Genomic DNA, 115,343 nt, shown 5'->3' with positions numbered 1-115,343 from the left:
TGGAGGTGACCGCGCTGCACTCCATCGCCGGCCTCCTGCCGCCGGGCGGGGAACTCGTACGCCGGCCGCCGTTCCAGGCCCCGCACCACACCGCGACCGTACCGGCGATCGTCGGGGGCGGATCGGGGCTGGCCCGTCCCGGAGCCGTCTCACTGGCCCATCGGGGCATCCTGTTCCTGGACGAGGCGGCCGAGTTCCAGTCGCGGGCACTCGACGCGCTGCGGCAACCGCTGGAGCACGGTCGAGTGGTGATCAACCGGGCCAGGGGTGGCACCGAATATCCGGCCAGGGTGCAACTCGTACTCGCGTCGAATCCGTGCCCGTGCGCGAAGCCCGCCGGGGACACCCACTGCGAGTGCACGCCGTTGGCCCGTCGGCGGTACCTGTCCCGGATCTCCGGCCCGCTGCTGGACCGGATCGACGTACAGGTGACGCTCAGCCCGTTGGGCGCGGCCGAGCTGATGGACAGCGGCGAGTCGAACGAGTCCTCGGCCGAGATCGGCGCTCGGGTCGCGGCCGCCCGAGCCGCGGCGACCGCCCGCTGGGCCGGGCTCGGCTGGAAGGTCAACGCCGACGTACCCGGACCCTACCTACGCCAGGCCCGCTGGCGGCTGCCGGCGGCCAGCACCGACACGCTGCGCCGGCGACTGGACCGGGGATCCCTCTCCGCGCGGGGCTTCGACCGGATCATCCGGATGGCGTGGACCATCTCCGACCTCGACGGGCGGGACCGGCCGGGCGCCGACGACGTCGCCGAGGCAACCAACCTGCGAACCATGGAGACGTCATGAGCATCCCGAGCCGGATCACCCCGGCGGAGCCGATCCACCCGCTTCCCGGCCCACTCCAACCGGCGACGGATTCGCCGCCACCGCCCGACGAGTTGGCCGGGGTCAGGCTGGCCCGGGTCGCCCTGACCTGGCTCGCCGAACCGGGCACCTGGTCGGTCTACCGGCTGGTGCGGGAGTTCGGGCCGGTCGGCGCGCTGGACCGGGTGCTCGCCGGTGACGTACCGGACCGGCGGTTGCTGGCCGCGGTGGCGGCCCGGCGGGCGGCCGGTGACCCGCACGAGGTTGCCGCCGCCGCGATCGCGCACACCGGGCGGCTCGATGCCCGCATCGTCGTACCGGAGGACGACGAGTGGCCGCCGCAGGTCCGTGACCTGGAACTGCTGTCGCTGGCCGCCGCCGAGCGCAGAATCGACCAGGACACCGCGCCACCGCTGGCCATCTGGGTGCGCGGACAATGGCCGCTGGCCGAGACGCTCGACCGGGCGGTCGCCGTCGTGGGTGCCCGAGCCGCCACATCGTACGGCGGTTACGTCGCCACCGAACTCGGCTACGGACTGGCCAACCGGCGGTGGACCGTGGTGTCCGGTGGCGCACACGGCGTCGACGCCGCCGCCCACCGGGGCGCACTCAACGCGGGCGGGCTGACGGTGGCCGTACTCGCCTGCGGGGTGGACCGGCCCTATCCGGCGGGCAACAGTTCGCTGTTCGACCGAATCGTGGAGACCGGACTGCTGATCAGCGAGTGGATGCCGGGCGCCGAGCCGCTGCGCCACCGGTTCCTGATCCGCAACCGGCTGATCGCGGCGGCCACCGCCGGAACCGTGCTGGTCGAGGCCGCGGCCCGCAGTGGTGCCACCCAGACGCTGCGCCGTGCGCTGGCCATCAACCGGCCGGCGATGGTCGTGCCCGGCCCGGTGACCTCCGCGATGTCCGTGGGCGCCCACGAACTGCTCCGCGAACATCCGCGCACCCGGCTGGTGACCGGCGTGCCACACGTACTCGAAGAGGTCGGCCGGATCGGCGCGGACCTGGCCCCGCTCGCCCGCGCCCCCCGCCAGCCCCGCGACCTGCTCGACGACGAATCGGCCCTGGTCCTCGAAGCGCTCCCCCGGCGGGGCGCCCTCGGCCCGGACGAGCTTGCCGCCCGCGCCGGCCTGGACATCCGGCTCACGCTGCGCAAGCTCGCCCTGCTCGAAGACCTCGACCTGATCGTCCGCCGCGACGGCGGCTACGCCATCGCCGCCCCGTCCCCGCGCCCGACCACCACCGCCAATTGATACCGGCGGCCTGTGACCTCTGCCTCCGGGTACGGGTGCCGGTCAGGCCCGGCTGCCGGCCAGGGTCTCCAGGTAGTGCGGGTTGTACATGATGCCGAGCACGTTCCCGAACGGGTCGACCACGGAGGCGGTGACGAAGCCCGACGGACGGTCGACGCGGGGCTCGTACTCCTTCGCGCCCATCGACGTCAGCTTCTCCAGCGCCGCCGTCACATCGTCCACGTGCCAGAACAGGACCGCGCCGCCGGGCCCGGACGCCGCCGCCCCGCCGGGCCGGTAGCGGCTGTCGATCAGGCCCAACTCGTGCTGGTAGTCGCCGAGCCGGAACTCGCGGTATCCGGGCTGGCCGTCCGGGCCGGGGAACTCGTAGTACGGCTCGATGCCGAGCAGTTCGGCGTACCACCGCGTCGCCGCGTCCAGGTCGTCGGCGAAGTAGGTGACCGTGGCCATGCCGCGCAGGATCGGGGTGCCGCTCATGGTGAACCCTCCAAAATTGCTGGTCAGTTGCGTTTCCCTGGTGCTGTCGTGGACGCTACCCACCATTGCGGAACCTCCCGTTCCTCAATGCCTGACAGACTTCGGCAATGTTGGAAACCTCGGTTCGGCTGCTGCGCCTGCTGACCCTGCTACAGACCCGGCGTACCTGGTCCGGCGCGGATCTGGCCGGCCGACTCGACGTCACCACCCGAACCGTCCGCAACGACGTCGAGCGGCTGCGCCAGCTCGGCTACCAGGTGCACTCGGCCACCGGAACCACCGGCGGCTACCGCCTCGGTGCCGGCGCGGAACTGCCGCCGCTGCTGCTCGATGACGAGGAAGCCGTAGCGGTCGCCGTCGGCCTGCGCGCCGCCGCCGGGGGTACGGTCGCCGGGATCGAGGACCCGTCGCTGCGGGCCCTGACCAAACTCGAACAGACGCTGCCCACCCGGCTGCGCCATCGGATCGACGCGCTGCGGTCGGCCACCGAATCCGCGGCGGGCGGCGGACCGACCGTGGACGTCGAAACCCTCACCATCGTCGCGGCCGCCGCGCGTGACTACGAACTACTGCGCTTCGACTACCTCGACCGCGATGGCCGGAGCAGCACCCGCCGGGCCGAACCCCACCGGCTCGTCTACACCGGACGCCGCTGGTACCTGGTGGCCTGGGACACCGACCGGGAGGACTGGCGTACGTACCGGGCCGACCGGATCCGACTCCGGCTGCCGAACGGGCCGCGCTTCGCCCCGCGTGAGCCGCCGGAAGGTGGCGCCGCCAGCCATGTCATGCGCGGCCTACGCTCGCTGGCCTGGAAATACCAGGCCCGGGTACGCCTGCACGCGCCCGCCGAGGTCATCGCCGAACGGATACCGCCGGAGGCGGGCCTGCTGACCGTCGTCGACGAGCGAAACTGCCTGCTGGAGACCGGATCCGACCTGCTGCACGACCTCGCCGGCTTCCTCGGGCAACTCGGCGTCGCCTTCACCGTGCTCGATCCGCCGGAACTGCGCGACCACCTCCGTACGCTCGCCACCCGCTACTCCGCCGCCGCCGGAGAACCCCGCGCCGGATAGCCCGACATCGGCATCGTCCGGCTCGATCGACCCGTACCGGCAGGCCATCGACCATCCCCGCTCCCCGTGACATCCGCGACATCGTCGGGGCGTAGCCTTCCGCACGGCTCAGCGCAAAGTCGCGCCCAAACGGAGGATTTGTCATGGCTCTGGTACGACGCGCGTCCGTTCTGGACAATGCCGGACAACTGGTGGTGACGGCGGTGAGTCGCGTCGCCGCCGCCCAGGCCGACACCGTCACGTCCACACCGGTCACCGGCGACGCATCCACTGCCGCCGGCAACGACGCATCGACTGCCGCCGGCAACCCGGACCGGGGTCAGCCGGTCGGTGCCGACGCGGAGGCACCCGCCGAGGCCGCCTCGGTCACCTCCCAGCAGGCCGGTCTCGGTGCCGTGATCGCGGCGTTCGCGACCATCGCGGCCGGTGGTTACGGTGCGTGGCAGATCTGGTCGAGCGGCGGGGCCGCCACAATCATCCAGCCGCCGGACACCACCGCCGTCTTCGGTACGTTGCTCGTCTTCGCCGCCGCGGTCGAGCGGGTGCTGGAACCCTTCTCCCGCTGGTTCCCCGGCCGGCGTACCGAAGCCGCGCTCGAACAGTCGATCGTGGCGCTGGCCAACCGGACCGGGAACCCCACCCACGCCGATCTGGCCGCGGTGGCGCACGCGAAGGCGCAGGTCGAGCGGGCTCGGGGCAACCGGACCATCGTCGCCTGGGGCATCGCGACCGCGGTCGCCACGGTCGCCTCCAGCGCCGGCGGTTTCTACGTGCTGCACGCGATCGCCGGTCCGGAGTGGGACGGGCTGCCGGTCTGGGTGGACGCGATCGTCACCGGTGTGATGGTCGGCAGCGGCACCAAGCCGGTGCACGACATCATCAGCCGTGTCCAGGGCGCCAAGGAACAGGCCCAGAACCCGACCGCCTGACCAACAGCCCCGGCCGTGGGTGTGGGCGGGGCCGGACACACCTCCGCCCCGCCCACACCCACAGCCATCCCGGCTCGGGGCACAGTTACCGGCGAGCCAGCCTGACTCCGGTCGACGTACGTCCGACGGCCGACGGTTTTCGGCGAGCCGGCTTGACTCCGGTCGGCGTACGGCCGACGGTCACAGGCGATGAGCCGCGACAGCCGCAGTACCCGGACGATGCACGAGCGTCTGCCGCAATCGATGCGCGACGCGGTGGACGACTTCGCCCGGCACCTGTCCCGGGTCGACAACCGGTCCAGCCACACCGTCCGGGCCTACGTCGGTGACATCGTCTCCCTGCTCGACCACGCCGTCCGGCTCGGCTGCGGCACCCCCGCCGAGCTGGACCTCGCCGCGTTGCGAAGCTGGCTGGCGAAGGTCCGTACGCTCGGCGCCGCCCGTACGACGCTGGCCCGGCGAGCCGCCTCGGCGCGTACGTTCAGCGGCTGGGCGCATCGCACCGGTCGGATCGCCACCGATGTCGGCGCCGCGCTGGCCAGCCCCAAGGCGCACCGGGAACTGCCGAGCGTGCTCCGCGCCGACCAGGCGACCACCCTCGTGCTGGCCCCCGGTGACGAGGCGTCTCCGCTGCTGCTGCGCGACCGGGCAATGCTCGAACTGCTCTACGGCACCGGGGTACGGGTGAGCGAGCTGTGCGGGTTGGACACCGGCGACGTCGACCACGGTCGTCGGGTGGTCCGGGTGCTCGGCAAGGGCAACAAGGAACGCTCGGTCCCGTACGGCGTACCGGCGCAGCGGGCGCTCGACGAATGGCTCCGGTTCGGGAGGCCCGCACTCGCCGGGCCGGACAGCGGGGACGCGCTGCTGCTCGGGCAACGCGGCGGGCGGCTCCTGCCGACCATCGCCCGTCGGGTGGTCGCCACCTACGCACGGGCCGCCGGCCTGCCCCGGACCAGCCCGCACGGGCTTCGCCACTCCGCCGCGACCCACCTGCTCGAAGGCGGCGCCGACCTGCGTGCCGTACAGGAATTGCTCGGCCACGCCTCCCTGTCGAGCACCCAGATCTACACCCACGTCTCCGCCGAACGCCTCCGCGCCGCCTACCGCCAAGCCCACCCCCGCGCCTAACACCCCACCCCCACCCATCTCCTGGCCCTCCTACAGAGAATGAGTGGTAATCAGCGCTCGAATTACCACTCATTCTCGGTAGGAGGGCCCACCGGGGGAGGGAGAGGAAGGGGGCCAGGGATTGTGGATTGGTTGGGGTGGTGGGAAACGGGCGGGATTAGGATGATCACGTGAGCGACGCAGCGTCACCACCGCCCGAACCGTTTTGCGGGGCCCGGCTGTTCTTCTCGCTCGACCCGGCGGTCAGCCATCTCAACCACGGATCGTTCGGCACCGTGCCGATCAGCGTCCAGCGCGCGCAGCAGCGGCTGCGGGACGAGACCGAGTCCAACCCGCAACGGTTCTACACCCGCGGGCTGTCGGAACGGGTCGCCCACGCCCGTCGCCACCTGGCAACCTTTCTGGGTGCCGATCCGGAGGGCACGGCGCTGGTCGGCAACGCCACCACCGGCACCGCCGTGGTGTTGCAGTCGCTGCGCCTGGAACCGGGTGACGAGGTGGTCAGCACCGATCACGGGTACGGCGCGGTCGCCCTGTCCGTCGAGCGGGAATGCCGGCGTACGGGTGCGGTGGCGCGAACCCTGAACGTGCCGCTGGCCGCCACCGACGCCGAGATAGTGGAGATCATCCGATCCGGTCTACGGCCGGGACGGACCAAGCTGCTGATCGTGGATCAGATCACCTCGCCCACCGCCCGCCTCTTCCCGGTCGCCGCGATCGTCGCCGTGGCCCGTGAGCTCGGCGTGCCGGTGCTGGTCGATGCGGCGCACGCCCCCGGCATGCTGCCGGTCGAGGTGGACCGGATCGGCGCCGACTTCTGGACCGGCAACTTCCACAAGTGGGCGTACGCCCCTCGGGGCACCGCCGCGCTGGTGGTGGCGCCCCGCTGGCGGGCCCGGATCGAACCGCTGGTCGTCTCCTGGGAGCAGGAAACCGGGTTCCCGCTCAACGTCGAGTTCCAGGCGACCCTCGACTACTCCAGTTGGCTGGCCGCGCCGGTGGGTCTGTTCACCCTGCGCAGCCTCGGCGTCGACCGGGTCAGGGCGCACAACGCCGCGCTCGCCGCGTACGGTCAGCGGGTGGTGGGTGCGGCGCTCGGTCTGGGAGCGGCCGATCTGCCGGACCCCGGCGGACCGACGATCGCCATGCGCCTCGTCCCGCTGCCGGACGGCGTGGCCACCACCTTTCCCGACGCGATCGCGTTGCGGCAGCGGGTCGCCGACACGCTCGCCACCGACGTCTTCCTCGGCCCGTGGGGCGGCCGGGGCTGGCTGCGACTCAGCGCGCAGGTCTACAACCGGGCCGAGGAGTACGACCGGCTCGCCGAGGCCCTGCCCGGCCTGCTCGCCGCCGCCCGCTGAGCGCGCTGCCGGTCGGCGGCGGTCGGCGTCAGGGCGGTTGGTGTCGGGCGGTCAGTGGTAGCAGCCGGACCCGGGCCAGGTTGAGCAGCGCCAGGGGGTCGAGGTAGTGCTCGGCCCGGCGCAGGCCCCAGTGCAGGCAGACTCCGGCGAGACAGCCGGGATGGCCGGGGAGCAGGGTTCCGATCGGGTCCCCGGCGGCGATCCGATCACCGACGCGTACGGCGGGTTCGACGGGTTGGTAGGTGGTCCGCAGGCCGTCCACGTGGGAGACACTCACCACCGGCGTGCCGGCGACCCGGCCGGCGTAGAGCACCACGCCGGGGCCGGCCGCGCGGACCGACGCACCGGCCTCGCCTTCGAGGTCGACGCCGCGATGGCCGGGCTGCCACGGCAGCGGCGGCGGGTCGAACCGGCGGGCCACCCGGGGTACGCCCGCCAACGGCCACCGCCACCCCGCCTCGACCGGCACCACCTCGGCCGCTACCACTTCGACCGCTACCCGCTGGACCGCCGCCGACCAGACCATCGACCCGAGCGGCACCCGCTGAACCGCGGCCGACCAGACCATCGACCCGAGCTGCGACCCGACCATCGACCCAACCTGCGACCCGACGGCCGATGCGGGTGCGGGTGCCGCCGGCGTCGCCGGTAGCAGCGCTGTCAACAGGATCAGCGGCAGGGCCGGGGCCGGGAAGGTCGGGGCACGGTACGTCCTCATGGCCGCGAGCGTGGCCGCTGGCGTCCGGCGACGCAACCGATCCGAGGCGGTCTGTGGACAGCCGGGACCGGCTGTGGAAAACGCCCGCCGAGGCGGTTGATCTGCTATGTACGGCGTGGCCGGTGCGGGCGGCCCGGCAGTTCGGGACCTGCGGCCCCTGACGGTCGTCGCCATCGTCACGGCCTTCCTCGTCGTGCCCGACCCGCACGCCCCGTACGTCCTCCGCCACCCGCGCTGACCAGCACCGGACCACCCCGGAGGCGTACGCCGGGCAGAACCTAGGCTGGTGCGGTGCGCCCGATCATGGGCCCGAGCCGGGGAGGCCGACTGATGACGACGGTGGACGAGGTGAGCGGCCCGTCGCGGCTGGCGGAGCCGGGCGAGGGGATCAGCCCCGAGGAGCTTCAACTGGCCGCCCGGAACCACGGGCTGCCGCTGGAGGCACTGCGGTACGACGTCACGCCGGTCGGCCTGCACTACCTGCTCACCCACTATGACATTCCGGACACAAGTGCCGAGAGCCACACGCTCACGATCGACGGTCGGGTGGACCGGCCGCTGGTTCTGGACCTGGCCGAGTTGAAGCGCCGCCCCCGGGTCACCCACCGGGTCACGCTGGAATGCGCCGGCAACGGTCGGGCACTGCTGGAGCCCCGCCCGGTGAGCCAGCCGTGGCTGGTCGAGGCGGTGGGCACGGCGGACTGGACCGGCACCCCGCTGGCGCCGCTGCTGCGCGACGCTGGGCTGGCGCCAGACGCGATCGAGGTCCTCTTCACCGGTGCCGACCACGGGGTGGAGCGCGGGGTGGAGCAGGACTACCAGCGGTCGCTGCCGGTGCCCGAGGCACTGCGCGAGGACGTGCTGTTGGCGTACGAGATGAACGGTGCCCCGCTGCTGCCGCAACACGGTGCCCCGCTGCGCCTGGTCGTGCCGGGCTGGTACGGCATGGCGCACGTCAAGTGGCTGCACCGGATCGAGGCGCTCGACCGGGAGTTCACCGGCTACCAGAACGCGGTCGCCTACCGGGTACGCCAGCACGCCGACGATCCGGGCGTGCCGGTGACCCGGATCGAGCCGAGAGCGTTGGTCCAGCCACCCGGCTTCCCCGACTTCATGTCCCGGGCCCGGGCCCTGCGACCCGGTACGGTCCCGCTGACCGGTCGGGCCTGGTCCGGCCACGCCCCGGTGACCGGCGTGGAGGTGACCGTCGACGGTGGCCTCACCTGGGCTCCGGCCACCCTCGATCCGGCCACCGGGCAGGCCGGGAAGGGGTCGATCGGCACCCAGTGGGCCTGGCGCGGCTGGCGGTACGACTGGGTCGCCACGCCCGGCCGCTACACCCTGAGCGCTCGGGCGACGGACGCGTCGGGGCGTACGCAGCCGGTGGAGCAGCCGTGGAACCGGGGCGGGTTCGCCAACAACCTGGTGCAGCGGGTCGAGGTCGCCGTCCTCGACGCGTGAGTGGCCGTGCTCGGGGGTCGGCCGGCCGTACCGCCGGCCCCCGCCGGTAGCTCAGCGCTCAGTTGCTCGGGTTGCTCAGAGTCGCCGAGGTTGCTCAGTTACCGAAGCCGGAATCCGCCGGAAGGGAGATCTCCGGCTTTTCTAGCTCTTCCACGTTGACGTCCTTGAACGTCATGACCCGGACATTCTTCACGAATCGCGCGGGACGGTACATATCCCAGACCCACGCGTCGTGCATCTCCACCTCGAAGTAGACCTCGCCGTCCGAGTTCCGCACGTGCAGGTCGACCTGATTGGCAAGATAGAACCGACGCTCGGTCTCGACCACGTAGGAGAACTGGCGGACGATATCGCGGTACTCCCGGTAGAGCTGCAGTTCCATCTCGGTCTCGTACTTTTCGAGATCTTCCGCGCTCATCGCACTCCGCCTTCCATGGCCACATCTTCCCCCACCAACGCTGGCGGCCGAGGCTGCTCCCCCAACGCCACGCCGACGGTACCCCCTGGCGGGGTTGTCCGCTTCCTCGGCTCATCCCCACCGACCCGCACCGGCCTCCGCGACCGTGGCGGGCGCTCGGCCCGACCGGAGATCGATGCCACGTTCACGTACGAGAAGCGGTGCTCCTCGCACGCTCCGTGACGCTCCAACGCGGCCGTGTGCTCCGCCGTGATGTAACCCTTGTGCTCGGCGAACCCGTAATCGGGGTACCGGCCGTCGAGCTCGACCATGATCCGGTCACGGGTCACCTTGGCCAGCACACTGGCGGCGGCGACACACGCGGCGACCTGGTCACCCTTCCACACGGCGAGACCCGGCACGCCGAGCCCGTCCACCCCGAAGCCGTCGGTGAGCACGTACTCCGGTCGGGTGGACAGCGACGCGAGCGCCCGACGCATCGCCGCGAGGTTGCACACGTGCAGCCCGCGCGAGTCCACCTCGTCGGCAGGGATGACCACCACGGCGTACGCCAGCGCCTGGTCGACCACGGCCCGGTAGACCCGTTCGCGGGCGGCCGGGGTCAGCAGCTTCGAGTCGGCCAGCTCGTCGATCTCGCCGCGCCGGCCCTCGGGCAGCACCGCCGCAGCGGCCACCAGCGGGCCCGCGCAGGCGCCCCGGCCGGCCTCGTCCGCACCGGCGACATAGCGGAAGCCGCGCCGTTGCAGGGCGCGCTCCAGTGCGTACAGGCCGCCCTCCCGGCGGACCACGGTGCGCGGCGGGGTCAGCACTAGCGCTCACCGCCCAGCAGGCGGCGCAGCAGGGCCGGCAGCTCGGTCGGATAGACCCGGTCGTCGGTACGCTCGATGTCGGCCACCGACCACCAGCGGTGCTCGTCGATGCTGTCCCGCTCGATCTGGTCGAAGCCGGCCGTGTCGACCTCGAAGGCGGGCCGCTCGGCCGGCACCCGGACCAGGAAGAAGTCCTGCTCCTGGCGGTACCACCGGCCGTCGAACGGAAACTCGGTGACCTCCTGCCAGACCGCCTGGCCGATCTGGTCCGGGGTCAGTCGCAGCCCGGTCTCCTCGGCCAGCTCGCGGACGGCGCCCTCGGTCGGGGACTCATCGGGGTCCAGGCCGCCACCGGGGGTGAACCAGTACCGGTGCTCGGGCCGTGCCGGGTCCCAGCCGTGGAACAGCAACACCCGGTCGGCGCCGTCGAGCAGCAGCACCCGGGCGGCCCGGCGAGGGGTGAAGACGGTCACCGGCTCAGCCTAGACGCGCCCGGTCCGCCCGAAGACGGGCGGCCGGCACGGCGCGCGACCGATCGGGAACCGCACGGTCCGGTGTTACGGATTGGGAACCCCGTCGTACGACTCGGGCACGGACAACCACTTGGCCCGGTCCAGCGGCCAGAAGACGGTGAAGGCCCGCCCGACCACCGAGTCCACCGGGATCGTGGCGAGATTGATGTCCCCGTCGGGATTGGCGGACTTCGACTGCTCCCAGTGCTCCAACGAGTCACCGGAGGCCGACCGGTGGTCGCCCATCACCCAGAGCCGGTCCTTCGGCACGGTGATGTCGAACTCCTCGTCGGCGGGCCGGTCCCGGACCCCGTTCTCACTGAAGATGTACGGCTCGTCCAGCGAGTGCCCGTTGATCATCAGCCGGTCCTGCGGGTCGCAGCAGACGATGTGGTCACCGCCGACGCCGATCACCCGCTTGATGAAGTCCTCGCCGTCGGGGTTGTTGCTCCACTCGAACGGCGCCTTGAAGACCACTACCTCGCCCCGGTCGGGCTCGCGGAAGTCGTAGACCAGCTTGTTGACGAGAACCCGGTCGTTGATGTCCAGCGTGTGTTGCATCGACGGTGAGGGGATGTAGAAGGTCTGTAGCACGAACGCCCGGACCAGGACCGCGACCAGCACGGCCACGCCCAGCAGGATCGGAAGTTCCCGCCAGAAGGAGTTACGCGGCTTCGGCTTGTCGGTCTGCTCGTCAATCACGGGTGGAGCCTACGATGCCGAGCTGGGAGCCAACGCCGGGAACGCGCGGAAATGAACAGCGGCCCCAGAATCGGCAGTACGACCGCGAGTCCGGCGCCGCCGTCCGATGTGACCGGCGGGTGGGTCCCGGCCGGTGCGGCGACCACCTCGGGCAGCTTCTCGAAGGTCTCCGGAACCGACAGCGAGTCCCACCGGCTGTACGGCCAGACGACGACGAAGGCCCGGCCGATCACGTTCTCGATCGGCACCGGGCCCTGGCACCGGGCGTCCTGTGAGACGAGTCGATGGTCACCCATCACGAACAGCTGGCCCGACGGGACCACCACCTCGTCGAACCGTCGGGAGCGGCACTCCTTCGGGTCCGGTGGGATGTCCAGCGGCGAGTCCTGCAACACGTACGTCTCGTCGAGCGGGACGTCGTTGACGGTGACCCGTCCCTGCTCGTCACAGCACTTCACCCGATCGCCGGGGACCCCGACCACGCGTTTGATGAAGTCCTTCTCGCCGGGTCGGCTGACCCCGACCAGGTCGCCCACGGTCCGGCCGAGCTTGCCGACGAAACCGGGCTCGGGCTCGTCGCTCTGCTGCGGCGCCCAGCGGTCGGTGCCCCGGAACACGACAACCTCGCCGCGGACCGGGTCACGCATGTCGTAGACGACCTTGTTGACCAGCACCCGGTCGCCGATCAACAGGGTGTCCTCCATGGACCCCGAGGGGATGAAGAACGCCTGGAGCAGGAAACTGCGGATCAGTACGGCCAGGCAGAACGCGACCACGAGCAGCAGTGGCAGCTCCTGCCAGAGCGGCATCTGCTTACGGGCACGTCGGACCCGTCGGCGCCAGGGCTCGACGTCGTCCTGTTCATCCACGCTGCGTACCACGCATCTCCCCGGTCCCGAGATACAGCACTACCGCCCGGTCGAGCCGACATCGGCTCCGGGCGGTAGCGCGGACGCGTTCCGTCACCTGCGACACCGTCGCGCTGAGACGTTCCGCTTCTGCCCGTGCGGCCAGCGTAGCCTCCGCCGGCCAGGACGGCACGCCCCCACGACCGGGGGCGATGCCGGACCGGGTCAGCCGACCTGCTTCTCGCGCTTCTCCTTGATCTTCGCCTTCTTGCCGCGAAGCTCACGGAGGTAGTAGAGCTTGGCCCGACGGACGTCACCGCGGGTCACGACCTCGATCCGGTCGAGCGCCGGGCTGTTGATCGGGTAGGTCCGCTCCACACCGACACCGAAGCTGACCTTGCGGACGGAGAAGGTCTCCTGAAGGCCACCGCCCTGACGGCGGATGACCACGCCCTGGAAGATCTGGACCCGGGAACGGTTACCCTCGATGACTCGGGCGTGCACCTTGACGGTGTCACCGGCCCGGAAGGCCGGGGTGTCGGTCCGCTGCGACTGGGCGTCAAGCGCGTCCAGGGTGTTCATCGCTGCATCCTCGTAATGCTCACGGCGCACCGGGCGTCGGCGCGCGGACTGGGTGATACTGATCCCCGCAGGAACCGGGGATCCTCGTAGCCGCCCGCGGCGCGGGCAACCACGGCAACCTCCCTACTTTGCCATATCGGCGGGCGGCACCTGAAATCCGGCTCCGCGCAGGGTGGCGACGTCACGTTTGTCCAGTTGCTCGGGCGGCAATCCGGCCAGCATGTCCGGCCGGCGCCGGGCCGTACGCAACAGTGCCTCGTCGCGCCGCCAACGGGCGATCCGGCCGTGGTCACCGGAGCGCAGGATCTCCGGCACGTCCTGCTCCCGCCAGCTCGGCGGCTTGGTGTAGACCGGCGCCTCCAGCAGCCCGTGCGCGTGCGACTCCTCGTCCAGCGAGTTCGCGTTGCCGAGCACGCCGGGCAGCAACCGGGTGATCGCCTCCAGCATCACGATCACCGCCACCTCGCCGCCGAACAGCACGTAGTCGCCGAGCGAGACCTCGGTCACCGGCATCCGGGTCTCGGCGTACGCCAGGACGCGCTGGTCGATGCCCTCGTACCGGCCACAGGCGAAGATCAGGTGCGGTTCGGCGGCCAGCTCGTGGGCCAGCGCCTGGGTGAACCGCACCCCGGCCGGGCTCGGCACCAGCAGCCGGGGCGGTGCTGTCACACCCGCCGGGACCAGGGCGTCGAGCGCCTCACCCCACGGCTCCGGTCGCATCACCATGCCCGGACCCCCGCCGTAGGGGCTGTCGTCGACGGTGCGGTGCACGTCGTGCGTCCAGGTCCGCAGATCGTGTACGCCCAGGTCGAGCACGCCGCTCGCCCTCGCCTTGCCGATCAGGGAGAGGTCGAGCGGCGAGAAGTACTCGGGAAAGATGGAAACCACGTCAACGCGCATGCCACTCACACCTCAACTCGCGGGACCGGCCGGTCGGAAAGATCGCGTGAACCGGCCGGTCAGAGGTCGAAGAGGCCAGCGGGAGCGTCGACCACCACCCGGCCGGCGGCCAGGTCCACCTCGGGCACGATCGCCTTGACGAACGGCACCAGCGCGACCCCGCCCTCGGGTCGGCGCAGCACCAGCAGGTCGGAGGCGGGCGCGTGGTCGATCCGGGTCACCTCGCCGAGCGGCTCACCGGTCGGGCTGACCGCGGCGAGGCCGACCAGCTGGTGGTCGTTGAACTCGTCCGGGTCGCTCGGCGGGGGTACGTCGGCGCTGTCCACCCAGAGCAGGGTGCCGCGCAGCACCTCGGCGAGATCCCGGTCGTAGAAGCCCTCGAAGAGCACCAGCGGACGGCCCTGGTGCCAGCGGACCGTCTCGATGGTCAGCTGCTCCGGCACCCGTACCGGCTCGCCCTGGTCGGTCACCGGTGCCGGGCCGACGGGGGCGGGTGCGTTGGCGGGCGCCGTCGGGTCGGCGCGAAACACCGACCCGACGGCGAACCGTGCCTCGGGTTCGTCGGTCCGCACCTCCACGGTCACCTCACCGTGGACACCGTGCGGCCGTCCGATCCGGCCGACGATCAGGAGCATCAGTACGAGTCGACGATGTCGACCCGGATCCCACGACCACCGATCGAGCCGATCACCTGGCGCAGCGCCTTGGCGGTACGCCCGGATCGGCCGATCACCGTGCCGAGGTCCTCGGGGTGCACCCGCACCTCAAGGCGCTTACCCCGGCGCGAGTCGACCAGCCGGACGCGTACGTCGTCCGGGTGGTCGACGATGCCCTTGACCAGGTGCTCCAGTGCCGGCCGGATAGCCACGTCAGGCCTGCTCGCCGGAGGCGGCACCGGCTTGCTCCTCGGTCTTCACCGGCTCCTCGGCCGGCGCGGCCTCGGCCGGCGCAGCCGCCTTGGCAGCCTTCTTGGCCGGCTTGGCGGCCGGCGCGTCGGCAACCCCGGCCGCGGCCTTGGACTCGGCCTCGTAGATCGCGAGACGGTCGGCCGGCGCGTCCTTCACCAGCAGCGGCGGCGGCGCCGGCAGGCCCTTGAACTGCTGCCAGTCGCCGGTCTTCTCCAGCAGACGCTGGACCGCCTCGCTCGGCTGCGCGCCGACGGACAGCCAGTACTGGACCCGTTCCGACTTGACCTGGATGATCGACGGGTGTTCCTTCGGCTGGTAGATGCCGACGAACTCGATCGCACGGCCGTCACGCTTGGTACGCGAGTCGGCGACGACGATGCGGTATTGCGGGTTGCGGATCTTACCCATCCGCAGGAGCCGGATCTTTACGGCCACAGTCTGTTCGCTCCTGTTGCGATTCTCACCGGCCCGGAAGGGCGGTGGGCGGGTGAGCGCCAACGGCACAGTGGGGTTTGGGCCGGAGACAACTCGGTGGACTGGCAATGCGTCCGGGTTAGAGGGCGCCGAACACGTGCCGGATACCAGCGACCCATTGTGCCAGACCCGGTACGCATATCTCACCTCGGACCCGGTCAACCAGGCCAACCACCCAGATTGTCCCATTCGTCGCGCTCGACCCGCCCGGCGTCCCGCTTCGCCACCGACCGTCACGAGCCGTCGGCCGGGCCGGGTACCGGCCGTTCGGCGAGTCGGTACAGCAGGTCCCGGGCCGGGCCGTCGGGCACCCGGGCGAGCGCCTCGCGGGCCCGCTCGGCGTGCTCGTCGACCAGCCGGGCCAGCTCCGCGAGCGAGTCCTCCGGAGGACGCTGCCGGCCCGGCAGACCCTCCTGACCGTGCGGACGCTGCCGGCCGTGAAGATGCTGGCGGCCGTCGACCTGCTCCTGGCCGTGGGGATACTGCCGGCCGTCGCCCTGCGGTCGGCTGTGAAGATCTTGGAAGCCCGGTAGCAGGCCGGGCAGGCCCGGAAAGCCGGACGAACCGGGACGGCCGGCGTCCGCCGCCCACAGCTCGTCGGCCAGCGCGTAGCTCACCCCCAGGTGGCGCCCGAAGGCGGCCAGCGCGTTCACCACCGCCGGGCTCGCCCCGCCGAGCCGCCCGCCGAGCCGGCAGGGCAACTCGAAGGAGGTCGCCATCCGGGCGCTGAGCTGTTCCACCCGCATCGCCCAGTCGGTCCCGACCGCCGCCGTCGCCGCGCCGGGAGGTACACCGGTGGCGGGCCGGTCGTCGGCCGTACCGGGTGGTGGTCCGCCCCGCCGGCGCGGACCGGCGGCGACCGTCCCACCGCGCAGACCCACGCCGCCGCCGTGCTCGGCGCGCAGCTCCCGGGCCCGACCCTCGCAGCTCGCGGTCAGTGCGTCGGCGAACTCCGTCACCACCGCCGCCCCGCCCCGCGCGGCCAGTTCGTACGCGCGGGCGAGCAGGTAGTCGGCGAGCAGTACGGCGAACCGGCTCCCCCAGGGCACCGCGGTGGCCTCACCACCCCGGCGACCGGGTAGGCGTTCGGCGGCGGAGCGCGGGGCGGGGAGGGTCGGGCGGGTCGGTGGCGGGGGGCCGGCACCGTCCATCGCCAGGCCGGCGAGCAGGCCCAGGTCCATCGCTGCCGCCAGCGCGTGGCTGACCGGGTTGCGGCGGCCGCCGACGTACCCGGCGGCGAGCAGGAGCACCGCCGGGCGCAGCGGAACCGTGTCCGGGTCACGGTCGACCGCGAACAGCCGGACGAACATCGGCCAGTCGTCGCGTACGCAGCCGGCGAGCAGGTCGGCCACGGCGAGCAGGTCCCGGCGCAGTGCCCGACCGATGCCGGGGTCCAGCGGCGGCAACGGTGCGAGGATCCGTTCGGCTCGGGCCCCGTCGGGATGCAGCGCCAACCGCCGGCACAGGGTGAAGATCGGCCGGTCGTCGTCGAAGGTCGACTCCAGCACCCGCCAGGCGAGCAGGTAACGGCGGGCCGCGTGCCGGCCGGTCTCGAACTGGCCGGCGTGCCGGGCGCCCAGCTCGCGGGCGTACGGGATGGGGTCGATCGGGTCGTCGGCGGACTCGTGCAGCGCGGCGTCGATAGTGGTGGCGGCCAGGGTGCCGGACTCCAGGGCGAAGCTGATTCCCTCGCCGGTGAACGGGCTCGCCAGCCCGGCGGCGTCGCCGACCAGCAGCAACCCCGGCACCCCGCACCGGGACGGGTCGAAGTCGAGCCGCAGCGGCGCCCCGCTCATCCGGCCCACCGGGCGGGCCCGGCGGAACCTGCGATCGGTGGCGATCAGGTCGGTCACGAACCGGTCGTACAGGCTGCGGACGCTGTCCCGGTGGGCCGGGTCGAACAGGCCGACACCGACGTTCACCACGCCGCCGCCGACCGGGAAGACCCAGCCGTACGAGGGCAGCAGGTGCCGTTCGGTCACGTCGAACAGCGGCAGGTGGATCTCCAGCAGTGGGTCGAGGTCCGCCACGTCGGCGAAGTAGCCACGGGCGGCGAAACCGGTCTGCTCCCGGACACCGGTACGGAGTCCGGCCTGCCGGCCCAGCCCGGACGCGGCCCCGTCGGCGGCGACCACCACCGGGGCGCGGACCGCCACCCGCCGCCCCTCCCGCTCGATCTCCACGCCCCGTACCGCACCGGGCTCGCCGAGCAGGTAGGTGGCGCGGGCATCGGGCCAGAGGGTCGCACCGGCCCGGACCGCCCGGTGGCAGAGCTTCGCGTCGAGTTCCAGCCGGGGCACCACCATCCCGTACGACAGCGGCCCGTCCCCGTCGTACCGGAAGTCGCGGGTGCCCCGCCCGCGCATCCGGACCCGGACCCCGGCGACCCGCGCCGCCCCGGTCAGTTCCTCCAGTACGCCCATGTCGGCCAGCAGCCGCACCGCGTCCCGGGTCAGCCCGTCCCCGCAGCTCTTCTCCCGGGGGAAGTCCCGCCGGTCGACCAGCAGCACCCGCCGCCCCCGCCGGGCCAGGTGGTACGCGGCCGCCGACCCCGCCGGTCCGGCGCCCACCACCACCGCGTCGAGTCGTTCCGGGCCGGTCTCCCCGGCCATCTCAACCGGCCCGGGCGATGGCGTGGTCGGCCAGCCGCCACAGCGACTCGCGGGCCGGTCCGGCGGGCAGGGCGGCGAGGTGGCCACGGGCGCGGGTGGCGAGTTCCCGGGCCTCGCCGAGGACCTGGTCCACCACCCCGGAGCGGAGCACCAGGCTGCGTACCTCGGCCAGTTCGGTGGCACCGGGTTCGAGGACCCGCAGCAGCTCCCGTACCCGTTGCGCGGCCGGTGTGCCACGGGCCAGCAACCGGAGTACGGACAGCGTGTAGACGCCCTCCCGGACGTCACCGAGCGGGTACTTGCCCAGCCGCTCGGCGCTGCCCCACACGTCCAGCGCGTCGTCGGCGAGCTGGAACGCGATGCCCAGGTCGTGGCCGTACCGGGACAGGGCGGTGACGATCCGGTCCGGTGCGCCGGCCAGCCGGGCACCCAACCGGCACGGCAGCTCGAACAGGGTGGCCGTCTTGCCGGCGATGATCTCCATGTACTCGGCCTCGGTCAGGCCGGTGTGGAAGGCGTTCTCGGTCTCCCGGAGCTGGCCGGTGCAGAGTTCCACCAGTGCCCGCGCGGCCTCCCGGCCGTACCCGTCGTCGAAGGTGGCGATCAGCGCGCTCGCCCGCGCCACCAGGAACGTGCCGGTGACCAGGGCGGCCGAGTCGCCCCACTGGGCGTTGGCGGTCGGCCCGTGCCGGCGGGTGACGGCCCGGTCCAGCACGTCGTCGTGGTAGAGCGTGGCCAGGTGCAGCAGTTCCAGGGCGGCGGCCGCGTCCAGTAACCGGTCCGGTCGGAACGTGCCGAACTCCCCCGCGACCAGCAGCAACGCCGGCCGGATCCGTTTGCCGCCCCGGTCCAGCAGGGCGGTGGCCATGGTCCACAGTCCGGGGTCGCGGGACGCCACCGCGTCCTTCATCCGCCGGTCCAGGTCGGCCAGCGCGGTACGGGTACGCACGCTGGTCAGCCACCGGTCGTCCACCGTCGCCGCGCCGATCACCGTCATCGCGGCACCCCCGTCCGTGGAGTCGGCATCCTCGGGGTCGGCGTCGACGGGGTCGCCGTCGGCGGGAACGAAGTGTCGGTCATGGTGAACCTCCTCGACTCAGCCACGCCGGCCCCTTCCGGTCGGGTCCGGCGTACCCGGCGGGACCCGGCGGCGGTCGGGGGCCGGGCGGCACGGGTGTCTCCAGTACGACGTGGCAGCGAACCAGGAACGCCTCCACCCCACGGCCGTCGATCCGGACCGCGACGATCCCCGGCCCGGTCAGCACGGCGGCGGTCGGCAGCGCCGGGGTGGCCGGCGGCACCTGGGCCCGGTCCCGGATGTTGCCGGCCGCGTCGACCGCGACCAGCGACAGCGGGCGGCCACCGATGTTGAGCAGGGTGACGGCGATCCGCTCGGCCGGACGCGGCAGCCGGAGCACCAGGCCGAGACCGAGCCGCAACGCGTTGCCGCCGGCCGGCGGGTCCAGCGCCACCACCGCCCGACCACCACCATCGGGCGTACGCAGAGCGAAGCCCTGCTCGGTCCACTGCGGCGGATACTGGCTGCCCCGCTCCCGGTCCCCGAAGTCGAGCGTGAGCTCGGTCAGCGGCGGCGGGGCCGGCGGGCAGTACGGCTGCGCGGCGAGCAGTTCGACGTCGTCGAACCAGACCCGTTCGGCCCCCGGACTCGGGTCCCGCCCGTCCGGGCGGTACGCCTCCAGGAAGACCGTGACCGCGGCCGACCGGGCGGTGACCCGTACGGTCAGCGGGCTCCAGCGCTGCGACGCCGTACCGTCGCTCCACACGATGGTGTCGGCGGCCGGGTCGTCGCCGCCGGCCGGGTCGACGCCGAGCCGGGCCGTTCCCGGCCTGGCCTGGTCCAGGTCGTACCAGGCGGTGACCTGGTAGGACCAGTCCGGGTTGGCACCGATCCGCTGGTACACCCCGACCCGTTCGCGGGCGCCGACCTGGAGGCCCTGGGCCCGCCGTCCACCGTGTACGACGAAGTTGCTCGCGGTGTGCCGGGGGGCGGTGTTCGCCACCGTCGGCGTCCGCAGGTACGGCTCCCAGCCGATCGCCACCGCGCCGGTACTGCGCTGGGCGAAGCCGTCCTCGAAGTGCCGGTTGACCACGTCGACCGCCCGGATCACCACCTCGTCACCGCCCACCCCGCCGTCGTCGTCGGCGACGGTGCAGCGGGCCAGGAAGGTGCCCCGGTCCGGGTACCGGTGCGCGGCGACCGCGCTGCCCCGGCTCGCGGGTGCCTGGTGCACCTCGGTCACCACCGCCGGGATCGGCGCCGAGCAGTCGCCGAACGCCCAGGTCGCGGTGTGGGTGTCGGACCAGCCCGGATCGCTGAAGGTGGCGGTCAGGGTCAACACCGTGCTCGGGTACGTGAACAGCTCCGGTCCGGCGTCCACGGTCGGCGGCACGTTCCGTACGGTGACCAGCCGGCTGTCGGTGGCCATGCCGCCGTTGCGGTCCCGGACCCGCAGGGTGACCTCGTAGATCCCGTTGTCGCACCAGGCGTGCCGGACGGTGCTGGTCCCCTCGCACCGGGGCGGTTTGTTCGTCTGCGCCACCGTGCCCGGCTCGGTCGCGGACGCGTCGCCGAAGTTCCAGGTGGTCTCGTGCGTGTCGGTCCAGTCCGGGTCGGTGAACCGGCCGACGAGTGTGACCAGTTCGCCCTCGTCGACCACCAGGTCGGGGCCGGCGTCCACGGTCGGCGGCGCGTTCGCCACGTGCACCAGGGCGAAGCTGTGGCTGGTGGCGCCGCCCGGCTCGGTGACGGTGAGCGAGTGCGCGGCCAGATAGACGCCGCCGGCGGCGTACGTGTGGGTGAGGTCGCGGGTCGCCACCGCCGGGCTGCCGTCGCCGGCTCGCCAGGAGTAGACGGCGGCCGGGGCGGTGTGCCCGGCGGTCAGGGTGAGCGCCGTTCCGGCGGTGCCGGTGTAGGAGCCGCCGCCCCGGGCGGCGAGCACCGGGGTCTGGGCGCGGGAGCTGACCACCTCCAGGGTGCCGGCGAGGACCAGCCCGCCCGGAGCGATGGTGATCGGGTTGTGGAAGACCGGCCGGACCCGGCCGATCCGGGCCAGCTCCGGGGGCCAGCCGGTGAGGCCGCGAACCGCGCCGGTGACCGGGTCGACCCGGGTCGAGCTGCCGATCCCGGCGGCGATCCCGGTGACCACGGCGGCCACCACCACGATGACGATCCCGACCAGGATGCTGCCCGCTCCCCAGCTCACCACCGCGAGAATGAGCGCGACCAGCCAGAACGCGGTCGACTCCGCCGAGTCGACGTCCGGGTCGCCGATCACCTGGTTCTCCATCGCCTGCATCCCGTCGGGGTCGAGCGCGCCATCGGGATTCCAGCGCAGCCCGACCTCGGCCCGGAAGGTGGCGTCCACGTCGATGCTGCCGAGGACCGCGTCGACCACGGTCAGCGCCCCGGTCATCCGGATCGCCCCGTCCACCGGTTCGACGTCGAGGTCGCGTACGTCGGCCCGGATGTCGTCGCGCTCGACCCGGCGGGGCAGGTCGGCGTCGGCCCAGCCGTTGGCGGCGCGGGCGGCCTCGATGCCGGCCCGGACGATCGGGGCGGCCAGCATGATGGCGAAGTCCCGCCCGGCCGGCACCGGGTGGCCGATCGCGGTGATGTCCGCGTCGTCGGCGGCGTTGACCGCGATGACGAGTGCGTCGGCCCGGACCCGGGTGGCCACGTCGTGCGCCTCGAAGCGCTCCCCACCGGCCTGCGGGGTCCACAGCGCCAGCGGGCCCCGGGCGGCCAGGTCGGCGTGGACCAGGTCACCGATCAGCGTGGCGACCTGGTCGGCGGTCGGCACCGGCACGGTACGCGGCCCGAAGCCCTGGACCAGGTCCCGCCCCTGCTGACCGAGCCGGGTACGCAGGGCGGCTTCGAGGAGTCCGAACAGGGCACCGTTGTTGAGCGTGTAGTTGGTGCCCTCCAGCCCCGGCGCCGGCCGGATCGGACCGGCGGTCACCACGGCGGTGTCGAACCGGATCGTGTACGCCCCCGGCGGCGCCTCCACCCCGGCAAGGATCTCCAACCGCGCCTCGACCCCCATCGGATCGGCCAACACCGGCCCCGCCGCGCTCCCGTTCCCGGCTCCCGCCCCCGCACCGAACCCCGATCCGGATCCCGCCCCGCCACCGGACCCCGCCCCGCCACCGCCGCCGGATCCGGTTATGCGGAACATCCGCAGGTAGCCCGGGAGGCTGATCAGCACGTGTCCGGCGTCGGGTCGGCTCACCTCGATCCGGTAGCCGGGCTGGCTCTGGTCGTCGTACCACTCCAGGTGGGTGTCGAGCAGGTAGCCGTTGCCGCCGACGGAGAGCGCCTGCTCGGACTCGTCCCGCTGGTGCGGGATCGTCGGCACACCGGCGTGGACGGGCCCGGCCGGTCCGCCGTTCTCGTACCCGAGGTGGACGTACTCGGCGAGGATCTGGTCGAGCTTGCCGGCGATCGGATCACCGCCGCTGACGCCCGCGTCGACCGCGCTTCGGGGCAGCCCGTCGAGCCGGATCCCGACGTCGAGGGAGCCCGGCAGCAGCCCGATCGGCACCTCCGCCCGTACGGTCGCGGTCAGGTCGAGCAACCGGGCGGACGGGACCGGCGGGTCGGCGAGGGTCACCTGCACGATCAGCCCGAAGACGAGCCGGCAGCCGTCGATCGCGGGCACCAGTTGGGCGTCGAGCCGGTCCTGGGGGATCTCCAGTTGCCCGCCGGAGGTGGTCCGGCCACCGAGGTCGAGCCCGGCCGGAATCGCCAGGTACGCGGGCACCCCGCCGGTGTCGGTGCCACCGCAGCCGGCCGACTTCCAGGCCGCCCGCAGCGCCTTGCGCAGGACCGCCGGTGCCGTCACCACCACCACGTCGTACCCGTGTGTGTCGACCATGGTCCTCCTTCCGCACTACAGTTCGGCGACCGGTGGCGTAGTGCGGCGCAGCCGGGCGACCACGGCGGTCACCGGCGGTATCCGCTCGCCGTCGAGCAGCGCGTCGAAGGTCCGAACGGGTGCGAACCGGGGCCGGGCGGCCGAGATCCACCGGTAGTCCAGCAGCGGTGCCAGCACCGGATGCTGGTCGCGCAGGCGACGCAACGGGTCCGGGCCGGGACCGCCGGGGTGCCAGCGCGGCGGTCGGGTGTCCAGCACCGGCCCCGGTGCCACGGCGACGATCCCGAGTTCGACCAGGAGTCGCCCGACGTCCTCGGCGTCGTCCGGGTCGACCGTCCGACCGGCCAGGCCGGCGACCTCCCGGCGCAGGTCGGCGAGGCGGCCGGCGGGGCCGGGGCCCAGTCTCAGTTGGTCGGCGAGGGCCGGCCTGATCTCCGGGTCGATGGTGTAGTCCAACCGCTCGATGGCGAGCAGCGGGTTGACCGCGGCGGCGCGGCCCAGCCGGGCGTTGGCATTTACCCGGGCGAGGATGTCGGGCGCTCTCGCCCGCAGGTCTGCCCAGGAGGTGATCTGGTCGGCCACGGGGACCTCCCACCAGGGGGACGACTTGCACGGAGCCTAGGGGCTCTGACCTGCGGTTTTACCGCTTCTGTCAGGAGCACGACACTCTTGGTAGTGCCATTTTGTCCGGACTCGCCGGTCGGTTCGGGGCGGGCCCGCCCGTCGGTCGAGGGCCGGGCTCAGCGGACCGGGGTTCGATCCCAACCCGCCGGCAGCGACGCCGGCACGGTCCACCCCGGATCGGGTACGAAGTGGCGCCAGGTTCCGTCGAACGGGAACTCACCGGCCTCGATCATTCGTACCACCCGCAGACCCTCGGCGCGGACCGCCGCCTCGTCCGGCACCCAGTAGCCGTCCGGGTGGGCGAGGCGCTCGACGAACTCCTCCTCGTCCTTCCAGTGCCAGCTCAGGTCCGGCTCGACCAGGATGTCGAGATCCTGGTCGACCACGTCCACCCCGGCCAGGTCACCGTCGTCCCAGCGCACACCGTGCTCTTCGAGGTTGACGTACCAGTACGCGAACCGGTCGGTGGTGTCCCGGAACCACCACACCGAGTGGTCGGCGCCGGCGGGCAGGAACTTCAACAGCGGTGGGCCCGCCCAGACACCGGTGGCCAGCCGGTACGGGTTCGCCAGCCACTCGGTGAACGGCATCGCCCGCATGCCCCGGCCGTCGGCGGTGACCTCGCTGGCCACCGGGGAGTTGCGGGCGATCCAGACCAGCAGACCCCGCTCGTCGTCGCTGACCACCCGCGCCGTCCTGGCCCAACCGATCCGGCCCCGGCGTACGTTGCGGTGCACGATCAGCCGGCCGGGGGCGAACCGGGGCACGGATGCCCCGGTTGGCAGGTCGGCGCGGGTATCGGCGGACACCGTCGGTGGCGGCGGGCGTCAGTAGGAGCGGGCCAGGATGGCGACCAGGTCGGGCTCGTCCTCCGAGTCCGGCACCGAACCGTCCGCCCGGACCAGGCAGCGTACGGTGACGCCCTGCCCGTTCGCCTCGGCCTCGCCCGCGACACCGACCGCCGACCACGGCAACCGGGCCCAGCCGGTGGCCGCCGCCTCGATCGCCTCGGCGAGCGTGTTCACCTCGAAGGTGCGGGACTCGCGCAGGGCGAGCGCCTCGTCGTGCAGGGCCCGCTGGTCGGCGTCGAGCGCGGCGAGCACCGCCGAAACCGCGTCGGCCACCGGCACCGGAGTCTTCGATCCGTCCGTACGCCGAACCACCACCGCATTACCGGCGGCCAGGTCGCGCGGGCCGACCTCGACCCGTACCGGATAGCCCTTGAGCTCGGCGTCGACGGCCCGGCGGCCGAACGGGGTGTCCACCCGCTCGTCGAGGGCGACCCGGACCCCGGCGTCACGCAGCGCGTCGCGCAGCTTCACCGCCGCCTCGACCACCCCGTCACCGGCCTTGACCACCATCACGTACGCCTGGATCGGGGCGAGCCGGGGCGGCACCCGCAGCCCGTTGTCGTCACCGTGAGTCATGATCAGGCCACCGAGCATCCGGGTCGAGGTGCCCCAGGACGTGGTCCAGGCGTGCTGCGTCCCACCGGTCGCCGCCGAGTACGTGATGTCGAACGCCCTGGCGAAGTTCTGCCCCAGCTCGTGGCTGGTGCCCAGTTGCAGCGCCTTGCCGTCGCCCATCATGCCTTCGAGCGTGTACGTGCTGGTCGCACCGGCGAACCGCTCCCGGGCGGTCTTGCGCCCCACCACCACCGGAATCGCCAGTACGTTGACCATCATGTCCTCGTACACCTCGTGCAGGATGCGGCGGGCGTAGGCCCGCGCGTCCGCCTCGTCGACGTGCGCGGTGTGCCCCTCCTGCCAGAGGAACTCACTGGTCCGCAGGAAGATCCGCGGACGCAGCTCCCAGCGGACCACGTTCGCCCACTGGTTGAGCAGCAGCGGCAGGTCCCGGTACGAGTCGATCCACTTGGCCATGAACTCGCCGATGACGGTCTCGCTGGTGGGGCGCACCACGATCGGCTCGGCCAGCGGCTTGCCGCCACCGTGGGTGACCACGGCCAGTTCCGGGGAGAAGCCCTCGACGTGCTCGGCCTCGCGCTTGAGGTAGGACTCCGGGATGAAGAGCGGGAAGTAGGCGTTCTCCGCCCCGGTCGCCTTGATCCGGTTGTCCATCTCGGCCTGCATGCGTTCCCAGATGGCGTAGCCCGCTGGTCGGATGACCATCGTCCCGCGTACCGGCCCGTTGTCGGCGAGCTGAGCTTTGGCGATCAGGTCCTGGTACCAGCGGGGGAAATCCTCCGCACGGGGAGTGAGCACGCGTGCCATGACCGCATATCCTATGCGCCCCTCCCACCCGCCCCACGCACCCCCACCCACCCCACCGGCGCATTGCCTTGATCTACTCGTGTTGAGCTGCCGCGTAGGAGTGGTACGGGTCAGCGGATGACCCGGCCGCGTAGGACTATGCGGCTCGGGGCGCGCAGGACCCGCAGGTCGGCTCGGGGATCGGTGTCGTAGACCACCAGGTCGGCCAGGCCGCCCTCGACCAGGCCGGGGAAGCCGAGCCACGCCCTGGCGGCCCAGGAACCGGCGGCCAGGACGTCCAGGGTGGACATGCCGGCCCGTTCGTGCAGCAGCAGCATCTCCTCGGCGGCGAGCCCGTGCCCGATGCCGCCACCGGCATCCGTCCCGACGAAGATCGGTACCCCGGCCTGGTATGCCGCCCGGACCACCTCGGGGAAGCCGTCACGCAGGGCGAGCATGTGCTTGGCGTAGCCGGGGAAGCGCTCGGCGGCCAGCTCGGCGATGTCACCGAAGGTATCGATGTTGATCATCGTGGGGACGAGTGCGGTGCCCCGGCGGGCCATCTCGTCGACCAGGTCCACGCTGAGCCCGGTGCCGTGCTCGACCGAGTCCACCCCGGCCCGCACCATGATCTCGACGGCGGACTCGGAGAAGGTGTGCACCGCCGCGCGTACCCCGGCGGCGTGTGCGGCCTCGACCGCGCCGGTCAGGCTGGCCGCGTCCCAGGTCGGCGCCAGGTCCCCGGCGTCCCGGTCGATCCAGTCGCCGACCAGCTTGACCCAGCCGTTGCCGGCCCGCGCCTGCTCGGCCACGGCCGCCCGCAGCTCGCTCGCCGGGACCTCGACCCCGATGTCGCGCAGGTAGCGCCTCGGCGGCGCGATGTGCCGGCCCGCGCGGGCCAGTCGCGGCAGTCCCGGTTCGTCGTCCAACTCCGGATACGGGTACGGCGAACCGGCGTCGCGGATCGCCAGCACCCCCGCCTCCCGGTCCGGTACGGCGAGCGCGCGGGCCTCGTCCAGCCCGCTGATCGGCCGCCCGGTCGGGGCGATGCCGATGTGGCAGTGCGCGTCGACCAGTCCGGGCAGCACGAAGCCGCCCTCGTTGATCGTCATCGCCCCGGCCACCGGCTCGTACGTGACCCGGTCGCCGACCAGCCAGAGGTCACGTACCTCGTCGTCGGGGAGCAGCACCCCGCGTACGTGCAGGGCTTCCCCCGGTGCCCCGGCCGGGCTCACTTGTTGTCGTCGGGCCGCTTGGTGAGCTTGTTGAAGTCGAGTTTCGGCAGCTTGAAGCCGGGCGGCAGGCCCTGTCCGGCGCCCGGGTCCATGCCCGGCGGGAGCTGCGGCATGCCGGGGAAGCCGGCGCCGCCACCGGGGAAGCCACCGGCGGGGCCGCCGACGCGGGGCCGGTTGCCGCCCTTGGTGCCCTTGCGCTTGTTCTTCGGCGACTTGGTCGCCTTGCGCCGGCCGCCGGGCAGGCCCATCATGCCGCCCATCTGCTTCATCATCTTCTGCGCTTCGGTGAAGCGGTTGAGCAGCTGGTTGACGTCCATCACGGTGACCCCGGAGCCGTTGGCGATGCGGAGCCGACGGGAGCCGTTGATGATCTTCGGGTTGCTGCGCTCGCCCGGCGTCATGCCCCGGATGATCGCGGTGACCCGGTCGAAGTGGCTGTCGTCGAGGTCGGCCAGCTGGTCCTTCATCTGCCCCATGCCGGGCATCATGGCCAGCACGTTGGCGATCGGACCCATCCGCCGTACGGCGATGAGCTGGTCGAGGAAGTCCTCCAGGGTGAACTGCTCGCCGCCCATCAGCTTGGCGGTCATCTTCTCCTTCTGATCGGAGTCGAAGGCCTGCTCGGCCTGCTCGATCAGAGTGAGCATGTCGCCCATGCCGAGGATCCGGCTCGCCATCCGGTCCGGGTGGAAGACGTCGAAGTCCTCCAGCTTCTCGCCGGTGGACGCGAACAGGATCGGCTGCCCGGTGACCTCGCGTACGGACAGAGCCGCACCACCGCGGGCGTCACCGTCGAGCTTGGAGAGGACCACACCGGTGATGCCGACACCGTCGCGGAACGCCTCGGCGGTCCGTACGGCGTCCTGACCCACCATGGCGTCGATCACGAAGATGACCTCGTCCGGGTTCACCGCGTCCCGGATCGAGGCGGCCTGCGCCATCATCTCGGCGTCGATGCCGAGTCGGCCGGCGGTGTCAACGATGACGATGTCGCGGGCGGCGCGCTTGGCGTGCTCGATCGACGCCTTGGCCACCTGCACCGGGTCGCCGACACCGTTGCCCGGCTCCGGGGCGTAGACCTCGACGCCGGCCCGTCCGCCGAGCACCTGCAACTGGCCGACCGCGTTCGGCCGCTGGAGGTCGGCGGCAACCAGCATCGGCTGGTGGCCCTGGGCCTTGAGCCAGCGGGCGAGCTTGCCGGCGAGCGTGGTCTTACCGGAACCCTGGAGACCGGCCAGCATGATCACGGTCGGCGGGTTCTTGGCGAACTGGAGCCGCCGGCCCTCGCCGCCGAGGACCGCCACCAGCTCCTCGTGCACGATCTTGATGACCTGCTGGGCGGGGTTGAGCGCCTGGGAGACCTCGGCGCCGCGGGCCCGTTCCTTGAGGTTCGCGATGAAGGACTTGACGACGGGCAGCGCGACGTCGGCCTCCAGCAACGCCAGCCGGATCTCCCTGGCGGTGGCGTCGATGTCGGCGTCGGTGAGCCGGCCCTTTCCACGGAGCTTGGTGAAGATCCCGGAGAGGCGGTCACTCAAGGTGTCAAACACGGCGCAACATCCCGTTTGTCTAGTTTCCGCGAGCAGGACTCGGACCGACAGCGACACTCCCGGCCCCCGCTAGGGTAACCGCCCAACCCCCCACCCGCCCCGTCGCTGCCCCCACCCCACCCCCCACCCCCCGAGGGGCCGCCTCGGGTAGCGAAAGAGTGGCTATCGACGCGCGAACAACCACTCTTTTTCCAGCCGGGGCGCCCGGAGGTCACGGGGTTACGGCGGTGAGGACGGCGGTTTCTACCCGGGTGCGTTCTAGCTCGTCGGAGTAGTCGCCTACCAGGTAGAAGGCGTCTACTACGTCGCCGCCCAGGGTGCTGATCCTGGCGGCGCGGACCAGGGCGCCGGCTTCGTCCAGGGCGCTTGTCACACGGTAGAGGAGGCCGCCGGAGTCGGCGGCGCGCAGTTCCAGCACCACGGCGTCGGTGGCGGCGGCCCGGTGCCAGACCACCTTCGGGGCCGCACCGCCGCCCCGGCTGGCCAGGGCCCGGCCGCGCAGCCGTTGGATCACCGACACGTCGCCGGTGACCGCGCGGCGCAGGTCGGCGCTGAGCGCGATCGGGTCCGGCGGGGTGCCGTACCGGGGCTGGACCTGGAACTCGACCAGTCCCCGGTCGGCGACCGTGCTGGCGTCGGCGGAGAGCACTTCGAGCCGGTGCAGGGCCAGGCAACCGGCGACCGCGGCGAGCAGGCCGCGCCGGTCGGCGGCGGCCACCGCGACCCGTGACCCATCCAGGTGTACGGCCGGCAGCGGCCCGTCCAGCAGCGCCGGATCCGGGGTCGGCGGGTCGGGCAGCTCGCCGGTGTCCAGCGCGGTGTGCACCCTGCCGACCAGTTCGGCGATCAGCCGGGCCTTCCACTCCGACCAGGCGGCCGGGCCGGTGGCCTGGGCGTCGGCGCGGGCGAGCCCGTGCAGCAGGCTGAGCGTGTGGCTGTCGCCGACCGCCTCGGCGACCTTCGAGATGGTCACCGGGTCGCGCAGGTCCCGGCGGGTGGCCACCTCGGGCAGCAGCAGGTGCAGCCGGACCAGTTTCTCGATCAGGTCGACCTCGGCCGGCGGCAGGCCGATCCGGGCGGCGATCGTCGCGGCGATCGGGGCGCCGACGGTGCTGTGGTCGCCGGGCAGGCCCTTGCCGACGTCGTGCAGGAACGCCGCGAGCAGCAGCAGGTCGGGCCGATCCACCTCGCGGGCGTACGCGGTGGCCTCGGCGGCGGCCTGCACCAGGTGCCGGTCGAGGGTGAACCGGTGCACCGGGTTGTGCTGCGGCAGGCTGCGCAGTCGGGGCCATTCGGGCAGCCAGCCGTCGATCAGGCCGTACCGGTCGCAGGTTTCCCAGGTGGGCACGAGGCCGGCGCCGGCACCGAGCAGGGTGATCAGGGCGGCGCGGGCCGAGGTCGGCCACGGGGTCGGCAGCGGCGGGCAGTAGGCGGCGAGCCACTCGCAGGTGGCGCGGGCGATCGGCAGGCCGGTGCTGGCGGCCGCGGCGGCGACCCGCAGCGACAGGCTGGGGTCGGGTCGGGCGCCGATCGCGGTCCGGGCCAGGACCAGTTCGCCGTCGTGTTCGACCACGTCACGGGCGACCGGGCGGCGCAGTAGCCGGCCGTCGGCGCCCCGGTTGTCGGAGCCGCGCATCCGGCCGCTGCGCAGGCGGTCGGCGGCCCGGAAGGCGTCGGCGAGGGCGTGGCTGATCGTACGGGCGTCGCCGGCCACCCGGCGCAGCACCGCGTCGCCGTCGTCGAGCCCGAGCAGGGTGGCGACGGCGGCCCGCTCCTGCGCGACCAGGCGGTCGACCCGCCGGCCACGGGACACGTGCAGCGCGTCGCGGGTGTCGAGCAGCCGCAGGTGGGCGGCGCATACGGCGGGTCGCAGGGCGTCGCTGATCCCGGCGTACGCGATGGCGCGCAGCAGGCCCACGTCGCGCAACCCGCCGGCGGCCTCCTTGAGGTCGCCTTCGAGCAGGAAGGCGAGCTCGCCGTGTGCCTTCCAGCGGGCGGTGGTCACCTCGTGCAGGATCGGCAGCTGTCGGACGGCGGTCCGCCGCCACTGGTCTCCGGCGGCGACGATGAGCTGGTTGGCGAGGTCCTCGTCACCGGCGATGTGCCGGGCGTCGAGCAGCCCCTGGGCGACCTTGACGTCGTCGTGCGCCACGGACAGCGCCTCGGGGATGGTGCGGACCGAGTGGTCCAGGCCGAGCCGGGCGTCCCAGATCGGGTACCAGAGCGCGGCGGCGATGCCGTCCATGCCGGGCACGCCGTCGTGCACCAGCACCAGGTCGAGATCGCTGTACGGCGAGAGCTGCCGGCGGCCGAGGCCACCGACGGCGACCAGCGCCACCCCGGCCGGTACGGCCGGCATCAACGTCACCAGCCAGGCGTCGAGCGCCGCCGCACGCTGTTCCCGTGCGGCGGCGCCGATCCCGGCGGTGAGCAGTGGTGTTCCGTCGTCGGTCAGTCCGACTGCCGGCGGTGTTCCCCTGGTCATCGCCATATGCTCAGAGCGCGTCGAGGCCGCGCTCACCGGTCCGGACGCGGACGACATCCTCCACGGCCGTGACCCACACCTTGCCGTCACCGATCTTGCCCGTACGGGCCGCCGTGACGACCGCGTCGACGACCTTCTCGACGTCGATCTCGTCGGTCAGCACCTCGACCCGGATCTTCGGCAGGAACTCCACCGTGTACTCGGCACCCCGGTACACCTCGGTGTGGCCCTTCTGGCGTCCGTAGCCCTGGACCTCGCTGACGGTCAGGCCGGCCACGCCGAGGGCGTGCAGGGCCTCCTTCACCGCGTCCAGCTGGTACGGCTTGATGACCGCGGTCACCAGCTTCATGTCCAACCCCTCCATCACAGGAACGTTAACCGGCGACCTTTTCGCTGACCGGAGCGGCCGGCTCGGCCGCGGTGTTACCGGGAGTGCCGATTCCGGCCATGGCGAACGCGCTGCCACCGCCGCTACCGCCACCAGCGGAGAGGTCGTAGCCGGCCTCAGCGTGCTCCGCGATGTCGATGCCGTCGACCTCGGCCTCTGCCTTCACGCGGAAGCCGATGGTCTTCTGGATCACGAAGGCCAGCACCCAGGCAACAGCGAACGACCATACGGTGACCACCAGGCCGGCGAGGGCCTGGCGTCCGAGCTGGGTCGCGCCGCCGCCGTAGAAGAGGCCGTCGGAGCCGCCGACCACGTCGCTGATCGCGGCGTTGACCGAGTTGGTGGCGAACAGGCCGAGCCAGAGCGACCCGATCCAGCCACCGACGAAGTGCACGCCGACGACGTCGAGCGAGTCGTCGAAGCCGAGCTTGTACTTCAGGCTGACCGCGAGGGCGCAGACGATGCCGGCGACGATGCCGAGCAGGACCGACGCCCAGGGAGCGATGAAGCCACAGGCCGGGGTGATCGCGACCAGACCGGCGATGGCACCGGAGGAGGCACCGACCATGGTCGGCTTGCCACCCTTGATCCACTCGACCACGATCCAGCCGAGGACGGCGGCGGCGGTGGCGAGCTGGGTGTTGATGAAGGCCAGACCGGCGACCGAGTCGACGGTCAGTTCCGAGCCGGCGTTGAAGCCGAACCAGCCGAACCAGAGCAGGCCGGCACCGAGCGCGACCAGCGGGATGTTGTGCGGCTTCATGCCCTCCTTGGGCCAGCCGAGCCGCTTACCGAGCACCAGTGCCACGGCGAGTGCCGCCGCACCGGCGTTGATGTGCACGGCCGTACCACCGGCGAAGTCGAGCGCGTGGATCTTGGCGCCGATGAAACCGCCGCCCCAGACCCAGTGCGCGACCGGGAAGTAGACCAGGGTGGCCCAGCCGAAGGCGAAGAGCAGCCAACCGCCGAACTTGGCCCGGTCGGAGATGGCACCGCTGATCAGCGCGACGGTGATCACCGCGAAGACCATCTGGAAGGCCATGAAGACGTAGAGCGGAACGCCGATGCCGCTGGGGTTTTCCGCCGTAGCGCCCCAGAGGTCGGTCTCGGCGAGGAAGGTCTTGGTACCGAGGTAGGCACCGGGATCGCCCCAGAGCCCGTTCACGTCGGCCCCGAAGGCGACGCTGAATCCGTAGAACCACCACAGAATCGAGATGAGCCCGATAGCCGAGAAGCTCATCATCATCATGTTCAGTACGCCCTTGGACCGGTTCAGGCCGCCGTAGAACAGCGCCAGACCGGGTGTCATGAGCAGCACGAGCGCCGTCGAAACCAGCAGCCACGTAGTGTTGGCGCCGTCGATCGTCGGTGCTTCAGGCACGCTGGCCTCCTAAAAGTGAGTTTCCTCCCCTCGAAAGCTCCGATTCGTGCCTGGGCCCTGCCCCGCTGCCCTCGCCGCCCGAGCCGAAACTTCCACCGACCCAGGGGCAGCGCCGCCCGTGCGCCGGTTGGGCGGAAGCTTCCCGGCCGGCTGTTTCACCCAGGGTCTCCACCGCGTTTCCGGGGCGTGACCAGTTGTTTCGTACGTGTGAAGAAAGTCTCACAGTCGATAGAACGGGTGGGGGCATATCAGCCGAAAGGCGCGCCGGAGGTATACGGAAAGCGACGCGGGTCAGCGGAGGGCGTACTCCAGCGTGTGTCGCTCGTAGTCGAGCAGCCGAAGATCACGCATGGGACGCCGCAGGTGCCCCTTGTGAACAATTCGCACGAACGCCGGCTCACCCGCCGCCGCCATCCGGCGAATCCCCTCGACGTGGTCGACGATCCGCTTGCGGATGGTCCGCACCAACCGGTGCCGGTCCCGTGGGATCAGACCGTACGCGTCGGCGAACAGCCGCAGCCGGCGGGGCCGGTTCGGCCGCTTCCAGCCCAGCGTGTACGAGTCCCGGTCGGAGAAGAGCGGCACCCAGGTCCAGGCCGCGTACGCCACGTCGTAGATCCGGGCACCCGGTGAGGCCAGGTCGAAGTCGATCAGCGCGAGGGTGCCGTCCGGCCGCCAGATCACGTTGTGCGGGGCGGCGTCGTGGTGGCAGATCACCTCGGTGTCCGGCGGCGGCGGCCCGAACGAGCGCCAGACCGCACCGGTGACCGGGGCGAAGCCGTACTGCGCGTCGTGGAACATCCGCAGCATCGTGGCGACGGTGACCAGCGCCTCGTCGGTCACCCAGTGCGGGGCCAGCGGGTACTCGCCGCACTCCCCCTCCAGGTACGACAGCACCTCCCGGTTGCGCTCGTCCATCCCGAGCGCGCGCGGCGAGCCGGTGAAGCCGACGTATTCCAGGTGCCGGAGCAGGGCGTGCACCGACGGGGTCCACGGACCGGCGTTGCGCCGGACGGTGTCACCGACCCGTACGACGGTGCTCACGTTGCCACCGTGCAGTGGGATCTCCTGCGAAGTCACGTACGGGCTCCCGATGCGCGGCGGCGGTTCACGGTAGGCCACCGAGGTTACGCCTCGGCGCCCAGCGGATCGGCGCCGATCAACGCGTCGACGAACTGCGCCGGGTCGAACGGGGCCAGGTCGTCCGGGCCCTCGCCGAGGCCGACCAGCTTCACCGGCAGGCCGAGCTTGCGCTGTACGGCGATCACGATCCCGCCCTTGGCGGTGCCGTCGAGCTTGGTCAGCACCACCCCGGTCACGTCGACCACCTCCATGAACACCCGGGCCTGCTCCAACCCGTTCTGCCCGGTGGTGGCGTCCAGTACGAGCAGCGTCTCGTCCACCGGGCCGTGCTTCTCCACCACCCGCTTGACCTTGCCCAGCTCGTCCATCAGGCCGACCTTGTTCTGCAACCGCCCGGCGGTGTCGATCAGCACGGTGTCCACACCGAGTTCGATACCCCGGCGGACCGCGTCGAACGCCACACTCGCCGGGTCGGCGCCCTCCGGTCCCCGGACCACCTCGGCACCCACCCGGCCGCCCCAGGTGGTGAGCTGTTCGGCGGCGGCGGCCCGGAACGTGTCGGCGGCACCGAGCAGCACCGTACGGCCGTCCGCGACCAGCACCCGGGCGATCTTGCCGCAGGTGGTGGTCTTGCCGGCGCCGTTGACCCCGACCACCAGCACCACACCGGGGGTGCCGTCGTGCGCGGTGGCCCGCAGTGACCGGTCCATCCCCGGATCGAGCGCGTTGACCAGTTCGACCGCGAGCAGGGTGCGCAGCTCCCGCGCCGTACGGGTGCCGAGCACCGCGGTGCGCTCCCGCAACCGGTCGACGATCTCGCGGGTGGCGTCCACCCCGACATCGGCGGTGATCAGGGCATCCTCGATCTCCTCCCAGACCTCCTCGTCGAGGTGGTCCCGGCTGAGCAGGCCGAGCAGGCTCTTGCCGAACACGTTCTGCGACCGGGCCAGCCGGGCCCGCAGCCGGACCAGCCGGCCGGCGGTCGGCTCGGGGCGCTCCAGCGTCGGTGCCGGCTCGGCGTGCGGCGACACCGGCGCCGGCGGTGGCGCGGTCACCGTGTCGGTGACCTGCTGTTCCGGGGCTTCCGGGGCTTCCGGCGGGGTGATCACCCCGGTCGGGCGGGTAGACACGCTCGTCTCGGGCGGCAGCGGCGGCTCGGGTCGCCGACGCAGTCGCGGGACCACCAGGCCGACCGTGCCGAGCAGCAGCACACCCAGCAGGATCAGCGCGAGAACGAGGTATTCCATGCGGGAATCCTGACAGATGCCGGCGACGCCGGCCCAGCCGCCGCTCCCGACGGGGGCGACGGAGATCACCGCTACCCTCCGGCGAAACCCGGCTGGCGGTCGGACCCGCCGGGTAGGAAGGATTGGCCCACCCACCCCTCGGAGGTTCCACGATGCCGGAAAGCCGGTTGCTGATCGGTCCACTGTTACGCCGCGTCGTCGGCACCCGGGCGACGGTCTGGGTGGAGACGAGCTCACCGGCCGTGGCCCGGGTCACGACCGCGTCCGGCGCCGGCGGTACGGCCGCCACCTTCACCGCCTTCGACCACCACTACGCCCTGGTGGTGGTGGAGGGGCTGACCCCCGGCACCGCCGAGCCGTACGAGGTGTGGCTCGACGACGAGCGGGTCTGGCCGCAGCCCGATTCGAAGTACCCGCCGACCCTGGTCCGGACCAGGGCCGACGACGACTCCGAACCGGTCCACCTGATCTTCGGCTCGTGCCGGGAGACCACCCAGCACGCGACCGCCCGCCGACTGCCGCCGGACGCGCTCGACGCGTACGCCCGGCGGTTGATGGCCAGCGGTGACGCGGCGGCCGAGCTGCCCGACCTGATGGTGCTGCTCGGCGACCAGGTGTACGCCGACCAGACCTCGCCGACGGTCCGCAAGCTGCTCAGCCGGCGCCGGCACCGCCCGCACGGCGCCCCGGCCGACCAGGTGGTCAGCTTCGACGAGTACACCAAGCTGTATCTGGAGTCGTGGCGCGATCCGGAGATCCGCTGGCTGCTGGCGACCGTGCCGAGCGTGATGATGTTCGACGACCACGAGATCATCGACGACTGGAACACCTCGGCGCGCTGGCGTGCGGAGGTCAAGGAACAGCCGTGGTGGGACGAGCGGATCGCCAGCGGGATCGCCTCCTACTGGGTCTACCAGCACCTGGGCAACCTGGACCCGGACGAGGTGGCCGCCGACCCGATCTACGCCCGGGTCGTCGCCGCCCGGGACGCCACCTCGGTGCTGCGGGAATTCGGCGCGCAGGTGGACGCGCACGTCTCCGAGGCCGCCGGTGACCCGGGCACGCCGGGCGTGGCCGGCGGCGACCCGCTGGGCGGGCCGGTCCGGGTCGAGCGCTACCAGTGGAGCTACGGCCTGGACATCGGCCGGACCCGGCTGGTGATGCTGGACAACCGGTGCGGGCGGGTGCTGGACCGGTCCCGCCGCTCGATGCTCTCGCCGCAGGAGTGGGCCTGGTTCGTCGACCGGGCGCACGGCCGGTACGACCACCTGGTGGTCGGGTCGTCGCTGCCCTGGCTGCTGCCGCCGGCCGTACACCATGTCGAGTCGTGGAACGAACGGCTGGCCGACTCGCGCCGCCCCCGGGTGGCCGCCCTCGCCGAGCGGCTGCGCCGGGCCTTCGACCTGGAACACTGGGCCGCCTTCGACCGTTCGTTCGAGTCCCTGGCCGCCCTCTTCGCCCGGATCGGCACCGCCCGCACCAACGGCGCCGGTGGTGGCGAGGGTGGCGAGGGTGGCGAGGGTGGCGACACTCCGGCGCTGGTCGGGGCGGGTCCGGCGTACCCGGCACCGGCGTCGATCAGCGTCCTCTCCGGCGACGTGCACCACTCCTACGTCGCGCGGGCGCGGTTCGCCGACGAGGTGGCGACCCCCGTACACCAGTTGACCTGTTCGCCGATCCACAACCAGGTGCCCGCCTTCATGCGCCCGCTGCTGAAACTCGGCTGGTGGGCCGGGCCGAGCGGGGCCGCCCGCGCCCTGGCCCGCTCCGCCGGCGTACGCCGCCCCGGACTGCGCTGGCGGCGGCTGACCGGCCCGTACTTCGGTAACGCGATCAGCAGCCTGCGACACACCGGCCGGGCGGCCGAGGTGGTGATCGAGGGCACCGGCAAGGACGGTGTGCTGCGGGTGGTCGGCCACCAGCACCTCACTCCCCAGACGCGACCGCTACCTGCCCGTCCCCTGCCACGGTCGTAGGCTGACGATGGGTGGTCCGTCGCCCGATGGCGGTCGTGTCTCGATCAGGGAGGTCTCGTTGCGCCAACACAGCGACAGCCGGTTGTCGGACGCGGGAACGTGTGGTTCCGGCGCCCGGCCACGTCCGAGGCCGGTCACCGCCGCGGGGCCGGGAGCGGTCCGATGACCGTCGAACCCACAGACCAACCGGCGTACGACCCGACCCGTGCCGAACCGCAACCCGACCGCGTCCGGTACGGCCCGGCGACCTCCCCGTCGCCGTTCGAACGCGGTACGGACGGCCCCAAGGTGGTACTCGCCGGGGTCGACGGCTCCGTCACCTCGATGCGGGCGGTCGCGTACGCCGCCGGCCTGGCCCGCCGCCAGCGCAGCGAACTCGTGGTGGTGTTCGTGGCCGCGCCGCCCGTACTGGCCGGACTGACGCCGGGGGTGGGCAGCCAGGTCCAGGACGCCCTGGACGAGCTGGGCGCCGAGCTGCGGCACGAGATCGGCAGCGCCGCCGAGGAACTGGGCGTACCGCTGACCTTCCTCGGCCGCCGCGGCGACCCCTTCACCGAACTCCGTACGGTCGCCGACGAGATGCGCGCCGACATGGTCGTCGTCGGCGCCTCCACCCAAGCCGGCCACCGCCTGATCGGCTCCATAGCCACCCGCCTGGTCAAGTCCGGCCACTGGCCCGTAACAGTCGTCCCCTAACCACCCCCGCTCCCACCCCGCCCGCCCCCCACCCCACCCCGCCGCCCCACCCCACCCCCAGCCCCGTCGATCTTGCAGTTGTGGCTATGGATTAAACCCTTTTGGGCGTTATGTCCACGACCACAACTGCAAGATCAACGCGGCGGAAGGGGCGGGGGCGGGGAGCCGGGGGGGGTTACGGGGTTAGGGCGGCGCGGAGGTAGGGGAGGTCGGTGGGGGCGGTCCAGCGGTGGGCTGAGAGGCCGGCGGTGCGGGCGCCGCGGATCGCGCGGTCGTCGTCGTCGACGAAGAGGACGCGCGCGGGTGGGGTTGCCAGTGCCTGGCAGGCGGTCTGGAAGTATTCCTTCGCCGGCTTGTGCACCCCGAGTACGGACGAGTTGAGCACCAGGTCGACCTCGTCCAGCAGCCCCAACTCGGCCAGGTCGGTGTCGAGCCGGTCGGTGGCGTTGGTGGCCAGCCCGACCCGTACGCCGCCCGCGCGTACCTCCCGGACGAAGCCGAGCACCTCCTGGTCGACCTCGCCCCGGTACGCCTGCCACTGGTCGACGGCGGCCAGTGCCCGTTCGCGGCTGCCGGCCGCCTCCGCCAGCGCGTCCGCGACGCCGGCCATCCAGTCGAGGTGACTGATCTGGCCGGTGACCGCCGGTTGCAGCAGTGACCAGCGCATCGCGGTGTCGAGCAGCGCCCCGGCCGGCAGGCCGAACTCCCGCTCCACCGCCTCGTTGACCGCCGGATCCCACTGGCGCAGTACCCCGTCGAGGTCGACGAGCAGTGCGGTGGCCTTTTCCCGAGCCATCAGTCCTCTTCCCTGCTGAGCCGCTGGCTGATCACCTCGGTGACCCCGTTGCGCATGGTGACGCCGTACAGCGCGTCGGCCACTTCCATGGTGCGCTTCTGGTGGGTGATGATAATGAGCTGGCTCTTCTCCCTGAGCTGCGCCATCAGGGTGATCAGACGACCGAGGTTGACGTCGTCGAGCGCCGCTTCCACCTCGTCCATGATGTAGAACGGGCTGGGCCGGGCGCGGAAGATCGCCACCAGCATGGCGACCGCGGTCAGCGACCGCTCGCCGCCGGAGAGCAGCGACAGCCGCTTGATCTTCTTGCCGGGTGGGCGGGCCTCGACCTCGACGCCGGTGGTGAGCAGGTCGTCCGGCTCGGTGAGGATCAGCCGCCCCTCGCCGCCGGGGAAGAGCACGGTGAACACCTGCTCGAACTCGCGGGCGGTGTCGGCGAACGCGCTGGCGAAGACCTCCAGGATCCGTTCGTCCACGTCCTTGACCACGGTGAGCAGGTCACGGCGGGTGGCCTTGAGGTCTTCGAGCTGTTCGGAGAGGAACTTGAACCGCTCTTCGAGGGCGGCGAACTCCTCCAGCGCGAGCGGGTTGACCTTGCCCAGCAGGGCGAGTTCCCGTTCCGCCTTGGCGGCCCGTTTCTCCTGCACCGGGCGCTCGAACGGGATCGGTTCGGGGACCGGCGTACCGTCCCGCTCGGCCATGGCCACGTCCGCCGGGGTCGGCGGTACGAGCTGCTGTGGGCCGTACTCGCTGATCAGCGTCTCCACGTCGAGGGCGAAGTCCTCGGCGGCCTTGATCTCCAGTTGCTCGATCCGCATCCGCTGTTCGGCGCGGGCGACCTCGTCGCGGTGCACCGCGCTGGTGAGCCGCTCCAGGTCGGCGCCGAGCCGCTTGGCGGCGCCGCGTGCCTCCTGGAGTTCGGCTTCGCGGGAGGCGCGGGCGCGGGCCACCTCGTCGCGGGTCCGCTCGGCGGCGCTGAGCGACGCCACCACCCGGGTGAGCGCCTCGCGGGCGCCGTACTCGACGGCGCGGGCGATCGCGGCGCCTCGGGTACGGGCGGCCCGGCGGGCGGCGGCGCGCTCGCGGGCGGCCCGTTCGGCGTTCGCCTGCCGGATCAGCGAGTCGGCCCGGCCGGCGATGGCGGCGACGCGTTCCTCGGCGGTACGGACGGCGAGCCGGACCTCCATCTCGTTCTGCCGCGCCGGCGGCAGGTAGCGGGCGAGTTCGTCGCGTTCCTCGGTGGACGGTTCGGCGTCGATCGGGGTCGCCTCGGCCAGCCGCAGCCGCTCCTCCAGCTCGGTCAGTCCGGCGAGGTCGCGGTCGCGGGCCTCCTCGGCCTTGGCCCGGGACTGGCCGAGCCGGTCGGTCTCGGCCTTGGCCGAGCGGGCGGCGGCGCCGAGTTCGGCGAGCCGGCGGGCGGCGGCGTTGCGCTGCCCCTCGGCATCCCGTTTGACCGCGGCGGCGGCGGTGACGGCGTCCTTGCGTTCGGCGACCTCGGCGCGGGCGTCGGCGAGCTGTCCGGTGAGTTCGGCGATGGTCGCCTCGGCGGTGAGCCGGTTGGTCCGGGCCTCCTCGACGGCGGCCTGCACCTCGATGAAGCTCGGCGCCTTCGCCGAGCCACCGGCGGCGGCGTAGGCGCCGACGACGTCCCCGTCCGGGGTGACCGCGCGCAGCTCCGGGTTGTCCCCGACCAGCCGGGTCGCCGCCTCAAGGTCGTTCACGAGTACGACGTCGCGCAGCGCCCGGTGCACCGCCGGGCGGATGTCGTCGGGGCAGCCGACCAGGTCCGGCGCCCAGCGTGCGCCGTCGGGTAGGGCGGGGCGCAGTGCGTCCAGCGAGCCGATCATGCCGGGTCCGGCGGCACCGCCGACCAGCAGGCTGGCCCGACCGGCGTCCTGGATCTTGAGCAGTCGCATCGCCTCGGCGGCCTCGTCGACGCCGCTGACCGCCACCGCGTCGGCGAGCGCACCGAGTGCGGCGGCCAACGCGGCCTCGTTGCCGGGCGCGACGGTCAGCATCCCGGCCAGCCCGCCGAGTAGCCCCGGCACCTGGTCGGCGCGGGCCAGCAGCGCCCCGGCACCGTCCTTGCGGCGCAGCCCCATGGCCAGCGCCTCTTCGCGCGCCTTCCAGGTGGCCGCGTCCTTCTCCGCCCGGCGCTCGGCGTCCGACAGCGCCCGTACGCCTGCGTTCGCGGCCTCGTGCGCGGCCTGCGCCTCGGCGTGCCGGGCGTCCAGGTCGGCGTTGTCCCGTTCGGCCTCGGTCGACTGGGCGGCTACCGTGTCCACCTCGGCCTGCGCCCGTTCGGCCCGCCCCTGGGCGTCGTTGTGCGCGGCGGCCAACCGGGCGATCTCCTCCGCCGCACTGCCGGTACGCGCCCGAGCGGAGTTGACCTGCCCGGTGAGCCGGGCCAGTCCCTCGCGCCGGTCGGCGATCGCCTTGGCCGCGGTGACCAGTGCCCGTTCGGCCTCGGCGAGCTGCCGTTCGAGCTGCTGGCGGTTCTCCACCGCCTCGGCGAGGCGTACCTGGTCGTCGGTGAGGGCGGCCCGCAGTTCGGCTTCGTGCGCGCGGACCGACTCGGCCTCGGCGGCGAGCTGTTCCGGGTCGCGGCCGGGTCGCTCGTCGTCGGGGGTGGCGCTGAGGTGCCGCAGCCGTTCCCGGGCGAGCTGTTCGGTGGACCGGAACCGCTCCTGCAACGCGGAGAGCCGGTACCAGGTCTCCTGGGCCCGGGTGAGCAGCGGTGCGTCCTCGGCCAGCGCCTCCTCCAGTTCGGTCAGCCGCCGCTGTACCTCGGTGTGTTCCGCCTCGACCTGCTCGCGCCGGTCGCGCAGGGCGGCCTCGTCGGCGATCTCCTTGTCCAGGGTGGTACGCAGGTTGGCGAGGTCGTCGGCGAGCAGCCGCAGCCGGGCGTCGCGCAGGTTGGACTGGATCGCGGCGGCTCGGCGGGCCACCTCGGCCTGCCGGCCCAGCGGCTTGAGCTGGCGGCGCAGTTCGGCGGTCAGGTCGTTGAGCCGGTTGAGGTTGGTCTGCATCGCGTCCAGCTTGCGCAGCGCCTTCTCCTTGCGCTTGCGATGCTTCAGTACGCCGGCCGCCTCCTCGATGAACGCGCGCCGGTCCTCCGGCTTGGCGTGCAGTACGGCGTCCAACTGCCCCTGCCCGACGATGACGTGCATCTCTCGCCCGATGCCGGAGTCGGAGAGGAGTTCCTGGATGTCGAGCAACCGGCAGGAGTTGCCGTTGATCTCGTACTCGCTCTCGCCGGAGCGGAACATCCGGCGGGTGATCGAAACCTCGGTGTAGTCGATCGGCAGGGCACCGTCGGTATTGTCGATGGTGAGTGTCACCTCGGCCCGGCCCAGCGGCGCCCGGCCGGCGGTGCCGGCGAAGATGACGTCCTCCATCTTGCCGCCGCGGAGCGCCTTGGCGCTGTGCTCGCCGAGCACCCAGGCGATGGCGTCGACGACGTTCGACTTGCCGGAGCCGTTCGGACCCACCACGCAGGTGATGCCCGGCTCCAGCCGGAGCGTCGTCGCGGAGGCGAAGGACTTGAAACCCTTCACCGTCAGGCTTTTCAGATACACGTTGCCGATCCTCGTCCGACGTCAGCGCCGGTGCTGTCGGGCGGCCGTACCGGGCATCCGGCCGCCGGGACTCGTCGCCACCGCGGTCGTCGGGGCCGGCCGGCCGCTCCCGGCTGCGGGGACCTGGTCAACTCGCAGCGTAACCCGAACTGGTCGGCCAGCCGGCGCGGCACACACCGGGAGGTGGGTCGGATGCCTGGCAGCGGCCTCGTCGGCGCCGGTTCGACGGCGGCGGGACGGGGCACCGGGGGTTCGAGCGGGCGATCCGGCCACTCAGGGTGACTGGAGCCCGCGACATCCGGACGTACTGTTCCGGACAAAAAGCTGCGCGCCGCCACAAATGTGTCGGCGCGCGGTCGGTGCTGGTGCGTTTCAGAGGTACGGGCGGTTGGCGCCGGTCCCCGGCGCCCTCGCGCTCAGGTCAGTGCCGGTTCGGCGAGCCGCAGCAGGTCGTCTGCCTCGGCCACCGCCGCTTCGAGCCGATCGTTGTCGGCCCGCAACCGGGTGATCTCGAACTCAAGTGCCTGAACCCTGGAACGCAGTCGGGTGACCTCGTCGAGCAGGCGCCGGTCGGGCGCCGCACCAACGTGGCCGTAGAGGGCCTTCGCCATAATTGCGTCTCCTTGTAATGCGCTGCCGGAAAGGCCGGCCAACGCGCGCCCAACTCGTTCGCGACTACCTGCCCGCAGGAACACGCGGGCATGACTGGGCGCGACTGGCGACACCTATATAGTGTGCCGATGTCCGCGCTTCGTCAAGTTGGAACGGGCGCAGATCACTCTCATGTCAACCGGTTTGTCAGCCGAAGGTCGCCGCGAGGCACGAACAAAGATCGCTGTTCGGACTCCTGAAGTTTAACTCTGCTCGGTCATCCGGCTACCCCCCGCTGTCTTAGATCTTCCTTAGCGACGTTGCCCGCCCGAGCCGCCCCGCGTAGCGTCCGCACCGGCCCACCCCCGAAACCCAGCCGGAGGCACGCGCGTGCACGGGCGAACCGAGCGGAGAGCCCACGACGACGGGGCGCAGCGGCACGCGGCACCGGAAAACCTCGCCGGTCGGCACCGGGGCCCGCGTCGGCTGGCCGGACCGGTCGGCCTGGCCACCTCGGTCACCCTGCTGCTGGTTCTGTTCGGGGTCGGTGCCGCGCTGATGCCGACCGGCGTCCCCGGCGCGGCCGAGCCGGCCCCGGTCGCCGACCCGGTGGGCGACCCGGCCGGCGTCGGGATCCTCGGCGCGGCCCCCACCCCGAGCGCCGCCCCGACCAGTGCCAGCCCGTCGCCCGTCGCCCGACCGACCACCCCGGCCGCCCGCCCGACGCCGTCCCGTACGCCGAGCCGGGCGCCGAAGGTGACCGGTGCGGGTGCCGACAGCCGGGAGGCGCAGGTGGTCGAGATCGTCAATCGGGAGCGGGCGGCCAACGGCTGCGGTTCCGTCTCGATCAACAGCAGGCTGGCCGAGGCCGCCCGGCTGCACAGCGAGGACCAGGCCGTCCACGACAAGATGTCGCACGACGGCAGCGACGGCAGCTCGTTCGTCGACCGCGCCCGCAGGGCCGGATACACCAGCCCGATGAGCGAGAACGTGGCGATGGGCTACGCCTCCCCGACGGCGGTGATGGACGGCTGGATGAACAGCCAGGGCCACCGGACGAACATCCTCAACTGCGGCGCGAAGGCGATCGGGGTCGGGATCGCGGCCAACTCCGCCGGTCGGCTCTACTGGACCCAGGTGTTCGGCACGGCGGTCTGACCCCGATCGCGGTGAGCGGGCGATTGCCCGTGCCGTAGCGGCGGCCGGCTCGTTGGTAGACAACGAGGGGGTGTGCTGCTCTTGACAACCGCGGCCCACTGATCCATGCCCGGGCGGGCACCCGGACCCCGGTTCCGAGCGCGACAACCGGCCGGAACCGGACCCCGCGCGGCCCACCCACCCCCGATCCCGACCGACGGCTCCCGGTCGGGTCGCGCCGTACTGCTGCTGGTGGTCCTGGCGGTGCTGGCCGGGTGCGTACCGCAGTGGGCCCGGCCGCTGCCCATCCCGCCCTGGCCGTTCGGACCCACGCCCACCTGGCAGTGGCAGTTGCGGGGCGAGTTCGACCCGAACGTCGACGCCGAGGTGTTCGTGCTCGACGCGTTCCGTACGCCGGTCGAGGACGTCCGCCGGCTGCGCGAACGCGACCGCCGGGCGGTCTGCCACGTCAACGTCGGGACGTACGAGCCGCAGCGGCCGGACGCGGACCGGTTCCCGGAGACCCTGATCGGGGCACCCGCCGACGTCGACGGCGAACGCTGGCTCGACATCCGGCAGTGGTCGGCGTTGGAGCCGGTCATCACCGACCGGTTCCGGCTCTGCTACGGCAAGGGCTTCACCGCGGTCATGCCGGCGAACATGGACGGGTACGCCCGAGAGTCCGGTTTCCCGCTCACCTTCGACGACCAGCTCGTGTTCAACCGTCGGCTGGCCGCGCTGGCCCGCTCGCAGAAGCTGTCGCCGGGGCTGACCAACGATCTCGAACAGGTGGTGGCGCTGGAGCCGTACTTCGACTTCGCGGTCAACGAGGAGTGCTTCCAGCGGGCCGAGTGCGACCAGTTGCTGCCGTTCGTCGAGAACCGCAAACCGGTCTTCCAGGTCGAGTACGACGCGCTGGCCGACGACTTCTGCACGGCGGCCCAGGGCTACGGCTTCGCCACCATTCGCAAGGAACGCGACCTCGGCGCCTGGCGCGAACTCTGCCCGCCCGTCCCGCCCGCCCGGTGAAGACCCCGCTGCCGCAGACCCGGCCGGCGGCGAGGCTCAGCCGGCGACGGTACGGGGACGGGGCTGGCAGCGCGGGCAGCTGAACGACGAGCGGTTCATGAACGACTCCCGCCGGATCGCCGCACCGCACCGCAGGCACGGCAACCCCTCCCGCCCGTACGCGTTCAGCGATCGGTCGAAGTAGCCGCTCTCCCCGTTGACGTTGACGTAGAGCGCGTCGAAGCTGGTCCCGCCCGCCGTCAGGGCCTCACCGAGAACGTCCCGGATGTGTCCCAGCAGCCGGCGCGCGGCGGGCGCGGTGAGCCCGTCCGCCGGTCGGGTGCCGTGCAGCTTCGCCCGCCAGAGCGCCTCGTCGGCGTAGATGTTGCCGACCCCGGAGATCAGCGTCTGGTCCAGCAGGGCCCGTTTGACCTCGGTCCGCTTGCGCCGCAGCGCGGCCACGAACCCCTCGTCGGAGAAGGCCGGGTCGATCGGGTCGCGGGCGATGTGCGCGATCTCCGCCGGCAGGCTCGCGCCGCCCTCCGAGACCGACAGGCCGCCGAACGTACGCTGGTCGACGAAGCGCAGTTCCGGCCCGTCGTCGTCGAAACCGAACCGGATCCGCAGGTGCGTCTCGTCCGGTGCCTGCGCCGGTTGCAGCAACAACTGCCCGGACATGCCCAGATGTCCGACCACCGCGTCGCCGCTGTCCAGCGGCAGCCACAGGTACTTTCCCCGACGGCAGGCGTCGACCACCGTCCGCCCGGCGAGTACGGCCGCGAAGTGCACGTCACCGGCCACGTGCCGGCGTACGGCACGCGGGTGGTGGACCTCGACGCCGGTGATCCGTCGACCGGTGACCCACTTGGCGAGGCCCTGCCGGACCGTCTCCACCTCGGGCAGCTCAGGCACTTCGTTACCTCACTCCGGGTACGCGGGAACCGTCCGGTACGGCACGTGGATCGAGCGTACTCAGCGGTTGTCGGCGGTGCCGACGGTCCGCCCGGCGCTGTCCGGCTCCGCGCTGTCCGGCTCCGCGTCCGGCGCGTCGAGCGCGGCCGGTTGTGTGACCGGTTCCCCGGCGACGTCGGCCACCGGTTCGGCCGGTTCGACCTGCTCGGTCGGCTCGGCGGCGGACTCGACCTGCTCGGTCGGCCCGGCGGCGGGCACGGCCGAGTCGGCCGGCTCGGCGGGCTCGGCCGGTTCGGACAGGATTCGCCAGGCTGCCTCGGCGGCCCGCTGCTCGGCTTCCTTCTTGCTGCGGCCGTCCGCGCCGCCGTACCGCCGGCCGGCGACGACCACCCAGGCGGTGAACGTCTTCGCGTGGTCCGGACCGGTGTCGTCGATCCGGTACTCCGGCACCCCGAGACCGAGCGCCGCGGTCAGCTCCTGGAGACTGGTCTTCCAGTCCAGGGCGGCCCCGCGACCGGCCGACTCCGCCATCAGCGGGTCGAACAGGCGGTGGATCACGATCCCGGCCGTGTCCAGGCCGTACTGGAGGTAGATCGCGCCGAGCAGGGCCTCCAGCGTGTCGGCCAGGATGCTCGCCTTGTCCCGGCCACCGGTCGTCTCCTCGCCCTTGCCCAGCAGCAGGTAGGGACCGAGCCCATCCGGGCCGAGGCCACGGGCCACGTCGGCCAGCGCCCGCATGTTCACCACGCTGGCCCGAAGCTTGGCGAGCTGCCCCTCGGGCAGGTCCGGGTGGTTGTGGAAGAGCGCCGCGGTGATGACCACACCGAGCACCGAGTCACCCAGGAACTCCAGGCGCTCGTTGGTCGGCAGCCCACCGTTCTCGTACGCGAACGAGCGGTGGGTCAGCGCCCGCTCCAGCAGCTCCGGGTCGAGGCTGACGCCGAAGGCGGCCTCCAGGTACCCGATCGGGGCGCGACGGCGCTTGTCGTTGGTCATCCGGTTACCTCGGTGTTGGTCATGAAGTCTCCTCGGTCCGCTCGTCGGCGCCATGACCCGGTCGGCCGGTGGCCGTACTCCGCTCGGTGGTGCGGCCGTCCCGGGCGTGGTCGGCGAGCAGCCCGGAGATCGCCACGGTCGCACCGCGGCGGTGCAGGTGGGCGGCGAGCGCGATCCCGGAGGCTAGATCATCGTCGCGTGCCGCGCCATGGCAGACGACGACCGTACCGGCCACGCCGAGCAGGGCGGCGGCCCGGGGCGCCCCTCCGCTGGCCGGTGGCCCACCCGCCATGGCGTACGCGCCTTCGATCCCCTTGAGCAGGATGTTGCCGGTGAATCCGTCGGTGACGACCACGTCCGCGCGGCTGCCGACGGCAACGTCGTACCCCTCGACCAGGCCGACGTAGCGCGCGCCCGGCGGCAGCGCGGCGAGGGTGAGCACGGGGTCGGCGGCCCGGCGGGCCCGGTCTCCCTTGCCCGCCTCCGTGCCGACCGAGAGCAGCCCGATCCGGGGCTCGGCCACCCCGTGCACCACCGTGGCGTAGGCGGCGCCGAGCACGGCGTGCCGGGCCAGGGTGCCCGGTCGGGCCTCCAGCGAGCCACCGACGTCGAGCAGCACGACCGGACCGTGCAGTGCCGGCATGGTGGCGACCAGGGCCGGTCGGCGGACCTCGGGCCAGCGCCCGAACCCGAGTACGGCGGCGGTGACCGTGGCACCGGTCGCCCCGGCGGAGACGACCGCGTCGGCGATCCCCTCGACCACCGCGGCGACCGCCGCCCGGACGGTGGTGTCGGCCCGGCTGACCCGCCTCGGGTCGTCGGTCATCGACACCCCGTGCCGGACCGGCCGGACGGAGATCCGGTCCCGATCGGCCGGGTGCAGAACGCCCAACAGCTCGTCGGCCGCCTCGGGCGGGCCGACGAGCAGCAGGTGCAGGTCGGGGTCGGCGCCGAACGCCCGCAGAGCGCCGTCAACCACGACGGCGGGAGCTCCGTCCCCGCCGAGGAGGTCGACGGCGATCCGCACGGTGCCCGGCTCCACTGGGACGCCGGCCGTCAGGTTGCGGCTGGCGTCGGCGGGAGCCGGTGCACCGGGCAGTCGCCAGGGCGTGGGCGCGACCCGACCCGGAGTCGGGAGCGTCACGAGTTCCTGCGTCAGACCTCTAGGACCTGGCGGCCGTTGTAGGTGCCACACACGCTGCACGCGGTGTGCGGCAGCTTCGGCGACTTGCACTGCGGGCACGCCACGGTCGCGACCACCGTGGCCTTCCAGTTAGCCCGGCGGGACCGGGTGTTGCTGCGCGACATCTTGCGCTTCGGGACGGCCACGGTTCCTACTCCTCTTTACGGGTCAGTTGCGTCAGGCCCGCCCAGCGCGGGTCGATCTGCTGGTGGCTGTGGTCAGCCGGCAGCTCGTCCCAGTGCACCCCACAATCGGTGCACAGTCCCGGGCAGTCCTCTCGGCACAACGGGTTGGTCGGCAGTGCGAGCACCACCGCGTCCCGTAGCGCCGGCTCCAGGTCGATCAGGTCGCCCTGCATGCGGCCCACCTCGTCCTCCTCGGTCGTCTCGTCCGTGGTGCTGTTCGCGTACGCGTACAGCTCCTGGATCGTGACGACCACGGAGTCGTCGATCTGGCGCAGGCAGCGACCACACTCGCCCTGCACGGCCCCGGAGACGGTCCCGGAGACGTAAACGCCCTCGGACACCGACTGGAGACTCAGGTCGAGACTCAGGTCCGTGCCCTCCGGCACGCCGACCATCTCCAGGCCGAGGTCCGCCGGCGCCTGTACCACCCGCGTGACCGTACGCAACGCACCAGGCCGACGCGGCAGTTCCCTCGTGTCGAGGACCAGCGGCGACCTGGGATCGAGTTGGCGTGGCGTGTGTTTGGGCATAATCAGACTCCGGCCTGTTGGAGGCCGACGAAACAGGTTACCTGGGCAGCGGGCCGGGCGTCGAACCGGGGCACCGGGAAGCGCACTCCCCCGTACCCCGGGCCGCAGTCGCCCGGCGGACCCGCCGCCCGTTCGTCGGTCGGTGATGGTGACGATCAGAACGGCAGTGGGCGTTCGCTCTCTTCGCCGGCGAAAGTGCCGATCTCGCGCAACGCGTGCATCTTGTCCCGGCCCCGCTCGATCGAGGCGAGCGCGCGGGTGAGGAACTGTTCGAAGTTTGCCAGCGCCGTGTCGACGTAATCGTCCACCTCCGCGCGCAGCCGCTGCGACTCGGCCCGCGCCTCGGCGATGATCCGGGCCCCCTCGTGCTCGGCCGAGACGGTGATCTCGTTCACGGACACCAGCCGGGCGTGTTCCGCCTCACCCTCGCTGATGATCCGGTCCGCCTCGCGTCGACCGGCATCCATGATCTTGTCCCGCTCGTCGAGCAGCGCGACCGCTCGGCGCAGGTCGATCGGCAGCTCGCCACGGAGCTCGTCGAGGGCCGCGATGAAGTCCGCCCGGTCGACCATGCAGTTGGTGCGCGACATCGGGACGGAACGGGCCGTCTCCACGATGCTGATGAGTTCGTCGATGCGGTCGAGCGGGTCCACCGGTACCTCACTCCTGTCGTTCGTCTGCCGACCTACATGATGCGGCGTCCCACCGGGTTGCTGCTCAACCAATGATGCGGTGCCCGAGGGACAAGGGGACCAAACTGCCCGGCGTGGCGCGTCGCACACCCGCACCCGGTGCGGTACACGCGCTCGACTGTCGCGCCGGACCGCCCGTCCGCACCGGGGGATCGACGCCCACCGTCGGCCGTTGCCGCCGACTCCGCCTGATCCCGGCTCGGGCCGGACCGACTCGGGATCAGGCCGGGGCGGTCGAGTTCAGCCGCTCCCGCAGCGCGCGGCGTACCAGGTCGGGCACGTGCGGGGAGACGTCGCCACCCCACTTGGCGACGTCTTTCACCAGGCTCGACGAGAGGAACGAATAGAGCGGGTTGGTCGGCATGAAGAGCGTCTCGACGCCGGCCAGCCCGATGTTCATCTGGGCCATCTGCAACTCGTAGTCGAAGTCGCTCACCGCCCGGATCCCCTTGACCAGGACGGTCGCCTGCTGCGCGCGGCAGAAGTCGACCAGCAGGCCACGGAACGAGGCGACCCGGACGTTCTCGTACGACGAGGTCACCTCGCGCAGCATCGAGATCCGCTCGTCGACCGTGAAAAGCCCGCTCTTGGACTGGTTGATCAGCACGCCGACGATCACCTCGTCGAAGAGTCGACTGGCCCGCCCGATGATGTCGAGGTGGCCGTTGGTGACCGGGTCGAACGAGCCGGGACAGACCGCACGTCTCATGATCCGCGACCGTACCAAAGAGTGGTCTCTCCGTAACGCCGGCCGCGCTCGACAGTGATTCCCTGCACCTCGTCCAGTGGCCCGGTACGGGTCGACCGCTCGACCACCACCACCCCGTCCGGGGCCAGCCAGCCCCGCTCGACCAGGGCGGTCAGCATCGCGGCGATCTCCTCGTTCGGCACCGCGTACGGCGGGTCGGCGAAGATCACGTCGTACGGGCCGCCATCCGGGCCGCTCGCGAGCACCTGGGCGACCTTCCCGGTGACCAGTCGCGCCGCCGGGGTGGCCCGCAGGGTGGCGAGGTTGTCCCGGGCGATCCTGGCCGCCCTCGGGTCGCCCTCGACCAGCAGCACGTGCACCGCCCCTCGGGAGAGCGCCTCCAGGCCGACCGCGCCGGAGCCGGCGTACAGGTCGGCGAAGCGGGCGCCGTTCAGGTCGAGCTGACTGTCGAGCGCACTGAACAGCGCCTCGCGTACGCGGTCCGAGGTGGGTCGGGTGGAGGCGCCCGACGGGGCGACGATGCGCCTTCCGCCGAAGGTGCCGGCAACGATCCGGGTCACTGTGAACTCCCGCTCTGCACCCCAGAACGGTACGCCGACGACCGCGACCGGACAGCCGCGCCACCCGTCGACCGTCGGGGAGGCTCCGAACACGCTTTGTCGACCAAATGTCTCAAATCAGCCACAGGATTAGTCCGATGATCTCAAGACTGTCTCAATACGCCCGTAATCGGTAGTGTCTGGCGCTGTGCCGGCTCTGCCTGGCCGGTGTGCGGCGTTTGGGGAGGCGCCACTGCGGGTCGCGCCACTTCGCGGCAGCGATCGCCCATGCCTTCCCTCACGTCGTGCCTGACGCTTTTTAACCCCCTCAGGAGTACGCGTGACCCATCCCAAGCTGTCGCTGCGGCGGCCGCTCGCCATCCTCGGGGCCACCTTTGTCGGCCTCGCCGCGACGCTGGCCGTCGCCGCCCCCGCGAGCGCACATGCCGGCGACCTGAAAGGCACCCACCGCTGTGACACCGTGACCGGTGAATGGGTCGTCGACTGGACCGTGCTCAACGACATGGACTCCAAGGTCGCCAAGATCGAGAAGGTGATCTCGCTGACTCCGGCGGGCACCAACCTCACCGGGATCACCGTCGGCGCCGAGGTGCCGAAGCGCAACGGCGCAATGTCGAACCAGGACAGCTGGGGCAAGCTGACCGGCGAACAGCGGGTGCCCGCCAGCGCCAGTTCGGCGAGCCTGTCGGTCGAACTCAAGTGGCCGCAGTTCTCCGGAAAGCCCGTCTACTCGAAGACCATCACCTTCGAGGGGACCTGTGCGAAGCCGACCCCGCCGACCACCCCGACCACGCCGACCAACCCGACGCCGCCGGCCAAGGTGACCAAGCCGACCGCGAGCTTCTCGTCGGACTGCGACGGCACCGTGACGGTCATCCTGAGCAACGGCAAGGACGCCACCGACGACGTCGAGCTGGTGGTCTCGGCCAAGGAGTTCAACAAGAAGGTAACCGTCGCGCCGAACGGCAGCAGTGAGCCGATCGTGGTGCCCGCCGGTGCCGGCACCATCAAGATCACCGAGGGCGACAAGGCCGTCGGGGACTCGTACACCTGGACCAAGTCCGAGGACTGCGTCCCGCCGGGCGAGCCGACCGGCAACTACGGGTCCACCTGTGACGAGCTGCTCTTCGAGGTCACCAACCCGGAGAACGGCAAGACCGTGACGATCACCTTCACCCCGAACAAGGGCGAGCCCAAGACGATCACCGTCGAGCCGGGCAAGACCGAGACGGCGAAGTTCCCCGCCGAGGAGGGCCTGACCGTCACCCCGAGCAGCGAGGGCATGGAGGAGAGCGGGCCGATCGCCTGGGAGAAGCCCGCCGACTGCGCCGAGGGTGGCGCGGGTGCCGGCGACGACGGCCCCACCCTGCCGCTGACCGGTGCCGCCGCCGGTGGCATCGCGGCCGCCGCCGCCGTACTGCTGGCCGCGGGTGCCGTGCTGTTCGTGGTGTTCCGTCGCCGCCGGGTCCGCTTCACCGCCTGACCCGACTGACCGCTCCACCCAGCACCTGAACCAGTAGTCCGAGGGCGCGTCGACCACCCGGTCGGCGCGCCCTCGGCATTTGCGTCATGAATCTTCCCGATCCGGGTCGGCCGAAATTTCCGATCCGGATCGACCGATCGACAATGGTCGCTCTGCGCAGTCGAGCCAATACAAAATATGGCGCACGTGGCCGGATGCAAAATCCGGTCGAACTTTGCGCCACGCCGACTATCTCGAATGGATAACAGAATCCTTAACTGCCGCTCAAGGCTGTCCCTGCGCCGTCGGCGTCGCTAGGGTCGGGCGCTGTGCCGGTAGGACAAGACCGGTTTACGACGTCGGGGAGGCGTCCACGTGCGCCGCGCCCATTCCGGCGGCGGCCATTCTCGCCACCCCCGTCGTGCCCCAAAGGCTTTCACCCTTCAGGAGTACCTGTGATTCGTCCCAAGCTGTCGCTCCGGCGACCGCTCGCCGTACTCGGGGCCACCTTCGTGGGTCTCGCCGCCGCCGTCGCCGTGGCCGCGCCCGCCAGTGCCCACATCTCCGTACCGTCCGGTAGCGCCGTCTGCGACACCGATGCCGGCGAGTGGGTGGTCACCTGGAAGGTCGAGAGCACCCTGCACTTCGACTCCGACAAGTTCAAGCTGCACTACATCCGCACCACCCCGCGGGACATCCCGATCGACGGCATCGTCCGCAACAAGGACTACCCGGTCGACACGCCGATCGTCGGCACCCAGCGGGTTCCCGGCACCACGGTCAAGGCCGAACTCGACGTGAAGGCCACCTGGAGCGACGGCTTCCGCGAGCAGGATCTCCGCGAGGGCAACGTGACCCTGGAGGGGACCTGCGAGAAGAAGAGCCCGGAGGCCACCCCCTCGGCGACGCCCAGCGCCACGCCGACCGAGACGCCGGCCACCCCGCCGGCCAAGGTGAGCAGCCCGAACGCCTCCACCTCGTCCGCCTGCGACGGCACGGTCCAGGTGACCCTCAGCAACGGTGAGGACGCCACCGCGGACGCCGTACTGCGGGTCAGGGCCACCGGCTTCGACAAGACGTACACGCTGGCGCCCGGCGCCAGCAAGGACGACATCGTCGTACCGGCCGAGGCCGGCGAGATCAAGATCACCGAGGGTGAGCAGCAGGTCGGCAGCACCGTCACCTGGGCCGAGCCGGAGAACTGCGTCGAGCCGGGCGAGCCGGTGGGCGGCTACGAGTCCACCTGCGACGAACTCATCTTCATGATCAGCAACCCGGAGGACGGCGAGCCGGTCACCCTGACCCTCACCCCGAGCACGGGCGAGCCGAAGACCCTGACCGTGGCGCCGGGCACCACCGAGACCGCGAAGTTCCCGGCCTCCGAGGGCCTGACCGTCACCCCGAGCGCCGACGGCCTCGAAGACGCCGAGCCGATCGCCTGGGAGAAGCCGGCGGACTGCGGCGGCGAAGGCGGCGGCCTGCCGGTCACCGGTGCCGCGGCCGGCGGCATCGCCGGTGGGGCCCTGGTCCTGCTCGCCATCGGCATCACGCTCTTCGTGGTGGCCCGCCGTCGCCGGCTGACCTTCACCGCCTGAGCACCGGCGACCTTCGTCGCAGGAGCACCAGCACCGGCACCGGCACCGGCACCGCACTGAACGACCCGAACTGAACTGAACTGAACCAACGCTCGCGGGCGTACCGACCATCCGGTCGGTGCGCCCGCGAGTGCTTTGCCGTCAGCCCTTCTCCAGGTACTCCGCGCGTTCCTCGTCGACCAGGGCGGCCACCGAGGCGGCCAACGCCGGCTGACCGGCCAACTCCGGGTCCTGCTCGACCAGGGTGATCGCCTCGACCCGCGCGTCCCGGATCAGGTCGCTGTCGCGCAGCAGGGAGAGCAGCCGCAGGTGGGAGCGGCGACCGGACTGGGTGGCACCGAGCACGTCACCCTCACGACGCTGTTCCAGGTCCAGCTCCGCCAGCCGGAAACCGTCCGAGGTGGAGGCGACCGCGTCCAGCCGCTCGCGGGCCGGCGTACCCTCCAGCGCCTCCGAGACCAGCAGGCAGAGACCGGCCGCCGAACCCCGGCCCACCCGGCCCCGGAGCTGGTGCAACTGGGAGACGCCGAACCGGTCCGCGTCAAGCACGATCATCACGGTGGCGTTCGGTACGTCCACCCCGACCTCGACCACCGTCGTCGCCACCAGCACGTCCAGGTCCCCGGCGGCGAAGGACCGCATCACCGAGTCCTTCTCGTCCGCCGGCAGCCGCCCGTGCAGCACCCCGATCCGCAAGCCGTGCAACGGCCCCTCGGCCAGCAACGGCGCCACCTCGGTCACCGCCAGCGGGGGCCGCTTCGCGGACTCGTCCGCCGGTGCCTCCTCCGCCGACGCCGGCCCGTCACCGATGCGCGGGCAGACCACGTACGCCTGGTGTCCGGCGTTGACCTCCTCCCGCAGACGGCGCCAGGCGCGATCCAGGAACGCCGGCTTCTCCGACGCCGGCACCACGTGCGAGGCGATCGGCGACCGCCCGCGCGGCAACTGGGCCAGGGTGGAGATCTCCAGGTCGCCGTAGACGGTCATCGCCACCGTGCGCGGGATCGGGGTCGCGGTCATCACCAGCACGTGCGGGGGCTGCTCCGCCTTGGCCCGCAACGCGTCCCGCTGCTCCACCCCGAACCGGTGCTGCTCGTCGACCACCACCAACCCCAGGTCGGCGAAGTCGACCCCCTCGTACAGCAGGGCGTGCGTGCCCAGCACGATGCCGGCGCGGCCGGCGGCCACCTCTTCCAGCGCGGCCCGCCGGGCCGCCGCGCCGAGCGACCCGGTGACCAGCGCGACCCGCGTCCCGGCCGGGTCGCCGTCCAGTTCACCGGCCCGGCCGAGCGGACCGAGCAGATCGAGCATGCCCCGGAAATGCTGGGCGGCGAGCACCTCGGTCGGTGCCAGCAGCGCCGCCTGTCCCCCGTCGTCCACCACCTGGAGCATCGCCCGCAGCGCGCAGACGGTCTTGCCCGAGCCGACCTCGCCCTGCAACAACCGGTGCATCGGGTGGGCGGTGGCCAGGTCGGTGGCGATCTCCTCGCCGACCGCACGCTGACCCTCGGTCAGCTCGTAGGGCAGGCGCGCGTCGAAGGCGGCCAGCAGGCCGGCGTCGCGGGGCGGTCGGGGTCGCGCCGGCCACGCCGCCGCGCGATGCTTGCGCTGCACCAACGTCAGCTGTACGGCGAACGCCTCGTCCCACTTGAGCCGGTGCCGGGCCCGGTACAGGTCCTCCTTGGTGGCCGGCCGGTGGATCTCCCGCAGCGCAATGCCCAGCCCGACCAGCTTCCGGCTGGCCCGCATCGTCCCCGGTAGCGGGTCCTCGGGCATCGTCACGGTGTCCAGCACCACCCGGACGCACCGGGCGATCACCCAGGTCGGCACCGCCGCCGCGGCCGGGTACACCGGGATCAGCGCACCGGCGAACTCCTCGACCTCCTCGGCAGCCGCCACCTCGCCGTCGGCCGCACCCTCGCCGAGCAGTACGTACTCGGGGCCGTTGAGCTGCCGCTTGCCCCGGAACTCGGTCACCTTGCCGGCGAACAGTCCCCACCGGCCGGAGCGCAGCTCCCGCTCCCGCCACGCCTGGTTGCCGAAGAAGGTCAGGGTCAGGGTGCCGCCGGAGGAGTCGCCGACGATCACCTCCAGCAGGTTGCCGCGCCGCTGCCGCATCGGCCGGACCGTGGTCCGCTGCACCTGGCCGAGTACGGTCACCTGCTCGCCGATCTCCAACGACCGGATGTCGGTGTGCTCGCCGCGCTCGTCGTACCGGCGGGGGAAGTGGTAGAGCAGATCACCGACCGTGTGCAGGTCGAGATGACTGGCGAGTGCCTTGGCCGTCTTGTCGCCGAGCGGTGTCTTCAGCGGCGTGTCGGGCGTCAGCGTCAGCGCTGTGTCGGGCGTCAGCGTCTGTGGCGTCTCGGGTGCCGACGGCTCGGTCATGCCTTCCCCCCGCTCATTCGATCCCCACCAGCAGCGGGTAGAACGGCTGCCCGCCGGGATAATCGTGCACCTCCACGAACGGCCAGCGGCGCGATACGTGGGCCCGTACGGAGTCGGCGAGGCCGGTCGGCGCGTCGGCACCGAGCAGCAGGGTGACCAGTTCACCGCCACCGCCGAGCATCCGGTCGAGCAACCCGGCGCAGGTCGACACCAGCTCGGTGCCGATCAGGTGCACCTCGCCCTCCACCAGGGCCAGTACGTCACCGGGCTGGCACCGGCCGGCCACCGTCAGCGCCTCCCGGCTGGCGTGGCAGACCTCGCCGTACCGGCACGCCCCGGCCGCCTCGGCCATCGCGATGACGTCGTCCTCGAACCGGCGCCCCGGGTCGCGTACGGCGAGCGCGGCCAGGGCCTGCACCGGTGACCGGGTCGGCACCACGCTGACCTTCACCCCGTGGCCGTGCGCCTCCTTGGCCGCGGCGTTCGCCACCGCCTGCGTGTTCGGGTCGTTGGGCAGGACCACCACCTGGGCGGCGCCGGTGGACCTGATGGCGGCGAGCAGTTCGCCGGTGGACGGGTTGCCCCCGACCACGGTCGCGCCCTCGGCGGCGAGCAGTTCGGCCAGCCCCGCCCCGTGCGCCATCACCACCGCCGACCGCCCGGACGGTCGGGTCGGCTCCACCGGTGCCGGTTCCGCCACCGGCACACCGGTGTCCAGGGGCGATCCCTCCGCCGGTACGTCCCGGTCGGCTTCCCGTGCCCCGGCACCGGCCTCCGGGTCGGCGAAGCGTACGACCGAGATGTGGTACGGCCGGCCGGCGCTCACCCCGGCCTCCACCGCCGCACCGACGTCGTTGACGTGGACGTGCACGTTCCAGGTGGTGACCTGCTCGGGCGTCGCCTCGTCGCCCACCACCACCAGCGAGTCGCCGAGCCCGGCGAGGGCCGTGCGCAGCCGCCGCACCGCCGCCGGCTCGGCGTCGAGCAGGAACTGCACCTCGTAGGCGTACGTCTCGGCGCCGGTCTCCCGGACGGCGGTGACCGGCGGTGCCGGCGCGGGTGCCGCGACGGTGGCCGACGGGCGTCGCGGGGCCGCCCCGGTGATCACCTCGACCAGCGCGTCGAGCAGCACGCAGAGGCCGCGCCCACCGGCGTCGACGACCCCGGCGCGGGCCAGCACCGGCAACTGCTCGGGGGTACGCGCCAGCGCGTCCGCGCCGCCGTCGGCGGCTGCCCGGGCCACCGCGCCCAGCTCGTCGGTGTCGGCCCGAACCGCCGCGTCGGCCGCTGCCGCGACAACTGTCAGTACGGTCCCCTCGACCGGCACCGCCACCGCCGCGTACGCCGCCGCGCTGGCCGCCCCCAGCGCACGCGCCAGGTCCCGCCCCCGTACGGCCGGCGTGGTGGCGAGCGTGTCGGCCAGGCCGTGCAGAATCTGCGAGACGATCACGCCGGAGTTGCCCCGCGCGCCGAGCAGCGCCCCCCGCGCCATCAGCCGCAGCACCCGCCCGTGCGGGCTCTGCCCGCCCGCCGCCGTCTCCCCGGGTGGGCCGGTCCGTGCCTGCTCCGCCGAGTTGTCGAGGTCGAGTGCCAGTGCCTGCTGGGCCGAGGTGAGGGTGAGCACCAGGTTGGTGCCGGTGTCGCCGTCGGGCACCGGGTAGACGTTCAGCTCGTCGATCTCCGACTGGTGCCGTTTGAGTGCCGCCAGCCCGCCCGCGCACCACCGCCGGACGGCGGCTGCGTCGAGGGTCTCCAGCACGGCGTGAAGCCTACTGGTGGGCACCGACGCCGGCCCGTCGCCGCGACGGCCGCCCGGCCCGCCGACGCCCGGCCCGGCCGGCCGGTCGGGGCGGGTGGAGCCGATTCGCCGGCCGCTCAGGGCATCGGGTAGCCTGACGAGGTTGCCCGGACAGCACCCTGCCGGCGACTTCATGAACGATCAATCCCAGGAGTATCCCGTGGCTAGCGTGTGCGACGTCTGTGGCAAGGGGCCGGGCTTCGGCCACAACGTTTCCCACTCGCACCGGCGGACCAACCGCCGCTGGAACCCGAACATCCAGACCGTGCGCACCCCGGCCGGTGGCGGCAACACCCGCAAGATGCAGGTCTGCACCTCCTGCATCAAGGCCGGCAAGATCGTCCGCGCCTGACGCGTCCCCCGCGTCCCCGGACCACCGCCCACCCCCACGCACCAGCCGTCGGGTCCCCAGGACCCGACGGCTACTTGCGTCCCCCTCCTCCTCCCTCCCCCCCTCCCCCTCTCTTCCGCGATCTAGGGCAAATACGTGCTTGTTGATCTCCATGCACACGTATTTGCCCTAGATCGCCGAGCAGGTGGGTGGGGAGGGAGGGAGGGAGGGGGGGAGGGAGGGAGGGGGAGTTAGAGGGGGCGGCCGAAGGAGAGGCAGGTGGGGGAGTCGCGGTAGTAGCCGAAGTTTTCGATTTGGACGTAGCCGCAGGCTTGGTACATGGCGATCGCTTCGGGTTGCTGGTCGCCGCATTCCAGGATGAGCCGTTTGCGGCCGTGCTCGCGGGCGGAACGCTCGACCGCGGTCAGCACCGCGCGGGCCACGCCGCGTCCCCGGGCCGCCGGTGTGGTGTACATCCGCTTCAGCTCGGCCGTCTCGCCCGCGTCGCCGTGACTGCGCCAGCCACCGCAACCGACCGGCTCACCACCCCGGTACGCGACCAGGAACGCCCCGGACGGCGACTCGAAATCGCCCGCCTCGACCGGCGTCTCGTCGCCGCTGCCGCCGTACCGCAGGCCGAGGTCGGCCAGGGCGTCGGCGACGAGTTGCTGGGCCACCAGGGAGTCGTAGCGCACCGCGCGGATCTCGATCTCACTCACTCGTAAAGGGTACGGCCGCAGCCGGCCCTTACTGATCAAGTTCGCGGTCAGGAAGATCTCACCGGAATACGGGTTATCCGCGAGAGAACGGCGTTGACCAGGCCAAACCCGGCCAGCGCGCGAGGGGTCTACGGGGGCTACCGGAAGTGGTCCCAGCCGGTCGGGCCCTTGTAGGGCTTGCCGTCGACGGTCAGCCCGCTCCCGTCGACCACCCGCCCGATCACCCGCCAGTCGTCCGGCAGGGCCAGGTGCGCCGGGAACGTGGCGGCCAGGGCGTGGTCGTCCCCACCGCCCAGGACCCAGGCGTACGGGTCGACGCCCAGGGCGTGCGCCGCGTCCCGCATCTGTGCCGGGAGTTCGAAGGCGGCGGTGCGCAGGTCGATGCCGACCGCGCTGGCGGTGGCCACGTGGCCGAGATCGGCGAGCAGCCCGTCCGACACGTCGATCATCGAGGTGGCGCCGAGTCGTGCCGCCTGCGGTCCGGCCCGGTACGGCACCTCCGGCCGCCGGTACGCCTCCACCAGCAGTTTCGGCGTACGGAATCCGCGTGAGAGCACGGTGTAGCCGGCGGCGGCGTACCCGACCCGGCCGGCGAGGGCGACCACGTCGCCGGGCCGCGCACCGCTGCGGACGACGGGCGCCCGGCCGCCCAGGTCGCCGAGGGCGGTGACCGCGATGGTCAGCGTCGGACTGGCCGACATGTCGCCGCCGACCACACTCGCCCCGACCAGCGCCGCCTCCGCGCCGAGCCCGTCGGCGAGTTCCTCGGCCCAGCGCACCTCCAGGTCGGCCGGGATGCAGAGGGCCACCAGCAACGCGGTCGGCAGGGCTCCCATCGCGGCGATGTCGGCCAGGTTCGCGGCGGCGGCCCGGTGCCCGACGTCGACCGCCGAGGACCAGTCCCGCCGGAAGTGTCGCCCCTCGACCAGCACGTCCGTCGAGGCGGCCACCCGCCCGTCCGGTGCGCTCACCACCGCGGCGTCGTCGCCGGGCCCGAGCAGCACCGACGGGCCGCTGGCCAGCCGGGCGGTGACCCGCGCGATCAGACCGAACTCGCCGGTCCGGGCCACGCTCACGCGCCGGCCCCGGCGCCACTGTCCGTCACCCGGGCATCGTCCGACGCCGGCCGGTACGCCGTCACGCCGCACCAACCGATCCGCTCGCTCCGCACGCTCACTTGCGCCTCCCTTGACCACCGGTGGGGAACCGACCCACTCCGTACGGTATTTTCACGGTCGAGCCGCTTGGCGGCGGACGGAGGTCGGGTCGTGGTCCAGGCGTACATCCTCATCCAGACCGAGGTCGGAAGGGCGCGTGACGTGGCCGCGCAGATCACGGATATCTCCGGTGTGGTCCGGGTCGATGCCGTGACCGGGCCGTACGACGTGGTCGTTCTCACCGAGGCACACACGGTCGACGAGTTGGGCAAAATGATCGTCAGCAAGGTCCAGTTGGTGCCGGGCATCACCCGTACGCTGACCTGCTCGGTGGTGCGGCTCTAGATGACACAGCCCGTCCCCGAGCCGAGCGACCCCACCGGGACCGACACGTCGACCGGAGCCGACGTGACTACCGGGGCCGACGGACCGACCGGTGCCGGGGCGACTACCGGCGGCGACGCGTCGATCGGGGCGGGTGCACCGGACCGGTCGATGCGGCAGGCCGCGATCTGGGCGACCGTGGTGGCCCTGCCGCTGACCGTGCTGGTGGCGCTGTTCGCCTTCGGTCGGCTGGCCCCCGCCTCGGAGGCCACCGCCAATCCGACACCCTCGGCCACCTCGGCGGCGCCACGGGCGCAGTCCACCGCCCCGGTCCCGGTGACCGCCGAACCGCTCGGTGACCGGGCGGCGACGGTCTGCCGGGCGTTGCTCTCCCGGCTCCCGGCGAGCCTCGGCGAGTTGGCGCAGCGTCCGGTCACCGTCGGCCCGGAACAGAACGCCGCGTACGGCGATCCGGCGGTCACCGTGGCCTGCGGCCGCCCGCTCCCCTCGTTCCCGCCGACCGACCAGGTCTGGGTGGTGAACAAGGTCTGCTGGCACGCGCAGCAGCAGACGGACGCGACGGTGTTCGTGACGGTGGACCGCGAGGTGCCGGTGCAGGTCACCGTGCCCCGTGGCTACGACCCGCCGTTGCAGTGGATCGCCCCGGTCGCCGATCCGGTGGTCGCCGCCGTGCCGTCCGCGATGACCAAGCCCACCGGCTGCACCGCCTGAACGGAAAGCCGCCCGAACCGCCCGAGCGAAAGCCGGACCCGGCTGCCCGGCCACGCGGGTCAGCGGAGGCCGGTGCCGCGGCGCAGGCCGGTGCGGATCAACCGGTCGACCAGCTTCGGGTACTCCAACCCGGCCGCCGCCCACATCTGCGGGAACATCGAGGTCGAGGTGAAGCCCGGCATGGTGTTGATCTCGTTGAGGTAGATGTCCAGGTCGGGCGTGACGAAGAAGTCGACCCGGGCCAGGCCGGCGCAGTCCAGCGCGGTGAAGGTACGGCAGGCGTACTCCTGGACCTGCCGGGTGATCCGCTCGGGCAGTACGGCCGGGATGTCGTACTCGCAGGCGTCGCCGAGGTACTTGGCCTCGAAGTCGTAGAACTCCCGGTCGTTCGCCACCCGGACCTCGGCCAGTACGGATGCCTCCGGGCCGCCGCCGGCCTCGCCCTCCAGCACCCCGCACTCGATCTCCCGGCCGACGATCGCCGCCTCGACCAGCACCTTCGCGTCGATCTGGCGGGCGGTGACGATCGCCGCCTCCAGGTCGGCCCAGTCCGAGACCTTGGTGATGCCGTACGACGATCCGGCGCGGGAGGGCTTGACGAAGACCGGCAGACCGAGCCGTTCCTTGTCCTGCTCGGTGAGCGTCATCCCGCTGCGCAGCACCACGTACGGGCCGGTGGGGATGCCCTCGGCGACGGCGAGCTTCTTGGTGAACTCCTTGTCCATGGCGGCGGCGGAGGCGAAGACCCCGGACCCGACGTACGGAATGCCGGCCATCTCCAGCAGCCCCTGGATGGTGCCGTCCTCCCCGTACGCGCCGTGCAGGGCGGGGAAGACGAGGTCGATGTCGCCGAGCGCGGCCGGTCCCTCGGTGGGGTCGAGCACCATCAGGCCGTGGCCGGTCGGGTCGGCCGGCAGCACGACGGAGGAACCGGAATTCGCGGTGATCTCCGGAAGATTACGTTCAGTAATGACCAATTGCTGTGGGTCACCACTGGTCAGCACCCATTCGCCGGCTTTGGTGATGCCCACGGGCACCACCTCGTATTCGTCCGGATCCAAGGCGCTGATGATGCTGCCGGCGCTCACGCAGGAGATCGCATGCTCCGTGCTACGACCGCCGAAGACGACTGCGATGCGGGTCTTCCGTGGGCTTGTCACGCGGGTGACCCTACTCTGCGTGGCTGCCGTGCGGGTCGATAGGCCGGGAGTTCGATCAAGGAGCAGGCTCACCCCGGCCGATGGTATGGAGCGGTGGCGCACGTGCGGTTCCGCGGACCGCCCCGGGGCTCTCGGCCGGGCGGGCACCAGCCGGTGCCCCGGGGCGGCGCGGGCCAGGGTCACGGTGGTCGGGGACCTCGACCACCGGGGACCCCGGCGTTCAGTGCGGTTCGGGACATCGCCGTCCGACGGCGATGACTTTGACTCGTTGCCGTCCGGCCCGGACCATGCCGAGCGCGGCGAACGCGCCGGCGATCCGGTCGGCGGCGTCGCGGCTGGTGGCACCGACCACCTGGCGGCGCCGCTCCGGCTCCACCCGCTCGTTGCGCCCCTCGACGCTCAGCGGGCGGACGTCGGTGAGGACGACGAGGTAGCGGGTCACCACGGGCGGCCTACCGGCGCTGATCGAGCGGACCAGGCGGCACCGCCGGGCCGCGGCAGGTGCCGGCGTGACCGTGCCTGCCGGCGTGACCGTGCCTGCCGGCGTGACCGTGGATGCGGGGATGGCTGTGGTTGTGGGCACCGGGGCCGACACAGGTGCTGTTGCGGGCTCGGTTGCGGGCGCGACTGCGGGCACTGGTCCTGCTCCTCGTCCTGGTCAGCCGGCATGGCGGGCCACCGCCTCGGGTTCGGCCGTGGTGCCGGCCAGGCCGCCGGAGCGGTCCCGGCAGACGTACGCCAGGTCGGCGTGGATCCACGCGCCGTCGTTGTCGCGCAGCACCGGTCGCGTACACCATCGGCACCGTGAAACACGAGGCCAACAGGGGGTCGCTGTCATCCGACACCTCCGGGTCCGCGGCGGTGGGGCACACGGCGGCCGGGTACGGGGGAGTCCCCGACCACCGTGCGCCTCATTCCCCTTTCCGTCACTCGCCGCCACCGTCGACACGACCACCGGCAGCGAGGACGCCAACACAGGTTGCCATCCGTGAAAGCGTGAATGCAACTCTCACGGGAGATCTCTCATGCACACTTTCTCGCCGAGGTGTGTCAAACTCGCTTCATGGCACCGAAGACCGCCCGCGCCCGCCGCCTCGGCATCGCCCTCAGGTCCTTTCGCGAGGCTGCCGGACTGACCCTCGAACGCGCGGCCGAGGAGATCAACAGCACCCGCAGCACCCTGTCCAGATACGAGAACGCCCTCAGCCTGCCCAGCCCGGCGACCGTCCGCGCCCTGCTCATGCACTACAACGTGGACGGTGACGAGCTGAAGAACACGATCGAGCTGGCGAAGGAAGCCAAGAAGCCAGGCTGGTGGGTGTCGTACTCGTACCTGCTGGACCGCAAGACCGCCGACTTCATCGCGTTGGAGTCCGAGGCGACCGCCATCCAGTCGTTCGAACCGTCCCTGGTGCCGGGACTGTTGCAGACGCCGGACTACATCCGGGCGATCATGCGCGGCGGCCCGCACACCCTCGGCGACGACGAGATCGAGGGGCGGGTCCAGTTCCGCCTCAACCGCCAGAAGCGGCTGACCGCCACCCCCGATCCGCTGGTTCTCGACGCGGTGATCGACGAGGTGGCGCTGCTGCGCAAGGTCGGCGGCGACGACGTCTGGGCGGAGCAACTGGAACACCTGATCAAGCTCTCCGAGATACCGCACGTCACCATCGGGGTGATCCCGATCTCCGCCGGCTACCACCGCGGCACCAGGGGATCACTGCACATCCTCGAATTCGGCCCAGATGATCAACCCTTGGCCTCGGTCGAGACCGTCGCGGGACAGCTCTCCTTCGACACCACAACCGAGTTGGACACCTGCACGAAGATCATGCAGCATCTCCGCACCGTGGCCCTGAGCCCGGAGGAGAGCAACAAGCTGATCTCCAACCTCCTGAAGGGACAGTAGACATGTCCGCTCCAACCACCACCACGATGGCCGCGTTCGCGACCGCCGCCTGGCGCAAGAGCAGCCGCAGTGGCGACCAGGGCGCCTGCGTGGAGTTCGCCGTCACCACCGAGGCGATCGGCGTCCGGGACTCCAAGGATCCCGGCGGCCCGATCCTGACCTTCCCCGCCACCGCCTGGTCGGCCTTCGCCGGTGCCGTACCGACCGGTCGGATCATCGACTGACCGGCGGCACCCGCACCTGATCCGCGAGCGCCCGTACGGTCCCTTGGGGGATTTCGGCGGCCCCGACCGACGAGCGCGACCAGCAACACCGGAAGCCCCGATCACCTCGATCGGGGCTTCCGCCGTTCACGTACGCGTGGGTCGCCCGACCTCAGCCGGCCGCGTCGAGCGCCGTGGTGATGTCCGCGACCAGGTCGGCGGTGTCCTCCACGCCACAGGAGAGCCGGACGAAGCCGGGCGGGGTGTCGTCGCCCCACTGTGCCCGGCGGTCGGCGCTGGTGTGCAGGCCACCGAACGAGGTCGCGGCGAAGACCAGCTTGGCGGCGTGCAGGAACCGGGTCACCCGGTCGGCGTCGCCGAGGTCGAACGCGAGTACGCCCGGCACCCGACGCATCTGCCGGCTCGCCACCGGGTACGACGGGTCCCCGGCAAGCCCCGGCCAGCGCAGACCGGTCACGTCGGCCCGCTCGTGCAACGCCACCGCCACCGCCGCCGCGTTGGCGCTCTGCCGGGCCAGCCGCAGGTCGAGGGTGGCCAGCGACCGGTGTGCCAGCCAGGAGTCGAACGCGCCGGGAACCGAGCCGGTGGTGGCCCGCCAGGCCCGCAGCGGCTCCAGCAGCTCGGCCGACCGGGTCGCGACGTAACCGAGCAGCAGGTCGGAGTGACCGGTCAACGCCTTGGTGCCGGAGGCGACGACGAGGTCCGCGCCGAGGTCGAGCGGGCGCTGGCCGAGCGGGGTGGCGGTGGTGTTGTCGACCACTACCAGCGCCCCGGCGGCGTGCGCCCGGTCGGTCAGTTCGGCCACGTCGCAGACGTCCAGACCGGGGTTGGCCGGCGTCTCCAGCAGCAGCAGCCGGACCCCCTCGAACGACGGGTACGGCCCGACCGTCGGCGCGAACTCGACCCGTACGCCCATGGTGGCCAGGGTGGAGCTGGCGAAGGCCCGTACCGGGAAGTAGCCGTCGGTCGGCAGCACCACGCCGTCACCGGGCTTGAGCAGCGCCAGCAGCACCGCACTGATCGCCGCCTGCCCGCTGGCGAAGGCGAGGCAGTCGCCCCCCTCCAGTTCCCCGATCGCCGCCTCCAGCGACCGTCGGGTGGGGTTGTCCGGCCGACCGTAGCCGTTCGGGCTCGCCGAGGGTCCGGCCGCCGGGTCGAGGTGGTACGGCGCGGCGAACACCGGACCGGGCAGGAACGGCTGTCCCGGCTCCGGCTCGGGGAGTCCGGCGTGCACACACCGGGTGCCGTCGCCGTAGCCGCGCGGGTCCTGCTCGTCGATCATTGTTTCTCCAGCTCGTACGGCGGTTCGGTGGTCATTCCGGTCTCGGCTTGCGGCTCATCAGCACCGCCATCGCCAGCCGCGGGTTCGCGCCCTCGTGGCAGACCAGCTCGACCTGCTCGGTGATCGGCATCTCCACCCCGTGGGCGCGGGACAGGTCCCGGATCGCCAGGCAGCTCTTGACGCCCTCGGCGGTCTGCCGGGTCGCCACCTGGGCCTGTTCGAGGGTCTCGCCCCGGCCGAGATGCTCGCCGAAGGTCCGGTTGCGCGACAGCGGGGACGAGCAGGAGGCGACCAGGTCCCCCATGCCGGCGAGGCCGGCGAAGGTGAGCGGGTCGGCGCCGAGCGCCACGCCGAGCCGGGCGGTCTCGGCCAGCCCACGGGTGATCAGGGTGGCCTTGGTGTTGTCGCCCAGTCCCATCGCGGTCGCCATGCCGTACGCGAGCGCGATGACGTTCTTCACCGCGCCGCCGAGTTCACAGCCGATCACGTCGTCGTTGGTGTACGGGCGGAAGTAGGGCGTGGTGATCGAGCCCTGCACCAGGGTGGCCCGGTCCATGTCGGTGCAGGCGACCACGGTGGCGGCCGGTTGTTCGAGGGCGATCTCGGGGGCCAGGTTGGGGCCGGAGACGACCGCCACCCGGTCCTCCGACACCCCGGCCGTTTCCATGATCACCTGGCTCATCCGCTTGGTGGTGCCCAGCTCGATCCCCTTCATCAGGGAGACCAGCGTCGAGTCGGGCTCGATGAACGCGGCCCAGTCGGCCAGGTTCCCGCGCAGCGTCTGCGACGGTACGGCGAGCACCACCAGATCGGCACCGGCGATCGCGGCGGCGGCGTCGGTGGTGGCCGTCACCCGCTGCGGCAACCGCATGCCGGGCAGGTATTCGGAGTTGTGGCGGGCGGTCCGGATCGTCTCGACCACTGACTCGCGACGGGCCCAGATGGTCACGTCCCGGCCCGCGTCGGCGAGCACCTTGGCGAAGGCCGTACCCCAGGAACCGGCACCGAGGACGACGGCGTGGCCGGTCACGCGGCGTCCCCGGCGTGGTGCTCGGACTCGCCCACGGCCCGGTGCTGGCCGGTCGGCGCCCAGATCGGCGGTGGTGTGCCGCCCCGGATCTCGGCGAGTTGGTCGCGCAGCCGCAGCATGATCTCGTTGGTCATCTCGTCCAGTACCTGCTTCGTCGGTGCCGCGCCGGCCCACCGGCCGAGGTCGACCGGTGCTCCGGCGACAACGGTGACCGGGATCCGGGGGCGCAGGCTGAGTTTGGAGTTGCGCGGGTCGAACATCTTCTGCGCGCCCCACATGGCGATCGGGACGACCGGGGCTCCGGTGGCCAGCGCCAGCCGCGCCGCACCGGTCTTGCCCCGCATCGGCCAGAGGTCGGGCTCGCGGGTGGTGGTGCCCTCCGGGTAGATCACCACCGCGCCGCCGTCCCTGACCGCGGCGACCAGGGTCTCCAGCGACCGGGCGGCGTCGACGGTGCCCCGCTCGACCGGGATCTGCCGGCACCGGAGCAGGATGTAGCCGACCACCGGAACCCGGAAGATGCTGGCCTTGCCGAGGAACTGCGGCCACCGTCCGGCGTCGTTGATGTAGTGCGCGACCACCAGCGGGTCGGCGTGCGAGATGTGGTTCGGCACGACGATGACGCCACCCGAGGCCGGTAGGTGTTCCATGCCGGCCCAGGTCCGCCGGGTCCAGACCCGCAGTGCGGGCTTCACCGCAACGATGGCGAACCGCCGCCAGAACCCCAGCCTGCGCCCTGCCACTATGCCCCTCCTCGGTCTACCCGGACCGGGGGCCCCGGCCGCCCCGGCGCCGCCCAACCACCCCGGCCCGCAGCGAAATCATGCCTGCTCGCCCCCTGTACGGCCAGCGAGGGGCCGGTGCCCACGACTGGCAGGATGATCGGGTGACCGAACCGAGCTGGACCGTGGTGGTGCCGGTCAAGCGGCTGCGCGCGGCCAAGAGTCGGCTGCGTGGCGCGCTGCCGGGGGTAACGCACGAGTCGCTGGCACTGGCCCTGGCGCTGGACACGGTGAGCGCCGCGCTGGCCAGTCCGGCGGTCGTCGAGGTGCTGGTCGTGACCGACGACATAGCCGCCGGCCGGGCGTTGCGCGCACTCGGCGCCCGGATCACCCCGGACCCGCCGACCGGCGGGCTGAACAGCGCGTTCACCTCCGGCGCGGCCCTGGTCGGCCCGGTGGCGGTGGCCGCGCTCACCGCCGACCTGCCGGCCCTGCGGTCGGCCGAGCTGACCGCCGCACTGGCCGCCGCCGCGGCCGGTCCGCCCCGGCGGCGATGGTTCGCCCCGGACGCCCCGGGCACCGGTACGGTGCTGCTGGCGGCGCCGGCCGGCGTACCGCTCGATCCGCGCTTCGGTGGGGCGTCGGCGGCGGCGCACGCGGCGTCCGGGGCGCTCGCGCTCACCGGGGCCGGGCCGACCCTGCGCCGGGACGTCGACACCCGCGCCGACCTGCTGGTGGCGGCGGCACTCGGCCTCGGCCGGCACACCGCCGCCCTGCTCCCCTGACCGACCCGGCCGGCCGCGTCGCGCTGCGAGCCCTCGACCCGAGCCGGCGGGCCGTCCGGGGCCACCACCCCCGGTGTACGGTGCTGAGCATGCAGGGCACCGTGGCGACGTACGACCCGCAGACCCGGTCCGGCACGCTGTTGCTGGACGACGGCACCGAGGTCGTCTTTCCCGCCGCGGCGTTCGACGCCTCGGGGCTGCGGCTGCTCCGCCTCGGCCAGCGGGTGCGGATCGAGTACGGCGGCTCCGGCGACGGTGACGTAACCCGGATCACGATCCCCGGCCTGGTGTAATCATCAGCGGACCAACCGGGAGAAATCATCCCGAAGTTGCCCTGTTTTGGCGGCGGATGGCCGGATCAACTGGGGCCGGGCGAGCACATTGTCCGACTTGCCGTGATCCGAAGACGGCAAGTTCATTTTACGTTCACGAGGTTCGGGCAATGATGAAGCGGTGAGCACCCCGCCCGCCCACCCTCGCCCCCAGTCGACCGGTCGCGCCCTGGCCACCACCGCCCCCCGCGCCGCGCTACCGGACTCTCCCCGTCCCGCGCTACCGGACGCCGGCCGCGTCGCGCTGCCGGACTCTGCTCGCGTCGCGCTGCCGGATTCTCCCCGCGTCGCGCTGCCCGATTCTGCTCGCGCCGCGCTGCCCGGCTCCGAACCACTCGTTCCGACCGGTACCCCGCACCGGGGGCCGAACGGGCGATTCGTCCGGTCCGACGGCAACGGCGCGGAGCAGGGCGCCGGTGGCACCCCACCGCCGGCCGACGACCCGCCGCCCGCCGCCGAGCCGCTGCCCGAGGACCGGTTCCTCAACCGGGAGCTCTCCTGGCTGGACTTCAACGCCCGGGTCCTCGCCCTGGCCGAGGACCCGACCACCCCACTGCTCGAACGCGCCAAGTTCCTGGCCATCTTCGCCAGCAACCTGGACGAGTTCTACATGGTCCGGATCGCCGGCCTGAAGCGCCGGCTACAGGCCGGACTGCCGCTACGCGGCGGCGACCGGCTGCCGCTGCGTACCCAGCTCGAACTGATCTCGGAGAAGACGGCCGACCTGGTCGCCCGGCACGCCGGCTGCTTCGTCGAGGACGTGGTGCCCCGGCTCGCCGCCGCGAACATCCACCTGATCCGCTGGGCCGAACTGCCCGCCCCGGAGCGGGAACGGTTGCGTACGTACTTCCGGGAACACATCTTCCCGGTGCTCACCCCGCTCGCGGTCGACCCGGCGCACCCGTTCCCGTACATCTCCAGCCGGTCGCTGAACCTGGCGGTGGCCGTACGCGACCCGGACGGTGGGCCGGAGCTGTTCGCCCGGGTGAAGGTGCCGAACAACGTGCCCCGCTTCGTCCGGGTCGAACGGGACACCCCCGGCATGCGCTTCCTGCCGCTGGAAGACCTGATCGCGGCCCACCTCAACCAGCTCTTCCCCGGCATGACGGTGGCCGAGTGCCACCTGTTCCGGATCACCCGCAACGCCGAGGTGGAGGTCGACGAGGACCGCGACGAGGACCTGCTCCAGGCGCTGGAACGCGAACTGGCCCGGCGCCGCTTCGGCCCGCCGGTACGCCTGGAGGTCGCCTCCTCCATCTCCGACCACGTGCTCGACCTGCTGGTCCGGGAACTCGACATGGACGACCAGGACGTGCTGCGGGTGCCGGGGCTGCTCGACCTCTCCTCGCTCTGGCAGGTCTACAACGAGTGCGACCGGCCCGATCTCAAGGAACGCCCGTTCGTCCCGGCGACCCACCCGCGCCTGGTCGAGGGCGAGGTGCCGCGCAGCGTCTTCGCCACCCTGCGCGACGGCGACATCCTGGTGCACCACCCGTACCACTCGTTCGCGACCAGCGTGCAGCGCTTCATCGAGCAGGCCGCCGCCGACCCGAACGTGCTCGCGATCAAGCAGACCCTCTACCGGACCAGCGGCGACTCCCCGATCGTGGACGCCCTGATCGACGCCGCCGCCGCCGGCAAGCAGGTGGTGGTGCTGGTCGAGGTGAAGGCCCGGTTCGACGAGGTGGCCAACATCGGCTGGGCGCGGGTGCTGGAGCGGGCCGGCTGCCACGTCGTCTACGGCCTGGTCGGGCTCAAGACGCACTGCAAGACCGCCCTGGTCGTACGCCAGGAGGGCAACCAGATCCGCCGCTACTGCCACATCGGCACCGGCAACTACCACCCGAAGACGGCCAGGCTGTACGAGGACTTCGGCATGCTCACCGCCGACCCGGAGGTGGGGGCGGACCTGACCGACCTGTTCAACGTACTGACCGGTTACAGCCGGCAGACCCGGTTCCGCCGGCTGCTGGTCGCCCCGGACGGCGTACGCAGCGGGATCATCGAGCGGATCGACCGGGAGATCGCGCACGCCGCGCTCGGCGTACCGAGCCTGGTGCAGATCAAGGTGAACTCGCTGGTCGACGAGGAGATCGTGGACGCGCTCTACCGCGCCTCGCGGGCCGGGGTGCACGTGGACCTGATGATCCGGGGGATGTGCACGCTGCGGCCCGGCGTACCCGGTCTGTCGGAGAACATCCGGGTCCGGTCGATCCTCGGCCGGTTCCTCGAACACTCCCGCGTCTTCCGCTTCGGCAACGGCGGCGGCACGCTGGCCGCCGACGCGGCGGCCGGTGGCCGACCGGTCGGCGCGCAGGGCGGCTCGGCCGAGTTCTGGATCGGCTCGGCCGACCTGATGCACCGCAACCTCGACCGCCGGGTGGAGGCGCTGGTGCAGGTGACCGACCCGGTCGCGCGGGCCGAGTTGGACCAGGTGTTGAGCACCGCGATGAGCGACGACGTCGCCTCGTTCGAGCTGCACCCGGACGGGACGTGGAGCCGGCGGGCCGGTGAGCCGGGTCGACCGCTGGTCGACTTCCAGGACGCGATGCTGCGCCGGGTGGCGCGTACCGCGAAGTAGCCGCCGGGCGCATCGGCGTGGATAGGCTTGCCGGATGTTGGAGGAGGAACGCAAGTACGAGGTTGACGAGAACTTCACGCTGCCGGACCTGTCCGCCACGGTGCCGCCCGGTGGCCGGGTAGTGGTGCTGCCCCCGGTGACCCTCACTGCCACCTACCTCGACACCGCCGACCTGCGGCTGGCCCGTGCCGGTGTGTCGCTGCGCCACCGCAAGGGTGATCCACTGCCGTGGACGGTCAAGCTGCCGTCCGACGTGCCCGGCACCCGGCACGAGATCTCCCGCCCCGGCAAGCGGCGGGAGACGCCGGCCGAGCTGACCGCGCTGGTCACCGCGTACTCGCGCGGGGCGGACCTGCTGCCGGCCGCGGTCGTCCGCAGCGTGCGGCAGGCGTACGAGCTGCGTGACGGCGCGGACCGGGTGCTCGCCGAGATCGCCGACGACGCGGTGTCGGTGCTGGACGGGGATCGGGTGCGGTCCCGGTTCCGGGAGGTCGAGGTCGAGCGCAAGGGCGGCGACGGGGACCTGCTCGACCGGGTGGAGGCGGTGCTGGGCGAGGCCGGTGCGGTGGCCGGCGGCTTCACCCCGAAGCACGTACGCGCGCTCGGCGAGGCGGCGGCCGGCGCACCCGACCTGGTCGCCCCGACCGACCTGCCCGACAAGCCCAGCGCCGCCGACGTGGTGACGAACGCGATCCGGCGCGGCGTCGGCAGGGTACTGACACACGACCCGCTGGTCCGGTTGCGCCAACCGGTCGGCGACGACGACACCGCCGTACACCAGATGCGGGTCGGCAGCCGGCGGCTGCGCAGCGACCTGCGTACGTTCCGGTCGCTGCTGCGGCCGGAGTGGGTCGGCCCGCTGCGCGACGAGCTGAAGTGGCTCGCCGACGTGCTCGGTGCGGCCCGCGACGCGGAGGTGCTCGGCGCCCGGCTGCACGTGACCGCCGCCGCCGACCCGCTCAGCCCGCTGGACCCGGCGGCGGTGGACCGGATCGACGCGGTGTTGACGCAACGGCACGAACGGGCGCTGACCGCGGTCGACGAGGCGCTCGGCTCGGCCCGCTACGCCGCCCTGGTGGAGGCGCTGGTCGCCGCCACCGGCGAGCCGAAGCTGACCCCGGCGGCGCGGGAGCGGGCGCAGGACGTACTGCCGAAGCTGGCCGCCAAGCCGTGGCGCCGGCTGGCGGACGGCGGCAAGGGCAGCGACGCCGCCGCCGACCTCGACCCGCTCGCCCCGGACGAGCGGTGGCACGCGGTACGGATCAACGGCAAGAAGGCCCGGTACGCGGTGGACGCGGTCGCCCCGGTGCTCGGCGGCGGAGCCCGGAAGCTGGCCAAGTCCCTGTCCCGGGTGCAGGAACTGCTCGGCGAGCACCAGGACGCGGCGGTAGCCGCCACCACCTGGCTGGAGGTTGCGGCGACCGACCCGACCGACCACGCCCTCGCGGTGACCGCAGGTCGACTGGCCGAACGGGAACGGGCCTCGATCCGCGCGGTCCGGGCGGACTTCCCCGAGGCGTGGGACGAGACCACCAGGGGCAGCCGGACGGACTGGCTGCCGTGACCCACCTGATCCGGGCGGCCGGTGGCGTCGTCTGGCGCCCGTCCGAGCGGGGCGTGCAGGTGTGCCTGGTGCACCGGCCGCGCTATGACGACTGGTCGTTGCCGAAGGGCAAACTGGAGCCGGACGAGCACCCGCTGCTCGCCGCCGTACGCGAGGTCGCCGAGGAGGCCGGCGTACGGGCGGTGCCGGAGTCCCGGTTGCGCAGCGTGCGGTACTTCAGCGAGGGCCGGCCGAAGCGGGTGGACTACTGGGGGATGCGGGCGGTGGCCGAGGGCGGGTTCGAGCCGGAGACCGAGGTGGACGACATCCGGTGGCTGGCCGTGGACGACGCGATCGGCCTGGTGACGTACGCGCACGACACCTGGGTGTTGCGCGACTTCGCCGCGTTGGCCCCGGTCACCTCGGTGCTGGCGATGTTCCGGCACGCGCACGCCGGTAGCCGGGGCATCTGGTCGGGGCCGGACACCGCCCGGCCGCTGGACGCCGAGGGCGTGGCGCAGGCCCGTACGGTGGCCGCGCTGGGAGCGCTGATCCGGCCGGTACGGCTGCGCTCGGCGACGGCGCGACGGTGCGTACAGACGCTGGAGCCGTTGGCCGCGCTCTCCGACCTGCCGATCGAGGTGGACTCCGATCTCGACGAGCCGAAGCCGGGGCAGGACGTGGCCGAGTGCGCGCTGGCGCTGGCCGCCCGGCTGACCGAACTGGCGGCGGACGGCCGTACGACCGTGGTGTGCAGCCAGGGCAAGGTGATACCCGGCGCGCTGGCGCACCTGTCCCGCACCCCGGCCGACTACCGCACCCCGAAGGCCGGCGGCTGGCTGCTCGCCTTCTCCGCCGACCGCCTGCTCGGCGCCGACCGCCTGTAAGGCCGGGCCGGGCGCGGGAGGTGGGGCCGGTCAGCGGGGCAGGGTGAGGGTGACGGCCACGGCGAGGTGGTCGGAGGCGGTCCCCGGTACGGCGGCCACCTCGCTCGCGCCGAGTCCACCGGCGACGAACACGTGGTCGATCTGTTCCACCGGGTGGTCGGCCGGGCTGGTCGGTAGCGGCCGGTCGGCGGCGAACGCGTCGACCAGACCGGCGTCCAGCAGGGCCTGGAACGCCGGCTCCCCCGGCTGGGTGTTCAGGTCACCGGCCAGCACCAACGGCCGCCCAGCGGCCAACTCGACGGCGTAGCGGGCCGCCGTACGGGCCTGGTCGAGCGGGCCGTCGTCCGGCGGGGGCTGGAAGTGGGTGGAGACGACCACCAGTTCGCCGTCGCCGACCCGGAGCACCACCGCGAGCGCCTGGGCACCGGTCGGCGCACCCAGGCGCGGCAGGACCACCGTGCCGGCCGATTCGACCGGCAGCGAGGTCAGCACGGCGTCGCCCCAGACCGGGTCGGCGGCCGGGGCGAAGGTGTACCGCATGCCGAGGCGGCCGGCGAGCAGGGCGAGGGTGTCGTGACCACCGTTGAGCAGCCAGGCCCGGTCGACCTCGCTCAACAGCACCACGTCGGGCCGCTGACCGGCGATGGTCCCGGCCAGCCCGTCGAGGTCGAACCGCCCGTCGAGCCCGAAACCCATCCGGATGTTGTAGGCGACCAGCCGTACCCGGTCGCGGTCCGCGTCCTCGGCGGCGTCCGCGGCCGGCGGCGTCAGCAGCCCGGCGACCACCGCGAGCGCGGTTCCCGAGATCACCGTCGTGCGCCGCCAGGACCGCAGCGGCGCCCGCACCCCACCACCGGCCGATTCGGGTACGACCGGCGCCGCCCCGACCCCGACCGCTCCCCGCTTCGCCGCCCCGACCCCGACCGCTCCCCCGACCCCGACTGGTCCCCGGATCGCGACCACGGCCACGAACAGGGCCACCAGCAGGGGTATCGCCGAGTTGGGGTAACCGATGTCGTAGGCGGCGTAGTAACCGATCGCGCCGACCACGAAGACGACGGTCCCGCCCAGCGCGGCGTAGCCCCGCCGGTTGCCCACGGTTTCCGCGCCGCCGAGCGGTGGGCCGACGTTCCCGCCGCCGGAGTCGGCCCCCGCACCGGCACTGTCGGCACCGGCACCGGCACTGTCGGCCTCGGCACCGGCAGCGGCGCTGTCGGCGTCGCACGCACCATCCGTCCCGCCGGCCCCACCAATCGCGTCGTCCACCACGGACACCGTCGCGACGGCGTTGGCCAGGGCCAGACAGCCGCCGAGCCCGGCGGCGGCGAACAGGATCGCGAACGGCAGCGCCAACGGCTGGTTGAGTGCGAACAGGCCGGTGCCGGCCAGCAGCGCGACCGGGTACAGCCAGCGCAGACCCCGTTGGCGTACCGGCCCGAGCCCGGTGGCCAGGAACAGCCCGACCGCGCCGGCGACCAGGACGGTCACCGCCAGCGGCCCGCCCGGCGGCGGCACCGCCACCCGGTCGAACCCGGCGGCGGCACCGGCCAGGTAGGACGCGCCGGTCGCGGCGAGCGCGGGCGACCCGGCGAGCATGCCCCAGAGCAGCAGGGCCGGGCCGACGAGCAGCCACGGCCGCGCCGAACCGACCGGGTCCGCGTCCCGCGCCCGGACCTGCGCGACCAGGAAGGCCACCGCCACCGGTACGCCCACCAGGAGGTCCACTCCCCCGCGCCAGACGAGGTCGTGCGTGCCGAGCGCGGTGTGCAGTACGGTCGTCGCCGCCAGCCCCACCACCAGCCCCGGTACGGCAACCGGTGCGGTGGTGGCCAGTCCGGCCAACCAGACCAGCCCGGCGAGCAGGCCGGCGCTGGCCAGGTAGAGCTGGGCCGGCCCGCCCGGGGTGGCCGGCAACAGGAGCCGGCAGCCGACCAGGGTGACCGCCGCGACCAGGGTGAACCGGCCGGCGCCGAGCAGCCGGAACAGCGGTGGCGCACCGAGCGGGAGGACGAACCAGAGCAGGGCGAAGGCGCCCATCAGCTCGGCCGGGGTGGAGGCGGCCTGCCCGAAGATGGTGATGATCGAGGGCAGCCAGACCCGCAGGATGTCGACGAGGAGCAGCACGCCGAGGGCGGCGGCGGTGAGCGCAGGGGCCGAACGACGCACCGGTACTCCCGTGGGGGCGGGGCGGACGAGGTCGGGCCATTCTCCGGCGATCCCATCGACCGGTCAACGCCCGTACGCCGAGATTGGCCCGCAACGCCGACCCGCGACCGGCCGGCGGCGCGGTCGAAAAGGCGCCCACCGGCGGAACCGGTGGGCGCCCTTGGTACCTCGGTCTTTCAGCGTCGGGCGGCGGCCTTCTTGGCCGGGGCCTTCTTCGCCGGAGCCTTCTTCGCCGCTGTGGCGCGGGTGGAAGTGCTCTTCGCCGCCGTGGTCTTCTTGGCCGCGGCGGCCTTCGTGGCCCCAGCGGTCTTCGTCGCCGGTGCGGTCTTCTTCGCCGCCGCCTTGGTAGCGGTGGCGGTGGCCTTGGCCGGGGCGGCCTTCTTGGTGGCGGTCGCCTTCTTGGTCGCCGCCGCCTTCGTGGCCGTGCCGGTGGTGGCCTTCGCCGCCGCAGTGGTCTTCTTCGCCGCGGCGGTGTTCTTCGGCGTCTTGCCGCTGGACACCATGTCCTTGAACCCGGCGCCCGGCCGGAAGGCCGGGACCGATGTCTTCTTCACCTTCACCGACTCGCCTGTTCGAGGGTTCCGCGCTGTTCGCGCCCCCCGGACACGCTTTTCGAAGACTCCGAAACCGGTGATCGCCACCTTTTCCCCCTTGGCGACCGCCCCCTGAACCTCGGCGAGGACCGCGTCGAGCGCCGCCGTCGCCGTCTTCCGGTCCCCCAGGCGAGCGGCGAGCGCCTCGATGAGCTCGGCCTTGTTCACGACTTCCCTCCCGTATGTGCAACTGGACTCAACGCGAGCCATTCTGCGCGCACGGTATGCCCTGTGCCACCGGGACACAAACATCTGCGAGAAAAAAGCCATTGTGTCGCAACGGATTCGCCCCCACCGGCGGCTCGTGGCTACCCGGAAGGCGTAGGGCAGCAACGAATCCGTAAGTCCGGCGGGGGCGAAAGCGGCTCCCGAGCGGGCGGTGTGGGCTATGCCACGACCGGCAGGAAGGGGAGCCTGTGGCGCTCGTACTCGGTGATGTTGGTCTCGTGGCGGAGGGTCAGTCCAATGTCATCCAAGCCTTCGAGCAGGCGCCAGCGACTGAAATCGTCCAGGGGGAAGGACCAGGTGGAGTCGCCTGCCCGGACCTCCCGGGCGGTGAGGTCGACGGTGATGCGGGTGGTCGGGTCGGACTCGACCAGGGCCCACAGTTCCTCGACGGCCTTCAATTCGAGCTCGACCGGCAAGAGCCCTTCCTTGAGCGAGTTGCCACGGAAGATGTCACCGAAACGGGGAGAGATCACCGCACGGAATCCCCAGTCCCGCAGCGCCCACACGGCGTGCTCACGGGATGACCCGGTGCCGAACTCAGGCCCGGCCAATAGGATCGACGCACCGGAATAAATAGAATCGTTGAGTATGAATGCCGGATCCTCTCGCCACGCGCTGAAGAGGCCGTCGGCGAACCCGGTTCTGGTGACCCGCTTGAGATACACCGCCGGAATGATCTGATCGGTATCCACATTGGAGCGACGCAACGGGACCGCGGTACCGGCGTGCACGGTGAACTTTTCCATGTCTTGTCAGCCCTTCACAGGTCGGCCGGGGCGGCCAGCCGGCCGATCACGGCGGTGGCGGCGGCGACCGGTGGCGAGACCAGATGGGTACGACCGCCACGGCCCTGCCGGCCCTCGAAGTTGCGGTTGGAGGTGGAGGCGGAACGCTGCCCCGGCTTGAGCGTGTCCGGGTTCATGCCCAGACACATGGAGCAGCCGGCGAAGCGCCACTCGGCCCCGGCATCGGTGAATACCTTGTCCAGCCCCTCCAGCTCGGCCGCCTCGCGCACCGCCGCCGAACCGGGTACGACCAGCATCCGTACGCCATCGGCGACGGTGTGTCCGCGCAGCACGTCGGCGGCGGCCCGGAGGTCCTCCAGCCGGCCGTTGGTGCAGGAGCCGACGAAGACCACGTCGACCGGGACCTCGCGCAGCGGCGTACCGGGAAGCAGGTCCATGTATTCCAGGGCCTTGCGGGCGGCGGTCTGCTCGGCCTCGGTGACGAAGTCCTCCGGGTCCGGCACGATCGCGCTCAGCGCCGCGCCCTGCCCCGGGTTGGTGCCCCAGGTGACGAACGGGGTGATCCGGCTCGCGTCGAGGAAGACCTCGGTGTCGAAGGTCGCGTCGGCGTCGGTCGGCAGCGTGCGCCAGTACGCCTCGGCCGCGTCCCAGTCGGCGCCCTGCGGCGCGTTCGGGCGACCCTTGAGGTACGCGAAGGTGGTCTCGTCCGGCGCGATCATGCCCGCCTTGGCGCCCCACTCGATCGACATGTTCGCGATCGTCATCCGGCCCTCCATGGAGAGCTTGCGGATCGCCTCGCCCCGGTACTCCACGACGTGGCCGCGCCCGCCGCCGGTGCCGACCTGGGTGATCAGGGCCAGCACCAGGTCCTTGGCGGTGACGCCGGGGCCGAGCTCGCCGGTGACGGTGACCGCCATCGTCCTCGGCCGGATCTGCGGCAGCGTCTGGGTGGCCAGCACGTGCTCGACCTCGCTGGTGCCGATGCCGAAGGCCAGCGCGCCGAAGGCACCGTGGGTGGCGGTGTGCGAGTCACCGCAGACGATCGTGAGGCCCGGCTGGGTCAGGCCGAGCTGCGGCCCGATCACGTGCACGATGCCCTGGTTCTCGTCGCCGAGCGGGTGCAGCTTGACCCCGAACTCGGCGCAGTTGCGGCGCAGCGTCTCGATCTGCGTACGCGAGGTCGGGTCGTCGATGGTGAGCAGGTCACCGCGACGGGCCCGGAACGCCGGGTCGGCGTACCCGGTCGGGGTGTTGTGGTCCTCGGTCGCGAGCGTGAGGTCGGTACGCCGGACCCGGCGACCCGCCATCCGCAGCCCGTCGAAGGCCTGCGGGCTGGTCACCTCGTGCAGCAGGTGCAGGTCGATGAAGAGCAGATCCGGCTCGCCCTCGGCGGATCGCACCACGTGAGCGTCCCAGACCTTCTCGGCCAGGGTCCTGGGCGAGGACGGCGTTGGCGTGACTCCCACCATCTGGACATCCTAAATTCTGGGAGGTATGTTTCGGCTTGTGGGACACAGTATGAGCGGTGTCGGCGTTCTCGACAAGGCGGTGGTCATCCTGGCCGCCTGCGTGGACGGCGCCAGCCTGGCCGAACTCGTTGATCGCACCAAGCTGCCGAGAGCCACCGCGCACCGGTTGGCTCAGGCCCTGGAGATCCATCGGATGCTGGTACGCGACACCCAGGGGCGGTGGCGACCGGGCCCGCGCCTGGGTGAGCTTGCCAACGCCGCACCGGATGTGCTGCTGACCGCCGCCGAGCCGTTGCTCGCCGCGCTGCGCGACGCCACCGGGGAGAGCGCCCAGCTCTACCTGCGCCGGGCGGACGAACGGATCTGCGTGGCCGCCGCCGAGCGGGCCAGTGGACTGCGGGACACCGTACCGATCGGGGCGGTGCTGCCGATGACCGCCGGATCGGCCGCCCAGGTGCTGCTCGCCTGGGAGCCGCCGGAGGCGGTGATGCCGCTGCTGCCGCGGTGCAAGTTCACCGGCCGCACCCTCGCCGAGGTACGCCGCCGTGGCTGGGCGCAGAGCGTCGCCGAACGCGAGCTCGGTGTGGCCAGCGTCTCCGCCCCGATCCGCGACCGCACCGGCCGCGTCATCGCCTCGATCAGCATCTCCGGCCCCATAGAGCGCCTGGGCCGCCGCCCCGGCGACCGCCACGCCATGGCCGTAGTCCGCGCCGGCCAACGCCTAAGCGGCCTCTAACCCCCTCCCCTCCCCTCCCCTCCCCTCCCCCGTGCCCCCCTGGTGCCCCACCTCTTTCGCCGTCGATCTAGGGCAAATGGTGGTGATTAGAGATCATCAAGCACGTATTTGCCCTAGATCGACGGGGCGAGGGGTGGGGGCCCAGGGGTACGGGGTACGGGGTATACGGGGTACGGGGTACGGGTAAGGAAAAGCGAGCGAAGTGCCGGTGGCACTTCGCTCGCTGGCGCATAATAAAAATAGCCCGCGCCACTTGCGTGACACGGGCTCCGAACCTGTAGCCCCGACGGGATTCGAACCCGCGCTACCGCCTTGAGAGGGCGGCGTCCTAGGCCGCTAGACGACGGGGCCAGGACTTTCTGTCTTACTTTGTCCTCCGAAGAGGACCGCTGAACTCTATCAGAGACCAGCTACCGGCACCATCTCTGGTGTCGGTAGCTGGGGTACCAGGACTCGAACCTAGACTAACTGAACCAGAATCAGTTGGGCTGCCAATTACCCCATACCCCATCGGTGCCTTCCGGCACCGAGAAAAGACTTTACCGGACCGACCGGGAGAGGCCAAATCGGGTTATGCGATCCGGCCTCTACCAGCGGAGGAGCAGCCGTTGGCCGGGCTGCTCGGGCCGTCCTGGGCGGGTCGCTCAGTCCAGCGCCACCACGGGATTCGACAGCTCGCCGATCCCGTCGATCCGCACCGTGACGGTATCCCCGTCGACGAGCGGGCTAACCCCCGCCGGGGTGCCGGTCAGGATCACGTCGCCGGGCAGCAGCGTCATCACGTGTGAGATGTAGGACACCAGGGTCGGTACGTCGAACACCATGTCCTTGGTACGACCGATCTGGCGTACCTCCATCTGGTCCGGGTTGCGCCCCACCTCGCAGCGAACCTCCAGGTCGCTGACGTCGAGGTCGGTGACGATCCACGGGCCGATCGGGCAGAACGAGTCGAAGCCCTTCGCCCGCGTCCACTGGCCGTCCGCGCGTTGCAGGTCGCGGGCGGTCACGTCGTTCGCGGCGGTGTAGCCGAAGATCGCCTTCTCGGCCGCCGCGCGGTCGACCCGACGGGCGCCGGTCACACCGATCACCACGGCTAGCTCAGCCTCGTGCTCGACCTGCTTGGACTGGGTCGGCAGCCGGATCGCGTCCCGTGGCCCGATCACCGAGGTGGAGGGCTTGAGGAAGAGCAGCGGTTCGGTCGGTACGTCCGCACCGTGCTCGGCCGCGTGCTCGACGTAGTTGCGACCGACGGCGACCACCTTGCTGGGCAGGATCGGCGAGACGAGCCGCACGTCGGCCAGCGCCCAGCGGGCGTTGGTGAAGCGGATCTCGCCGAACGGGTGGCCCTCGATCTCGGCCACCGTCAGGGCGCCGGGGCCGGCGCTCGGCTCACCCTCCACGACGCCGAACGACATTCCCTTGGCATGAGCAAAACGAACGATACGCACCACGCCAATCTAGCCGTACCAGCGTCAATCCGGCCGGCGACCACCGACGGTGCCGGTACGGCAACGCCGCACCCTACTCCAGCCGCCCGTTGCGTCGGTGTGATTCGCCCCTTCTAAACACCATTGACCGAGAGGCGGCTTAGCGTCAGAAAAGGAGGTCTCGTTGTGATTCTGGCATCGACCCGACGGCGCCTGGCCACTACGGTCATCGCGAGCTGTCTGCTCGCCACCATCCTGCCCGGCGGGGCCGCACGGGCGGCGCCCTCGGCGGTCACGGTCGTGATGGCGAGCGGCGGCCACACCGCGCCGACCTACCAGATCCTGGTGCACAACGGCACCACCAGCACCATCGACACCACCGTCCGGCAGGAGTTGCCGCGGGGCACGACGCCGACCGCGGTCAGCAACGGCGGCCAGACCAGCCAGCCCACCGGCCAGACCGGCGGGACGGAGATCTCCTGGCGCCTCCAGCTTCCACCGGGCGGCATGCAGACGCTCAACACCACCCTGCCCCCGATCGCGGCCGGCGTCCCGGTGAGCGCACCGGCCTGCGCCTTCGCCGGGACCGGCGACGTCCCGTTCGACTGCGCGAGCGCGACCTGGCAGGCCGCCGCCGCCCCGAAGGCGGAGGACGCCGACCCGGCGATCTGGCAGCGTCCGACGTACCTTGCCGGCGGGCTGGCGGTGCTGTTGCTGCTGCTGGGCGCGGGCCTCTGGTGGTGGCGCCGCCGGGTCCGCCGACGGGTCGAGCGCGACCGGGACGGCGGTTCGGCCGGCGGTTCGGCCAGCGGGTCGGCCGGCAGAGTGGGCGACGGGTCGGGGGGTGGAGCACCAGGAGGCGGGTCGGGGGGTGGAGCACCGGGCGGTGGCGGGGCACCGGGCGGTCGGAGACCGGCGGGGGTCGGCGCGGCTGGCGGCGGGGCACCGCGTGGCGTCGGTGAGCCGCCGTTCCTCGACCGGCCGGCGGCGCTCGACCGACCGCCGCCGGGACTCGCCCGCGGGCTGGCCCGTGGTGTGGCCCGGATCCGTCCGGGTGACGGTGCCGAGGCATGGCCCTCACCGGCCCCGTCATGGGGCGCGTCGATACCGCCCGAGGAACGACCGGCGACCGGCTGGGCCTCGGTCGACCGGACCCCGGCGACCGCCGGCGCACCCTCCTCCGACCAGCGGCAACAATCCCCCGGCCGACAGCATGGACAGCGCGCACCCGGGCAGCAGCAACACCAGCAGGGACAGCCAACATCCGGGCAACACCAGCAGGGACAGCCGCAGGGACAGCCAGCATCCGGGCAACAGCAACACCAGCAGCCGCAGGGACAGCAGCAGCGACAGCAGGGTCAGCAACAGCAGCAGGGACAGCAGCAGGGACAGCGGCCACATGGGCGGCAGGACGGGCAGGACGGGCGGGACGGGCAGGACGGGCAGGACCGGGGACGGGGACTGTCGGCGACCGTTGCGAGCATGCCGGACGGCATCCCGAACACATTCCTGTCCGGTGGTTCGCCGACGGCACCGCCCCGGCCGGCCGTGCCGGCGCGGCGCCGGCGACGTACGGGGCCGCCGCTCTGGGTGGTGGTCGGACTCGCCGTGGTGATCGTCGCGCTGGTGGTGACGGCGGCGGCCTGGACCGCCACCGCCAAGGTCAGCGCGATCGACACCGGCAAGCAGCCGACCAGCGGCGCCTGGGTGGGCCGGACCAGCACCGGGGCGATCGGCGCGACCATGCGGGACGCCACCTTCGAGTTCACCGTCTACCGGGTGAACTGCGGCGACGCGGTGCAGCAGCCCGCCGGAGCCCGATCGCCCGGACACCGCTGCCTGGCGACCGTCAGCGCCCGCAACGTCAGCAAGGAGGCCCAGCTCTGGTACGGCGAGTCGCAGCGGGCGTACGCGCAGACGGGCAACTGGGTGACCACCGACATGGGCGCGACCAGGGCGCTCAACGGTGGGCGGGACATCTTCGCCGAGCCGGTGCCGCCGAGCGAACGGATGCTCTTCCCGATCGTGTTCACCATGAACGGGCCGAACCCGCCGGCCCGGATCGAGCTGCGCGGCGCGGTCTTCTCGGCCGGCGTCAGCATCGCCGTGACCTGACCCCGGCCACCCCGCGCACAGCCTGCGCCGACGGCCACCCCCCGCGCGCAGCGTGCGCCGACGGCCACCCCCGCGCACAGCCTGCGCCGACCGTGCGCGGGCATCCGGGCGGGGCGCCGTACGCCTAGGCTGGGCGGGTGACGGGGCTCTGGGAAACGACGGACAGCGGGGTGCTGCGCCTGCCGTCCGGGCGCCTGGTCCGGGGACGTGGCCTGCGCCGGCCGCTGCCGCCCGGACCCGAACCGACGTTCGGCGTCTACCTGCTCGGCCGCCCGCCACCGCCGACCCCGTGGCCGGCCACCTGGCTGCGGTGGCCGGACTTCCGGCTGCCCGCCGACCGTGAGCAGGCCAGGACGGTCTTCGCCGAGATCTGGGGCCGGTCCGAAACCGAGCGGGTCGAGGTCGCCTGCGACGGCGGCCGGGGGCGTACCGGCACGGCGCTCGCCTGTCTCGCGGTGATCGCCGGGATCCCGCCCGACGGAGCGGTCGCCTTCGTCCGAGAGCACTACGACCGCCACGCCGTCGAGACCCCCTGGCAGCGACGCTACGTCAAGCACTTCACCACCCACTAGCCAAGCAACCCCCAACTCCCGCCACAACGCCCGCTCCACCACCGACGTCGTCGTCGATCTTGCACTTGTGGCGCCCGGATTGTGGCCCCCATCCAGATTTGTTCACCACCACAAGTGCAAGATCGTCGCGGTGGGTGGGGTGGGGTGGGGTGGGGTGGGGCACGGGAGCGGGGGGCGGGGGTGGGGGGCTGGGTAGGGTGGGGTGGTGACCGTTGCTGCCGTCCGTACCGTGGTGCTTGATGCGGTGAGTTGGCGGGCGCGGCGGGCGGGGCACGAGCGCCGAGTGGACGACTGGCTGGCGCCGCACCTGCTGCGGCGACAGGCCGGGGAGCGGCACCCGGTGGAGGATTTCCTGTTCACCTACTACTCGCACCGGCCGGCGCAACTGCGGCGCTGGCACCCCGGCGCGGGGGTGGTGCTGGCCGACGCGGGGCCGGACGATCTCGGCCGCGACTACCGGTCGACGTCCGCCGGGGTCACCCTCGACACCGAAGCGGTACGCGCACGGCGCGCCGACTCCGTCGAGTGGATCCGTACGCTGCTGAGCCGCACCACCGACCGGCCCGCCCAGTTCGGCTGCTTCGGCATGCACGAGTGGGCGATGGTCTACCGGCAGACCCAGCAGGAGGTACGGCACAACGCCTGGCCGCTGCGGCTGTCCCCGGAGCAGACCGCGCAGACCGTGGAGCGGACCGGCGTACGGTGCAGCCACTTCGACGCGTACCGGTTCTTCACCGCCCCGGCCCGGCCGTTGAACCTGCTCAGCCCGACCCGGGACAGTCAGCACGACCTCGAACAGCCGGGCTGCCTGCACGGCAACATGGACCTCTACAAGTGGGCCTACAAGCTGTCGCCGCTGGTGCCGAGCGAGTTGGTGGCCGACGCGTTCGAACTGGCCCGGGAGATCCGCACACTGGACATGCGGGCCAGCCCGTACGACCTCGCCGCCCTCGGTCATCCGCCGGTGCGGGTGGAGACCGCCGAGGGACGCGCCGAGTACGCCGCCGCCCAGCGCGGCTTCGCCGAACGTGCCGCATCGCTGCGCGCCCGCCTGCTCGCCGCCCTCTGACCACTTTCCCGCACCACCGCCCCACGGTCGGCGGGACCCCGCCCGACCGCTGAACCCGCCTAACATCGTGGGTGACACCGGCGAAACGGGGGACGGCGATGGTCGGTACCGGACGCGGCGGGGATCCGCCCATGCTGGTGATCGATCTCGGTACCATTCCGGACGATCCGGTCGAGGTCGAATCCCGCCGCCCGCTCACCTGGCGTCGGCTGCGACCGGCGGCGCTCGCGCTGGTGGTGGCGCTGCTGCTCACCACCGGCGGATCGGGGCTGCCGCCAACGCCGGTCATCGACCACATCGCCACCCTGTCGTACCCGTCGACCGCCCAGACGAACGGCTTCCCGAGCCAGGGCGTGCTGCTCACCGAGAAGCTGCTCTTCACCGCCACGATGGAGCCGGGCGGCCTGATTTGGCTGGTGTCGGCGCACGAGCTGGACCGGGGCCGTCGGGTGTGGACGTACCAGCTCCCGTCGACCTCGGAGCGGCAGCCGGAGCTCGCGTACCGCTCCGGTCTGCTGCTGCTGTCCGCGGCCGGGACCGACCAGACCGGCATGCGTACGGTCGCGCTGCACGCCGCCACCGGTCGGCAACGCTGGTCGCTGCCGTACCACGTACAGACGTTCCACGGCGCCGACCACGCGCTCGCCGTCGACGTGATCTTCGCCGACGACTCCACGCTGACCGACGGGTCCCGGTGGCAGGGCTCGTCGTACGGGTCGCCGTGGGGGCGGACGTACGGCCACCCCCCGCTGGGACGGGTCGTCACCGGCATCGCCCTGAGCACCGGCGAGGTGCGGTGGCGCTCCGAGTTGCTGACCGATGTGGAGATCGACATCGCCGCCCGGTTCAGCGACGACGAGGGGAACGGACCGGACCGGGAGCATGGCCTGGCGGTGGTGACCGCCGACGGTGCGGTCGAGCTACGCAACGCGCGTACGGCGGAGGTCCGGCACCGGTTCCCGGCCGTCCATCCCGACTCCCGGGTGCAGCTCAACGGCGACCTACTGATCGTCGCGCACAGCGCGACCGAGGTCACGGCGTACTCCAGCGAGACCTACCAGCGGCGGTGGATCCGCCCGATAGGCGAGAACGGCCTCGTCGGCTTCTGCGGTTATGGCGGGCTGGTCTGCGGCACCAGCGGGTCGGGTGCGTGGATGATCGACGCGGACACCGGCAGGCGGCTCTGGCCGATCCCGCGCGAGCACGTCATCACCGAGGCCGGCGGGCACCTGATCGAGTTCGTGACCGGCGGATCGCTGCGGCCGCTGCGAACCGTCGATCCGCTCACCGGCGAGCCCCGACTTCCCCTACTGGACTGGCAACGCGCCGACATCATGCCCGGTGGTCGGGTCCTGTTCGTCGCCCCGCAGACCCATCTCGGGCCGACCTGGCTGGCTGTGCTCACACCGGGGGCGGTGACGCCGGTGTCCCTCGGTTCGGTGCCGGTCGGACTCTCCGGCTGCCAGCTCACCTCGTCGGTGATCGTGTGCAGCACTCCCCACAACGACCTACGGATCTGGCGCTACCGTGCCCCGGTCCAGAGCGGTGCGCAATGATCGAGATCGAAATCGACCTGGACCGCGAACCTACTGCGGCCGGTACGCGGGCCGCACCCGGTCCGTGGGTGACGGCACGCCGGCTGCGGACGGGCGCGCTGGCGGTCAGCCTGGCGCTGCTGCTGGCGGCCGGTGGTTCCGCGCCGCCCGGACCGCCGCCGCTGACCGAGCTGACCACCCTGACCGTGGCACCGGACCAGGGGTTCCTGCTCACCGCCGACCGGGTGTTCGTCGGGGCGGAGCGGACCGCAGGATCCGGGCGGTCCATCTCCGCGCACGAGCCGGGTCGGGGGCGGTTGCTCTGGACTTCCGAGTACGACCGGGATCCCGGCGCCGGCGGGCTCGTCGAGCAGGTTGGTGACGGGTTGCTGGTCCGGACCATGGAGGACGACGTCCCGCACACCACGGCCGTGGACGCTCGCACCGGTGCGGTCCGCTGGTCGGTGGCGGGTTCGGTCGAGGCACTGGCCGACGGTCGTACGGGGCTGCTACAGGAGCACATCTTCTCCCCCGACGCCGGGCCGGTGGACCCCGGGTCCAGGTCGCCCTCGTCCGGGTACTGGCGCTCCTCGTCTGGCCTGACATATGTGGCGCCGCCGATCGGGCTGGTGCTGCACGCGATCGACCTGGACACCGGGCGACCGCTGTGGGACTCGGTGCCGGTGGCCGACGGGGTGTCCGTACGCCGCTGGTCGGGCGTACCGGTCGAGGACGTACCCCTGGTGGTGACCACCCTGGACGGCCGGGTGCAGCGGTGGGACGTCCGCACCGGCGGCCCCCGGCACAGCCTGCCGGCGGTCGGTACGGAGCAACCGGCGGTGGTCGTCGTCGGGGACCTGCTGGCCCTGCAACGGGCCGACGCCGCCGAGCTGAGCGCGTACGACATCGACACGTTCGCCCGGCGTTGGCAGCGCGACCTTGGTAGCCCGGAACTCTCGGTCGGCGACTGCGGTGGCCGGCTCTGCGTCGGTAACGGGCTCGGTTGGCGACTGCTCGACCCGGTCACCGGCGCGGACGCGGCCGAGATCGATCACCGCACGGCGTGGGTCGTCACCGGGGACCACCGGGTCGAGATGCGATCCGACGAGGGCGGACTGATCCGTACGGTCGACCCGGTGAGCGGGCGGACCCTGGCCGACCTGACCGGCTGGACAACGATCACCACGGCGCTACCGGGCGCACCGATGCTGCTCACACGCGAGCTCAGCATAATCGGGCCGACCTGGTTCGGTCTGCTCGCACCGGACGCGACCGAGGTCCACCTGCTAGGTCTGGTGCCATACCGGGCGACGGGATGCCAGCTCGCAGCGGACCTGATCGCCTGCAAGGATCGATCGGATTCGGTACGCCTCTGGCGTTACCGCCGCTGAACCGAGGTCACCGGTCCGGAGTCCGGTTCCCCCCGGCGCGTCGCCGACCCGAGCGGCCGCGCGTCGCCCACCACCAATCACCCATACGCCGACTCCTTACCCCCTCCCCTCCCCTCCCCTCCCTCCCTCACCCCCTCGACTTCGTCGACGATCTTGCACTTGTGGTGCCCGAGTTAGGACACTCGTCCGGATTTGTGTACGGCCACAAGTGCAAGATCGTCGCGCTATCCGTTGTGGGGAGGGTGAGGGGGGTGGGGAGGGTGAGGGGGGTGGGGGTGGGGGGACAATGGGGGTGTTGGCTTGGTGAATTGGGAGGGAAGATGGTTCGTCCACCTCGCATGATTGTTTCGGGTGTCGTGCTCGGCTCGCCCGACGCCAACGAGCTGGCGGCGTTCTACCGGCGGTTGCTCGGCTGGGACGTGGAGCAGGACGAGCCCGGTTGGGTGAAGCTCACCGCGCCGGTGGGCGGCGCCGGGCTGTCGTTCCAGACCGAGTCGGCGTACGCGCGGCCGACCTGGCCCGCCGGCCAGGACGACCAGCAGATGATGGTGCACCTGGACATCGAGGTGGACGACCTGGAGGTCGCCGGGGCGCACGCCGTCGCGGCCGGTGCCACGCTCGCCGACTTCCAACCCCAGGACGACGTACGGGTCTACCTCGACCCGGCCGGCCACCCGTTCTGCCTCTTCCTGCCCGGTTAGTCGGTCACCGTTTCGGCTGCCCCGCGGTGGTCACGCCCCGGCCTCGCCCCGTGTCGGGCCTTACCTGACCACCGCGTACCGGCACCCGCGCGAGCCGGTTCAGCGAGCGCTTCAACCGGGGGGCGAGCGGGCGTTCGACCACCGCGTGGATGCCGTACGCCAGCGCGGCCATGCCGGCGATCAGGCTGGCGACCAGCGCCCATTTCAGGGCCGGGTACGGCGTCACCAGCGGGCCGAGCCAGCCCAGCAGGACGAACCCGATGTGTGCGTGGACCAGGTAGAGCGGGTACGTCAGCGACCCGGCCACCGGGAACCACCGCCGCCCCAGCCCGGCGGTCGCCTCCAGGGCGATCAGCACCACCACCATGAAGATCACCCAGATCACGCCGATCGTCACCATCGGACGAAATTCGGTGCCGTACCGCTCGGCCACGTCGGCGGCGAAACCCAGCCCCCGGTAGACCGCGTTCGCGTACGCGACGACCAGGATCGCTGCCAGCTCCCAGCTCGGGCCGAACCGGTGCAGCAGGCTCAACGCCATCCCGGCGACGAAGTAGTGCGCGTACGTGGACTGGAGCAGCAGGTCGGCGGCGGACGGCAGCAGGCCCAGTTCGAGCAGCCCGGTCAGCGCCAGCCAGCCCCAGAGCACGTACCGCACCCGGCGGCGGGTCAGCCCGACCAGTGTCAGAACGAACACGACCAGGTAGAACCGGAGTTCGGCCCAGAGCGTCCAGTAGACGACGTCGATGTCGGCGACGCCGAACGCCGGGTCGAGCATGGTCAGGTTCGCCAGGTACTGCCCGGCGCTGACCGGGAACCGGCCAGAGACGACACCCACGACGGCGGTGAGCGTGACCGCGACCCAGAACGCCGGGTAGAGCCGGACGATCCGGGAGACGACGAACTCCCGTGGACTGCGGTTCCAGGCGCTGGACAACACCACGAACCCGCTGATCACGAAGAACAGGTCGACGCCGAGGTAGCCGTACCGGGTGATCTCGCCGAGCACCGGGAAGGTGACCGGGCTGAGGCCCTGCATCCAGCCGGAGAAGGTGTAGTGGAAGACGACAACGGCCAGGGCCGCGATGATCCGCAGCAGGTCGACCTCGTACAGCCGCCGCACGTCAGGCCAACCGCTCGGGGCCGGAGGTTTCGAGCCGGCTCATGACCCGTACCGTCCGGTCAACGCCGGATGGGTGTGCCCGCCGGTCCCGCCGCCGGTGACGACGACCCGGATTCCCCGCGGGCGCTGCGCACGGTGGACGACCATGCCGCTCAGGCCGCCGCCGTCTTCGCGCTGGCCCGATCATCGACTCCGCCGACCCGACGAACCAGCGCTCCCGCGACCAGGATGTCGAGCAGGGCGGTAAAGCTGATCCCGACCCGCTGCCAGATCTGCGGGTACTGCGACGCGGCGGTGAACCCGGGGAACGTGTTGACCTCGTTGACCACCGGCTCCTCGCCGGTGTGCGGGAGGAAGAAGTCGACCCGGAGCAGCCCCCGGCAGTCGAGCGTGCGGAACGCCCGCACCGCCCGGTCCTGGAGCAACCGGGTGGTGGCCGGGTCGAGCGCGGCCGGGATGTGGAAGACGGCGCCACCGTCGTACTTGGCGTCGTAGTCGAAGAAGGCGGCGCTCGCCACGCTGATCTCCAGCGGTGGTCCGGCCTCGACCCGGCCGTCCGGGTGTTCGAGTACGGCGATGTCGATCTCCCGCCCGCGTACCGCCGCCTCGACCAGCACCCGCGCGTCGCTGTTCCGGGCCCACTCCAGCGCGGTCGGCAACCGCTCCCACCGGTCCACCCTGGAAACACCGAGGCTCGATCCGGCGCGGGCGGGCTTGACGAAGACGGGCAGGCCCAGCCGCTCCCGGTCGGCCGCCGACAGCTCCTCGCCCGCACCCAGCGTCACCCCGTCCGCCACCCGCAGACCGTCGGCGGCGAGCAGCCGCTTGGTGATCGTCTTGTCCATCCCGGCCGCGCTGGCGAAGACCCCGTTCCCGACGTACGCGACGCCGAGCCACTCCAGCATCGACTGGACCGTGCCGTCCTCGCCGTACGGACCGTGCAGTGCCGGGAACACCACGTCCTGCCCGCGCAGCGCCCTCAGCGCCGCGCCGATCGTGACCGGCTCACCGTCGACCCGCCACCGGCCGTCCCGCTCGATCAGGACCTCGGTCACGTCGTACGCGGCGCGGTCGAGGTACGCGAGGATGCTCTCCGCCGAACGCCGGGACACCTCGTGCTCACCACTGCGCCCGCCGAAGAGCACCGCCAATCGGATGTTCGTCACCTATCGCTCCCCGTGCAGATGTACCCGCGCCACCCGGGCGCCGATCCCCGTCATCACCTCGTGCGGATTCGTCCCCGCCCACCGCGCCCACTCCCCGACGCTCGGCACACCCCCGCCGCCCGACGGGTCACCGCCGCCCGACGCCTCGCCGCCCTCCCCGCCGAAGACGACGACCGGGTCGCCGAGGGCCACCGGCAGGTCACCGGCGTCGACGACGCACTGGTCCATGGCGATCCGGCCGACGATCGGGCACCGCCGACCGGCGAGCCACACCGACGCCCGGCCCTCGCAGGTACGGGAGAGCCCGTCGGCGTACCCGAGCGGGATCAGCGCGAGCGTGGTCGCCCGGTCGGTGACGTGGTCCGGCCCGTACGAGACACCGGTGCCGGCGGGCACCCGCTTGACGTTGACCACGCTCGTCCGCAGCGTCATCGCGGGGCGCAGTCCGAATCGTCCGGGACCGGTCGGGTCGAACGGGTCGACGCCGTACAGGGCGAGGCCGATGCGGCAGAGGTCGTACCGGGTCTGCGGGGCGGACAGCGCCGCCGCCGAGTTGGCCAGGTGCACCAGTTCGGGCGTGAGTCCGGCGTCGCGGGCGACCCGCAACGCCTCCCGGAACGTCGCCGACTGACCGGCGAGGCCCGGTTGCCCCGGCACGTCCGCCCCGGTCAGGTGGGACCACACCCCGCGTACGCGTACGCCGCCCTCGACCTCGTACTTGCGCGCCCAGGCGACCAACTCGGGCCAGTCGTCGCCGCCGGCACCGTTGCGTGACAGGCCGATGTCCGCCTTGAGCTGCACGATCGCGGGGGCGCCGAGCCGGGCCGCGGCGGCGGCGACCGCGTGCAGGTGGGTCAGGGTCGACACCGCGACGTCGACCCGTTCGGCGATCAGTGCGGTGAAGTCCTCGTCCGGCCGGTGCAGCCAGCTCAGCATCGGCACCCGGATCCCGGCCGACCGCAGAACCAGCGCCTCCGTGCTGGAGGTGACACCGAGCCAGCCAGCTCCGGCCCCTATGGCCGCCCGCGCAACGGATTCGGCCCCATGCCCGAACCCGTCGGCCTTGACCACCGCCATCACCCCGGTCCGAGCAACCCCCGCCACCGTACGCACATTGCCCGCCACCGCCGAAAGATCAACCACCACCTCCCCCAGCCGCCCCCTCACCACCCCCACCCCGCCCAAGATCCACGCAGATGTAGAGAAAGAGTCGCTATCCGCGGGCGGGAAGCCACGCTTTCTCTACAAGAGTGCTGGGAGTGGGGGGTGGGGACGGGCACGGGGTGAATGGTGGTTGGGGGGTGTGAGGATCGGGTGAAGGAGTGACTATGGAGGGGTTTGAGTTGGGGTCAGTCGTCGTCGGAGCGGCGGAGGCGCTTGGTTTGGCCTCGGCGCTTCTTGTCGGAGATCCGGCGTTCCTTGGCCCCTCGGGAGGGGCGGGTCGGCCGGCGGGGTGGGGCCGGCGGCGCGGTGGCCTCGGCCAGCAGGGCGGCGAGCCGCTCCCTGGCCGCCTCCCGGTTCATCAACTGCGACCGGTGCTCCGACGCGGTGATGGTCAGCACCCCGTCGACCAGGCGGTTGGCCAACCGGCCCAGCGCCCGCTCCCTGAGGTGCTCGGGCAGGGCGGTCGACCGGGCCAGGTCCCAGGACAGCTCCACCCTGGAGTCGGTCGTGTTCACACCCTGCCCACCGGGACCACTCGACCGGGAAAAACGCCAGCTGAGTTCCGCGTCGGGTATCTCCGTACCGGGGCGGATGGGCAACGTCATGACGCCGGCCGTCCGGCCCGGACGATCATCATGTCGTCGGCCATGGCTAGAGGCTAGTCTCCCGGTCCGCTGGTCCCACGGGTAATTTCAGCCGCCCTTGCCGATGATGGTGTCGGCCACCTGCTGGACCTGCTCGATCGGGATGGCGAAACCGATGCCGATCGAGCCCTTGCCGTCGATGGTGGCGATCGCGGTGTTCACCCCGACCACCTCACCACGGGCGTTGACCAGCGGCCCACCCGAGTTGCCGGGATTGATCGGGGCGTCGGTCTGCACCGCCCGGTGCCGGTTGTTGCCGAGCTTCACCTGCCGGTCCAGCGCGCTCACGATGCCGGCGGTGACCGTACCGGAAAGTCCCAACGGCGAACCGACCGCGAGCACCGGCTCGCCCACCCGGGTCGCGCCCGGTTTGGCCAGCACCAACGGGGCCAGGCCGGCGCCCGGCGGAACCTTGAGTACGGCGATGTCGCTGCCCGGATCACGCCCCACCACCTGGGCCGGCAACTGCCGGCCGTCCGGCGTCTCGACCATCACCGTCGGCTCGCCGGCGGCACTGGCACCGGTGCCGGCCGCCCCCGGACCCGCCGACGCGGCAGCCGCCCCGGCCTGGGCCACTATGTGGTCGTTCGTGATCAGATGCTGCTGGTCGTCGATGGCGAAGCCCGAGCCGGTGGCCATCCCGCCGCCACTGGCCACGGTCACCGACACCACCCCGGGTACCACCTGCGCCGCCGCGCCGACCAGGTCCGGTGGCAGCGCCGACGGGGAGGCGGACGCCTGCGGGTCCGCCCCGTCCCGACCGGCGACGTAACCGCCGGCCAGGCCACCGGAGGCGAGCGAGAGCGCGATCACGGCCAGGCCGGTCACCAGGACGCGCCGCCACCGCCGGCCGCTCGGGCCGGAGCCGTCGCCGTGTCCGTTGCCCCGCCCGCCCGAGGCGGGATCGAGGTCAGGTGAGATGAACCATGGGCCGCGCGGCTCGCCCAGCCCGCTCTGCTGTGCCATAGCGCACTCCTCGTCCGGTCAGTCCCGCTCCGCCCGCATCCCGTCCAGCCAGTTCCGAACACGTGCCACACCGGTGACGTACCTGTCGCGTACCCGGCCCCGCTCAGGGCAGTCGGGAGAACCAGACCATCGAGCCGGCCGCCGCGCCGAGCGCCAGCAGCAGGCCCACCCCGATGAACCGGGCCGACACGTCCTGCTGCTCGGTGCGGTAACCGACCGACGTACCGATGTCCTGGTAGACGGCCCGCAGCTCGGCGCTCGTACCGGCCTCGTGGAACTCGCCGCCGGTCTCCTCGGCCACCGTGCGCAGGGTCTGACCGTCGACCGGCACCCGGATCGGGCGCCCGCCCCGGTCGATGTAACCGGCGGCGGTGCCGAACGAGATCGTGTGCACCGGCACCTTCAACTTCACCGCGTCGTCGGCGGCCGTCATCGGGTCCCGGCCGGAGGTGTTCGCCCCGTCCGAGAGCAGCACTATCCGGGCCGGCGGCGGCTCCTGCGCGGCCTGCGAGTCCAGCGTCTGGACCGCCTCCAGCGAGGTGCTGATCGCCTCCCCGATGGCGGTCCCCTGCACGCCGGTGCTGCCCTCGGCCAACCGTTTTATGCCCAGGTGCAGGGCGTCGCGGTCGGTGCCCGGCGGCACCAGTACGGCGGCACTGCCGGCGAAGGCGACCAGCCCCACGTTGAACTCCTCCGGCAGCGCGTCGGCGAACTTGTGCGCCGCGACCTTCGCCGCCGCCAGCCGGTCCGGTTCGACATCGGTGGCGAGCATCGAGGTCGACACGTCGACCGCGACCATCACCGTGGCCCGTTCCCTGGGCACCCGTACCTCGTCCGACGGGCGGGCGAACCCGACCACCAGCAACGCCAGCATGGCCAGGAACAGGCTCGCCGGTACGTGCCGGCGCCAGGCCGGACGTTTCGGCGCCACCCGGTCGAGCAGCCGCAGGTTGGTGAACCGGACGGCGTACTGGCTGCGGCGGCGCTGCATCAGCACGTACCCGATCGCGACCGCCAGTACGCCCGCGAGCAGCCACAACCGTTCTGGAGACTGCCAGGTCACCTGCCACCCCCCGGTGCGGCCGTCAGTGTCGCGCCGGCCGGTGGCCGGGCGGCCCTGGCCAGTCGCCGCCGGGACTGCACGTGCCGCGCGATGTCGGCGATCCAGTCCCGGTCCGTGCTCAGCGCGAGATGTTCCGCACCTGATCGGCGTACCGCACCGGCGACGAGTTGTCGCTGGGCCAACGCCGCCTCGGCGAACCGCTGCCGTACCCGACGGTCGCCGGTCGACACCTCGCGGCGGCGTCCGCCCTCCGGGTCGACGAAGGTGATCACGCCGACATCGGGCAGTTCCAGCTCCCTCGGGTCGACCACCTCGACCGCGAGCACCTGGTGCCGGGCGGCCAGCCGGCGCAGCGGCCGTTCCCAGGTCGGTTCGCCGATGTCGGCGTCGGGCAGGCCGTCGAGGAAGTCGGAGACGACCACGGCCAGCCCGCGCCGGGGGGTGGCCGAGTTCAGCGCGGCGATCGCCTCGGCCAGCGCCGGTGGGCGGGCGCCGTCGCCGCCGCGCGGTGCCGCGAGCAGCGTACGCAGCAGACTCAGCAGGTGATCACGACCGGTACGGGCCGGAAAGCGGCGGACTCCCTCCGGACCGAGTACGTGCGCGCCGAGCCGGTTGCCGGATCCCGCGGTGAGGTAGCCGATCGCGGCCACCGCCGCCACGGCCAGTTCCCGCTTCTCCACCTCGGCGGTGCCGAAGTCCATGCTCGGGGTCGAGTCGACCAGCACCCAGCTGGTCAGTTCCCGGTCCGCGTCCACCTCGCGTACGTGCGGCAGCGTGGTCCGGGCGGTGACCGCCCAGTCCATCCGGCGTACCTCGTCCTCGCCGGGCCGGTACTCCCGGCTGCCGGCGCACTCCGAGCCCGGTCCGGGCAGCAGGCCGAGATACTGCCCGTGCAGTAGCCCGTCGAGCCGGCGGTTGATGGCCAGTTCCAGCCGGCGCAGCCGGGCCTCCGGCGCGAGTTCGCTCAGCGACGCACCCTGCTGGGTCATGGCGTCTCCTCGCTGCGCTCGTCGGCACCATGACCACGACAGCTGAGCCAACCGATGACCTCGCTACGCTCGATCATGGCGTCTCCTCGCTGCGCTCGTCGGCACCATGACCACAACAGCCGAGCCAACCGATGACCTCGCTACGCTCGATCATGCGGCGGCCAGGCCGGGGGTGCGGTCGTCGTCGCGGCGGGCGGGGGCGATCCGGGGCGGGGGTACCGCCTCGATCAGCCGGCGCACCACCGCCTCGGCCGGGATTCCGTCGGCGACCGCGTCGAAGGAGAGCACCAACCGGTGCGAGATGACGTCGACCGCCAGTTCGCGGATGTCCTCGGGCAGCACGTAGTCGCGGCCGCGCAGCATGGCCTGGGCCCGCGCGGCGGCCACCAGGCCGAGGGTGGCGCGGGGGCTCGCACCGTACGCGAGCAGCGGCGCCACGTCCTGTAGGCCGAACCGGGCCGGGTTGCGGGTGGCCAGGATCAGCCGGACGACGTACTCGGCGAGGGCGTGGTGGACGAAGACCTGGGCGGCCCGCTGCTGCAACGTACGCAGCCGGTGCGGGTCCAGCACCCGGCGGGCCTTCGGCTTGTCGCTGCTCATCCGGTAGAGGATGGCGAGTTCGTCGACGTCGCTCGGGTAGTCGACGGTCACCTTCATCAGGAACCGGTCCCGCTGCGCCTCGGGCAGTTGGTAGACGCCCTCGGACTCGATCGGGTTCTGGGTGGCGAGCACCAGGAACGGGTTCGGCACCGGGTAGCTGGTGCCGCCGATCGAGACCTGGCGTTCGGCCATCGCCTCCAGCAGCGCCGACTGCACCTTCGCCGGGGCCCGGTTGATCTCGTCGGCGAGCACCAGGTTCGCCATGATCGGACCCAGCTCGACGTCGAAGGTCTCCTTCGACGCCCGGTAGATGCGGGTGCCGACGATGTCCGAGGGTACGAGGTCCGGGGTGAACTGGATCCGGGAGAAGTTGCCGCCGACGGCGGTGGCAAGGGTCTGCGCGGCGAGCGTCTTCGCCACCCCCGGTACGCCCTCCAGCAGGCAGTGCCCGTCCGCCAGCAGCGCGGTGAGTAGCCGCTCCACCAGGCGGTCCTGTCCCACGATCACCCGTTTGACCTCGAACAGGGTCTGTTCGAGTTCGGGACCGGTCGACGTTGTCTCGACCGGCCTGGGCCCACTGGCCAAGGTGTCCGACATGTCCGTCACGGTGCAAGCTTCCCCGCCAGGGCACGGGCAAACATGTAAGGAGCGCTCTTCCTTCACGAAACCGCCACCGGCACCCGTTACCTTGATCCGAATGACCGCGCCGAGCACGAACCCGACCGCACCGAGCACGAGCACGAACGCGCCACCACCCGCCGATCGGTCGCGGCGGGTCGTCACGGTCGCCTGCTGGCTGGCGCTGGCGCCCGGACTGGGCTGGGCGGTGCTGCGACTCGGCGGGCTGGAACGGGCGGCGGCGGTGCAGTGGGTGGCCTTCACCCCGTACGTCGTGGTGTGGACGCTGGTGCCGCTGGGGCTGGCCCTCGCGCTGCGGCGCTTTCCCGCCGCGGCCGTCGCCGCCCTGGTCACGATCTGTCTGGCGGCCGTGGTCGGGCCGCGCGCCGTGCCCGACCGGCAGCCCGACCCGACCGGGCCGGCGCTGCGGGTGATGACCGCCAACCTGCTCTTCGGCGGCGCCGATCCGGCGGCCCTGGTCGCCCTGGTCCGCGACGAGCGGGTGGACGTGCTCGCGGTGCAGGAGTTCACCGCCGGTGCGGCGACCGAACTCGACCGGTTCGGCCTGGCCGAGTTGCTGCCACACCGGCAACTCGGCCCGGACGACGGGGCGCGCGGTTCCGCGCTCTACGCCCGGTTCCCGCTGCGCGACGGCGGCGTGCGGCGCAACGGCGGCGGCTTCAACCAGGCGTACGCGACGGTGCTGGTGCCGGGCGCACCATCGGTGCTGGTCGAATCGGTGCACCCGGCGGCGCCGCACTCACTGGATGTGCTGGCCGCCTGGCGCAGCGATCTGGAGGCGGAACCGCCGGCCACCCCGGACGGCCCGCTACGGGTGCTGGCCGGGGACTTCAACGCCACCCTCGACCACGCGCCGCTGCGCCGGTTGCTGGCCACCGGTTACGTCGACGCGGCCGACGCGACCGGCGACGGGCTGGTCGGCACCTGGGGCCCGTACGACGGCGACCTCATTCCCCCGGTCACCATCGACCACGTGCTGGCCGACCGCCGGATCGGGGTACGCGACACGCGGGTACACCCGCTCGCCGGCAGCGACCACCGCCCGGTCCTCGCCGAACTGTCCCTACCGGCGGCCTGAGCCGAACTGTCCCTACCGGCGGCCTGAGCCGAACTGTCCCTACCGGCGGCCTGAGCCGAACTGTCCCTACCGGCGGCCTGAACCGGACTGTCCCTACCAACCGGCGCGGCCGGGACAAGGGGCTCCTTACCCGGGGGCGGACCACCGGGAAGGAGCCCCTCAGGCAGTCCTTACACCTCGGCCGGGGCGCGGGAGACGCCGTACGTGAGCGCGTCGACCAGCGCGTGCCAGCTCGCCTCGACCACGTTGTTGTGTACGCCGACCGTGGTCCAGTCCCGGCCCGAGTCACCGGCCGTCTCCACCAGGACCCGGGTGACCGCCCCGGTGCCGTGGCTGCCCTCCAGGATCCGGACCTTGTAGTCGGCCAGCTCGAACGTGCGCAACGCCGGGTAGTGCCGGGTCAGCGCCACCCGCAGCGCCTCGTCCAGGGCGTTCACCGGACCGTTGCCCTCGGCGGTGGCGATCACGCGCTCACCGCGTACCCGGATCTTGACCGTCGCCTCGGAGACGACCGAGCCGTCCTCGCGGTGCTCGACCAGCACCCGGTACGACTCCAGCGTGAACGGCCGAGGTACGTCCTGGCCCGGCAGCTCCGAGCGGACCAGCAGCTCGAACGAGGCGTCGGCGGCCTCGAACGACCAGCCACCGGCCTCCAGTTCCTTGACCCGCTTGGTGACCCGGGACAGGGCTTCGGGATGGCCGGCCAGGTCAATGCCGAGCTCGCGGCTCTTGAGCTCGATGCTGGCCCGGCCGGCCATCTCCGTCACCAGGATCCGCATGTCGTTACCGACCAGCGTCGGCTCCACGTGGTTGTAGAGCACCGGATCCACCTTGATCGCGCTCGCGTGCAGCCCCGCCTTGTGAGCGAAGGCGGCGGCCCCGACATATGCCTGGTGGGTGTCGGGGGCGATGTTGGCGATCTCGGTGATGGCGTGCGACACGCGCACCATCTGTTCCAGGCAGCCGTCCGGTAGGACGGGCAGCCCGAGCTTGAGTTGCAGGTTGCCGACGACGGTGAACAGGTCCGCGTTGCCGGGGCGTTCGCCGTACCCGTTGGCGGTGCACTGGAAGTGCTCGACACCGGCCTCGACGGCGGCGATCGTGTTGGCGACCGCGCAACCGGTGTCGTTCTGGCAGTGGATGCCGAGCCGGGCCGGGCTGATCCCGAGCCGCCCGGTCAGCGCGTTGATGGCCGCGGTGATCTGGGACGGCAGCATGCCGCCGTTGGTGTCGCACATGACCACCCGCTCGGCGCCCGCAGCGAGCGCGGTTTCGACCACCGAAGCGGTGTACGCCGGGTCGTGGCGGAAGCCGTCGAAGAAGTGCTCGCAGTCGAGGAAGACCCGGCGTCCCTGCGCGACGAAGTACGCCACCGTGTCCCGGACCATGGCGAGGTTCTCCTCGCCGGTGGTGCGCAGGGCCCGTACGACGTGCCGGATGTCGGACTTGGCGACCAGGCAGACCGCCGGGGTCTCGGCGTCGAGCAGGGCGCGTACCTGCGGGTCGTCGGCGACCGCGAGTCCGGCCTTGCGGGTGGCGCCGAACGCGACCAGGGTGGCGTGGCGCAGCTTGAGTTCGGTACGGGCGCGAGCGAAGAACTCGGTGTCCTTGGGCATCGCGCCGGGCCAGCCGCCCTCGATGAATCCGACGCCGAACTCGTCGAGCAAACGGGCGACGGCGAGTTTGTCGACCACCGAGTAGCTGATCCCCTCACGCTGTGCACCGTCGCGCAGCGTCGTGTCGAAGACCTGGTAAGCCATCTGATTCCTTTCGAAAGCAGCACCGTCCGTCCGGCTGCGGCCCGGTGGCCGGACAAACAAAATGACCCCCCGCTGATGCGGGAGGTCTGCGCGCTCGGCGTGAGGGGTTGCCGGCGCGCTAGTCGCGAATAATCAGTACGTGCTGGGTCACGCTCGGTACTCTGCCACTCCCGACCGGATTTCGGGAGGGAAAATCCACATCTCGGGACAGGGTGGCCACCCAGCGGACGGCCTCCACGCTGCGACACCCGATGCGACAGAACGGCCCGGCTGACCGGTAGGTGTAAGTTCCGGCGGCTCTGGGTAGCAGGGTCCGGGACAGCGAAGTCGAGGACGAGAAGAGGAGTGAAAGCCATGAACAGGCTCGATCCTCAGCCGACCCCGGACCAGAACCCGGAACCGATCCCGTTTCGGACCCCGGAGCCGACGCCGGACCAGGCGCTGGACCCGACCAGCCGTCGCGGCCCCGACGAGTGGACGGGGACCGCGTCAGCGGAGACCGCCCGACCGACGGGCACGTCCCTTCCATCGGGCGCTTTCGAGTCGTCCGAGTCGTTCCAGCCGTGGCGCTACCGGGACGACGCCGGCGTGACCGGCGCCGACCTGGTCGGTTACCACGTGGAGGCGACCGACGGCGGTATCGGCAAGATCGACCGCGCCAACTACGAGGTCGACGCCAGCTTCCTGGTCGTCGACACCGGGCCGTGGATCTTCGGTAAGAAGGTCATGCTGCCCGCCGGTGTGGTCAACCACGTCGACCACGACGACCGCAAGGTCTACGTGGATCGGGACAAGGCCCAGATCAAGGCCGCTCCCGAGTACGCCGAGAGCGACCAGACCGATCCGGTCTACCTGGACAAGATCGGTGGCTACTACGGCGGCATGTACGGCCTGACCGGCACGCCGATGATGCCCCCGCACCGGCCGCTCTGACCGGGGCGGGACAGTAGTTCCAGCCAGACCGGACCGACCGCTCAACCCGGTCGGACAACCGAGGCGGGCCGGTGGGCTTCGTTCCCACCGGCCCGCCGTCCGTCCGGCGCCCGGCCGGATGGCGCCTCGTCGGAGGGCGGCCGGCCGGATGGCTTCCCGTCGGACGGCGGCCGGCCGGATGGCTTCCCGTCGGACGGCGGCCGGCCGGATGGCGGTCCCGCCATCCGGCGCCCGGAGCCGTCGTACGGCCGGCGAGCAGAGGGCGCCCACGGCGGCGAGCAGCAGCACCCCGGCACAGCAGAGCAGCGCCACCCGTGGCCCGTACGCGGTCGCCGCCGGGCCGGCCAGCAGCAGTCCGACGGGGCCGAACATGAACGAGCCGAGCGCGTCGTAGGCACTGATCCGGGAGAGCACCGCCGGCCGGATCTCCCGTTGCAACGTCGTCTCCCAGAGCACGCCACCGATGTCGACGCTCATCCCGGTGACCACCCCGGCCAGCACCACCGTCCACAGTGGCGCGCCCAGCCCGAGCAACAGGTACAGCGGGACGGCGGCGAAACAGGCCAGCACCGCCACCAGCATCGGCCGCCGGGGCCGGATCCGGATCACCACCGCCACCCCGGCCAGCATGCCGACCGCCTCGCCGGCGAGCACCGCCGACCAGGCCGCCGCCCCGCCCAACTCCCGCTCGGCCAGCACCGGACCGAGCACCCCGTGCACGGCCTGCACCGTCGCCACACTGAACGCGAACTGGACGACCATCACCCAGAGCCACTGCCGGCCCGCGAACTCCCGCCACCCCTCCCGCAGATCGACCAGCACCGTACGCCCCGAACCGGTACCAGCACCGCTCCCGTCGGCACCGCTCCCGCCCGCACAGCTCTGTCCAGCACCGCTCTGGCCAGCACCGCTCCCGTCCGCACCGCTCTGTCCAGCACCGCTCCCGCCGGCATCGCTCTCGTCGGTGCCCCTCGCGTTGGCGCGGCTTTCGTCGGGGGAGGCGGCCGGCGTGGCGGTGCGTGGGCGCAGGGCGAGGGCGAACAGTCCGGAGAGCGCGAAGAAGCCACCGCAGACAGCGAGCGCCGGACCGCCACCGAACAGCACGACCGCCGTACCGCCGAGCGTGAAGCCGGCCAGCCGGGCGGTGTTCGTACCCATTCGGAGCAGGCCGTTCGCGGCCTGCAACCGGTCGGCGGCGACCACCTCGGGCACGATGCCCAGCAGCACCGGCAGCAGCACCGCGACCCCGAGACCGGCGAGCGCGGCGCCCGCGACCAGGGCCGGCAGCGGCGCCCGGCCGGTCACCAGCAAGACCGAGAGCAACAGGTACGCCGCCGCGCAGAGCAGTTCACCGGCGACATCACCCGGTAGCGCGACAGCCGGTCGGCGAGCACCCCTCCGACCAGCATGAACGCCATCTGCGGCACGGCCTGCCCGACCAGCACCACGGACAGGGTGGTGGCCGTCGTCCCCGGCAGCCCGAGTACGCCGAACGCCAGTGCCACCGGCGCGGACGCACCACCGAGCACGGACGCGGTACGGGCGGCGAACAGCAACGTGAACCGACGGTCCCGGAAGAGGCGCAGGTCTTCCCGATAGCTGTGCACGTAGTCAAGACAATCACTGTCCGGCCACCACCCCCGGTGCCGGCGGACCGAGCACGACTCGGCCCGGATACCTGACTTTCCGGGTCCCGTCGAAGTCGACCGACGTCCCCGCCAACTGCTCCAGACCCCGGCCGACGCCATGATCATCGAGTCGCCGGCCGGTCCGGTCGAGCCGATATGGTGGGCTCCATGGACGCATCCCCGGTCAGCCGCGTGACCGCCTTCGCCAGTCTCTTCAACTTCCGCGACGTCGGTGGCTACGCCGGACTCGACGGGCGTACGGTCCGCTGGCGGCGGCTGTACCGGTCGGACTCGCTGCACCGGATCGACGCCGCCGACCAGGCGATCCTCGCCGACCTGGGGATCCGTACCGTGCTCGACCTGCGGCGACCGCACGAGGTGCAGCGCGACGGTCGGGTGCCGGCCTACGAGGGGCTGGACTACCGGCACATCCACCCGGAGCACCGGGAGTGGGACGAGGTCCCGTACGACGAGCAACTCGGCGTCGCCCACTACCTCGCCGAGCGGTACCGAGACCTGGCCGAAACCGGGGCCGCCGGCATTGCCCGAGCGGTCGGCACGATCGCCGACGAGGACGCGGCGCCGGTGGTGGTGCACTGCGTGGCCGGTAAGGACCGGACCGGGGTGGTCTGCGCGCTGACCCTGTCCCTGCTCGGGGTGAGCGACGCCGACATCGCCGCGGACTACGCGCTCAGCACCGACGCGTCCGAGCGCTTCCGGGTCTGGATCACCACCCAGCTACCCCCGCGCGACTTCCCCACCCCGCGCCCCTACTACTCGTCCCCCGCCGAGGCAATGATCATCTTCCTCGACACCCTCCGCCACCACCACGGCTCGGTGGAGCAATACCTCCGAACCGCCGGCCTGACCCCCACCCAGATCCAAACCCTCCGCACCCACCTCCTGACCTGACCCCACCCACAATCGCGTTGATCATGAAGTTAGCGACCCGCCAAGGCGGAAAATCGGTCGCTAACTTCATGATCAACAGCGGTAGCCGAGCGGTAGCCGGGCCGGTGGGCCGGTGGGTGGGTCAGTGGATGTGGTGGACCCAGTTGTGGGGGTCGGTGGCGCGGCCGCGTTGGAGGTCTACCAGGCGTTGGCGTAGGGCGGTGGTGGTTTCGCCGGGGTGGCCGTCTGCTACGGAGAACTCGCCGTCGGGGGAACGCACGGTGCCGATCGGGGTGATCACGGCGGCGGTGCCGCAGGCGAAGACCTCGCGGAGTTTGCCGCTGGCCGCGTCGGCCTGCCAGTCGGCGAAGGCGACCGGTCGCTCGACCACGGTCCGGCCCTCCTCGCGGGCCAGCGTCAGCACCGAGTCCCGGGTGATGCCGGGCAGGATCGTGCCGGTCAGCGGCGGGGTGACCAGGGTGCCGTCGTCGTAGACGAAGAAGATGTTCATCCCGCCCAGCTCGTCGACGTACTTGCGCTCCACCGCGTCGAGGAAGACCACCTGGTCGCAGTCGTGCTCCATCGCCTCGGCCTGGGCGACCAGGGAGGAGGCGTAGTTGCCGCCGCATTTGGCCGCTCCGGTGCCACCGGGCGCGGCGCGGGTGTAGTTCGGCGAGACCCAGACGTTGACCGGCTTGACCCCGCCGGAGAAGTACGACCCGACCGGCGACGCGATCACCACGAAGAGGTACTCGTTGGCCGGGCGTACGCCGAGGAAAACCTCGCTGGCGAACATGAACGGGCGCAGGTAGAGGGTGCCGTCGTCGGCGGTCGGGATCCACTCCCGGTCGGCCTCGATCAGGTGGTGCAGCGCGTCGAGGAAGACCTGCTCCGGCAGCGCCGGCATGGCCATCCGGCGGGCCGACTCGACGAACCGCGCGGCGTTGGCCTCGGGCCGGAACAGGGTCACCCCGCCATCGGCCGCGTGGTACGCCTTGAGCCCCTCGAAGATCTCCTGCGCGTAGTGCAGGGCCGCCGTCGCCGGGTCCATCGGGATCGGGCCACGGGCCTCGACGCGTGCGTCGTACCAGCCCTTGCCTTCGGCGTAGCGGATCGTGACCATGTGGTCGGTGAAGACCCGACCGAATCCGGGATTTGCCATCAGCGCGGCCCGCTCGGCGGGAGATACCGGCCGAGGATTCGGACGGATCTCGAAGTCGAGCTTGTCACCACCGCTCATCGCGCTGACCTCCATGGGGTACGGCACGCGGACGGGGGCGTGCCGAAAGAGAAACTGGTGCCTGAAAACTTACCCCGAACGTTCGTTCAACGGGAGTCTCCGGTCGGCTGATCGACCGGAGACCGGCCGGAGCCGATCACGCACGGCAATGCCCGCGCCCGCCCCGTGGGTTCAGGGACGGGCGCCGAGCGGCAAAGATCGGTAGCGGGTGGGTCAGGCCGCCGCGTGGGCGGCGAGCCGGTCGCCAACCTCGGCGGTACGCAGCCCCGCGCCCGGCGTACGGGCGGCGAGTTCGGCCGCGACCGCCCCGGTTACTCGGGCCGCCGCGTCGGCGTGGCCGAGATGGTCGAGCAGCAGGGCGACGGAGAGCACCGCGGCGGCCGGATCGGCGACCCCCTGGCCGGCGATGTCCGGGGCCGAACCGTGCACCGGCTCGAACATCGACGGGTAGGAGCGCTCGGGGTTGATGCTGCCGCTGGCGGCCAGCCCGATGCCACCGCTGACCGCGGCGGCGATGTCGGTGAGGATGTCACCGAAGAGGTTGTCGGTCACCACCACGTCGTACCGCTGCGGCTGGCTGACCAGGAACATCGCCGCCGCGTCCACGTGCTGGTACTCGGTCTCGACGTCCGGGTGCTCGGCCGCGACGGCCTCGAAGGCGCGGGCCCAGAGCGATCCGGCGTGGGTCAGTACGTTGGTCTTGTGCACCAGGGTGACCTTGCGCCGCTCGCGCCGCTGCGCGCGGGCGAACGCGTCCCGGATCACCCGCTCGACGCCGTGCCGGGTGTTCAGGCTCTCCTCGGTGGCCACCTCGGCCGGGGTGCCCCGGTGCAGCGAGCCACCGGCGCCCGCGTAGAGGCCCTCGGTGCCCTCGCGGACCACCACCAGGTCGATCTCGCCCGGCTTGACCGTGGCCAGCGGGCTGACCGTACCGGGCCAGAGCCGGGACGGGCGCAGGTTGACGTACTGGTCGAAGTCGAAGCGGAGCTTGAGCAGCAGGCCGCGTTCGAGCACGCCGGGCGGGACGGTGGGGTCGCCCACCGCGCCGAGCAGGATGGCGTCGTGCTCGGCCAGCTCCGCCAGGACCGAGTCCGGCAGCACCTCACCGGTCCGGTGGTAGCGCGCGGCGCCAAGGTCGTACTCGGTCGCCTCGACCCCCGGCAGCACCGCGTCGATGACCTTGCGGGCCTGCGCGACCACCTCCGGCCCGATGCCGTCACCAGCAACCACCGCGATCCGTGCCACCGACACGTCGATACCCCTCTGTCTCTTGCACCCGTCTAGGAGACGTTAAGGCCACGTCTCGATTTCCGGTACGCCGGTCCTATCATGTGGGACCCGAAAACCCTCAGGACACTCTCAGCCGATACCCATGAGTCGGACATCTTCGCTGCTTATCGTGCTTCGGGTGGGTCGAACACGGGCCCCGGGCCGGTCCCGCAGCGGCCAGCGAAGGGGATGCGGACATGCTTGCAAGTGAACGTAGCCGAACCGATCGTCACCGTGGGGTGGACAACCGCCCGGCGCCACCGGACTTTCGGCTCGGCGGCGGGCCGATTCCCGGCCTGCCCGGTCGCCCCGGCGCCGGACTGGCCATCGCCCGCGCCGACCGGATGGTCGCCCGGCACACCGTACGGACCTCCATCGCCGAATACTCGCTGGTGGTCAACGGGCCGGCGTGGTGGGGCCGGCGCGGACTCGGCGAGGCGATCCGGGACGCGGTGGCGGAACTGCGGGCGATCGACCTCACCTACAGCCCGGCCCGACCGGAGAGCCTCGTCTCCCGGCTGCGCCGAGGCGAGATCTCACCCGACGCGTACCCGCCGCTGGCCGACCTGGTCGCCCGGTGCGCGGCGATGCGGGCGGCCACCGACGGCTGGTTCGACGCCTGGGCCGTACCGGGCGGGTTCGACCCCGGCGGACTGCTCAAGGGCTGGGCGGTCGAGCGGGCCGCGTCCCGGTTGCGGGCCGCCGGAAGCGAGGACTACGCCGTGCTCAGCGGCGGAGACCTGGTCGTACGCGGACGCGCGCCGCACGGCGGTCCGTGGCGGGTAGCGGTGCACCGGCCCACCGTCGGGCACCACCCCAACGACGGGAAATACCCGGTCAACCGGCCCCGTCCGGTCGGCGCCCAGCGGGCGCCGCTGACCCTGGAGCTGACCGGCGGGGCGATCGGCAGTTCCGGGGTGGCCGGGCGCCGGGACCACGTGGTGGACCCGCACACCGGCCTGCCGGCTCGCCAGCTCGTGGCGACCACCGTCAGCGGCCCCGATCTCTCCGTCGCCGACGGATACGCCACCGCCCTGTACGCCGCCGGCCCGGCCGGACTGGACTGGTTCCCCACCACCGACGGCTACCGGGCACTGATGGCCGTACCGCGTCAGCCGGGCGCTTCGCGCTGATGGCCGTACCGCGATCGGCCGGCGCCTCGCGCTGATCCGGCAGGAAGCGCCGCGATCGGCCCCCACGGTCTCGGCAATGATCGTGGGGGCCGGTCAGCGACGAGTACGCGTGGCTCGCGTACACGGGGTGCCGGTTACCCGGTTGGTCGACGCGCGCTCATCACCCGAAGACGAGTCCACGTCAGGGAACTCACCGGGTATCCAGTATGGAACCTAACCAATCGACGCAACTCGCCGCAAGGCCGCGTGCACGACGCGTCGCTTGAGGATATGCACCGCGAGTCAGGCGGGGTATGCACAAATCGGTGAACGCCGGATGGCACCCTGTACCACCGTGAGTTTCGATCTGGTTGTGTGGGCCCTGCAGCACGGGGCCTCGTCAGCGGATGTGCGGGCGGCACATGCACGGTGTCGTCAGGGTCAGCACGTCCAGGGTGCACCGCAGCCCCGGTTGGTCATGTTCCACCGGGCACTCATCGCGCACCACCCGGACCGGGTCGCCGCACCCGCCTCGCCCTGGGAGGTGGTCCCGCTGCACCTGGCGGCGGACCACATCGAGATGAAACTCAGTCCCAGCTGCGACGACGCGGTACTACTCCTGATCGAGCGGCTGGCCGGCGAACACGGCCTGCTGCTGCTCGACCCCCAGGACGGCTCGGTCTATCCACCACCGGCAACGGTGATCCGCTAACCCGCCGGGGCTCGGCCACGGCCGAGCCCCGGCGGGCCCGTTTCGTCCCCGCCGCGGTGACTATTCCTCGCGCAGGTCGGCCGTGCTGGCCGCGACCGCACCGATCGAGTCGGCCGCCGAGGTGAGCAGATCCGCGCCGACCGGCGAGTCCACTGTCAACGTCATCAGCGCCTCGCCACCGGCCTCCCGCCGGGCCACTTGCATGGCCGCGATGTTCACCCCGGCCGCACCGAGGATCGAGCCGACCAGGCCCACCACGCCGGGGCGGTCGGCGTACCGGAGGAAGAGCAGGATGCCCTCCGCGCCCAGCTCCAGGTCGAAGCCGTCGACCTCGGTCAGCTTGAACACGTCCCGGGTGGCGGTGCTGCTCACCGTGCCGGACACCGAGACCGCACGACCGTCCGGCAGCGCACCGGCCAGGGTCACCAGGTTCGGGTGGTCGATCGTCTCGGTGTGCGTGGTCAGGGCCACCTCGACACCGCGCTCGGCCGCGATGTGCGGGGCGTTGACGTACGTCACCTGCTCGGAGACGACCGAGGCGAACAAACCCTTGGTGGCGGCGAGTTTCAGCACCGAGACCTCGTTGGCGACGATCTCACCGCGTACCTCGACGGTGACGCTGGCCGCCACCACACCGGCGACCGCCGTGAAGACCTTGCCCAGCCGCTCGGCCAGCGGCAACAGCGGCCGTACGTCCTCGGCCACCACCCCACCGGCCTGCACGTTCACCGCGTCCGGTACGAACTCGCCCTGCAACGCGAGCTTGACACTGCGCGCCACCGCCAGACCGGCCTTGTCCTGCGCCTCGGCCGTTGACGCGCCCAGATGCGGGGTGGCCACCACGTTGTCGAACGCGAACAGCGGCGACGCCGTACACGGTTCCTTGGTGTAGACGTCGATGCCGGCGCCACCGACCCTGCCCTCGGCGATCGCGTCGGCCAGGGCCTGCTCGTCGACCAGCCCGCCACGGGCGGCGTTGACGATCCGGACGCCGGGCTTGACGATCGCCAGTTCCTTCTCCCCGATCAGCCCGACGGTCTCCGGCGTCTTCGGCAGGTGGATGGAGATGAAGTCGCTCTCCCGCAGCAACTCCTCCAGGCTCACCAGCCGGACCCCGAGCTGCGCCGCCCGCGCCGGCTGGATGTACGGGTCGTACGCGATCAGCCGGGTGCCGAACGCGGCCATCCGGGACGCGAACAGCACCCCGATCCGGCCCAGCCCGACCACCCCCACGGTCTTGCCCTGGATCTCCACCCCGGTGTAGCGGGACCGTCTCCACTCGCCCGCCTTCAGCGCCGCGCTGGCGCTGGCGGTGTTGCGGGCGACGGCCAGCAGCAGCGCGATCGCCTGCTCGGCGGCGGAGACGATGTTCGAGGTCGGCGCGTTCACCACCATCACCCCGCGGGCGGTGGCGGCCGGTACCTCCACGTTGTCCAGTCCGACCCCGGCGCGGGCGACCACTCTCAGCCGGGGTGCGGCGGCGACCGCTTCCCGGTCGATCTGGGTGGCGCTGCGCACGATCACGGCGTGGGCCGAGCCGAGCGCGGCGAGCAGGGCGGGGCGGTCGGTGCCGTCGACGTGACGTACGTCGAAGTCGTGCGCGAGTACGTCGACGGCGGCGGGAGCGAGTTCTTCGGCGATCAGTACGACAGGCTTCATGCGTCCTCTAGTCGTCGAGGCGATCGGCTGCCGCGACAGGGGTGCCGCTCTGCGCCCCTGCGCCGCGCCGGCGATGGCCGTAACGGAACTGGTGGTCGTACGGTGCTGATTTACCTGACGGAAACATCGGTCCTCAGCGATCGTAGGCGCATGGTGACCCGCTGTGGAACGACACGGCGCCCCCGGTGGTGGATTTTCCACCACGACGGGGGCGCCGTGAACTCCTCAGAGCGGCCCGGAGGCCGCCGGATCGGCCGGAGGATCAGGCCGTCTCGGTGAGCGGGCGGTCGACCCAGCTCATCATGCCGCGCAGCTTCTTGCCGGTCTCCTCGATCGGGTGCGCCGCACCCTCGGCCCGCCACTTGTTGAAGTTCGGCCGACCGTTGTCGTCCTCGGCGATCCACTCGCGAGCGAACTCGCCGGACTGGATCTCGCCCAGGATCTTGCGCATCTCGTCCTTGACCCGGGAGTCGATGACGCGCGGGCCGCGCGAGTAGTCGCCGTACTCGGCGGTGTCGGAGACGCTGTAGCGCTGCCGGGCGATGCCGCCCTCGTACATCAGGTCGACGATCAGCTTCAGCTCGTGCAGGCACTCGAAGTACGCGATCTCCGGGGCGTAGCCCGCCTCGGTGAGCACCTCGAAGCCGGTCTGGACCAGCGCCGACGCGCCACCGCAGAGGACCGCCTGCTCGCCGAACAGGTCGGTCTCGGTCTCCTCCTTGAAGGTGGTCCGGATCGCGCCCGCGCGGGTGCCACCGATCCCCTTCGCGTACGCGAGGGCGAGCGCGAGCGCCGTACCGGAGGCGTCCTGCTCGACGGCGACCAGCACCGGCACGCCCTTGCCGTCGACGTACTGCCGGCGGACCAGGTGACCCGGACCCTTCGGCGCGACCATGGCCACGTCGACGTTGGCCGGCGGGGTGATGAAGCCGTACCGGATGTTGAGGCCGTGGCCGAAGAACAGCGCCTTGCCCTCGGTCAGGTTCGGCTCGATCGCCTCGGTGTAGAGCGTGCGCTGCGCGGTGTCCGGCGCCAGCACCATGATCACGTCCGCCTCGGCCGACGCCTGCGCCGGGGTCAGCACCCGCAGGCCCTGCTCCTCGGCCTTGACCCGGCTCTTGGAGCCCTCCGGCAGGCCGATCACCACGTCGACACCCGAGTCGCGCAGCGACAGCGCGTGGGCGTGGCCCTGGCTGCCGTAGCCCAGCACGGCGACCTTCTTGTCCTGGATGAGGGCCAGGTCGGCGTCGTCGTCGTAGTAAATCTCGATGCTCATGACTTCCCTTTCATGCGGCGCCCGGTGGCCGGGCCGCCGGACCTAAGCGGCACGCAACGCCGAACCGGTGGTGATCGAACGCGAGCCGCGCCCGATGGCCACCAGACCGGACTGCACCATTTCCTTGATTCCGAACGGTTCCAGGTCGCGCAGGAGCGCGTCCAGCTTGTCGGGCGTACCGGTCGCCTCGATGGTGAGGGTGTCCGGGGCGACGTCGACCACCCGGGCCCGGAACAGGCTCACCGTCTCCAGCACCTGCGCCCGTGCCGCGCGATCGGCCCGCACCTTGACCAGCAGCAGTTCCCGGGCGACCGACACGGCCGGATCCAGCTCGACGATCTTCAGTACGTTGACCAGCTTGTTGAGCTGCTTGGTCACCTGCTCCAGGGGTGAGGAGTCGGCGTTGACCACGATGGTGATCCGGGAGACGTCCGGGTTCTCGGTCTCCCCGACGGCCAGTGAGTCGATGTTGAAACTGCGGCGGGAGAAGAGCCCGCTGACCCGGGCCAGCACGCCGGGCTTGTTCTCCACCAGCACGGAGAGCGTGTGCATGGTCATCTCGTACTCCGCTTCACAGGTCGTCGTCTTCGAAGGCGGGGCGGACCCCCCGGGCGAACATGATCTCGTCGTTGCTGGTGCCGGCGGCGACCATCGGCCAGACCATGGCGTCCTTGCCGACCACGAAGTCGATCACGACCGGTGCGTCGTTGATCGCCATCGCCGCCTCGATGGTCTTGTCGACGTCGGCCGCGTTCTCGCAGCGCAGGCCGATGCAGCCGAGCGCCTCGGCGAGCTTCACGAAGTCCGGGATCCGGTGCTTGTGGGTGCCGAGGTCGGTGTTGGAGTAGCGCTCCCCGTAGAACAGGGTCTGCCACTGCCGGACCATGCCCAGGTTGCCGTTGTTGATCACGGCGACCTTGATCGGGATGCCCTCCAGGGCGCAGGTGGCCAACTCCTGGTTGGTCATCTGGAAGCAGCCGTCGCCGTCCACCGCCCAGACCATCGTGTCCGGCCGACCGACCTTGGCGCCCATCGCCGCCGGCACCGCGTAACCCATGGTGCCCAGGCCACCGGAGTTCAGCCAGGTGTTCGGCTTCTCGTACGAGATGAACTGCGACGCCCACATCTGGTGCTGGCCGACGCCGGCCACGTAGATGGCGTCCGGACCGGCCAGCTCGCCCAGCCGCTTGATCACGTACTGCGGGGCGAGGGTGCCGTCGGAGGGCTCGTCGTAGCCGAGCGGGTAACGCTGGCGCAGGTCGTCGAGCTGCGCCCACCAGTCGGTCCGGTCACCGGCCCCCCGGCTCGCCGGCCGCTCGGCACCGGTGCCGGCGACCCGGACCGCCTCGATCAGCTCGTCGATCACGTGCCGCGCGTCGCCGACGATCGGCACGTCGGCGGCCCGGTTCTTGCCGATCTCGGCCGGGTCGATGTCGGCGTGCACGATCGCCGCCCCCGGGGCGAACGAGTCGAGCTTGCCGGTCACCCGGTCGTCGAAACGGGCGCCGAGCGCCACGATCAGGTCGGCCTTCTGGAGCCCGTACACGGCGGCGACGGTGCCGTGCATGCCCGGCATGCCCAGGTGCTGCGGGTGCGAGTCCGGGAACGCGCCGCGGGCCATCAGCGTGGTGACCACCGGGATGCCGGTCAGCTCGGCGAGCCGGAGCAGCCCCTCGGTGGCACCGGCCTTGAGCACGCCGCCGCCGACGTAGAGCACCGGGCGACGGGAGTTGGCGATCAGCCGGGCCGCCTCGCGGATCTGCTTGCCGTGCGGGTGCAGGGTCGGCCGGTAGCCGGGCAGGTCCAGGGTGGGCGGCCAGGAGAACGTGGTCTGCGCCTGGAGCACGTCCTTCGGGATGTCGACCAGGACCGGACCGGGGCGGCCGGTCGACGCCAGGTGGAACGCCTCGGCCAGCACCCTCGGGATCTCCTCCGGGGTCTGGACCAGGAAGTTGTGCTTGGTGATCGGCAGCGTGATGCCCTGGATGTCGGCTTCCTGGAAGGCGTCCGTACCGATCGACGGGCGGGCGACCTGGCCGGTGATCGCGACCAGCGGCACCGAGTCCATGTAGGCGTCGGCGATCGGGGTGACCAGGTTGGTCGCCCCGGGGCCGGAGGTGGCGATGCAGACCCCGACCTTGCCGGTGGCCTGGGCGTAGCCGGTCGCCGCGTGCCCGGCGCCCTGCTCGTGCCGGACCAGGATGTGCCGCACGGACGAATCGTAGAGCGGGTCGTACGCCGGCAGGATCGCGCCACCGGGGATGCCGAACGCGACGTCGACCTCAAGCGCTTCGAGCGACTTGACCAGCGAACCCGCGCCGGTGACCGGCACCGGGGCGACCGACCGGGCGGCACCGGGAACCGGGCCGGGCAGCGGGGCGACGTCGGCGCCGTCACCGGTCGGTCGGGCCCGCCGGGCCGCCGGGTCGACCTGTCCGCCCTCGGCACCGCCGGACCGGGTACGCCGGGCGAGCTGGTCCGCGGATTCGGTTACCGGCTCGGTGTTCGGCCGGGTACGGCGGGCGGTGTGGGCGAGTGTCTCTGGCGTGGGTCTCGTCATAGCGATTCAGGCCTTAACTCAGATCGGTTGTCAGCGTTGACGCGTTGCGGTTGTCAGCGTTGGCGCGTTGGCGTTGCCGCGTTGCGGAGGAAGTCCGCCCGATGAGGCGGGCACCCGCTTGCCGGTCGCCCGCTCGCGGGGGCTGGGCGCTCCGGCCGAGGTTGGGAACCCGCCTCGATGACTGGGAGTTGACCAATAAAAACGGCCCTCGTGCAGATGCACGGGGCCAGCGCACTCTCCAACGTGAGAGTGCGCTCAGGTAAGTACTCGAAACGACCTGGTCGACGACATGGGGCTAAGCCTGACGCATCTCACGCGATGAGTCAACTGATCCCAGATTCTGGGCAGGTCGGTTTCGCGGTGCGGGCACCGCGCGCGCTCCGGGCGAGGTCGCGGCGTCGAGCATCGCCTCCAGGTGCTCGGCCGGGACCCCCCAGCCGAAGAGCTGTCCCTGGCCGAACCGGCAGCCCGCCTCGACCACCGCGGCCAGCTCCAACGGGTTGGTCACCCCCTCGGCGATCACCTCCAGCCCGAGCTGGTGGCCGAGCCGCATCACCACGTCGACCATGGGCGCGAAGACCCGCCGTTCGCCGTTCTCCGGTGGCCGGATGGGCTCCTGCTCGGCGACCAGACTGTGGTCGATCTTGAGGATGTCGATCGGCAGCTTGCGCAGCTGGCCCAGCGACGAGTACCCGGCGCCGAAGTCGTCCAGCGCTATCCGTACGCCGGTGGCGCGCAGTGCGACGAGCCGGCGGATCAGCTCGTCCAGGTCGGTCGCCACCGCCTGCTCGGTCACCTCCAGCACCAGCCGCTGCGGCGGCACCCGGTGCGCCCGCAGCGCCTCGGCCACCTGCGCGACGTATTCCGGGGCGTGCAGTTCCTTCGGCGACACGTTCACCGACACCCACACGTCGTGCCCGTCGGCGAGCCAGACCGAAAGCTGGTGGCAGGCCCGGTGCAGCACCCAGTGACCGAGCTGGGCGATCATGCCGCACTCTTCGGCCAGAGGGATGAACTCGTCCGGCCGGACACTGCCCAGTTCCGGGTGGTGCCAGCGGAGCAGTGCCTCCGCGCCGACCGGGCGCACCGAGGGGACCGCCACCACCGGCTGGAAGGCGAGGTGCAGCTCGTTGCGCTCGATCGCGCCGCGCATCTCGTGTTCGACGGTGGTGCGGCGGCGCAGCAGGTGGTCGTAGGCGACGTCGTAGTGCTCGACCCGGTTTTTGCCCCGCTGCTTGGCGTACCGCAGGGCCAGGTCGGCGTTGCGCAGCAGCGTCTCCACCTGCCGGGCGCTGGCCTGGCCGGCGACCCCGACGCTGACCGAGACGAAGATCCGCCCGGCCGGGTGGTCGTAGGGGTGGCCGACGATGCCGAGCAGCCGTTCCGCCACCCGTTGCGCCTCCGCTGGCCCGGCCCACATCAGCACCGCGAACTCGTCCCCGCCGAGCCGGGCGGCCACGTCGCCGGGGCGCAGGTTGCGCCGCAGCCGCTCGGCCACCTCGGCCAGGACCGCGTCCCCGACGTCGTGACCGTGCAGATCGTTCACGTTCTTGAAACCATCAAGATCAAGACCCAGGAGTACGCACGGAGCCCCCGACTCCGAATCATGGTGCAGGGCGCGCAGCAGCCCCCGGCGGTTGGCCAACCCGGTCAACGGGTCGGTGTGCGCCAGCTCCCGGAAGTGCGCCTCCCGCTCGGCCAGCCGCCCCGCGTACGCCCGTACGTCGCGCAGGGCCACCGACTGCCGGGCCACCAGGGCGAAGCCCTCCACGGTGCCGGAGATGATCCCGAGCACGGTGAAGTCGCCCATCCGGAGCAGGTGGTACATGGCCGAGACGGCCATCGCGAGCATCGGCAGGAGGGCGTAGCCGGTGCCGTTGAGGATCAGGTCGGCGTCGGTCTCACCGGCCGGCTCGGGCGCCCGCCCACCGGCGTACACCAGCAGGAAGCCGACCGGCAGCAGGGCGGCACCGGTGAGGGCCACCACCGGCCCGGCCTGGCAGATCCCGACCGCCAGCCCGAGCCCGGCGACCCCGACCAGGGTCACGCCGGAGCCGATCAGGACCAGTTGCCGGCGCGGAAGGGCGGACCGGACGCCGACCACGAAGGTGAGCCCGATCGCACCGGCGGCGGTGATCGTGGCGAGCAGGATCGCCGGGCAGGCCCGTGGGATCCAGTCACCGAGCAGCCGGGTCGGCTCGGCGGCGAGCACCCAGCCGACGAACCAGAGCGCCGAGCCGATCACCAGCCCGTCCAGCACCAGCCGGAGCAGCGCCGACCGGGTACGGGCGACGCCGGGCAGTCGCAGCACCCCGGCGCAGAGCACCAGCCCACTGGCGGCCAGCCCGACCGCGAACACGGTGGCGAGCGTCATCCGCTGGTGCTGGTGGTGACTCCAGTGCTCAGCCATCCCGAGGATGCCGATCAGGCCGGCGACCGCGCTCAGGGTGGCCAGCGCGGCGCCGGACGCCAGCAGCAGGTGGGCCGGGCGCCGGGCATCGGTCCGCCGGAGCCCTGACGAGATCA

Annotated in this window: 103 protein-coding genes, 2 tRNA genes and 1 pseudogene (2 of these 106 cut by a window edge); 35 read left to right on the top strand and 71 right to left on the bottom strand. The window is 72.0% G+C overall.

Annotation, left to right across the window (positions count from 1 at the left end; all coding sequences use genetic code 11):
- Both OG792_RS06770 and OG792_RS06765 read left to right on the top strand, forming a co-directional pair.
- Positions 1–791, top strand: partial view of a YifB family Mg chelatase-like AAA ATPase gene (locus OG792_RS06770; protein ID WP_329108362.1) — the 3' portion only. Its footprint begins 730 nt before the window's first position; the window shows 791 of its 1,521 coding nt (coding positions 731–1,521); its start codon lies off the left edge, out of view; the stop codon is at positions 789–791.
- A complete protein-coding gene (locus OG792_RS06765; protein ID WP_329108361.1) occupies positions 788–2,068 on the top strand; it encodes a DNA-processing protein DprA in 1,281 nt (426 codons plus the stop codon). Before OG792_RS06770 ends, OG792_RS06765 begins: the two co-directional genes overlap by 4 nt.
- 42 nt (positions 2,069–2,110) lie before the next feature.
- On the opposite strand, the gene OG792_RS06760 is transcribed toward OG792_RS06765, so the two are convergent.
- Positions 2,111–2,545: a VOC family protein gene (locus OG792_RS06760; RefSeq protein ID WP_329108360.1), complete on the bottom strand. Its 435-nt coding sequence runs from the start codon at positions 2,543–2,545 to the stop codon at positions 2,111–2,113.
- 107 nt (positions 2,546–2,652) lie between these two features.
- Here OG792_RS06760 and OG792_RS06755 point away from each other — a divergent pair, with 107 nt between their 5' ends.
- From OG792_RS06755 to OG792_RS06740, 4 genes are all read left to right on the top strand, one after another.
- Positions 2,653–3,621 (top strand): helix-turn-helix transcriptional regulator, encoded by a 969-nt coding sequence (locus OG792_RS06755; protein WP_329108359.1) that lies wholly within the window; start codon positions 2,653–2,655, stop codon positions 3,619–3,621.
- Positions 3,622–3,764: 143 nt separating this feature from the next.
- Complete coding sequence (locus OG792_RS06750) at positions 3,765–4,550, top strand: hypothetical protein (protein WP_329108358.1); 786 nt, start codon at positions 3,765–3,767, stop codon at positions 4,548–4,550.
- Positions 4,551–4,739: 189 nt separating this feature from the next.
- Positions 4,740–5,681, top strand: coding sequence for a tyrosine recombinase XerC (locus OG792_RS06745; protein ID WP_329108357.1), 942 nt, complete (start codon positions 4,740–4,742; stop codon positions 5,679–5,681).
- Positions 5,682–5,851: 170 nt separating this feature from the next.
- Entirely contained in the window at positions 5,852–7,042 is a 1,191-nt protein-coding gene (locus OG792_RS06740; protein ID WP_329108356.1) for an aminotransferase class V-fold PLP-dependent enzyme, read from the top strand.
- Positions 7,043–7,070: 28 nt separating this feature from the next.
- On the opposite strand, the gene OG792_RS06735 is transcribed toward OG792_RS06740, so the two are convergent.
- A complete protein-coding gene (locus OG792_RS06735) occupies positions 7,071–7,760 on the bottom strand; it encodes a murein hydrolase activator EnvC family protein (RefSeq protein WP_329108355.1) in 690 nt (229 codons plus the stop codon).
- Between the two features lie 330 nt (positions 7,761–8,090).
- Here OG792_RS06735 and OG792_RS06730 point away from each other — a divergent pair, with 330 nt between their 5' ends.
- Entirely contained in the window at positions 8,091–9,221 is a 1,131-nt protein-coding gene (locus tag OG792_RS06730) for a sulfite oxidase (RefSeq protein ID WP_329108354.1), read from the top strand.
- A gap of 94 nt (positions 9,222–9,315) precedes the next feature.
- Here the strand turns inward: OG792_RS06730 and OG792_RS06725 are convergent, their stop codons facing one another.
- The 23 genes from OG792_RS06725 to ftsY form a co-directional block, all read right to left on the bottom strand.
- A complete protein-coding gene (locus OG792_RS06725; protein WP_121158970.1) occupies positions 9,316–9,639 on the bottom strand; it encodes a DUF2469 domain-containing protein in 324 nt (107 codons plus the stop codon).
- The gene (locus OG792_RS06720; protein WP_329108353.1) at positions 9,636–10,448 is read right to left on the bottom strand and encodes a ribonuclease HII; all 813 of its coding nucleotides are present in this window, start codon (positions 10,446–10,448) and stop codon (positions 9,636–9,638) included. Before OG792_RS06720 ends, OG792_RS06725 begins: the two co-directional genes overlap by 4 nt.
- Positions 10,448–10,921 carry an NUDIX hydrolase gene (locus OG792_RS06715; protein ID WP_329108352.1) on the bottom strand — a complete coding sequence of 158 codons (474 nt, stop codon included), beginning with the start codon at positions 10,919–10,921 and terminating at the stop codon, positions 10,448–10,450. The genes OG792_RS06720 and OG792_RS06715 overlap by 1 nt, the downstream gene beginning before the upstream one ends.
- An 84-nt stretch (positions 10,922–11,005) precedes the next feature.
- A complete protein-coding gene (gene lepB, locus OG792_RS06710; RefSeq protein WP_329108351.1) occupies positions 11,006–11,662 on the bottom strand; it encodes a signal peptidase I in 657 nt (218 codons plus the stop codon).
- The gene (gene lepB / locus OG792_RS06705; protein WP_329108350.1) at positions 11,659–12,543 is read right to left on the bottom strand and encodes a signal peptidase I; all 885 of its coding nucleotides are present in this window, start codon (positions 12,541–12,543) and stop codon (positions 11,659–11,661) included. The genes lepB (OG792_RS06710) and lepB (OG792_RS06705) overlap by 4 nt, the downstream gene beginning before the upstream one ends.
- A gap of 192 nt (positions 12,544–12,735) precedes the next feature.
- Positions 12,736–13,092 carry a 50S ribosomal protein L19 gene (rplS, locus tag OG792_RS06700; RefSeq protein WP_329108349.1) on the bottom strand — a complete coding sequence of 119 codons (357 nt, stop codon included), beginning with the start codon at positions 13,090–13,092 and terminating at the stop codon, positions 12,736–12,738.
- 123 nt (positions 13,093–13,215) lie between these two features.
- Entirely contained in the window at positions 13,216–13,992 is a 777-nt protein-coding gene (gene trmD / locus OG792_RS06695; RefSeq protein ID WP_329108348.1) for a tRNA (guanosine(37)-N1)-methyltransferase TrmD, read from the bottom strand.
- A 59-nt stretch (positions 13,993–14,051) separates the two neighbouring features.
- Positions 14,052–14,627 carry a ribosome maturation factor RimM gene (gene rimM / locus OG792_RS06690; RefSeq protein WP_329108347.1) on the bottom strand — a complete coding sequence of 192 codons (576 nt, stop codon included), beginning with the start codon at positions 14,625–14,627 and terminating at the stop codon, positions 14,052–14,054.
- A complete protein-coding gene (locus tag OG792_RS06685) occupies positions 14,627–14,887 on the bottom strand; it encodes an RNA-binding protein (RefSeq protein ID WP_329108346.1) in 261 nt (86 codons plus the stop codon). Before OG792_RS06685 ends, rimM begins: the two co-directional genes overlap by 1 nt.
- Positions 14,862–15,335 carry a 30S ribosomal protein S16 gene (gene rpsP, locus OG792_RS06680; protein ID WP_329111139.1) on the bottom strand — a complete coding sequence of 158 codons (474 nt, stop codon included), beginning with the start codon at positions 15,333–15,335 and terminating at the stop codon, positions 14,862–14,864. Before rpsP ends, OG792_RS06685 begins: the two co-directional genes overlap by 26 nt.
- Before the next feature lie 272 nt (positions 15,336–15,607).
- Positions 15,608–17,986 carry a geranylgeranyl reductase family protein gene (locus OG792_RS06675; protein ID WP_329108345.1) on the bottom strand — a complete coding sequence of 793 codons (2,379 nt, stop codon included), beginning with the start codon at positions 17,984–17,986 and terminating at the stop codon, positions 15,608–15,610.
- Between the two features lies 1 nt (position 17,987).
- Positions 17,988–18,983 carry a polyprenyl synthetase family protein gene (locus tag OG792_RS06670; protein ID WP_329108344.1) on the bottom strand — a complete coding sequence of 332 codons (996 nt, stop codon included), beginning with the start codon at positions 18,981–18,983 and terminating at the stop codon, positions 17,988–17,990.
- A gap of 79 nt (positions 18,984–19,062) precedes the next feature.
- Complete coding sequence (locus tag OG792_RS06665) at positions 19,063–22,881, bottom strand: PKD domain-containing protein (protein ID WP_329108343.1); 3,819 nt, start codon at positions 22,879–22,881, stop codon at positions 19,063–19,065.
- 15 nt (positions 22,882–22,896) lie between these two features.
- A complete protein-coding gene (locus OG792_RS06660; RefSeq protein WP_329108342.1) occupies positions 22,897–23,463 on the bottom strand; it encodes a hypothetical protein in 567 nt (188 codons plus the stop codon).
- A 158-nt stretch (positions 23,464–23,621) separates the two neighbouring features.
- Complete coding sequence (locus OG792_RS06655) at positions 23,622–24,272, bottom strand: DUF402 domain-containing protein (RefSeq protein WP_329108341.1); 651 nt, start codon at positions 24,270–24,272, stop codon at positions 23,622–23,624.
- Positions 24,273–24,332: 60 nt separating this feature from the next.
- On the bottom strand, positions 24,333–25,739 hold the full coding sequence (gene proS, locus OG792_RS06650) for a proline--tRNA ligase (RefSeq protein WP_329108340.1): 1,407 nt from the start codon (positions 25,737–25,739) through the stop codon (positions 24,333–24,335).
- Positions 25,740–25,849: 110 nt separating this feature from the next.
- A complete protein-coding gene (locus OG792_RS06645) occupies positions 25,850–26,953 on the bottom strand; it encodes an amidohydrolase family protein (protein ID WP_329108339.1) in 1,104 nt (367 codons plus the stop codon).
- Entirely contained in the window at positions 26,950–28,503 is a 1,554-nt protein-coding gene (gene ffh, locus OG792_RS06640; RefSeq protein ID WP_329108338.1) for a signal recognition particle protein, read from the bottom strand. Before ffh ends, OG792_RS06645 begins: the two co-directional genes overlap by 4 nt.
- A gap of 211 nt (positions 28,504–28,714) precedes the next feature.
- On the bottom strand, positions 28,715–30,988 hold the full coding sequence (locus tag OG792_RS06635; RefSeq protein ID WP_329108337.1) for a [protein-PII] uridylyltransferase: 2,274 nt from the start codon (positions 30,986–30,988) through the stop codon (positions 28,715–28,717).
- Between the two features lie 10 nt (positions 30,989–30,998).
- Positions 30,999–31,337, bottom strand: a complete 339-nt coding sequence (locus OG792_RS06630) for a P-II family nitrogen regulator (RefSeq protein ID WP_173041812.1) — start codon at positions 31,335–31,337, stop codon at positions 30,999–31,001.
- A 25-nt stretch (positions 31,338–31,362) separates the two neighbouring features.
- On the bottom strand, positions 31,363–32,757 hold the full coding sequence (locus OG792_RS06625) for an ammonium transporter (protein ID WP_329108336.1): 1,395 nt from the start codon (positions 32,755–32,757) through the stop codon (positions 31,363–31,365).
- Between the two features lie 291 nt (positions 32,758–33,048).
- Positions 33,049–33,879, bottom strand: a complete 831-nt coding sequence (locus tag OG792_RS06620) for an aminoglycoside phosphotransferase family protein (RefSeq protein WP_329108335.1) — start codon at positions 33,877–33,879, stop codon at positions 33,049–33,051.
- Positions 33,880–33,884: 5 nt separating this feature from the next.
- Positions 33,885–35,087 carry a signal recognition particle-docking protein FtsY gene (ftsY, locus tag OG792_RS06615; protein WP_329108334.1) on the bottom strand — a complete coding sequence of 401 codons (1,203 nt, stop codon included), beginning with the start codon at positions 35,085–35,087 and terminating at the stop codon, positions 33,885–33,887.
- A gap of 152 nt (positions 35,088–35,239) precedes the next feature.
- On the opposite strand from ftsY, the gene OG792_RS06610 reads away from it, so the two are divergent.
- Together OG792_RS06610 and OG792_RS06605 are read left to right on the top strand one after the other, a co-directional pair.
- Complete coding sequence (locus tag OG792_RS06610) at positions 35,240–37,063, top strand: alkaline phosphatase D family protein (RefSeq protein WP_329108333.1); 1,824 nt, start codon at positions 35,240–35,242, stop codon at positions 37,061–37,063.
- A gap of 162 nt (positions 37,064–37,225) precedes the next feature.
- The gene (locus OG792_RS06605) at positions 37,226–37,759 is read left to right on the top strand and encodes a universal stress protein (protein ID WP_329108332.1); all 534 of its coding nucleotides are present in this window, start codon (positions 37,226–37,228) and stop codon (positions 37,757–37,759) included.
- A 175-nt stretch (positions 37,760–37,934) separates the two neighbouring features.
- Here OG792_RS06605 and OG792_RS06600 read toward each other — a convergent pair whose 3' ends face one another.
- The 3 genes from OG792_RS06600 to OG792_RS06590 form a co-directional block, all read right to left on the bottom strand.
- Positions 37,935–38,555, bottom strand: a complete 621-nt coding sequence (locus OG792_RS06600; protein ID WP_329108331.1) for an HAD family hydrolase — start codon at positions 38,553–38,555, stop codon at positions 37,935–37,937.
- Positions 38,555–42,133 carry a chromosome segregation protein SMC gene (gene smc, locus OG792_RS06595; protein WP_329108330.1) on the bottom strand — a complete coding sequence of 1,193 codons (3,579 nt, stop codon included), beginning with the start codon at positions 42,131–42,133 and terminating at the stop codon, positions 38,555–38,557. Before smc ends, OG792_RS06600 begins: the two co-directional genes overlap by 1 nt.
- A 416-nt stretch (positions 42,134–42,549) precedes the next feature.
- Positions 42,550–42,744, bottom strand: a complete 195-nt coding sequence (locus OG792_RS06590; RefSeq protein WP_121158946.1) for a hypothetical protein — start codon at positions 42,742–42,744, stop codon at positions 42,550–42,552.
- Positions 42,745–43,114: 370 nt separating this feature from the next.
- On the opposite strand from OG792_RS06590, the gene OG792_RS06585 reads away from it, so the two are divergent.
- The gene (locus OG792_RS06585) at positions 43,115–43,882 is read left to right on the top strand and encodes a CAP domain-containing protein (RefSeq protein WP_329108329.1); all 768 of its coding nucleotides are present in this window, start codon (positions 43,115–43,117) and stop codon (positions 43,880–43,882) included.
- 105 nt (positions 43,883–43,987) lie between these two features.
- Positions 43,988–44,890 carry an endo alpha-1,4 polygalactosaminidase gene (locus OG792_RS06580; RefSeq protein ID WP_329108328.1) on the top strand — a complete coding sequence of 301 codons (903 nt, stop codon included), beginning with the start codon at positions 43,988–43,990 and terminating at the stop codon, positions 44,888–44,890.
- A gap of 36 nt (positions 44,891–44,926) precedes the next feature.
- Here OG792_RS06580 and mutM read toward each other — a convergent pair whose 3' ends face one another.
- The 8 genes from mutM to rsmD form a co-directional block, all read right to left on the bottom strand.
- On the bottom strand, positions 44,927–45,781 hold the full coding sequence (gene mutM, locus OG792_RS06575) for a bifunctional DNA-formamidopyrimidine glycosylase/DNA-(apurinic or apyrimidinic site) lyase (protein ID WP_329108327.1): 855 nt from the start codon (positions 45,779–45,781) through the stop codon (positions 44,927–44,929).
- Positions 45,782–45,841: 60 nt separating this feature from the next.
- Positions 45,842–46,777, bottom strand: a complete 936-nt coding sequence (gene rnc / locus OG792_RS06570) for a ribonuclease III (RefSeq protein WP_329108326.1) — start codon at positions 46,775–46,777, stop codon at positions 45,842–45,844.
- A 19-nt stretch (positions 46,778–46,796) separates the two neighbouring features.
- Complete coding sequence (locus OG792_RS06565; protein ID WP_329111135.1) at positions 46,797–47,819, bottom strand: phosphate acyltransferase PlsX; 1,023 nt, start codon at positions 47,817–47,819, stop codon at positions 46,797–46,799.
- Between the two features lie 113 nt (positions 47,820–47,932).
- Positions 47,933–48,106, bottom strand: a complete 174-nt coding sequence (rpmF, locus tag OG792_RS06560; protein ID WP_319458826.1) for a 50S ribosomal protein L32 — start codon at positions 48,104–48,106, stop codon at positions 47,933–47,935.
- 5 nt (positions 48,107–48,111) lie between these two features.
- The gene (locus tag OG792_RS06555) at positions 48,112–48,675 is read right to left on the bottom strand and encodes a YceD family protein (protein WP_329108325.1); all 564 of its coding nucleotides are present in this window, start codon (positions 48,673–48,675) and stop codon (positions 48,112–48,114) included.
- Positions 48,676–48,830: 155 nt separating this feature from the next.
- Positions 48,831–49,328 carry a hypothetical protein gene (locus tag OG792_RS06550; protein ID WP_329108324.1) on the bottom strand — a complete coding sequence of 166 codons (498 nt, stop codon included), beginning with the start codon at positions 49,326–49,328 and terminating at the stop codon, positions 48,831–48,833.
- A 259-nt stretch (positions 49,329–49,587) separates the two neighbouring features.
- Entirely contained in the window at positions 49,588–50,076 is a 489-nt protein-coding gene (gene coaD, locus OG792_RS06545) for a pantetheine-phosphate adenylyltransferase (protein ID WP_329108323.1), read from the bottom strand.
- Positions 50,073–50,636: a 16S rRNA (guanine(966)-N(2))-methyltransferase RsmD gene (rsmD, locus tag OG792_RS06540; RefSeq protein ID WP_329108321.1), complete on the bottom strand. Its 564-nt coding sequence runs from the start codon at positions 50,634–50,636 to the stop codon at positions 50,073–50,075. The genes coaD and rsmD overlap by 4 nt, the downstream gene beginning before the upstream one ends.
- Before the next feature lie 319 nt (positions 50,637–50,955).
- On the opposite strand from rsmD, the gene OG792_RS06535 reads away from it, so the two are divergent.
- Together OG792_RS06535 and OG792_RS06530 are read left to right on the top strand one after the other, a co-directional pair.
- Entirely contained in the window at positions 50,956–52,119 is a 1,164-nt protein-coding gene (locus OG792_RS06535) for an LPXTG cell wall anchor domain-containing protein (protein ID WP_329108319.1), read from the top strand.
- 434 nt (positions 52,120–52,553) lie between these two features.
- The gene (locus OG792_RS06530; protein WP_329108317.1) at positions 52,554–53,693 is read left to right on the top strand and encodes a cell wall anchor protein; all 1,140 of its coding nucleotides are present in this window, start codon (positions 52,554–52,556) and stop codon (positions 53,691–53,693) included.
- A 141-nt stretch (positions 53,694–53,834) separates the two neighbouring features.
- On the opposite strand, the gene recG is transcribed toward OG792_RS06530, so the two are convergent.
- Both recG and OG792_RS06520 read right to left on the bottom strand, forming a co-directional pair.
- Positions 53,835–56,081: an ATP-dependent DNA helicase RecG gene (recG, locus tag OG792_RS06525; protein WP_329108315.1), complete on the bottom strand. Its 2,247-nt coding sequence runs from the start codon at positions 56,079–56,081 to the stop codon at positions 53,835–53,837.
- A gap of 13 nt (positions 56,082–56,094) precedes the next feature.
- Positions 56,095–57,840 carry a DAK2 domain-containing protein gene (locus OG792_RS06520; protein ID WP_329108313.1) on the bottom strand — a complete coding sequence of 582 codons (1,746 nt, stop codon included), beginning with the start codon at positions 57,838–57,840 and terminating at the stop codon, positions 56,095–56,097.
- A 199-nt stretch (positions 57,841–58,039) separates the two neighbouring features.
- Here OG792_RS06520 and rpmB point away from each other — a divergent pair, with 199 nt between their 5' ends.
- Positions 58,040–58,231, top strand: a complete 192-nt coding sequence (rpmB, locus tag OG792_RS06515) for a 50S ribosomal protein L28 (RefSeq protein ID WP_329108311.1) — start codon at positions 58,040–58,042, stop codon at positions 58,229–58,231.
- A gap of 230 nt (positions 58,232–58,461) precedes the next feature.
- On the opposite strand, the gene OG792_RS06510 is transcribed toward rpmB, so the two are convergent.
- Both OG792_RS06510 and OG792_RS06505 read right to left on the bottom strand, forming a co-directional pair.
- Entirely contained in the window at positions 58,462–58,929 is a 468-nt protein-coding gene (locus OG792_RS06510) for a GNAT family N-acetyltransferase (protein WP_329108309.1), read from the bottom strand.
- 137 nt (positions 58,930–59,066) lie between these two features.
- A complete protein-coding gene (locus OG792_RS06505; protein ID WP_329108306.1) occupies positions 59,067–60,005 on the bottom strand; it encodes a thiamine-phosphate kinase in 939 nt (312 codons plus the stop codon).
- 192 nt (positions 60,006–60,197) lie between these two features.
- Between OG792_RS06505 and OG792_RS06500 the strand changes: the two genes are divergently transcribed.
- Both OG792_RS06500 and OG792_RS06495 read left to right on the top strand, forming a co-directional pair.
- Positions 60,198–60,431 carry an Lrp/AsnC ligand binding domain-containing protein gene (locus tag OG792_RS06500; RefSeq protein WP_326560463.1) on the top strand — a complete coding sequence of 78 codons (234 nt, stop codon included), beginning with the start codon at positions 60,198–60,200 and terminating at the stop codon, positions 60,429–60,431.
- Positions 60,432–61,142, top strand: coding sequence for a DUF3515 family protein (locus OG792_RS06495; protein ID WP_329108304.1), 711 nt, complete (start codon positions 60,432–60,434; stop codon positions 61,140–61,142).
- A gap of 59 nt (positions 61,143–61,201) precedes the next feature.
- Here the strand turns inward: OG792_RS06495 and OG792_RS06490 are convergent, their stop codons facing one another.
- From OG792_RS06490 to OG792_RS06480, 3 genes are all read right to left on the bottom strand, one after another.
- On the bottom strand, positions 61,202–62,302 hold the full coding sequence (locus OG792_RS06490) for a D-alanine--D-alanine ligase family protein (RefSeq protein WP_329108303.1): 1,101 nt from the start codon (positions 62,300–62,302) through the stop codon (positions 61,202–61,204).
- A gap of 220 nt (positions 62,303–62,522) precedes the next feature.
- Positions 62,523–62,744, bottom strand: coding sequence for a hypothetical protein (locus OG792_RS06485; RefSeq protein WP_329108301.1), 222 nt, complete (start codon positions 62,742–62,744; stop codon positions 62,523–62,525).
- 216 nt (positions 62,745–62,960) lie between these two features.
- Positions 62,961–63,083, bottom strand: coding sequence for a hypothetical protein (locus OG792_RS06480; RefSeq protein ID WP_281278644.1), 123 nt, complete (start codon positions 63,081–63,083; stop codon positions 62,961–62,963).
- A gap of 282 nt (positions 63,084–63,365) precedes the next feature.
- On the opposite strand from OG792_RS06480, the gene OG792_RS06475 reads away from it, so the two are divergent.
- The gene (locus OG792_RS06475) at positions 63,366–64,211 is read left to right on the top strand and encodes a helix-turn-helix domain-containing protein (protein ID WP_329108297.1); all 846 of its coding nucleotides are present in this window, start codon (positions 63,366–63,368) and stop codon (positions 64,209–64,211) included.
- A 2-nt stretch (positions 64,212–64,213) separates the two neighbouring features.
- A complete protein-coding gene (locus OG792_RS06470) occupies positions 64,214–64,435 on the top strand; it encodes a DUF397 domain-containing protein (RefSeq protein WP_329108295.1) in 222 nt (73 codons plus the stop codon).
- A gap of 151 nt (positions 64,436–64,586) precedes the next feature.
- Here OG792_RS06470 and OG792_RS06465 read toward each other — a convergent pair whose 3' ends face one another.
- From OG792_RS06465 to OG792_RS06455, 3 genes are read right to left on the bottom strand one after another with little or no spacing between them, the layout of a single operon-like run.
- Positions 64,587–65,717 carry a cystathionine gamma-lyase gene (locus OG792_RS06465; protein WP_329108293.1) on the bottom strand — a complete coding sequence of 377 codons (1,131 nt, stop codon included), beginning with the start codon at positions 65,715–65,717 and terminating at the stop codon, positions 64,587–64,589.
- Positions 65,718–65,748: 31 nt separating this feature from the next.
- Entirely contained in the window at positions 65,749–66,747 is a 999-nt protein-coding gene (locus OG792_RS06460; RefSeq protein WP_329108291.1) for an NAD(P)H-dependent glycerol-3-phosphate dehydrogenase, read from the bottom strand.
- Positions 66,744–67,490: a lysophospholipid acyltransferase family protein gene (locus OG792_RS06455; RefSeq protein WP_329108289.1), complete on the bottom strand. Its 747-nt coding sequence runs from the start codon at positions 67,488–67,490 to the stop codon at positions 66,744–66,746. Before OG792_RS06455 ends, OG792_RS06460 begins: the two co-directional genes overlap by 4 nt.
- A 143-nt stretch (positions 67,491–67,633) precedes the next feature.
- On the opposite strand from OG792_RS06455, the gene cofC reads away from it, so the two are divergent.
- The 5 genes from cofC to OG792_RS06430 all read left to right on the top strand — a co-directional run bounded on the left by cofC (position 67,634) and on the right by OG792_RS06430 (position 73,597).
- Positions 67,634–68,254 (top strand): 2-phospho-L-lactate guanylyltransferase, encoded by a 621-nt coding sequence (gene cofC, locus OG792_RS06450; RefSeq protein ID WP_329108287.1) that lies wholly within the window; start codon positions 67,634–67,636, stop codon positions 68,252–68,254.
- Between the two features lie 89 nt (positions 68,255–68,343).
- Positions 68,344–68,547, top strand: coding sequence for a cold-shock protein (locus tag OG792_RS06445; RefSeq protein WP_329108285.1), 204 nt, complete (start codon positions 68,344–68,346; stop codon positions 68,545–68,547).
- 307 nt (positions 68,548–68,854) lie between these two features.
- Positions 68,855–71,167, top strand: coding sequence for an RNA degradosome polyphosphate kinase (locus OG792_RS06440; RefSeq protein WP_442932446.1), 2,313 nt, complete (start codon positions 68,855–68,857; stop codon positions 71,165–71,167).
- Between the two features lie 34 nt (positions 71,168–71,201).
- Complete coding sequence (locus OG792_RS06435) at positions 71,202–72,731, top strand: CYTH and CHAD domain-containing protein (RefSeq protein WP_329108283.1); 1,530 nt, start codon at positions 71,202–71,204, stop codon at positions 72,729–72,731.
- Positions 72,719–73,597, top strand: coding sequence for an NUDIX hydrolase (locus tag OG792_RS06430; RefSeq protein ID WP_442932445.1), 879 nt, complete (start codon positions 72,719–72,721; stop codon positions 73,595–73,597). Before OG792_RS06435 ends, OG792_RS06430 begins: the two co-directional genes overlap by 13 nt.
- A gap of 30 nt (positions 73,598–73,627) precedes the next feature.
- Here the strand turns inward: OG792_RS06430 and OG792_RS06425 are convergent, their stop codons facing one another.
- The 4 genes from OG792_RS06425 to leuC form a co-directional block, all read right to left on the bottom strand.
- Positions 73,628–75,763 (bottom strand): endonuclease/exonuclease/phosphatase family protein, encoded by a 2,136-nt coding sequence (locus OG792_RS06425; protein ID WP_329108279.1) that lies wholly within the window; start codon positions 75,761–75,763, stop codon positions 73,628–73,630.
- A gap of 176 nt (positions 75,764–75,939) precedes the next feature.
- Positions 75,940–76,524 carry an HU family DNA-binding protein gene (locus tag OG792_RS06420; protein WP_329108277.1) on the bottom strand — a complete coding sequence of 195 codons (585 nt, stop codon included), beginning with the start codon at positions 76,522–76,524 and terminating at the stop codon, positions 75,940–75,942.
- A gap of 218 nt (positions 76,525–76,742) precedes the next feature.
- Positions 76,743–77,330 carry a 3-isopropylmalate dehydratase small subunit gene (gene leuD, locus OG792_RS06415; RefSeq protein ID WP_329108275.1) on the bottom strand — a complete coding sequence of 196 codons (588 nt, stop codon included), beginning with the start codon at positions 77,328–77,330 and terminating at the stop codon, positions 76,743–76,745.
- A gap of 14 nt (positions 77,331–77,344) precedes the next feature.
- The gene (gene leuC, locus OG792_RS06410) at positions 77,345–78,799 is read right to left on the bottom strand and encodes a 3-isopropylmalate dehydratase large subunit (RefSeq protein ID WP_329108273.1); all 1,455 of its coding nucleotides are present in this window, start codon (positions 78,797–78,799) and stop codon (positions 77,345–77,347) included.
- A gap of 49 nt (positions 78,800–78,848) precedes the next feature.
- On the opposite strand from leuC, the gene OG792_RS06405 reads away from it, so the two are divergent.
- On the top strand, positions 78,849–79,535 hold the full coding sequence (locus OG792_RS06405) for an IclR family transcriptional regulator (protein ID WP_329108270.1): 687 nt from the start codon (positions 78,849–78,851) through the stop codon (positions 79,533–79,535).
- Between the two features lie 278 nt (positions 79,536–79,813).
- Here OG792_RS06405 and OG792_RS06400 read toward each other — a convergent pair.
- From OG792_RS06400 to OG792_RS06390, 3 genes are all read right to left on the bottom strand, one after another.
- A tRNA-Glu gene (locus OG792_RS06400) sits at positions 79,814–79,886 on the bottom strand.
- Positions 79,887–79,973: 87 nt separating this feature from the next.
- Positions 79,974–80,045: transfer RNA gene (locus OG792_RS06395), tRNA-Gln, on the bottom strand.
- Between the two features lie 134 nt (positions 80,046–80,179).
- Complete coding sequence (locus OG792_RS06390; RefSeq protein WP_329108269.1) at positions 80,180–80,983, bottom strand: fumarylacetoacetate hydrolase family protein; 804 nt, start codon at positions 80,981–80,983, stop codon at positions 80,180–80,182.
- A gap of 165 nt (positions 80,984–81,148) precedes the next feature.
- Between OG792_RS06390 and OG792_RS06385 the strand changes: the two genes are divergently transcribed.
- From OG792_RS06385 to OG792_RS06360, 6 genes are all read left to right on the top strand, one after another.
- The gene (locus OG792_RS06385; RefSeq protein WP_329108267.1) at positions 81,149–83,077 is read left to right on the top strand and encodes a hypothetical protein; all 1,929 of its coding nucleotides are present in this window, start codon (positions 81,149–81,151) and stop codon (positions 83,075–83,077) included.
- A 137-nt stretch (positions 83,078–83,214) separates the two neighbouring features.
- On the top strand, positions 83,215–83,649 hold the full coding sequence (locus OG792_RS06380) for a protein-tyrosine phosphatase family protein (RefSeq protein WP_329108264.1): 435 nt from the start codon (positions 83,215–83,217) through the stop codon (positions 83,647–83,649).
- Positions 83,650–83,854: 205 nt separating this feature from the next.
- Positions 83,855–84,718, top strand: a complete 864-nt coding sequence (locus tag OG792_RS06375; protein WP_329108263.1) for a 3-methyladenine DNA glycosylase — start codon at positions 83,855–83,857, stop codon at positions 84,716–84,718.
- A 131-nt stretch (positions 84,719–84,849) separates the two neighbouring features.
- Positions 84,850–86,274, top strand: coding sequence for an outer membrane protein assembly factor BamB family protein (locus tag OG792_RS06370; protein WP_329108261.1), 1,425 nt, complete (start codon positions 84,850–84,852; stop codon positions 86,272–86,274).
- A complete protein-coding gene (locus OG792_RS06365; protein WP_329108258.1) occupies positions 86,271–87,644 on the top strand; it encodes an outer membrane protein assembly factor BamB family protein in 1,374 nt (457 codons plus the stop codon). The genes OG792_RS06370 and OG792_RS06365 overlap by 4 nt, the downstream gene beginning before the upstream one ends.
- A gap of 320 nt (positions 87,645–87,964) precedes the next feature.
- Complete coding sequence (locus tag OG792_RS06360) at positions 87,965–88,345, top strand: VOC family protein (RefSeq protein WP_329108255.1); 381 nt, start codon at positions 87,965–87,967, stop codon at positions 88,343–88,345.
- A gap of 4 nt (positions 88,346–88,349) precedes the next feature.
- Here the strand turns inward: OG792_RS06360 and OG792_RS06355 are convergent, their stop codons facing one another.
- From OG792_RS06355 to OG792_RS06320, 8 genes are all read right to left on the bottom strand, one after another.
- Positions 88,350–89,468, bottom strand: a complete 1,119-nt coding sequence (locus OG792_RS06355) for an acyltransferase family protein (protein WP_329108253.1) — start codon at positions 89,466–89,468, stop codon at positions 88,350–88,352.
- Positions 89,469–89,620: 152 nt separating this feature from the next.
- Complete coding sequence (locus tag OG792_RS06350; protein ID WP_329108251.1) at positions 89,621–90,634, bottom strand: D-alanine--D-alanine ligase family protein; 1,014 nt, start codon at positions 90,632–90,634, stop codon at positions 89,621–89,623.
- Positions 90,635–91,801 carry an alanine racemase gene (gene alr / locus OG792_RS06345; protein ID WP_329108249.1) on the bottom strand — a complete coding sequence of 389 codons (1,167 nt, stop codon included), beginning with the start codon at positions 91,799–91,801 and terminating at the stop codon, positions 90,635–90,637.
- Positions 91,802–91,983: 182 nt separating this feature from the next.
- Positions 91,984–92,403, bottom strand: coding sequence for an alternative ribosome rescue aminoacyl-tRNA hydrolase ArfB (gene arfB / locus OG792_RS06340; RefSeq protein ID WP_329108247.1), 420 nt, complete (start codon positions 92,401–92,403; stop codon positions 91,984–91,986).
- An 87-nt stretch (positions 92,404–92,490) separates the two neighbouring features.
- Positions 92,491–93,408: a S1C family serine protease gene (locus tag OG792_RS06335; RefSeq protein ID WP_329108245.1), complete on the bottom strand. Its 918-nt coding sequence runs from the start codon at positions 93,406–93,408 to the stop codon at positions 92,491–92,493.
- 103 nt (positions 93,409–93,511) lie between these two features.
- On the bottom strand, positions 93,512–94,471 hold the full coding sequence (locus OG792_RS06330) for a VWA domain-containing protein (protein WP_329108243.1): 960 nt from the start codon (positions 94,469–94,471) through the stop codon (positions 93,512–93,514).
- Positions 94,468–95,460, bottom strand: coding sequence for a DUF58 domain-containing protein (locus OG792_RS06325; RefSeq protein WP_329108241.1), 993 nt, complete (start codon positions 95,458–95,460; stop codon positions 94,468–94,470). Before OG792_RS06325 ends, OG792_RS06330 begins: the two co-directional genes overlap by 4 nt.
- 150 nt (positions 95,461–95,610) lie before the next feature.
- Positions 95,611–96,666: an AAA family ATPase gene (locus OG792_RS06320; RefSeq protein WP_329108239.1), complete on the bottom strand. Its 1,056-nt coding sequence runs from the start codon at positions 96,664–96,666 to the stop codon at positions 95,611–95,613.
- A gap of 91 nt (positions 96,667–96,757) precedes the next feature.
- Between OG792_RS06320 and OG792_RS06315 the strand changes: the two genes are divergently transcribed.
- On the top strand, positions 96,758–97,777 hold the full coding sequence (locus tag OG792_RS06315; protein WP_329108237.1) for an endonuclease/exonuclease/phosphatase family protein: 1,020 nt from the start codon (positions 96,758–96,760) through the stop codon (positions 97,775–97,777).
- 170 nt (positions 97,778–97,947) lie between these two features.
- Here the strand turns inward: OG792_RS06315 and cimA are convergent, their stop codons facing one another.
- Positions 97,948–99,537 carry a citramalate synthase gene (gene cimA / locus OG792_RS06310; RefSeq protein WP_329108235.1) on the bottom strand — a complete coding sequence of 530 codons (1,590 nt, stop codon included), beginning with the start codon at positions 99,535–99,537 and terminating at the stop codon, positions 97,948–97,950.
- Positions 99,538–100,125: 588 nt separating this feature from the next.
- Here cimA and OG792_RS06305 point away from each other — a divergent pair.
- A complete protein-coding gene (locus OG792_RS06305) occupies positions 100,126–100,470 on the top strand; it encodes a PRC-barrel domain containing protein (RefSeq protein ID WP_329111131.1) in 345 nt (114 codons plus the stop codon).
- 447 nt (positions 100,471–100,917) lie between these two features.
- Here the strand turns inward: OG792_RS06305 and OG792_RS06300 are convergent.
- Positions 100,918–101,775, bottom strand: a pseudogene (locus OG792_RS06300) (MFS transporter); the annotation flags it as partial.
- A complete protein-coding gene (locus OG792_RS06295; RefSeq protein WP_329108233.1) occupies positions 101,772–102,077 on the bottom strand; it encodes a hypothetical protein in 306 nt (101 codons plus the stop codon). The pseudogene OG792_RS06300 and the gene OG792_RS06295, both read right to left, overlap by 4 nt.
- A gap of 189 nt (positions 102,078–102,266) precedes the next feature.
- Here OG792_RS06295 and OG792_RS06290 point away from each other — a divergent pair, with 189 nt between their 5' ends.
- Positions 102,267–103,010: a tyrosine-protein phosphatase gene (locus OG792_RS06290; protein ID WP_329108231.1), complete on the top strand. Its 744-nt coding sequence runs from the start codon at positions 102,267–102,269 to the stop codon at positions 103,008–103,010.
- A 121-nt stretch (positions 103,011–103,131) separates the two neighbouring features.
- On the opposite strand, the gene OG792_RS06285 is transcribed toward OG792_RS06290, so the two are convergent.
- Both OG792_RS06285 and OG792_RS06280 read right to left on the bottom strand, forming a co-directional pair.
- Positions 103,132–104,229, bottom strand: a complete 1,098-nt coding sequence (locus OG792_RS06285; protein ID WP_329108229.1) for a branched-chain amino acid aminotransferase — start codon at positions 104,227–104,229, stop codon at positions 103,132–103,134.
- 213 nt (positions 104,230–104,442) lie between these two features.
- On the bottom strand, positions 104,443–105,474 hold the full coding sequence (locus OG792_RS06280; protein ID WP_329108227.1) for a 3-isopropylmalate dehydrogenase: 1,032 nt from the start codon (positions 105,472–105,474) through the stop codon (positions 104,443–104,445).
- A 221-nt stretch (positions 105,475–105,695) separates the two neighbouring features.
- Between OG792_RS06280 and OG792_RS06275 the strand changes: the two genes are divergently transcribed.
- Complete coding sequence (locus OG792_RS06275; protein ID WP_329108225.1) at positions 105,696–106,631, top strand: FAD:protein FMN transferase; 936 nt, start codon at positions 105,696–105,698, stop codon at positions 106,629–106,631.
- 334 nt (positions 106,632–106,965) lie between these two features.
- Positions 106,966–107,322: a hypothetical protein gene (locus OG792_RS06270; protein ID WP_329108223.1), complete on the top strand. Its 357-nt coding sequence runs from the start codon at positions 106,966–106,968 to the stop codon at positions 107,320–107,322.
- A 60-nt stretch (positions 107,323–107,382) separates the two neighbouring features.
- Here the strand turns inward: OG792_RS06270 and serA are convergent, their stop codons facing one another.
- The 5 genes from serA to OG792_RS06245 form a co-directional block, all read right to left on the bottom strand.
- Positions 107,383–108,981 carry a phosphoglycerate dehydrogenase gene (gene serA / locus OG792_RS06265; protein ID WP_329108221.1) on the bottom strand — a complete coding sequence of 533 codons (1,599 nt, stop codon included), beginning with the start codon at positions 108,979–108,981 and terminating at the stop codon, positions 107,383–107,385.
- A 262-nt stretch (positions 108,982–109,243) separates the two neighbouring features.
- Positions 109,244–110,257 (bottom strand): ketol-acid reductoisomerase, encoded by a 1,014-nt coding sequence (gene ilvC / locus OG792_RS06260; protein WP_329108219.1) that lies wholly within the window; start codon positions 110,255–110,257, stop codon positions 109,244–109,246.
- A 42-nt stretch (positions 110,258–110,299) separates the two neighbouring features.
- Positions 110,300–110,815: an acetolactate synthase small subunit gene (gene ilvN / locus OG792_RS06255; protein WP_329108218.1), complete on the bottom strand. Its 516-nt coding sequence runs from the start codon at positions 110,813–110,815 to the stop codon at positions 110,300–110,302.
- A 13-nt stretch (positions 110,816–110,828) separates the two neighbouring features.
- Positions 110,829–112,817, bottom strand: coding sequence for an acetolactate synthase large subunit (locus tag OG792_RS06250; RefSeq protein WP_329108216.1), 1,989 nt, complete (start codon positions 112,815–112,817; stop codon positions 110,829–110,831).
- A 295-nt stretch (positions 112,818–113,112) separates the two neighbouring features.
- On the bottom strand, positions 113,113–115,343 hold the 3' portion of the coding sequence (locus OG792_RS06245; RefSeq protein ID WP_442932385.1) for a putative bifunctional diguanylate cyclase/phosphodiesterase. It continues 73 nt past the right edge of the window; 2,231 of the gene's 2,304 nt are visible here — the last part of the coding sequence; its start codon lies off the right edge, out of view; the stop codon is at positions 113,113–113,115.

It is taken from the genome of Micromonospora sp. NBC_01699 (assembly GCF_036250065.1).
Taxonomy (GTDB): domain Bacteria; phylum Actinomycetota; class Actinomycetes; order Mycobacteriales; family Micromonosporaceae; genus Micromonospora_G.
The sequence above is the reverse complement of the archived record's forward strand: the minus strand, read 5'-3'. Positions and strand labels throughout refer to the sequence as shown.

Bases quoted from the DNA above. Each gene is read 5' to 3' on its own strand.
- OG792_RS06765 (WP_329108361.1), top strand. From the start codon at position 788: ATGAGCATCCCGAGCCGGATCACCCCGGCGGAGCCGATCCACCCGCTT.
- OG792_RS06760 (WP_329108360.1), bottom strand. From the start codon at position 2,545: ATGAGCGGCACCCCGATCCTGCGCGGCATGGCCACGGTCACCTACTTC.
- OG792_RS06755 (WP_329108359.1), top strand. From the start codon at position 2,653: ATGTTGGAAACCTCGGTTCGGCTGCTGCGCCTGCTGACCCTGCTACAG.
- OG792_RS06750 (WP_329108358.1), top strand. From the start codon at position 3,765: ATGGCTCTGGTACGACGCGCGTCCGTTCTGGACAATGCCGGACAACTG.
- OG792_RS06745 (WP_329108357.1), top strand. From the start codon at position 4,740: ATGAGCCGCGACAGCCGCAGTACCCGGACGATGCACGAGCGTCTGCCG.
- OG792_RS06735 (WP_329108355.1), bottom strand. From the start codon at position 7,760: ATGAGGACGTACCGTGCCCCGACCTTCCCGGCCCCGGCCCTGCCGCTG.
- OG792_RS06730 (WP_329108354.1), top strand. From the start codon at position 8,091: ATGACGACGGTGGACGAGGTGAGCGGCCCGTCGCGGCTGGCGGAGCCG.
- OG792_RS06725 (WP_121158970.1), bottom strand. From the start codon at position 9,639: ATGAGCGCGGAAGATCTCGAAAAGTACGAGACCGAGATGGAACTGCAG.
- rplS (WP_329108349.1), bottom strand. From the start codon at position 13,092: ATGAACACCCTGGACGCGCTTGACGCCCAGTCGCAGCGGACCGACACC.
- trmD (WP_329108348.1), bottom strand. From the start codon at position 13,992: ATGCGCGTTGACGTGGTTTCCATCTTTCCCGAGTACTTCTCGCCGCTC.
- rimM (WP_329108347.1), bottom strand. From the start codon at position 14,627: ATGCTCCTGATCGTCGGCCGGATCGGACGGCCGCACGGTGTCCACGGT.
- OG792_RS06675 (WP_329108345.1), bottom strand. From the start codon at position 17,986: ATGGCCGGGGAGACCGGCCCGGAACGACTCGACGCGGTGGTGGTGGGC.
- OG792_RS06670 (WP_329108344.1), bottom strand. From the start codon at position 18,983: ATGACGGTGATCGGCGCGGCGACGGTGGACGACCGGTGGCTGACCAGC.
- OG792_RS06665 (WP_329108343.1), bottom strand. From the start codon at position 22,881: ATGGTCGACACACACGGGTACGACGTGGTGGTGGTGACGGCACCGGCG.
- proS (WP_329108340.1), bottom strand. From the start codon at position 25,739: ATGGCACGCGTGCTCACTCCCCGTGCGGAGGATTTCCCCCGCTGGTAC.
- OG792_RS06635 (WP_329108337.1), bottom strand. From the start codon at position 30,988: ATGACCAGGGGAACACCGCCGGCAGTCGGACTGACCGACGACGGAACA.
- OG792_RS06630 (WP_173041812.1), bottom strand. From the start codon at position 31,337: ATGAAGCTGGTGACCGCGGTCATCAAGCCGTACCAGCTGGACGCGGTG.
- ftsY (WP_329108334.1), bottom strand. From the start codon at position 35,087: ATGGAATACCTCGTTCTCGCGCTGATCCTGCTGGGTGTGCTGCTGCTC.
- OG792_RS06610 (WP_329108333.1), top strand. From the start codon at position 35,240: ATGCCGGAAAGCCGGTTGCTGATCGGTCCACTGTTACGCCGCGTCGTC.
- OG792_RS06605 (WP_329108332.1), top strand. From the start codon at position 37,226: ATGACCGTCGAACCCACAGACCAACCGGCGTACGACCCGACCCGTGCC.
- OG792_RS06600 (WP_329108331.1), bottom strand. From the start codon at position 38,555: ATGGCTCGGGAAAAGGCCACCGCACTGCTCGTCGACCTCGACGGGGTA.
- OG792_RS06590 (WP_121158946.1), bottom strand. From the start codon at position 42,744: ATGGCGAAGGCCCTCTACGGCCACGTTGGTGCGGCGCCCGACCGGCGC.
- OG792_RS06580 (WP_329108328.1), top strand. From the start codon at position 43,988: ATGCCCGGGCGGGCACCCGGACCCCGGTTCCGAGCGCGACAACCGGCC.
- rnc (WP_329108326.1), bottom strand. From the start codon at position 46,777: ATGACCAACGACAAGCGCCGTCGCGCCCCGATCGGGTACCTGGAGGCC.
- OG792_RS06555 (WP_329108325.1), bottom strand. From the start codon at position 48,675: ATGCCCAAACACACGCCACGCCAACTCGATCCCAGGTCGCCGCTGGTC.
- coaD (WP_329108323.1), bottom strand. From the start codon at position 50,076: ATGAGACGTGCGGTCTGTCCCGGCTCGTTCGACCCGGTCACCAACGGC.
- recG (WP_329108315.1), bottom strand. From the start codon at position 56,081: ATGACCGAGCCGTCGGCACCCGAGACGCCACAGACGCTGACGCCCGAC.
- OG792_RS06495 (WP_329108304.1), top strand. From the start codon at position 60,432: ATGACACAGCCCGTCCCCGAGCCGAGCGACCCCACCGGGACCGACACG.
- OG792_RS06475 (WP_329108297.1), top strand. From the start codon at position 63,366: ATGGCACCGAAGACCGCCCGCGCCCGCCGCCTCGGCATCGCCCTCAGG.
- OG792_RS06470 (WP_329108295.1), top strand. From the start codon at position 64,214: ATGTCCGCTCCAACCACCACCACGATGGCCGCGTTCGCGACCGCCGCC.
- OG792_RS06465 (WP_329108293.1), bottom strand. From the start codon at position 65,717: ATGATCGACGAGCAGGACCCGCGCGGCTACGGCGACGGCACCCGGTGT.
- OG792_RS06445 (WP_329108285.1), top strand. From the start codon at position 68,344: ATGCAGGGCACCGTGGCGACGTACGACCCGCAGACCCGGTCCGGCACG.
- OG792_RS06435 (WP_329108283.1), top strand. From the start codon at position 71,202: ATGTTGGAGGAGGAACGCAAGTACGAGGTTGACGAGAACTTCACGCTG.
- leuD (WP_329108275.1), bottom strand. From the start codon at position 77,330: ATGGAAAAGTTCACCGTGCACGCCGGTACCGCGGTCCCGTTGCGTCGC.
- leuC (WP_329108273.1), bottom strand. From the start codon at position 78,799: ATGGTGGGAGTCACGCCAACGCCGTCCTCGCCCAGGACCCTGGCCGAG.
- OG792_RS06405 (WP_329108270.1), top strand. From the start codon at position 78,849: ATGAGCGGTGTCGGCGTTCTCGACAAGGCGGTGGTCATCCTGGCCGCC.
- OG792_RS06370 (WP_329108261.1), top strand. From the start codon at position 84,850: ATGCTGGTGATCGATCTCGGTACCATTCCGGACGATCCGGTCGAGGTC.
- OG792_RS06365 (WP_329108258.1), top strand. From the start codon at position 86,271: ATGATCGAGATCGAAATCGACCTGGACCGCGAACCTACTGCGGCCGGT.
- OG792_RS06360 (WP_329108255.1), top strand. From the start codon at position 87,965: ATGGTTCGTCCACCTCGCATGATTGTTTCGGGTGTCGTGCTCGGCTCG.
- arfB (WP_329108247.1), bottom strand. From the start codon at position 92,403: ATGACGTTGCCCATCCGCCCCGGTACGGAGATACCCGACGCGGAACTC.
- OG792_RS06335 (WP_329108245.1), bottom strand. From the start codon at position 93,408: ATGGCACAGCAGAGCGGGCTGGGCGAGCCGCGCGGCCCATGGTTCATC.
- OG792_RS06325 (WP_329108241.1), bottom strand. From the start codon at position 95,460: ATGACCCAGCAGGGTGCGTCGCTGAGCGAACTCGCGCCGGAGGCCCGG.
- OG792_RS06315 (WP_329108237.1), top strand. From the start codon at position 96,758: ATGACCGCGCCGAGCACGAACCCGACCGCACCGAGCACGAGCACGAAC.
- cimA (WP_329108235.1), bottom strand. From the start codon at position 99,537: ATGGCTTACCAGGTCTTCGACACGACGCTGCGCGACGGTGCACAGCGT.
- OG792_RS06290 (WP_329108231.1), top strand. From the start codon at position 102,267: ATGGACGCATCCCCGGTCAGCCGCGTGACCGCCTTCGCCAGTCTCTTC.
- OG792_RS06285 (WP_329108229.1), bottom strand. From the start codon at position 104,229: ATGAGCGGTGGTGACAAGCTCGACTTCGAGATCCGTCCGAATCCTCGG.
- OG792_RS06275 (WP_329108225.1), top strand. From the start codon at position 105,696: ATGCTTGCAAGTGAACGTAGCCGAACCGATCGTCACCGTGGGGTGGAC.
- serA (WP_329108221.1), bottom strand. From the start codon at position 108,981: ATGAAGCCTGTCGTACTGATCGCCGAAGAACTCGCTCCCGCCGCCGTC.
- ilvC (WP_329108219.1), bottom strand. From the start codon at position 110,257: ATGAGCATCGAGATTTACTACGACGACGACGCCGACCTGGCCCTCATC.
- ilvN (WP_329108218.1), bottom strand. From the start codon at position 110,815: ATGACCATGCACACGCTCTCCGTGCTGGTGGAGAACAAGCCCGGCGTG.
- OG792_RS06250 (WP_329108216.1), bottom strand. From the start codon at position 112,817: ATGACGAGACCCACGCCAGAGACACTCGCCCACACCGCCCGCCGTACC.